Annotated in this window: 84 protein-coding genes and 2 pseudogenes; 45 read left to right on the top strand and 41 right to left on the bottom strand. The window is 46.2% G+C overall.

The features are described from left to right. Positions 1 to 115: 115 nt before the first annotated feature. Together rpe and PMG25_RS00420 are read right to left on the bottom strand one after the other, a co-directional pair. Positions 116 to 802 (bottom strand): ribulose-phosphate 3-epimerase, encoded by a 687-nt coding sequence (gene rpe / locus PMG25_RS00425; RefSeq protein WP_283764942.1) that lies wholly within the window; start codon positions 800 to 802, stop codon positions 116 to 118. Between the two features lie 197 nt (positions 803 to 999). Next, a complete protein-coding gene (locus PMG25_RS00420) occupies positions 1,000 to 1,227 on the bottom strand; it encodes a hypothetical protein (protein WP_283764941.1) in 228 nt (75 codons plus the stop codon). Positions 1,228 to 1,396: 169 nt separating this feature from the next. On the opposite strand from PMG25_RS00420, the gene PMG25_RS00415 reads away from it, so the two are divergent. From PMG25_RS00415 to PMG25_RS24350, 9 genes and pseudogenes are all read left to right on the top strand, one after another. Further along, entirely contained in the window at positions 1,397 to 1,933 is a 537-nt protein-coding gene (locus tag PMG25_RS00415) for a hypothetical protein (RefSeq protein ID WP_283764940.1), read from the top strand. A 335-nt stretch (positions 1,934 to 2,268) separates the two neighbouring features. Beyond that, positions 2,269 to 2,544: a hypothetical protein gene (locus PMG25_RS00410; RefSeq protein ID WP_283764939.1), complete on the top strand. Its 276-nt coding sequence runs from the start codon at positions 2,269 to 2,271 to the stop codon at positions 2,542 to 2,544. A gap of 172 nt (positions 2,545 to 2,716) precedes the next feature. Continuing rightward, complete coding sequence (locus tag PMG25_RS00405) at positions 2,717 to 3,313, top strand: hypothetical protein (RefSeq protein WP_283764938.1); 597 nt, start codon at positions 2,717 to 2,719, stop codon at positions 3,311 to 3,313. A gap of 49 nt (positions 3,314 to 3,362) precedes the next feature. Continuing rightward, positions 3,363 to 5,288 (top strand): hypothetical protein, encoded by a 1,926-nt coding sequence (locus PMG25_RS00400; RefSeq protein ID WP_283764937.1) that lies wholly within the window; start codon positions 3,363 to 3,365, stop codon positions 5,286 to 5,288. 172 nt (positions 5,289 to 5,460) lie between these two features. Then, complete coding sequence (locus tag PMG25_RS00395; protein WP_283764936.1) at positions 5,461 to 6,057, top strand: hypothetical protein; 597 nt, start codon at positions 5,461 to 5,463, stop codon at positions 6,055 to 6,057. 43 nt (positions 6,058 to 6,100) lie between these two features. After that, entirely contained in the window at positions 6,101 to 8,032 is a 1,932-nt protein-coding gene (locus tag PMG25_RS00390) for a hypothetical protein (RefSeq protein WP_283764935.1), read from the top strand. A gap of 172 nt (positions 8,033 to 8,204) precedes the next feature. Further along, positions 8,205 to 9,461, top strand: coding sequence for a hypothetical protein (locus tag PMG25_RS00385; RefSeq protein WP_283764934.1), 1,257 nt, complete (start codon positions 8,205 to 8,207; stop codon positions 9,459 to 9,461). Positions 9,462 to 9,512: 51 nt separating this feature from the next. Further along, the gene (locus PMG25_RS00380) at positions 9,513 to 11,321 is read left to right on the top strand and encodes a hypothetical protein (RefSeq protein ID WP_283764933.1); all 1,809 of its coding nucleotides are present in this window, start codon (positions 9,513 to 9,515) and stop codon (positions 11,319 to 11,321) included. 328 nt (positions 11,322 to 11,649) lie between these two features. Further along, positions 11,650 to 12,462, top strand: a pseudogene (locus tag PMG25_RS24350) (O-antigen ligase family protein); the annotation flags it as partial. Positions 12,463 to 12,702: 240 nt separating this feature from the next. Here PMG25_RS24350 and smc read toward each other — a convergent pair. The 4 genes from smc to PMG25_RS00355 form a co-directional block, all read right to left on the bottom strand. Then, on the bottom strand, positions 12,703 to 16,290 hold the full coding sequence (gene smc / locus PMG25_RS00370) for a chromosome segregation protein SMC (protein ID WP_283764932.1): 3,588 nt from the start codon (positions 16,288 to 16,290) through the stop codon (positions 12,703 to 12,705). 269 nt (positions 16,291 to 16,559) lie between these two features. Next, the gene (locus tag PMG25_RS00365) at positions 16,560 to 17,120 is read right to left on the bottom strand and encodes a Uma2 family endonuclease (protein ID WP_283764931.1); all 561 of its coding nucleotides are present in this window, start codon (positions 17,118 to 17,120) and stop codon (positions 16,560 to 16,562) included. Positions 17,121 to 17,597: 477 nt separating this feature from the next. After that, positions 17,598 to 17,825 (bottom strand): hypothetical protein, encoded by a 228-nt coding sequence (locus tag PMG25_RS00360; RefSeq protein ID WP_283764930.1) that lies wholly within the window; start codon positions 17,823 to 17,825, stop codon positions 17,598 to 17,600. A 53-nt stretch (positions 17,826 to 17,878) separates the two neighbouring features. Beyond that, entirely contained in the window at positions 17,879 to 20,074 is a 2,196-nt protein-coding gene (locus tag PMG25_RS00355) for a hypothetical protein (RefSeq protein WP_283764929.1), read from the bottom strand. Between the two features lie 207 nt (positions 20,075 to 20,281). On the opposite strand from PMG25_RS00355, the gene PMG25_RS00350 reads away from it, so the two are divergent. The 4 genes from PMG25_RS00350 (at position 20,282) to PMG25_RS00335 (ending at position 25,788) form a co-directional block, all read left to right on the top strand. Next, complete coding sequence (locus PMG25_RS00350) at positions 20,282 to 22,207, top strand: tetratricopeptide repeat protein (RefSeq protein WP_283764928.1); 1,926 nt, start codon at positions 20,282 to 20,284, stop codon at positions 22,205 to 22,207. Positions 22,208 to 22,490: 283 nt separating this feature from the next. Then, on the top strand, positions 22,491 to 24,194 hold the full coding sequence (locus tag PMG25_RS00345) for a mechanosensitive ion channel (RefSeq protein ID WP_283764927.1): 1,704 nt from the start codon (positions 22,491 to 22,493) through the stop codon (positions 24,192 to 24,194). 135 nt (positions 24,195 to 24,329) lie between these two features. Beyond that, the gene (locus tag PMG25_RS00340; RefSeq protein ID WP_283764926.1) at positions 24,330 to 24,809 is read left to right on the top strand and encodes a TerB family tellurite resistance protein; all 480 of its coding nucleotides are present in this window, start codon (positions 24,330 to 24,332) and stop codon (positions 24,807 to 24,809) included. Between the two features lie 100 nt (positions 24,810 to 24,909). Then, positions 24,910 to 25,788, top strand: coding sequence for a tRNA-dependent cyclodipeptide synthase (locus PMG25_RS00335; protein WP_283764925.1), 879 nt, complete (start codon positions 24,910 to 24,912; stop codon positions 25,786 to 25,788). Positions 25,789 to 25,806: 18 nt separating this feature from the next. Here the strand turns inward: PMG25_RS00335 and PMG25_RS00330 are convergent, their stop codons facing one another. The 5 genes from PMG25_RS00330 to PMG25_RS00310 are packed head-to-tail and all read right to left on the bottom strand — an operon-like array spanning position 25,807 to position 30,345. Further along, positions 25,807 to 26,610 carry a hypothetical protein gene (locus tag PMG25_RS00330; protein ID WP_283764924.1) on the bottom strand — a complete coding sequence of 268 codons (804 nt, stop codon included), beginning with the start codon at positions 26,608 to 26,610 and terminating at the stop codon, positions 25,807 to 25,809. A 51-nt stretch (positions 26,611 to 26,661) separates the two neighbouring features. Next, positions 26,662 to 27,573: a serine hydrolase gene (locus tag PMG25_RS00325; protein WP_283764923.1), complete on the bottom strand. Its 912-nt coding sequence runs from the start codon at positions 27,571 to 27,573 to the stop codon at positions 26,662 to 26,664. A 9-nt stretch (positions 27,574 to 27,582) separates the two neighbouring features. Continuing rightward, the gene (locus PMG25_RS00320; RefSeq protein ID WP_283764922.1) at positions 27,583 to 28,206 is read right to left on the bottom strand and encodes a Uma2 family endonuclease; all 624 of its coding nucleotides are present in this window, start codon (positions 28,204 to 28,206) and stop codon (positions 27,583 to 27,585) included. Between the two features lie 55 nt (positions 28,207 to 28,261). Then, positions 28,262 to 29,506: an O-antigen ligase family protein gene (locus PMG25_RS00315; RefSeq protein ID WP_283764921.1), complete on the bottom strand. Its 1,245-nt coding sequence runs from the start codon at positions 29,504 to 29,506 to the stop codon at positions 28,262 to 28,264. Then, on the bottom strand, positions 29,503 to 30,345 hold the full coding sequence (locus tag PMG25_RS00310; RefSeq protein WP_283764920.1) for a YaaW family protein: 843 nt from the start codon (positions 30,343 to 30,345) through the stop codon (positions 29,503 to 29,505). The genes PMG25_RS00315 and PMG25_RS00310 overlap by 4 nt, the downstream gene beginning before the upstream one ends. Positions 30,346 to 30,396: 51 nt before the next feature. Between PMG25_RS00310 and PMG25_RS00305 the strand changes: the two genes are divergently transcribed. Continuing rightward, the gene (locus tag PMG25_RS00305; RefSeq protein WP_283764919.1) at positions 30,397 to 30,522 is read left to right on the top strand and encodes a hypothetical protein; all 126 of its coding nucleotides are present in this window, start codon (positions 30,397 to 30,399) and stop codon (positions 30,520 to 30,522) included. Between the two features lie 304 nt (positions 30,523 to 30,826). Beyond that, positions 30,827 to 31,507, top strand: a complete 681-nt coding sequence (locus tag PMG25_RS00300) for an HAS-barrel domain-containing protein (RefSeq protein WP_347178702.1) — start codon at positions 30,827 to 30,829, stop codon at positions 31,505 to 31,507. Between the two features lie 168 nt (positions 31,508 to 31,675). Here PMG25_RS00300 and PMG25_RS00295 read toward each other — a convergent pair whose 3' ends face one another. Together PMG25_RS00295 and PMG25_RS00290 are read right to left on the bottom strand one after the other, a co-directional pair. Next, positions 31,676 to 31,930, bottom strand: coding sequence for a hypothetical protein (locus PMG25_RS00295; protein WP_283764917.1), 255 nt, complete (start codon positions 31,928 to 31,930; stop codon positions 31,676 to 31,678). An 11-nt stretch (positions 31,931 to 31,941) separates the two neighbouring features. Beyond that, positions 31,942 to 32,862 carry a histone deacetylase family protein gene (locus PMG25_RS00290; protein ID WP_283764916.1) on the bottom strand — a complete coding sequence of 307 codons (921 nt, stop codon included), beginning with the start codon at positions 32,860 to 32,862 and terminating at the stop codon, positions 31,942 to 31,944. A 284-nt stretch (positions 32,863 to 33,146) separates the two neighbouring features. Between PMG25_RS00290 and PMG25_RS00285 the strand changes: the two genes are divergently transcribed. From PMG25_RS00285 to PMG25_RS00270, 4 genes are all read left to right on the top strand, one after another. Further along, positions 33,147 to 34,001, top strand: coding sequence for a hypothetical protein (locus PMG25_RS00285; RefSeq protein WP_283764915.1), 855 nt, complete (start codon positions 33,147 to 33,149; stop codon positions 33,999 to 34,001). Between the two features lie 71 nt (positions 34,002 to 34,072). Next, entirely contained in the window at positions 34,073 to 35,065 is a 993-nt protein-coding gene (locus tag PMG25_RS00280) for a pentapeptide repeat-containing protein (RefSeq protein WP_283764914.1), read from the top strand. 109 nt (positions 35,066 to 35,174) lie between these two features. After that, entirely contained in the window at positions 35,175 to 36,497 is a 1,323-nt protein-coding gene (locus tag PMG25_RS00275) for an anthranilate synthase component I family protein (protein ID WP_283764913.1), read from the top strand. Further along, entirely contained in the window at positions 36,494 to 36,928 is a 435-nt protein-coding gene (locus PMG25_RS00270; RefSeq protein WP_283764912.1) for a DUF4332 domain-containing protein, read from the top strand. Before PMG25_RS00275 ends, PMG25_RS00270 begins: the two co-directional genes overlap by 4 nt. A gap of 49 nt (positions 36,929 to 36,977) precedes the next feature. Here the strand turns inward: PMG25_RS00270 and mutY are convergent, their stop codons facing one another. The 7 genes from mutY to PMG25_RS00235 form a co-directional block, all read right to left on the bottom strand. After that, positions 36,978 to 38,111: an A/G-specific adenine glycosylase gene (mutY, locus tag PMG25_RS00265; RefSeq protein WP_283764911.1), complete on the bottom strand. Its 1,134-nt coding sequence runs from the start codon at positions 38,109 to 38,111 to the stop codon at positions 36,978 to 36,980. A gap of 33 nt (positions 38,112 to 38,144) precedes the next feature. Continuing rightward, a complete protein-coding gene (locus PMG25_RS00260; RefSeq protein WP_283764910.1) occupies positions 38,145 to 38,486 on the bottom strand; it encodes a DUF760 domain-containing protein in 342 nt (113 codons plus the stop codon). Between the two features lie 205 nt (positions 38,487 to 38,691). After that, positions 38,692 to 39,078: a dihydroneopterin aldolase gene (folB, locus tag PMG25_RS00255; protein ID WP_283764909.1), complete on the bottom strand. Its 387-nt coding sequence runs from the start codon at positions 39,076 to 39,078 to the stop codon at positions 38,692 to 38,694. Between the two features lie 105 nt (positions 39,079 to 39,183). Continuing rightward, positions 39,184 to 40,350 (bottom strand): ferrochelatase, encoded by a 1,167-nt coding sequence (gene hemH / locus PMG25_RS00250; protein ID WP_283764908.1) that lies wholly within the window; start codon positions 40,348 to 40,350, stop codon positions 39,184 to 39,186. Between the two features lie 98 nt (positions 40,351 to 40,448). Beyond that, complete coding sequence (locus PMG25_RS00245; protein ID WP_347178701.1) at positions 40,449 to 42,023, bottom strand: MBL fold metallo-hydrolase; 1,575 nt, start codon at positions 42,021 to 42,023, stop codon at positions 40,449 to 40,451. 87 nt (positions 42,024 to 42,110) lie between these two features. After that, on the bottom strand, positions 42,111 to 42,233 hold the full coding sequence (locus tag PMG25_RS00240; protein WP_283764906.1) for a hypothetical protein: 123 nt from the start codon (positions 42,231 to 42,233) through the stop codon (positions 42,111 to 42,113). 84 nt (positions 42,234 to 42,317) lie between these two features. Then, on the bottom strand, positions 42,318 to 42,626 hold the full coding sequence (locus PMG25_RS00235; protein ID WP_283764905.1) for a DUF6679 family protein: 309 nt from the start codon (positions 42,624 to 42,626) through the stop codon (positions 42,318 to 42,320). Positions 42,627 to 42,815: 189 nt separating this feature from the next. Between PMG25_RS00235 and PMG25_RS00230 the strand changes: the two genes are divergently transcribed. After that, positions 42,816 to 43,562: a creatininase family protein gene (locus tag PMG25_RS00230; RefSeq protein WP_283764904.1), complete on the top strand. Its 747-nt coding sequence runs from the start codon at positions 42,816 to 42,818 to the stop codon at positions 43,560 to 43,562. A gap of 263 nt (positions 43,563 to 43,825) precedes the next feature. On the opposite strand, the gene msrA is transcribed toward PMG25_RS00230, so the two are convergent. Then, complete coding sequence (gene msrA, locus PMG25_RS00225) at positions 43,826 to 44,482, bottom strand: peptide-methionine (S)-S-oxide reductase MsrA (protein ID WP_283764903.1); 657 nt, start codon at positions 44,480 to 44,482, stop codon at positions 43,826 to 43,828. Positions 44,483 to 44,612: 130 nt separating this feature from the next. Here msrA and ppk2 point away from each other — a divergent pair, with 130 nt between their 5' ends. From ppk2 to PMG25_RS00210, 3 genes are all read left to right on the top strand, one after another. Then, entirely contained in the window at positions 44,613 to 45,428 is an 816-nt protein-coding gene (gene ppk2 / locus PMG25_RS00220; protein WP_283764902.1) for a polyphosphate kinase 2, read from the top strand. 147 nt (positions 45,429 to 45,575) lie between these two features. Continuing rightward, complete coding sequence (gene prfC / locus PMG25_RS00215; RefSeq protein WP_283764901.1) at positions 45,576 to 47,195, top strand: peptide chain release factor 3; 1,620 nt, start codon at positions 45,576 to 45,578, stop codon at positions 47,193 to 47,195. A 25-nt stretch (positions 47,196 to 47,220) separates the two neighbouring features. Beyond that, the gene (locus PMG25_RS00210; protein WP_283764900.1) at positions 47,221 to 47,955 is read left to right on the top strand and encodes an ABC transporter ATP-binding protein; all 735 of its coding nucleotides are present in this window, start codon (positions 47,221 to 47,223) and stop codon (positions 47,953 to 47,955) included. A 28-nt stretch (positions 47,956 to 47,983) separates the two neighbouring features. Here the strand turns inward: PMG25_RS00210 and PMG25_RS00205 are convergent, their stop codons facing one another. Continuing rightward, entirely contained in the window at positions 47,984 to 49,522 is a 1,539-nt protein-coding gene (locus PMG25_RS00205) for a peptidoglycan-binding protein (protein ID WP_283764899.1), read from the bottom strand. 197 nt (positions 49,523 to 49,719) lie between these two features. Beyond that, entirely contained in the window at positions 49,720 to 50,736 is a 1,017-nt protein-coding gene (locus PMG25_RS00200) for a DMT family transporter (protein ID WP_283764898.1), read from the bottom strand. A gap of 198 nt (positions 50,737 to 50,934) precedes the next feature. Between PMG25_RS00200 and sppA the strand changes: the two genes are divergently transcribed. The 4 genes from sppA to PMG25_RS00180 all read left to right on the top strand — a co-directional run bounded on the left by sppA (position 50,935) and on the right by PMG25_RS00180 (position 59,261). After that, a complete protein-coding gene (gene sppA / locus PMG25_RS00195) occupies positions 50,935 to 51,756 on the top strand; it encodes a signal peptide peptidase SppA (protein ID WP_283764897.1) in 822 nt (273 codons plus the stop codon). Positions 51,757 to 51,824: 68 nt separating this feature from the next. After that, positions 51,825 to 52,196, top strand: a complete 372-nt coding sequence (aroH, locus tag PMG25_RS00190) for a chorismate mutase (RefSeq protein WP_347178700.1) — start codon at positions 51,825 to 51,827, stop codon at positions 52,194 to 52,196. A gap of 171 nt (positions 52,197 to 52,367) precedes the next feature. Next, a complete protein-coding gene (locus PMG25_RS00185; protein WP_283764895.1) occupies positions 52,368 to 58,160 on the top strand; it encodes a PAS domain S-box protein in 5,793 nt (1,930 codons plus the stop codon). A gap of 3 nt (positions 58,161 to 58,163) precedes the next feature. Then, a complete protein-coding gene (locus tag PMG25_RS00180; RefSeq protein WP_283764894.1) occupies positions 58,164 to 59,261 on the top strand; it encodes a hybrid sensor histidine kinase/response regulator in 1,098 nt (365 codons plus the stop codon). Positions 59,262 to 59,297: 36 nt separating this feature from the next. On the opposite strand, the gene PMG25_RS00175 is transcribed toward PMG25_RS00180, so the two are convergent. Continuing rightward, positions 59,298 to 59,549: a hypothetical protein gene (locus PMG25_RS00175; protein ID WP_283764893.1), complete on the bottom strand. Its 252-nt coding sequence runs from the start codon at positions 59,547 to 59,549 to the stop codon at positions 59,298 to 59,300. A gap of 91 nt (positions 59,550 to 59,640) precedes the next feature. After that, positions 59,641 to 60,057, bottom strand: a complete 417-nt coding sequence (locus PMG25_RS00170; protein ID WP_283764892.1) for a YraN family protein — start codon at positions 60,055 to 60,057, stop codon at positions 59,641 to 59,643. Positions 60,058 to 60,135: 78 nt separating this feature from the next. On the opposite strand from PMG25_RS00170, the gene PMG25_RS00165 reads away from it, so the two are divergent. From PMG25_RS00165 to PMG25_RS00150, 5 genes and pseudogenes are all read left to right on the top strand, one after another. Next, positions 60,136 to 60,645 carry a pentapeptide repeat-containing protein gene (locus PMG25_RS00165; protein ID WP_283764891.1) on the top strand — a complete coding sequence of 170 codons (510 nt, stop codon included), beginning with the start codon at positions 60,136 to 60,138 and terminating at the stop codon, positions 60,643 to 60,645. A gap of 177 nt (positions 60,646 to 60,822) precedes the next feature. Further along, entirely contained in the window at positions 60,823 to 61,152 is a 330-nt protein-coding gene (locus PMG25_RS00160; RefSeq protein ID WP_283764890.1) for a DUF760 domain-containing protein, read from the top strand. A gap of 13 nt (positions 61,153 to 61,165) precedes the next feature. Next, positions 61,166 to 61,339 (top strand): annotated as a pseudogene (locus PMG25_RS24345) (DUF4058 family protein); the annotation flags it as partial. Then, positions 61,314 to 62,195: a CurL C-terminal domain-containing protein gene (locus PMG25_RS00155; protein WP_283764889.1), complete on the top strand. Its 882-nt coding sequence runs from the start codon at positions 61,314 to 61,316 to the stop codon at positions 62,193 to 62,195. The pseudogene PMG25_RS24345 and the gene PMG25_RS00155, both read left to right, overlap by 26 nt. Positions 62,196 to 62,856: 661 nt before the next feature. Beyond that, positions 62,857 to 63,693 (top strand): pentapeptide repeat-containing protein, encoded by an 837-nt coding sequence (locus tag PMG25_RS00150; RefSeq protein WP_283764888.1) that lies wholly within the window; start codon positions 62,857 to 62,859, stop codon positions 63,691 to 63,693. Here the strand turns inward: PMG25_RS00150 and PMG25_RS00145 are convergent. Beyond that, complete coding sequence (locus PMG25_RS00145; protein ID WP_283764887.1) at positions 63,668 to 65,734, bottom strand: prolyl oligopeptidase family serine peptidase; 2,067 nt, start codon at positions 65,732 to 65,734, stop codon at positions 63,668 to 63,670. The two genes, PMG25_RS00150 and PMG25_RS00145, sit on opposite strands and share 26 nt — an antisense overlap. Before the next feature lie 260 nt (positions 65,735 to 65,994). On the opposite strand from PMG25_RS00145, the gene PMG25_RS00140 reads away from it, so the two are divergent. The 5 genes from PMG25_RS00140 to PMG25_RS00120 all read left to right on the top strand — a co-directional run bounded on the left by PMG25_RS00140 (position 65,995) and on the right by PMG25_RS00120 (position 68,872). Then, a complete protein-coding gene (locus tag PMG25_RS00140; protein WP_283764886.1) occupies positions 65,995 to 66,306 on the top strand; it encodes a hypothetical protein in 312 nt (103 codons plus the stop codon). A 159-nt stretch (positions 66,307 to 66,465) separates the two neighbouring features. Then, entirely contained in the window at positions 66,466 to 66,654 is a 189-nt protein-coding gene (locus PMG25_RS00135) for a hypothetical protein (RefSeq protein WP_283764885.1), read from the top strand. An 82-nt stretch (positions 66,655 to 66,736) separates the two neighbouring features. Continuing rightward, positions 66,737 to 67,300 (top strand): peptide deformylase, encoded by a 564-nt coding sequence (def, locus tag PMG25_RS00130; RefSeq protein ID WP_283764884.1) that lies wholly within the window; start codon positions 66,737 to 66,739, stop codon positions 67,298 to 67,300. A 14-nt stretch (positions 67,301 to 67,314) separates the two neighbouring features. Next, positions 67,315 to 67,518, top strand: coding sequence for a hypothetical protein (locus tag PMG25_RS00125; RefSeq protein WP_283764883.1), 204 nt, complete (start codon positions 67,315 to 67,317; stop codon positions 67,516 to 67,518). A gap of 22 nt (positions 67,519 to 67,540) precedes the next feature. Then, positions 67,541 to 68,872 carry a PrsW family glutamic-type intramembrane protease gene (locus PMG25_RS00120; RefSeq protein WP_283764882.1) on the top strand — a complete coding sequence of 444 codons (1,332 nt, stop codon included), beginning with the start codon at positions 67,541 to 67,543 and terminating at the stop codon, positions 68,870 to 68,872. Between the two features lie 13 nt (positions 68,873 to 68,885). Here the strand turns inward: PMG25_RS00120 and PMG25_RS00115 are convergent, their stop codons facing one another. The 4 genes from PMG25_RS00115 to PMG25_RS00100 all read right to left on the bottom strand — a co-directional run bounded on the left by PMG25_RS00115 (position 68,886) and on the right by PMG25_RS00100 (position 71,851). Then, positions 68,886 to 69,497: a hypothetical protein gene (locus PMG25_RS00115; protein WP_283764881.1), complete on the bottom strand. Its 612-nt coding sequence runs from the start codon at positions 69,495 to 69,497 to the stop codon at positions 68,886 to 68,888. Between the two features lie 140 nt (positions 69,498 to 69,637). Next, positions 69,638 to 69,883 carry a 2Fe-2S iron-sulfur cluster-binding protein gene (locus PMG25_RS00110; protein ID WP_283764880.1) on the bottom strand — a complete coding sequence of 82 codons (246 nt, stop codon included), beginning with the start codon at positions 69,881 to 69,883 and terminating at the stop codon, positions 69,638 to 69,640. A gap of 57 nt (positions 69,884 to 69,940) precedes the next feature. Then, on the bottom strand, positions 69,941 to 71,410 hold the full coding sequence (cobQ, locus tag PMG25_RS00105) for a cobyric acid synthase CobQ (protein ID WP_283764879.1): 1,470 nt from the start codon (positions 71,408 to 71,410) through the stop codon (positions 69,941 to 69,943). 33 nt (positions 71,411 to 71,443) lie between these two features. Next, entirely contained in the window at positions 71,444 to 71,851 is a 408-nt protein-coding gene (locus PMG25_RS00100) for an Npun_F0494 family protein (RefSeq protein WP_283764878.1), read from the bottom strand. 200 nt (positions 71,852 to 72,051) lie between these two features. On the opposite strand from PMG25_RS00100, the gene PMG25_RS00095 reads away from it, so the two are divergent. Both PMG25_RS00095 and obgE read left to right on the top strand, forming a co-directional pair. Next, the gene (locus PMG25_RS00095) at positions 72,052 to 72,495 is read left to right on the top strand and encodes a peroxiredoxin (RefSeq protein WP_283764877.1); all 444 of its coding nucleotides are present in this window, start codon (positions 72,052 to 72,054) and stop codon (positions 72,493 to 72,495) included. A gap of 241 nt (positions 72,496 to 72,736) precedes the next feature. Further along, a complete protein-coding gene (obgE, locus tag PMG25_RS00090; protein ID WP_283764876.1) occupies positions 72,737 to 73,762 on the top strand; it encodes a GTPase ObgE in 1,026 nt (341 codons plus the stop codon). A 15-nt stretch (positions 73,763 to 73,777) separates the two neighbouring features. Here the strand turns inward: obgE and PMG25_RS00085 are convergent, their stop codons facing one another. After that, entirely contained in the window at positions 73,778 to 74,494 is a 717-nt protein-coding gene (locus tag PMG25_RS00085; RefSeq protein ID WP_283764875.1) for a hypothetical protein, read from the bottom strand. A 40-nt stretch (positions 74,495 to 74,534) separates the two neighbouring features. On the opposite strand from PMG25_RS00085, the gene PMG25_RS00080 reads away from it, so the two are divergent. From PMG25_RS00080 to PMG25_RS00065, 4 genes are all read left to right on the top strand, one after another. Continuing rightward, complete coding sequence (locus PMG25_RS00080; protein ID WP_283764874.1) at positions 74,535 to 75,041, top strand: hypothetical protein; 507 nt, start codon at positions 74,535 to 74,537, stop codon at positions 75,039 to 75,041. 27 nt (positions 75,042 to 75,068) lie between these two features. After that, positions 75,069 to 75,404 carry a rhodanese-like domain-containing protein gene (locus tag PMG25_RS00075; protein ID WP_283764873.1) on the top strand — a complete coding sequence of 112 codons (336 nt, stop codon included), beginning with the start codon at positions 75,069 to 75,071 and terminating at the stop codon, positions 75,402 to 75,404. 131 nt (positions 75,405 to 75,535) lie between these two features. After that, positions 75,536 to 76,627: a metallophosphoesterase family protein gene (locus PMG25_RS00070; RefSeq protein WP_283764872.1), complete on the top strand. Its 1,092-nt coding sequence runs from the start codon at positions 75,536 to 75,538 to the stop codon at positions 76,625 to 76,627. Between the two features lie 870 nt (positions 76,628 to 77,497). Beyond that, positions 77,498 to 77,734: a photosystem II protein, Psb35-related gene (locus PMG25_RS00065; RefSeq protein ID WP_283752418.1), complete on the top strand. Its 237-nt coding sequence runs from the start codon at positions 77,498 to 77,500 to the stop codon at positions 77,732 to 77,734. A gap of 174 nt (positions 77,735 to 77,908) precedes the next feature. On the opposite strand, the gene PMG25_RS00060 is transcribed toward PMG25_RS00065, so the two are convergent. The 10 genes from PMG25_RS00060 to PMG25_RS00015 form a co-directional block, all read right to left on the bottom strand. Continuing rightward, entirely contained in the window at positions 77,909 to 79,096 is a 1,188-nt protein-coding gene (locus tag PMG25_RS00060; protein ID WP_283764871.1) for a glycosyltransferase family 4 protein, read from the bottom strand. A gap of 353 nt (positions 79,097 to 79,449) precedes the next feature. Continuing rightward, positions 79,450 to 80,829: an MFS transporter gene (locus PMG25_RS00055; RefSeq protein ID WP_430540943.1), complete on the bottom strand. Its 1,380-nt coding sequence runs from the start codon at positions 80,827 to 80,829 to the stop codon at positions 79,450 to 79,452. Positions 80,830 to 80,978: 149 nt separating this feature from the next. Then, a complete protein-coding gene (recO, locus tag PMG25_RS00050) occupies positions 80,979 to 81,827 on the bottom strand; it encodes a DNA repair protein RecO (protein ID WP_283764869.1) in 849 nt (282 codons plus the stop codon). Between the two features lie 88 nt (positions 81,828 to 81,915). After that, positions 81,916 to 82,608 carry a deoxyribose-phosphate aldolase gene (gene deoC / locus PMG25_RS00045; RefSeq protein ID WP_283764868.1) on the bottom strand — a complete coding sequence of 231 codons (693 nt, stop codon included), beginning with the start codon at positions 82,606 to 82,608 and terminating at the stop codon, positions 81,916 to 81,918. A 398-nt stretch (positions 82,609 to 83,006) separates the two neighbouring features. After that, positions 83,007 to 84,299 (bottom strand): sensor histidine kinase, encoded by a 1,293-nt coding sequence (locus tag PMG25_RS00040; RefSeq protein ID WP_283764867.1) that lies wholly within the window; start codon positions 84,297 to 84,299, stop codon positions 83,007 to 83,009. After that, entirely contained in the window at positions 84,289 to 87,117 is a 2,829-nt protein-coding gene (locus PMG25_RS00035; RefSeq protein ID WP_283764866.1) for a response regulator, read from the bottom strand. The genes PMG25_RS00040 and PMG25_RS00035 overlap by 11 nt, the downstream gene beginning before the upstream one ends. Before the next feature lie 9 nt (positions 87,118 to 87,126). Next, the gene (locus tag PMG25_RS00030; RefSeq protein ID WP_283764865.1) at positions 87,127 to 88,581 is read right to left on the bottom strand and encodes an ABC transporter substrate-binding protein; all 1,455 of its coding nucleotides are present in this window, start codon (positions 88,579 to 88,581) and stop codon (positions 87,127 to 87,129) included. A gap of 300 nt (positions 88,582 to 88,881) precedes the next feature. Continuing rightward, positions 88,882 to 89,703 carry a sensor histidine kinase gene (locus tag PMG25_RS00025; protein ID WP_283764864.1) on the bottom strand — a complete coding sequence of 274 codons (822 nt, stop codon included), beginning with the start codon at positions 89,701 to 89,703 and terminating at the stop codon, positions 88,882 to 88,884. Between the two features lie 180 nt (positions 89,704 to 89,883). After that, positions 89,884 to 90,471, bottom strand: coding sequence for an L-threonylcarbamoyladenylate synthase (locus tag PMG25_RS00020; RefSeq protein WP_283764863.1), 588 nt, complete (start codon positions 90,469 to 90,471; stop codon positions 89,884 to 89,886). Next, positions 90,468 to 91,103 (bottom strand): hypothetical protein, encoded by a 636-nt coding sequence (locus PMG25_RS00015; protein WP_283764862.1) that lies wholly within the window; start codon positions 91,101 to 91,103, stop codon positions 90,468 to 90,470. Before PMG25_RS00015 ends, PMG25_RS00020 begins: the two co-directional genes overlap by 4 nt. A gap of 135 nt (positions 91,104 to 91,238) precedes the next feature. On the opposite strand from PMG25_RS00015, the gene gvpF reads away from it, so the two are divergent. Both gvpF and PMG25_RS00005 read left to right on the top strand, forming a co-directional pair. Then, the gene (gene gvpF / locus PMG25_RS00010) at positions 91,239 to 91,982 is read left to right on the top strand and encodes a gas vesicle protein GvpF (RefSeq protein WP_283764861.1); all 744 of its coding nucleotides are present in this window, start codon (positions 91,239 to 91,241) and stop codon (positions 91,980 to 91,982) included. 16 nt (positions 91,983 to 91,998) lie between these two features. Next, positions 91,999 to 92,238: a gas vesicle protein GvpG gene (locus PMG25_RS00005; RefSeq protein ID WP_283764860.1), complete on the top strand. Its 240-nt coding sequence runs from the start codon at positions 91,999 to 92,001 to the stop codon at positions 92,236 to 92,238. The last annotated feature ends 189 nt before the right edge of the window (positions 92,239 to 92,427 follow it).

Genomic DNA, 92,427 nt, shown 5'->3' with positions numbered 1-92,427 from the left:
AGTTTTATCGCGAAGCGTTTCATGTCGGCGACAGCCGAAAACGGAGTTTTATCGCTAACGAAGGAATCTGGGTTTCACACCCCTTTATCCGAAAGTGACAGAAGAGTACATGCGTTTAAGCGGTCACTAACTCAGGACGCTTACTATTGCGAATACCGGAAATCGCCTCAGCATAGTTTGGAGCCTTGAATACCGCAGAACCAGCAACAATAGCATTTGCTCCCGCTTCCAAGACTTGCCAAGTATTATTACCCTTCAAGCCGCCATCAACTTCAATCCAAGGATCGAGTCCGCGATCGTCGCACATTTGACGCAACTTACGAATTTTGGGAACCACTTCCGGAATAAAACTTTGTCCCCCAAACCCAGGGTTAACACTCATGATCAGAATCAAGTCGCACAATTCCAGGACATACTCAATCAACTCTAACGGTGTAGAAGGATTCAGCACCACTCCAGCTTGCTTGCCCAACTCTCTGATTTGTCCTAGAGTCCGGTGTAAGTGAGGAGACGCATTATGTTCAGCATGAACCGAAATAATATCCGCACCGGCCTTAGCAAAGCCCTCCACATACTTTTCGGGTTCCACAATCATCAAGTGAACATCCAGAGGTTTTTTGGTCACCGGGCGAATGGCATCTACGATTAACGGGCCGATAGTAATATTGGGGACAAACCGGCCATCCATAACATCCACATGAATCCAGTCTGCACCGGCTTCATCCACAGCTTTAATCTCTTCTCCCAGGCGGCTAAAATCGGCAGATAGAATTGATGGGGCAATAACAATGGGTTTGGGCATGACGATAGGTATTCTCCAAGGCGTTGTGAATCTCTATCATTTTAACAAAGTCTTTAGCATTACCCTAGCCCTGGGTCAACAAATCGTGTCCAACGTAACAGAACGTCAGTCTTGGGCTTCGTGGACATGAAACGCGCGGTAATGGGTAAAACCAGGTGTTACAGGGCGAAGTCACCCAGAGCGCAAAGGGCTGTAACCTAAGAAGCCACCTCACGAGTATTCGTAATGCCCAACACTTGGGTAAATCCACCCCTCGCTTGCGTTACGCCGATCGCACGCTCCGAGGCTTCAATCATCGGACGGCGGAGACTGACGACGATAATATTACTTTGTTTGAGAACAAAACATAGAAAATACGGGTTTTTCAGAGAGAGGCAAACTATATTAAATTCAGTAAAACCACTGTAGTTTTTATCCTCCGACACAGGTGATATTTAGCAAACATGAATGAAAACAATTTTATCGAAGTTAATAAGATTCGCTTTGAAAGCCTTGTATCCAAGCGAGTATTAACGCTGCCCAAAAAAGATAATTCAAACACTTTCGGCTAAAGGATCGAAAAAAGCAAATATCCATCGATCAACTCTGAAACCTATGACATCTGTAGAGAGTAATTACACCATTACCGGTGGTATCAGGTTTGAAACCCTCGTACCAGAACGAGTCTTGATTATCCCCAACCAGGATAATATCAAAACCTGGGCTGAATTTGGCATTAAAGTAACAAACCAAACCTCAACTCCCTATCGCTTTATCTTCTTTAGCTTAATTCCAGAAATCGTAGGACCAGAGGGAGAAGCAGTCGAATATGGTGCTGGCATAAATCATGCAAATCTCCCATTAGAGTCAGATTTTCTGTTAGCTAAACCAGGGGCGACTTTAACTTTCTTGACAAAAGCCAAGTTTTTCTGTGTGGGCAACAAGCTAGGATTTAGTGGTGTAAACCGCTACAATTTATCTTGGAGTTATAGAGGTCTGAGACCAATTAAATATTGGGTACGTTTTACTTATAGAAAAATATCTCCAACTCCAAAAATCAGCCGTCAGCCTTGGCCATTCTTAGAAGAGCTTTGGACAGGTATAGCATCTTCACCTTACGAAGAGTTCTACTTAGAATATTCTCCGGATTAAGGATAAGGAGTGAAAAAAGCAAATATTTATTTACAATGAGGCACAAAAAATGAAATTACGAGCGTATTTTTCAAACTTCTTGACAACGACCTTATTCGTTGTCCTTACTTGTGAATCTGTGATAGCTTTTAAAATCAAGTATCCACCCCCGGATTCGTCTAATTATTATGTTCCTTACCAGTTAGGAGATTACGAGGGAGTGACATGGTTGCCAGTTCCAACAGCACTAGACAGAGGAGGAACAAATGAACTTCTAAAACTGCTCAACGATTTTTCTAGACATCAAGGGGGAAAATGGACTTTCATTCCCGCAGAAAACGACTTACAAGGTAGTTTTGATATACAATCTTATTACGCTTGCGGCCCTCAAATCAGGTGTTTCCCGGTTTAAGGTAACTGATATTGATTATTTTATTGGCGATACAGAAGAAACTTATTTTCCGATTCAACTGGCATTTGATAAAAATGTGGGCAGTTTTAAGATGCGTCCGATAGTGACTGAAGAAGAGAAGAAAAAGCAGAAAGTACCAGAATCGAATTCGGTGTGGGGTTTAATCGGGTTGGGTGTTTTTGGAGTCTGGAAATTTATGGTTTTGAGGAATCGGAAGTAGTTAGACAAGTATGATAACTTAATTTGACCCTTTTTCTGATTTAAGTCCCGACGTTACTTTGTTTGAGTACAAAACATAGAAAATACGGATTTTTCAGGGAGGGTGAACCCATCTTAAATTCAGTAAGATCACTGTAGTTTTTATACTCCAATATAGGTAATATCTAGCCAACATGAATGAAAATAATTTTATCGAAGTTGATGGGATTCGTTTTGAAACCCTTGTACCCAAGCGAGTATTAACTCTGCCCAAGAAAAACCTAATTCAAAAACTTTCCGACCTAGGAAAGCATCTATTAAAACCACCCTTGCATCCGTCCCCTGGATATCCGGTGGAGATAGGGATTAGGATTACGAATAACAGCGATCGCCCTCTTTACTTTAGTTTTTATTTTGCCTTATTTCCTGAAATTATTAAAGCTAAAGATGGTACGAGAGTACCATTTAATATAGGGTGGTTTCGCCCAGTTGAGCCATTAAAATCAGATTTTCTATTAGCTCTACCAGGGGAAAGCATAAACTTTTTTCTCGATATCAAAATATGTTGGCTTTGTGGTAAAAACTATGGTTTTAGTGCATCATTTGGAGGGACAAGATTACTTATTGAGCCTCTCCATTCAGAACGGTATAAAATCAGGCTTGTATATACAAATCAGAAAAATACTGAACAATTCTATGATTTTATTAACAAAAAAAATAAAATTATAGAAGGATTGTGGACAGGTAGAGTCTTGACTCAGTTTGTAGAAATTTGCTTAGTCAATAGTTAGACAAAACAGTATTCTGTTCAAAACTGATAAATTTCAGGAATGGCGAAGAATGAAAGACAAAAAATATTACATCGTCTGGTTATCAACAATTTTGCTATCTGGGTTAACAAGCAAAGCAAGTTTTGGTTTTACTATCATACCTGCACAACCGGGTGCCAGCGAGTTCTACAGAAGAGAATCTTACTATACAGTAGACAACATTGTGGGAAAGACAGAATTAGATACTCGTTTATGGTGGGACCCTAATACATGGAATGATACTGTTGGGGGTGTCACTGAAATCAAAAGAGGTGGGACAGGAGAATTTTTGAGACGGTTAACTCAGTGGTCTCTTGTCGAGTCGTCTCCTGAATATACTTGGTCTTTTCTGCCAGCAGAAAATGATTTAGAGGGGAGTTTTGAAATAGTGACTAATCAAGCTTGTGGTTTGATAGATCATTGTGGTGGAGCCAGTACACCAATAAGTCCGATAGATTCTTTTCTTCGTGGAGTTGGCTCTCTTTTTCATGTAAAATACCATCCCGGCCAAAATGACCCTATGCCTGGTGAAGGAAAGCTTCACTGGATTCAGATGGTACAAGCTAACTATAGCCCTGACAATAAATTCCCTTCAAATTTACTTCCACGCTTTCCTGTTGTCAAGATTGACAACTTTCCAGGCTCAGATACTCCTTACTATGACATTCCAGGTTCCCGCGTTGCTGGTGAGGATTTTCTAATGGATCAACCATATAAGGGGAGTCGAGCAACTGCCCGCACAAACCATTATTTTAACGCACAACTCTATCTAGTTGAAGAAATCACACCACCAGAAAGCAAGAAAAGGGAAGTCAAGATTTATAACGGAATCAGATGGGGGTGGAAAAACCAAGTATCAGAGAAAAAACAAGATCAAAATCCAGTTTGCCCCCCTGGAAGCGAACCTAATTTGGCCAGTAACAACAGTGATAGTCTAGTCGCGAGCAATAGTAGTGAATGTGTAGTGGCTAAAAAATTCTCAGAGAGCCTATCATCAGGCATAGAAGAAGACAACTTTAACCTAGACGGACTCACTCCTGGAGCAACATTTTACGCCTGGATTAACAATGACCTGCCCTCCAACCAATGCAACCCCAATACCTACCTGAGCGGATATGACGATGAGGGCTATTTCCTCGGAGCTGACGATAACAGCAGTCACCTTGGTGATGGTTTTGCCTCCTCAGTCTTAGGTACTGTATCGAGTAACGGTAGGATCAATTTATCGGTCAAGGCTGCTGATGGCGGTCGTCGTGGAGAAGATGAGGGTAACTACGAACTTTATGTCAATGTATTCAATACTGAAGACTTCCCCATAGGAACGGGTAATGAAGACAATAACAATGGCAGTATTGCACTCGGTGGTAGCGGTGGAGGAGGTATTATCGTTGGCGGTAGTGGTGGTGGAGGCGTTATCTTTGGTAACCCTGACGGCGGTAACATTGAAGATACTCCGGGTCGCACCCAACAAAATCCCATACTTCCGAGTCGCATCGACTCTGATGGCTGGCAACACTTCTCTAATGTTCCCGGTTGTCGCTGGTATGACCCACCCATAGAAAAGGGATTTGAATTTGTCGCTACTGATAACACCCTATTTACAGAAATTCTAGATTTTCCCGTCGGTGAAGATGATTTGTTTACGGTGATGGTTGACGATCTAATTTTAGGAGAGTTTAGTCCGGGAGACAGAGTAGATTTTCTTTCCTTACTCGGTTCGGGTGTTTCCCGGTTTAAGGTAACTGATATTGATTATTTTATTGGCGATACAGAAGAAACTTATTTTCCGATTCAACTGGCATTTGATAAAAATGTGGGCAGTTTTAAGATGCGTCCGATAGTGACTGAAGAAGAGAAGAAAAAGCAGAAAGTACCAGAATCGAATTCGGTGTGGGGTTTAATCGGGTTGGGTGTTTTTGGAGTCTGGAAATTTATGGTTTTGAGGAATCGGAAGTAGTTAGACAAGTATGATAACTTAATTTGACCCTTTTTCTGATTTAAGTCCCGACGTTACTTTGTTTGAGTACAAAACATAGAAAATACGGATTTTTCAGGGAGGGTGAACCCATCTTAAATTCAGTAAGATCACTGTAGTTTTTATACTCCAATATAGGTAATATCTAGCCAACATGAATGAAAATAATTTTATCGAAGTTGATGGGATTCGTTTTGAAACCCTTGTACCCAAGCGAGTATTAACTCTGCCCAAGAAAAACCTAATTCAAAAACTTTCCGACCTAGGAAAGCATCTATTAAAACCACCCTTGCATCCGTCCCCTGGATATCCGGTGGAGATAGGGATTAGGATTACGAATAACAGCGATCGTCCTCTTTACTTTACTTTCAACTTTGTATTATTTCCAGAACTTATTAAAGCTGAAACTGGTGAAATTGTAGAAGTAAGTGGGGGTTGGATTAGTCTTTCTGGAGTAAAGGAACCAGATTTAGCTTTAACTATGCCTGGAGAAAGTACCAGCTTTTTTATTGATGCAAAAATATGTTGGATTTGTGGCAAAAATTACGGACTTAGCATGGTTATAAGCGGTGGTGAGTTTGTTTTTGAACCTCTTGATTTAGGGTGGTATCAGCTTCGATTTAGATATCAAAATCAAAAAGGAACTAAACAGCTATATGATTCTATCATCAAAAAAACTCAAGTAATAGAAGGATTTTGGATAGGTCAAGTATTGACTCCGTTTGTAGACATTTGGTTCGTCAATAGTTAAAAAATATTTTGTTCCAAACTAATAAATTAAGGAACCCCGAAAAATGAAACACCAAAAATATTATCTAGTCTGGTTATTAACAGTTTTCCTATCCGGGTTAACAGGTAAGGCAAGTTTTGGATTTACTATAATACCTGCACAACCGGATGCCAGCGAGTTTTACAGAAAAGAATCCTACTATACAGTAGACGATCTTATTGGAAAGACAGAATTAGATACCCGTTTATGGTGGGACCCTAATACATGGAATGATACGGTTGGGGGTGTCACTGAAATCAAAAGAGGTGGGACAGGAGAATTTTTGAGACGGTTAACTCAGTGGTCTCTTGTCGAGTCGTCTCCTGAATATACTTGGTCTTTTCTGCCAGCAGAAAATGATTTAGAGGGGAGTTTTGAAATAGTGACTAATCAAGCTTGTGGTTATAGGGATGGGTGTGGTGATGCCAGTACAGATATAGAGCCTGTAAGGACAGGAATTTATCGTGGAGTCGGTTCTCTTTTTCATGTCAAATACTATCCTGGTTTGAACGATCCTATGCCAGGTCAAAACAAACTCCACTGGATTCAAATGGTTCAAGCTAACTATAACTCTAACTCAGATAGTTTCTTGTCAAATTTAATTCCAAGTTTTCCTATTGTGGTAATTGACAATGGAGGAAGCCCTGGCACTCCTTACTATGACCGTCCCGGCGGTCGTTTTGCTGGTGAAGACTTTTTTATCGATAGACCATACGCTAGTGGTAAAAGAAGGGCTAGCGGGAACCATTATTTTAACGCACAACTCTATCTAGTTGAAGAAATCACACCACCAGAAAGCAAGAAAAGGGAAGTCAAGATTTATAACGGAATCAGATGGGGGTGGAAAAACCAAGTATCAGAGAAAAAACAAGATCAAAATCCAGTTTGCCCCCCTGGAAGCGAACCTAATTTGGCCAGTAACAACAGTGATAGTCTAGTCGCGAGCAATAGTAGTGAATGTGTAGTGGCTAAAAAATTCTCAGAGAGCCTATCATCAGGCATAGAAGAAGACAACTTTAACCTAGACGGACTCACTCCTGGAGCAACATTTTACGCCTGGATTAACAATGACCTGCCCTCCAACCAATGCAACCCCAATACCTACCTGAGCGGATATGACGATGAGGGCTATTTCCTCGGAGCTGACGATAACAGCAGTCACCTTGGTGATGGTTTTGCCTCCTCAGTCTTAGGTACTGTATCGAGTAACGGTAGGATCAATTTATCGGTCAAGGCTGCTGATGGCGGTCGTCGTGGAGAAGATGAGGGTAACTACGAACTTTATGTCAATGTATTCAATACTGAAGACTTCCCCATAGGAACGGGTAATGAAGACAATAACAATGGCAGTATTGCACTCGGTGGTAGCGGTGGAGGAGGTATTATCGTTGGCGGTAGTGGTGGTGGAGGCGTTATCTTTGGTAACCCTGACGGCGGTAACATTGAAGATACTCCGGGTCGCACCCAACAAAATCCCATACTTCCGAGTCGCATCGACTCTGATGGCTGGCAACACTTCTCTAATGTTCCCGGTTGTCGCTGGTATGACCCACCCATAGAAAAGGGATTTGAATTTGTCGCTACTGATAACACCCTATTTACAGAAATTCTAGATTTTCCCGTCGGTGAAGATGATTTGTTTACGGTGATGGTTGACGATCTAATTTTAGGAGAGTTTAGTCCGGGAGACAGAGTAGATTTTCTTTCCTTACTCGGTTCGGGTGTTTCCCGGTTTAAGGTAACTGATATTGATTATTTTATTGGCGATACAGAAGAAACTTATTTTCCGATTCAACTGGCATTTGATAAAAATGTGGGCAGTTTTAAGATGCGTCCGATAGTGACTGAAGAAGAGAAGAAAAAGCAGAAAGTACCAGAATCGAATTCGGTGTGGGGTTTAATCGGGTTGGGTGTTTTTGGAGTCTGGAAATTTATGGTTTTGAGGAATCGGAAGTAGTTAGACAAGTATGATAACTTAATTTGACCCTTTTTCTGATTTAAGTCCCGACGTTACTTTGTTTGAGTACAAAACATAGAAAATACGGATTTTTCAGGGAGGGTGAACCCATCTTAAATTCAGTAAGATCACTGTAGTTTTTATACTCCAATATAGGTAATATCTAGCCAACATGAATGAAAATAATTTTATCGAAGTTGATGGGATTCGTTTTGAAACCCTTGTACCCAAACAAGACCCAATAAATAAAAAAATGAAATCACATGAACCTTTTAGCAATAGTCTTGATCGAGCCAATGGAATCTATCTAGAGATATGGGAACCAGATTTGATAGTATTACCTATCCCAGAAAGAACACTACCGGCAAGTATTTCTTTTCGATTAGGGCTGAAGTTGACTAATCAGACAGTAAAACCTTGGAAAATTGATTCCGATAAAATAATCATTCCAGAGCTGATAACATCTGATGGTACAATCTTAGAAAGAGGATTAAATACTGACCATGAGGAAAATAAAGCCAATACACCTTATAAAGGCGATAAATTAGTCGATACAGTCGTCTATTCTATTTCAAGTTTAATTGACGATCTCGCCAGAAGAGGGATTTCGTGGGTGAGTCCCAAAACAGCAATATTCATCTCCATTTCTGCTAAAGTTTGTTGGGAAAATGATTTACTACAGTTACAGTTGTTAACCAATAGATGTCAAGCTTTAAATAGCTCGTGTTTTGATGCCCTCAACGTAGGAAGTTATCAACTCAGATTCATATACGAATCCAGTAAAGATCGAACAAAAAATAAGCCTAGACAAGAAAATTTACAGTTGAGAAATACCAAACAAACAAAAGGCGATCGCTTAACCACTCCTTTTGTCAACCTACGCTTGGTTAAAACTAAACCAAATGATAAAGCAATAGAAGTAGATGGTATTCGCTTTGAAACTACATTGCCAGAAACAGTAATCAGCTTACCAGAGAAGGACAATGGTATAGAAACATCTGTACCAATTGGTATTCGTATTACAAATAATAGTAAAACTGACTTTTATTTTAATTTTTATAACACACTAATTCCTGAAATTATTACTTCAAATGGGGAAATAATCAAGAAATATTACACCAGCAATTTCTTAAAAAGAATGTTATTATCCGACATACTTTTAGCTGTACCAGGAAAAAGTATTGATTTCTTTCCTAATGCTAAACTATTGTGTAAAAAAAATAGACAATTAAAACTAAAAATAGCTGCTGGAGATGGAGGTTATTGGATTTTTGACAATCTTAAAGCAGGTAGATATTGGCTTCGATTAACATATAAAAATAAATCTGTAGAAACAAGAGTAGAGGATAGAAATGCAAAAAAGATTATCTTATTCAAAAAGGTTTGGAGAGGAATGGTGTTAGGGTCTCTTGTAGCACTGGATTTATAAATATAGTCATTTTAAATTTCACTGATTTTTGTATTTTTCAACTTGTCAATTATGTCTATAGTAACTAAAAACGTTCTCTTGAAAACACATGCACTATTTTGGCTAGCAACTAGCTTTTTGATTAGTATCGCAAGCCAGCCTGTTCGTGCATTTACTCTTACACCTGGCCGTGGCTGGTTTGGATTGAGTAAAGGAGCTAGTGTTCGTTACCTCCCAAGAGATACAGGAAGCGACGAAATCTTTACTGTAGAAACCTGGCTAGATCCCAAGTTAGTCACAGAAATCCAAAGAGGAGGTACGCAACATTTTCTCCGAAAATTAGAAGCGTCTTTTCCTAGTGAAGATGGTTGGCTTTTTCAGGATGCTAGTAGAGACTTGGAGGGCAGGTTTGATATTGAGTATTACTATGCCTGTGCTTACACGAAAGTATGTGGAGACGATTTAGTAAATCCTGTTACAGGAAAAAACTACCCTAGAACTGGTGGAACTGGAGCCGGTTTTCAGTTACGTTATTATCCTGGTGAGGGAGATCCCTTACCAGGCCAAAGTACGCTTCACTGGATTCAAAGGGTTGTGAGTATTTCAGGAGAGGGTCATATTGATATTATTGATATTGGCAATGATGTAGAAACACCATTTTATGATATTGGTGGTCTTGCCGGTGATACATATTTTGTAGATAGACCATACTACAGTATCCATAAGTACATAATATGGGATGCTGAACTCTATCTGGTAGAGGTAGAAGACCCAGAGAATGCACCGAAGACAGTTACGATTCATAACGGTATTCAATGGGGCTGGAAAAGTAAAGCAAATGTTCGTCATTGTAAAGCTAGTGATGGCAAGATTGATAACAGCGACGGTGAATGTGTAGTGGCTAAAAAATTCTCAGAGAGCCTATCATCAGGCATAGAAGAAGACAACTTTAACCTAGACGGACTCACTCCTGGAGCAACATTTTACGCCTGGATTAACAATGACCTGCCCTCCAACCAATGCAACCCCAATACCTACCTGAGCGGATATGACGATGAGGGCTATTTCCTCGGAGCTGACGATAACAGCAGTCACCTTGGTGATGGTTTTGCCTCCTCAGTCTTAGGTACTGTATCGAGTAACGGTAGGATCAATTTATCGGTCAAGGCTGCTGATGGCGGTCGTCGTGGAGAAGATGAGGGTAACTACGAACTTTATGTCAATGTATTCAATACTGAAGACTTCCCCATAGGAACGGGTAATGAAGACAATAACAATGGCAGTATTGCACTCGGTGGTAGCGGTGGAGGAGGTATTATCGTTGGCGGTAGTGGTGGTGGAGGCGTTATCTTTGGTAACCCTGACGGCGGTAACATTGAAGATACTCCGGGTCGCACCCAACAAAATCCCATACTTCCGAGTCGCATCGACTCTGATGGCTGGCAACACTTCTCTAATGTTCCCGGTTGTCGCTGGTATGACCCACCCATAGAAAAGGGATTTGAATTTGTCGCTACTGATAACACCCTATTTACAGAAATTCTAGATTTTCCCGTCGGTGAAGATGATTTGTTTACGGTGATGGTTGACGATCTAATTTTAGGAGAGTTTAGTCCGGGAGACAGAGTAGATTTTCTTTCCTTACTCGGTTCGGGTGTTTCCCGGTTTAAGGTAACTGATATTGATTATTTTATTGGCGATACAGAAGAAACTTATTTTCCGATTCAACTGGCATTTGATAAAAATGTGGGCAGTTTTAAGATGCGTCCGATAGTGACTGAAGAAGAGAAGAAAAAGCAGAAAGTACCAGAATCGAATTCGGTGTGGGGTTTAATCGGGTTGGGTGCTTTTGGAGTCTGGAAATTTATGGGTTTGAGGTAGACCAGATAATGTAGCAAACATTTGAAAAATTGATATTACCGTGATTCATTTAACAAAAATAATTTACACTCTATTATTTACGCTCAGTATCGTTATCATTAATCCTTGGGGAAGCAGTCGGGGAGAGATCTGGACTCAACCCAAATGTGCTGTACTGGGTCTGATTGTCATCTGCAATCTCTACTTACTGTGGAAAAATTGGGATACTCTACAGATTCCCAAGAGTTGGTTTACCTGTAAACTTCTGTGGGAAATATTTCTGCTGATCGGATTCATTTCTACACTCCTGAGTCCCTTTCCCATTCGCTCTCTATTCGGTCAAGATCAGATGGGAGATGGTTGGCTCTACTGGTTGCTTGTCGCAGCTTTCACTCTCAGTAATACCCTCATTTTAAGGCGATATCCACAACTATTGCCTGCTCAACTCTACGGCTTTCTCATCGGTGGTCTTATTCTGGCTTTGAGTATGTTTCCCCAATTGATTGACTGGCGCATTGACTACACGGCAACCACCGGACAATTACTGCGAGATAATATCCTCGTCAGCACTATTTTTCAGGATCATCAACCTATCGGTTTGTACTCCCATCGGGGTCATGCAGCATTTGTGTTGGCAGCTATTGGCGTGATGGCGGTTGCTTGCAGACAGCTTCAATGGGTGTCGTTGCGAACAACTGTGACGCTAATTATTCCGATCGCGATCGCCCTTTTTTTGGCCAATACTCGCATGGCTCTTGTTGCTTTCCTCACTGGCATTTTATACTTATCAGGAAGGAAATACTATCGACGACTAATCCCCCTTATTTTAGTTTTTATACTAATGATTGGGGTCATGACTACCACCAGACAAATTTCAGGCTTGTCTGCAATCCGACAAATGACTTCAGACCGAATATACCTGTGGCAGATAGCCCCTCGCGGCATCAGCAAACGTCCTTTATTTGGCTGGGGTTTCAATGGTTTTGGCATTGCTTATCCCTATATCCGATCGCCAAAAGACACGCCCAATGTCCTCCGTTTGGGTGATTTAAGTTACGATGTAGTGGGGGAAGATGGCAACTTGAATACTGTACCTTTGATTACCTATAAAGCTCATAATCTCATTTTGGATACAATTTTATCAGTGGGAATTTTGGGAATGCTGTCTTATCTGGCATTGTGGGGATATGGTATTTTCCTGGTTGTGCGATCGCCAAACGGGAAACTGTTGGCAGTGGCGATCGCCTATTTGGTTTTCACTCTCACCTGGTTTGAAGTCGCTCAATTTACCCATCTAGCTTGGTGGACACTATCGGTATGGAGAGGGCAAAAGAAACCGGGTTTCTCAGGAGTTTCTTGGTGGGATGCCGAATTGGGCAAGAACCCCGGTTTCTACCTCAACTTACGATGCCACCTCACTGGTATTGGTAATACCCAACACTTGAGTGAATCCACCCCTTGCTTGCGTCACCCCGATCGCACGCTCCGAGGCTTCAATCATGGGACGACGGAGGCTGACGACGATAAATTGGGCACTTCCCAAACTTTGTTTCTTAATCATCTTCGAGAGTCGTTCCACATTTGCCCCATCCAGGAACATATCCACCTCATCGAAGGCATAGAAGGGGGATGGACGGTAGCGTTGAAGGGCAAAAATAAAGCTCAGAGCCGTTAAAGACTTCTCCCCCCCAGACATGGAAGCCAGACGTTGCACGGGTTTCCCTTTGGGATGGGCAACTAAATTTAACCCGCCACTAAAGGGATCTTCCGCATTATCGAGTTGCAAATGGCCATCCCCTTCCGAGAGTTCGGCAAAGATCTGTTGGAAGTTTTCATTCACTGCATCAAAAGATTCCATGAAGGCTCGATAGCGCAGAGTCGTAAAGTTTTCTACCCGAAGCAAGAGTTCCGTGCGCTCTTTTTCCAGAATGGCTAATTTTTCACTCAGAGCTTCTAGGCGTTCCGTGGTCTGTTCGTATTCTTCGATCGCCAACATATTCACCGGTTCCAAAGCTTGCAGTTGTTTTTGCAGTTGGCGCAGGGTTTGTTCAAGTTCCTTGATCTTCAGATTTTCGGGAACTTCAGGAAGGGGATCGGGTAACTCCGCTTTCACCTCTTGGATCTGAGTTTGCAGCGTAATCAGATTTTGGCGGCGGGTATTTTGATTTTCGGCTAGTTTCTGTTGTTGCCATTGCAGTTGTTGCCGGTTGAGCTGTAGTTGGCGCAAGTTTTCCTCTACCGCATCCCGTTGTTGTTTTTCCGCTCCTAGGGTTTCTTCCAAGATAGAGAGTTGCCCTGTCGTTTGCGCCATCTGACCCTTAATATCTGCCTGTTGGCGACGGATGCGGGTGTTTTGGCTCATGGTGGTGGCTTCGCTGTGCTTGAGTTCGTTGACGCGCTCTAAGTTTTGGCGAATTTTCTCATGGGTGCGATCGCGTTTTTTGTCTAATTCCTGTAACTGCTGTTCGCATCCTCTCAGAGCCAGTTCCCGCCGATCTAACACGCTTTCCTTTTCCCGCAGTTGTGCTTGAATGGCTTGCCATTCCTTCGGTGCTTGGTTGTCTTCCAACTGAGCCAAAGACTGGCGATACTCATCCAGTTGAGCCTGTTGCTTAGGGATCTCCTGGTTCAGTTGCTCTAAGCGCGATCGCGTTTGATTGAGGTCTTGCTGAGTTTGGGCCAAGAGTTGGCGATCGCGATCGCACTGTTGTTGGTCATTTTGGATCTGTTTGCGGCATTGCTCCAGTTGTAATTGCTTTTCTCGATGCTGCCCCCTAACCTCCATCAACTCCGCAGAGGCTTGTTTTGTGGCATTAGACAAGCGTCCCTGTTCCACCTCAATTTGAGCCAAAAGTCCCTCAATCTCGCTGATTCGGTCTTCTAGCGCTTTCTGCTGGGCTGATTCAGCATTGGCTGCACCCATGCCAAAATGGAGACTAGAACGTTGGGACTGACTGCCCCCGGTCATGGCTCCGGATGCTTCCAACAGTTCCCCCTCCAGGGTGACCATGCGGAGTTTACCGATCTGGGGTTGAGCGGCGTTGAGGGTGGCAAAAACGGCGGTGTTGCCGAAAACATAGGCAAAAATGTCTTGATAGCGCGGGTCAAAGTCGATCAGGTTTACGGCATAATCGATAAAGCCGGGACTGTTGAAACCCGCATCAGGACGGCGACTGGGACGGATTTTGTTGAGGGGGAGGAACGTCGCGCGGCCGGCTCGTTTTTGTTTCAGGAGAGCGATCGCCTGTGCTGCTACATTATCATCATCAACGACAATATTCCCCAACCGCGATCCAGCCGCAATTTCCAACGCCAACTGATAGCGAGGGCTTCCAACCTGGCCTAAACTCGCCACTAACCCATGAACGCCAGGAATCTGAGTTTGCAGAATCAGCTTACTGGCATAGGTTCCGGCTGCTTCTTGCTGGGCCTGAGCTTGCGCTTCGAGTTTATCCAGTTGCCGTTGTTTCTCCCGTTGTTCATTCAGCAATCTTTTCTGAGTTTGCTGCTGAGTTTGCAGGTCATATTCAGCCGTCGAGACAGTTTGAGCTACTACCTGGATGCGCTGGGATAACTCAATCACCTCTAGTTCTAACCCCGTGGCGCTTTCATGTTGGCTGCTAATCTTCGGTTCTAGGGTGGCAATGCGCTGATTTTGCTCTTCTAGGGTACGGGTTAATTGGGTTTGGCGCTCTGTGAGTTGCGCGTGTTCGCTGCGTTGGGGTTCAAGGGTTTTGAGGATCTCTTCGATATTGTGGTTTAAGCTCGTTTGTTGATCGACCCATTCTTGGGAAGCAGAGGCGATCGCCTGGGCCTGTTCCCGCGTTTCGGTTAAACTAGCCTGAGCCTGATCCCGACTATCTTGCAATCCTGACAGAGCCTCAGTTTCCAGATGATATTGATGTTGCAGGGTTTCCAGGGTTTGCCGGTCTTGATGAATTTCCTGTTCCGTTTTTTCCCGTTGATGTTTTAAGTGTTGTTCGGTGCTGTCGAGTTCCTGTTGTCGGGTTTCCAGTTGAGTCAGTTGGGCTTGTTGCGTCGCTAGGGTAGACTGGAGGGCCAATAATTGCTCTTCTCCCAAAGATTTCACCCGCGCATTCAGTCCATCGAGTTCTTCACTAACTTGGGAAATTTGAGTATTGAGCGCCTCTAAGTTATGCTGAAATTCTCCTTGAGTGCGATCGCCCGCTTCTATCGCTTCCCTCAGTTTTCCTTCCTCTGCACGCAACGAGCGCCAACGCAACACCGCTTCCCACTCCTGTTTCTGCAACAGTTCTGTGCGTAGGGTTTGGTATTTTTCGGCTTTAGCGCGATCTTTCGCCAGGCGATCGCGCTGAGAAATCAATTCCTGTTCTATAATCCGGGAATTCTCCTCCTTATCCTTAACCTCCTCTAGCTTCTCCTTCGCCAAATCAATCTTCCGGTCAAACTGAGCCACCCCCGCCAACTCATCAATAATTTCCCGTCTCGCTTTGGCATTCATCGAGATAATATTGGTCACATCCCCTTGAAGCACCACATTATAGCCTTCCGGATAGATCCTTAAGCGGTTCAAGTTCTCATGCAACTGGGTTAAGGTGCAAGCCTCCCCATTCATATAATAGGTTGACGTATAGGTTCCCGCCGGAGTCACCCGCAGACGGCGCGTAATATGCCATTCCGGGTCTAATTCTATCTCCCCCTCTGGATCTTCCTCCTCTTCCCAGATACTGCGCTCCACATCCGAGACATCCAGGGTTACCGTCACACTCGCTTCTACTGTCGCTTTGCGTTTCTCTCCCTTCGCATGGTTCACCAGATCTGGCAACCGTTCCGCTCGCATCCCCTTAGAGCTAGACAAGCCCAAACAAAACAGCAGCGCATCTAGAATATTAGACTTCCCCGACCCATTCGGCCCAGAAATCACCGTAAACCCCGGCAACAACGGCACAGTCGTTGTTCCCCCAAAGGATTTGAAGTTCGTCAGTTGCACGCCCTTAACGTGAACCATAGGATCGAGTGTTTAGACGGGTTTAGGTTATTTAAATAAGATTAGCGTAGGATCGACCCGAATGGACGTTAGAGAGTATTGAATTCGGTAGGGTGTGTTAGCGGAGCGTAACGCACCAATTCGCTTCCAGCTTCTAATCCCTCTGAGATCAGCAGGTGGAGAATATCTTCTTCTTTGAAGTAGTGCATCTGGGGAATTGGTTGCTTAATATTAGACATCAGTAATAATTTCATACATTTTATAAACCAGATCTAAGGGCGATCGCGCTCTTAATTCAGTTTCAACCAGCCAAAGATCTGTTCTATGGTTAACTCTAGCTCAAGTCCGGCTAGGGTTTGGGGCCGATCGCTACCCGTTAGCCATTCCGGTTGTTTATTCGGCTCAAAGACAACAATGGAGCGATCTTGGGGATCGACTAACCAACCGAGTTGACTCCCCGATCGCAAACTATACAGAATCTTTCCCATCACCTGATTCGCGCTTTGTTCTGGGGACAAGATTTCAACGATCCAATCTGGAGGTAAGAGAAAATCATTGGGCACTTCTCCATCCTCCTCAAAAGGAATGTTTGACCAGAGAAACACCGCAATATCGGGGACAAGAGAGCGATCTCCAAACGAACACCGCAACTCAGGAAAAGCATAAGCAATTTTCTCCGGTTCTGCTTGTTCATTAATCGCGTTGCATAACCTCAGTTGTAATCGACTATGTTTTCCTTTAGGCATCGGTTTTTGGATAATTTCTCCATTGATATATTCGCTCGCAGGCTTGGTTTCTGGGCGCTTGAGAAATTCAGATAAGGTATTGATTGGTAACAGAGTAATTGTCATGGCTCCCCCATCACATATAGATACTTGAGAAAGTTTATTCTTCTTGAATGACAGGATAATAATACCATTGCTCACTGGCTTCAATTGTACCCGCTTTTAATTTTGGATGGCAATTGCTCCAAATCTCGATTTAGGAACTCTAATTGAGATACTGTTAATTCCAATTTTCGATTAAAATATGTAGGCATTATAAGTAACATTAGCGTAGGATCGACCCAAATGGACGTTAGAGAGTAATGAATCCAGTAGGGTGTGTTAGCGGAGCGTAACGCACCAATTCGCTCATGGGTTCATTCTCGATAAGGTTTTAGAGGGACAAAATAAAATTGGCTATCGATGGATCGTTGTAACCAAATAGTAGCCACAAGTAATATCAAGTCCGTTGGATCAGTTATAGTATGTCATTGCGAATGGAACGCAGTGGAATGAAGCAATCTCAACCATCTCGCTAATTGTAGCGTTAGCGAAGCTTGCGCGTTAGCGAAGCTTGCGTGAAACGTAAAGCGCGAATGCTTCCCTGCGGTCGCAATGACAACTGTTTAACCGGACTTGATATAATTTACAATCGTTTACTCCTTCAAGTTCACCAATCACTTGATAATATGTACCGTATTCATCGGTAATATCTTGCTTGGCTTCATTGACTTGAATTAATTTTTGAATAGCCGTTTTAACGCAGCCTTTGAGGTTGAGTTTCGCGATCATCGCCCCTGTTGTCAAGTTAACGACTCAAGTAACTCCAAAGACCCAAAGTATCACTATTCTGGTAAAACCTGGACTCTAGCATACCGCAGCCCATCGACCCCTTGTAGGGGAGCCACAGAACCCGATAGAATTTCTGGGGCGATCCAGCCTTCTCGCTGGAGATAATCAAGATAATGTTCGTATTCTTTCCACTCATCATCAGTAGAATAGACCAGGGTGAGCATTCCAGGGGCAGTAATGCGATCGCCAGTTTCTAAATCGACTCCCTTATCAATCCGTTTTTTCACGATTTCATAGCGGGTATCTCGACTGCCTTGCACATCAAAGATCTTTTCCGTATTCTCATCATGGAAGATATCAATGGTCACATCTTGCACTAAAACCAGATGGGTTAATAACAAAGGAATGTTATCCACTTCATGAAGCTCGATCCCCGTGCGAGCAGCATCACACATAGCACACAGTTGCTCATAGCGCAAGCTATGTAAATGAAAGGGAGTAAAACTGTGATGAATGGACTTGCCCACATAAATCATATGATCGATGCCATCGGTAGCTTCGAGATCGCAATAGTGGGGAATAATCCCTTGCATTCGCTGTTGCCAACGCTCCCAAGTCTTTAGTAACGTCTCATTAATGCGATCGATCGTGCGATCGTAGGCTTGCCGGGCGGTATCTACGGAGTGGCGATCGTTATCCGAACATTGGCGATAGTATTTGACCGCTTTTTGCGCGAGTTCTCCACATTGACAAAAGTAGTCAAAATAAATTTCAAAATGATCTTGTAGATACTGAACTGCCGTCACTTCTGAATCAACCGTTACTTTCTCTTCAATGCGTTTTTTATAGGTTTCTAAGTCAATTTTAATCTGTCGAACAAAGCGATTTTCTTGATACGCTTCTACTGCCTCTAAAATTGCTAATGCCAATTTAAATTGTTCGATCAGATCGGCTTGAATTGCCCGATTGCGCTCATTAGAAGAGCTGCGAATATCGGAAATCCCAAACAAAGGATAAACCTTTTCACAGACAATGGGAGCGGGTTCAAAGCCCCAACTGCGCCGTTCTGCTTCCTGGGTAAAGCGCCAAGCTACTGCCGGATGGATGGGATTTAACTGATTGTGGTTGGTTTGCCGCATGGCGCAAGCAAAGGCAGGGATTAACTCTTGAGCGTAACGGCAGTCTTGGGCAGTAAAATTATGGGGGCGATCGCTAATCAAGCCAATCAACCTTAACATTTCCGGATGATTCCCCCCTTGCTCATAATCCCATCGTAGGGGAATCAGCAAAAGAGAGCGTACCCCTTCCTCCCATAGGGTGCGCTCACACCCGCTATGACTCTGAGAATTAATTTCTCCCACCCGCAGCACTTGATTTTGTTCCAGAGCCGCAACAAAATGGGGATTATCCAGTTCCTCTCTGGGAAAGGCATAAGTTTCGACCGTTCCACAAGCTTTCCCCACTAAAAACCGCACTTGATGCATATCTGCATTCAAGATCATGAAATGGCTGGCGCGAAATAGGACTTGCAGTTGATAATTAATGGATTGCAGCTTATTACCTTCAAGCAGAGAAGTCGGACTGATTAACAGTTGGATTAGCCGTTGTTTTTGCTCCGTTTGCGTGACTTCAATCCCCTCAAGCAGCAATTCCCCAGTTACACTATAATTTTCCAGCCATTGCAAATCCTCAAACTGGGCATCCCCCATCAATTGGCGACTAAACACTGTCCATTCATCCAGTTTCGGATGTACACCGCTAATGTTCAGGGACTCAGAATTAAACCACACCTGTAACCAACCAGGGGGTTGATCTGGGCGGTTAAATTGAATCACAATTGGTGTATGAACAATCTGTTCTAACTCTCGAATCTGATCCTGGAGGCGATCGAGTTCTCCAGAGTTACTGGGCGTTTTTTGTAGTTGTTTGAGCAACTGAGATAGCAGCAGCACCAGCAAGTGACAAGAGTAATACTGTTGGAGGGTAGCATATTCAGAAGGAGGCAAGAACTCGAAGAAGGGACGACCATAATATTCCGTGGGGTTTGCTGTGGAATTCAAGCCAAAACCTTGGGCAAATCCAGTGTTAAATCTAGCCAGTACCCAATTTTCTAAATGGGCAGATTGATGCCCCCCGCAACGCAGCCGGGCTAACATTACCCGCTTAGAGAGGCTTTCATCGGGAGATAAACGATCCTCGAAAGAAGGGGAAGACGGAGAATCCTGGAAAGGTTGATCCACTGGAGTCATATTGATCGGTTCCTGTATCGGTTTATCGCACCCTCAATTCAATCCTAATCATTACCCGGATTAACGATTTTAATCTGGTATTACGATTTAGGCGAGTTTGTTCTGCTATTCCTATAGCCCTGTTATGAGTTTAACTGCTGATGAGTGGATAGTAGAAAGCCGATATTGATTTCAGGCTTAAATCTTATGGGGATTCCTTCAAAATCTATGCGTGTGTCATCCTTATCTCTGTGGCTGTTGGCAAGTTTAGCATCATTTAACTTAATGGCAGTTGCTTATGCGGCAACCCCTTCAGAGGTGAGGGTTGCCCAAAGCCAACCTCAAGCCCAAGCTCAACCGAAACCTGCCCCTGCTGCCCCTCCCCAGGGAAATGGTGGGTTATCGGAGCAAGACTTAAAAACCCTCAAGGAGGTGATTGAGCAGACGGTAGAGCAGACGGTGAATGAGAAGTTTGCCCAAGAACGGGCTAGACAAGAAATTGAGTGGCAAGCGCGGTTGTCAGAAGTTGATGATATTCGATCGCGCCTCAATCAGTTGATGTTGTTGATGGCGATCTTTATTGGCGGAACGGTGGTGTTGTTGCGCTTTATGCGGAGCAGTATGATTAAGCAGATCGTCACGGAAGTCAATCGTCGGTTTGAAGATCTCAATCAATCAGAAGGCCATCTGCAACAGTATACCGACATGGCTCGCCAGTTGGTTGAGGATTTGACGGCTCAAATTGAAGCGGCAAAAACTGAGCGTCAACGGGGCTACCAGAATGTGAATCAAGAGGTTGTGGAGTTAAAAGATTCTGCTGGGGTGATTCAGGAAGTCCGCCAAGATTTGGTCAAACAACTGCAAGGGTTGGGAGAAGATCTCAATCGAGAGTTAGGGAAAATTCGCCAAGTTGTTAATCCTCGTGCTATGGCGGTAGGTGTCGGTTCTGGTGTTTCGGAGCGGGATTTTTTAGAGGAATTGGTAGAGTCGGATGAGCCAGACCAAACGTCTTTATCGTTTGATTTAGAGAAGTTGGATGAAAATCAGCTTTTTATCACTGCCCAAGAGTGTGTCGATCAGGGCAATTTGTTGGCTGATGAGGGGTTATATGAGGAAGCGGTTGCCCTCTACGATCAGGTGCTGGAAACTCATCCGGAGTCGTTTGAAGGTTGGTATGAGCGGGGAAAGACGTTGGTGAAGTTGCAGCGCTATCAGGAGGGGTTAACGTCCTATGAGCAGGCGGTGTTTTTGGAGTCCGATCATGCTGAGTTTTGGTATCACAAGGGGTTAGCGTTGGAGTTACTCGATCGCCCCTTAGACGCTCTAGAAGATTTCGATCGCGCTCTGGAATTGAATCCTGAAGGGGCAGAAATCTGGTATCGTCGCGGCAATACCCTACTGAAGTTAGACCGCTATGAGGAAGCCGTAGAAGCCTATGAGCGGGCGATCGCCCTGCAACCGGAAGATACCCAAGCCTGGCATAATCAGGGGGTAGCGTGGGAAAAGTTGGGCCAGTTCGAGGAAGCGATCGCCTGTTACGATCGGGCGATCGCAGTGGATGGGGATAAGGTAGAAGCCTGGTTTCATCGCGGTAATGCTCTGGAGAAAGGAGAACGCTATGCAGAGGCGATCGAAGCCTACGATCGGGCGATCGCGCTCTCTGAAACCGTAGAAGATTCCCCAGAAAAATCCCTCTTGAGTGCCCTTTGGTTTAATCGAGGCACAACCTTAGCCCACTTAAAAGACTATGAACCAGCTTTAGAATCCTACGATCGAGCGCTGCAACTCAACCCCGACGATCCACAAATTTGGACAGCCCGAGGGGAACTATTAGAGCGCATTCAACGGTATGAAGAAGCCGTTGATGCCTACGATCAGGTGTTAACCTTAGAGGCACATAACCATTGTGCTTGGCGACACCGGGGAATTTTATTGGAAAAGCTCCGTCGCTTTGAAGAAGCCATTTCTTCCTATGATCGCGCCATTCAGCTAGAAGCCAATGATTACGAAGCCTGGCGCGGTAAAGGTACTGCCTTAGCGGAGTTACAGCGTTATCAAGAAGCCATTTCTTGTTTTAGCCAAGCTCTGCAAATTCAACAAAATTTAGGCATCACCCCCACCGAGGAGGAAATTGTCCAGCAGTCGATTCCCTAACCGTCCTTTCCCCTATCGATCGTAGCCTTTTCAATCAATTCAAGATCCTGTCCGTTCCCCCCTAGCGGACAGGATCTTGTTTTTGCTCCAATTAAAAATTATTCTTCAGTCAATCTCCCCATACCTGCCTTCCCCTCGCCAAGCACTCTGGTACGATAAGGCCTGTAAATCGCTTCTAGTTATTTTGCTAATGTTCGGGATCTTCCCGATCGCGTTTACCCCCTGTTTCTCCTAGATCGGGGAGATAAACGCATTGATGAACAAACTCAAAGGAGCAAAACCTATGAATTTTACTGGGCAAGACATCAATCTTGATGTGCCAATACCAGAGGGTGCAACTTGGACGCAAGCCCAGGATGTACTCGATACCTTCTTACAAAATGAGGCCCCCAGTCCAGGCATTCCGGGCTTAAACCTAGACACCAGCGCCATTTCGTCATCTTTTCCCCAATGGTGGAATTTAGCCTCGACGATCGCGATCGCGGCGGCGATTTTATTGGGGGGATTTTTGGTCGCTTGGGCACTTGCTGGAGTCGTCGAAGGGCTACTGAAACGAACGGAACTTGACAATAAATTAGCCGCTTGGGTTTCTGGAGCAAGCAATTCGGCTTCTTCGCCACCGATTGAAAAATGGGTGAGTTCAGCCGTGTTCTGGCTGATTATGCTCATTACTTTAGTGGGTGTGTTGGAATCTCTGGAACTTGACCTGGTTTCCCAACCTTTAAATACCCTACTCAATCAAGTATTTGGCTTTGTGCCTAAACTTGTGAGTGCAGGAATTCTATTGGCTGTTGCTTGGCTACTGGCAACAGTGGTGAAACTGGCAGTTCTGCGAAGCTTAAAGCTTCTCAATCTGGATGAGCGCTTAGAATCACAAGTGGTTGATGAGGGAACAACTTCGCCGGTTTCTGTCAGCAGTACCTTGGCGAATGCCATGTACTGGTTTGTGTTTCTGTTATTTTTACCCTCGATTCTCAGTACCTTAGAGTTAGAGGGAACCCTACAACCGGTGCAATCCCTGCTCAATCAAATTCTGATGATTTTACCCAATATTTTGGGTGCAATTTTGATTGGTGCAGCCGGTTGGTTAGTGGCAACCATTGTGCGGCGGATTGTTACTAATTTACTGATGGTGAGTGGAGCCGATCGCTTTGGCGATCGCTTTGGATTAGCCGGTGGCGCGTCAACCCATGGATTATCCTGGATTGCCGGAACGATCGCCTATATCTTGATTCTGATTCCCTTTGCGATCGCTGCTCTCAACGCCCTCAAAATCGAGGCCATTTCTACCCCAGCCGTGGGGATGCTGGAAATGATTATGGGTTATGTGCCCCTAGCCTTTACAGCAGCTATCATCTTGATGGTTGCCTATGTGGGCGGTAAATTTGTCTCCGATTTAGTCACCAATGTCTTAACCGGATTTGGGTTTGATAATCTCTTTTATTGGTTAGGGTTGCAACAAGAACCCTATGCTACAGCTCCCCCACCGGAAGCAGCCGAATCCGATCTGCCCCTTCCTCCTCCTCCGTCTGACTTCCGCACCCCTTCGGAAATTGTGGGCATGGTGGTATTAATTACCATTTTGCTGTTTGCCACGGTTACCGCGACGGATGTTTTGGGACTTGAAGCCTTGACCTTAATTGTGGGGGCAATCATCAAAATTGCCAGTCAAGTGTTAGCCGGTGTCGTCGTGTTTGCGATCGGGTTATACTTTGCCAATTTGGCCTTTAAGGTGATTGACAGTTCTGGAAGTCGTCAAGGCCATATGTTGGCTCAAGCCGCCCGCATCGCCATTATTATTTTGGTGGGTGCAATGGCTCTGAGACAGATGGGAATTGCTCCAGATATTGTGAATCTGGCCTTTGGATTATTATTCGGAGCCATTGCTGTGGCGATCGCCATTTCCTTTGGATTAGGAGGTCGTGATATCGCGGCTTCTCAGATCCAAGAATGGTTATCGAGCTTTAAGAACGACTCCAAATCCTAAATTAATCGAGTCACCCATTACCCTAATTTCTGATATAGTTTGGGTGATGGGTGACCCATTATCATAGGGTTTTCCGTTGATAGTCGTTCACCTAGATCATAAATGTCTCCAAAAGTCAATTAAGGATAAATTAATATGCCTGACTCTCTTCAACCCACAAAATATGCCCAGCATCGGTACAATATAACTCAACCGGTTGATTTTGAAGTTGCCGTCAAGTATGGCGCAGCATTGATGGCGATCGCCGGAGCCGATGGTGAACTGGCAGAAGCCGAATTCCAATGGTACATCGACGAGCAAGAACTATTAATGAAAAATCCAGAAGAATATATTGAAACTCTCCGCAAATTTGACTGGAAAAATGCCAGCTTAGAGGAGTTACTCAGTGGCATTAAATATGATTTTCCCCTCAATTTTCGCCGCTCCATGTTGTACCAAGCCATTAAAATGAGTCGGGCTGATGGCGCTTATCACGACCAAGAAAAAGCAGCCGTTGCTAAAGCCGCCGAAATTTTAGGAATTGAACGCAGCGTCAAGGTGAGTCTAGAATCGATGGCAGAGCTAGAAGAAGCCAGCGAACGGTTAAGACTGGCCTTATTTGAAACAGAGGTGTAATCGAGGTCGATCTCTGCTTCCACATGAACCGATAGTCGTGTACATCCTAGTATCCTCTGAAAAACGAGAGAATTTCAAAACGTTTTTCGGAGGATTTTCAATGGTAACACATTCCTCAAACCTTCAAATGAGTACGACAAAAAACTTACTTGAAAACCTAGACTGGAACCAATTTACCCTAGAACAATTAAAACAAATTCAATCGGAAGTTGGTAAAGCAATTCATCAAAAACAATCTTCATTACACTCAACAGATAGAAAATCTAGCGAAATTTCTAATTACAAAGCCTCAGTCGCTAAAGTCTTTCCCAGCCATCTTCGTAACTCACTCACTGACTATCAACGTTGTATTTTCTTAATTAGCTTAGGCAGCAAAAACTTTATCCAAAGCAACCGGCTAACAGCTTGCATCCAGTGGATTAATCAAAATTTCCAGACTTGCACTGTAATTATTGGAGATAGTCTCTATCGGCTAACTCTGGAAGTCAGGCATCAATCGGCAGGGGAAACCGCGTTGCAGGAAGCGCTTCAAGCTGGCGAAGAGTTTATTAACCAGAATCAACACTATTTTGAGTCATCTGCACAAAAGTGTCAATTTCAATTCAAACGTACCTCAGAGCTTGAAAGGATACATAACACCCACTTTACTGGGTATTATCAGCAACTTGAAAATCTTTATCAAAACCATGCTTCTTTCCAAGCAATGGTCAATCGGTTTTCTCAAGCCTACCTCAACCGAGGAAAAGAAATTAAGATAGATCCAGGCAAGGAAGATAAACGTCAAGAAACTTCCCTAGCTAACACTTACTGCCTTGAAGAATCGGCTTTATTAGCGTGCTTGGTTGAAGAGCAAGACTCACCGTTTATCTATCCAGGATCAATCAAAATCTTTGAAGAAATCTCTGAAGGTTTACATCCAGAAGTCCCTGACTCCCTACAACGTATGATTTGGGTGAGCTTGCGTCTGAAGAAAAAGTGAAAGTACCGTTTTTATGGATTAACGGAAGAGTAAACCAGGGAAGTTATACCCAAATCCTAATGTTAAGCCCCAGTCAATAGCTCGCTCATCCCAAAAGCCCGTATTTAACGTGGCATTAAAAGTGAAATTATTGCTAAAGGGAACATCAATCCCCGTGGAAATTAAGGGCCCATGCGTGCCATGTTTCAGGTCGAAGCCAAATCCCCCGCCGATGAAGAGGGTCACTGGCGGGCCGTAGGGTTCGCGACTGAAGGGAATATCATAGGTGAAGGGAATGGTGAGACTTGTACCATCGCCGATAATCACTGAGGGACGGAAGGAGAAGTTTTCAGTAAAGGCAACGCGGCTTAAAATTGTACCTCCAGCGTTACCCATGGAAGAGTCGCCATGAAAGCCGATAGTTCCGCCTAAACCGATATAGCTAAAGCCGTTATAGTATTGGGCGTTTTCATAGCGCCGCCGTTCCACTGAGTAGCTATTCTGACCTTCTGGTGCTTGGGCGAATTCACCGGAAACGGTGGGTTCTCCCAGTCCTTGGGCATTGGAACTGCCTTGTCCAGGCACTTCGTAGTCGGAGGTGGCTTTTAGCTGCTGGGGAGCTGTTACAGGAGCGCTGGGGAGGGTTTGGGTGCGTACCGTGTCAAGGGTGGCTTCAAAGGCTTCTGGACTGATGGCAGTGGGGGTTACGGGAATCTCTGGAGCCAGATAGGGGGCTTCTAGGGGGGCATACCCTGAAGTTTGGGCGGATGCGGATTGGGGGGTAATGGCTAGGAGGGCTGCCAAGTTTAGGAATAAATATAAATGAGTATGCCTTGAAACCATGATGATCTAATGTCACTCCTCGATGAACGGGATAGTCGCTCCAGGGATATCTTAAGCTAGATTGCCCATGGCGGCTACTACTTGCTGGGAAATAAAGGGAAGGAGATGGGGATTTTGGCTTTGTTCGGTAAAAATGACCAGTAAATAGGGCTGGCGATCGCCCATTTCAATATAGGCGCTTTCATGGCGCAAGGTTCCCATCAATCCTGATTTTGACCACAGGGCAGCAGTTGGGGGTAACCCTTGACCGAGAAAACCAAGGATCGAGTCTTGGTTGGGGTCAATTTCCCGGCGCATCAGGGCCATCATTTCTTGAGAGGCTTTAGAGGAGACGGCTACGCCACCGATGATACTGTGCAAGAGGCGAGCGGTAGCGTTGGTGGTGAGACGATTTTGGTTTTCCATTTGCGGGCCTAAAAAGAGGCGATCGCGGCCATAAGCGCCATTATGCCAATTTTTTTGGTTGACATTGATGGAGTCTAATTCTGGCCATCCCAAGGACTGAAAATAGCGGTTAACAATGTTGCGCTGGGATTTCCATGTTTCAAAGGGGCCTCCGGAAAACTCTGGGCCGCTGGTGGTTCCGGTTAAGACATCGAGAACTAAACTGGTAGCATCGGGGTTGCGATCGCGGATCATATCCCGAATTGCCCGTTCTAATTCTGGACTAGAAACCGCCATCCCGGTTTCTAACCACTCATAGATAGCGACTAAATAGAACAGGGTGACCACATGAGCAGGGGCGATCGCCTGTTTTCCCCGATATTCAAATCCCCTAACCGGGTGCTTCCAAAACTCTTCAGCCGATAGCGCTCCCCCGGTATTCACGCAAATAGGAGGGTCATAAACCACCCACGTGAGAGCTACTTGATCTTGGCTCAATTGCGGAAAGGCTGTCCAAGTATTATCCAGGATCTGATATCCCAGATGGGCTAAGTCTTTATCTTTATGAAAAAAAGTCATGTTAATCAATTAAAAATTAAAAATATCCTGTGCAGATAAATTGAACTGGGGAAAATTCGGAGAAACAATGGGAGTATCTTCCGTAAAGGGAGTCATTTGATATTCCCCGTCAACCAGACTACAAACAAAAAATGTCGGTTGCTTGGGGTTGCCGATCAACTTTCTCGGCCCCAAGGCTGCATAATCAACAATCCAATATTCCTCGATACCCATTTCCTCATAATCTCGAAGTTTATTGTAGTAATCATCGCGCCAATTTGTTGAAACAACTTCGACAATTAATTTGACTGAATCAGGATGTTGAATAATGGATTCGCTTTCCCATCGAGATTCCAACCCCATAAGGTCTCGGTTCAAAACAATGATGTCCGGTTCATAACCCGATTTTTCCCTGTTGGGTTTGACAATGGATTCTCTTGGAATTGTCCAAATTCCTCCTTTACCCATCTGCCGAATCACAATCAAGAGTTGCTCAATCAAGGAACCCGTTAAATTTGAATGCTTACCCTTTGGCTTCGGCATTTCGATAATCACTCCATCATGCAATTCGTATCGGACTTCTGAGTGTTCCGGATACCAGCTTATAAATTCATCAAAACTGTATAATTTTGGTTCAGCTTTGGCTTGAGTCATAGATCGCTTTTCCTAATTCCCTATTCCCTATTCCCTATTCCCCATTCCCCATTCCCTATTCCCTGCCGGAATTGCTATAAACTAATCCTAAAATTGATCCTAAGAGCCACCAGCCGAGGAAATTGATCCGAGAGTCAAAGAGGGTAATATCTAAAAGATGAAAGAGACTAATTCCGGCAAAGGCAAGCAGATAACTAAACAAGATTGCGCCTTCAGTTTGACGGGGTAAATGGGATAAGAGTAAGACCGCTTTACCTAAGATCCAACCGACTAAACAGAAGAGCCAAATGGTTAGGGGAATGCCTATTTCAGACAACAGCATTAAAGATAAATTGTGGGGATGACCAACCCAATAGTTCATTTGGGTTTCATAGAGGGGGGAGAAACTCCGCAGTCCCCAACCGAAAAAAGGCCGTTGATGAATTAAGTCGATCGCGAATTGCCATTGGGTCGATCGCAGTTGCGCTAATGGACGGTCGGGAAACATCTCATCGCTGAGTCTAGCCCAAATGTAGGGGGGGACTACGATCCGCGCCCATTGGCGGGAGGGATCGATGCCAAAGGCTGACCAGAGAATGAGTCCACAGAGGGCTATGACTGCGGCGACTAATTTACGCCATCCCCAATAGAGAGCGTAGGCTAAAACGGCGAAGGTGGCGATCGCCCAGGCATTGCGAGAATGGGTTAAAAATAGGGTGATGCCATCTAAAACGGTGGTGACTCCTAACCCGATCCAAAACCAGCGTTTTTTGGGACGTTTTTCTAGGAGTAATCCTAATGCGAGTATCCAGACAATCACTAGATAGGCCGCCAGATCGTTGGCATAGCTGAAGACGGACGAGACCCGGCCGGGGGGGATACCGCCTGCGGTTAAGGGCCAGTCAATGACGATACCTAGCCATCGGATCGGCCCTGACCATCCCCAAAACTGTTGCCCTAAGCCGATGATGGCGACGGGGAGAGAAGAGAAGACGACCCAGGAAGCCATGCGGCGCAGATGAGCGGGGGTGTCGATCAGCTCGGCGAGGAAGACCAAGATGAAGATGAAGGGCAGAAAATGGGCTAAACCGAGGGCTGCTTCTCCAGGAAATTCCCCCAGTAAGCAGGTGAAGATTAAACCTAAACTAAAAATAATTAAGGCTTGGGTGAGGGGGCGACGGAGGGATTGGTTTCCTCGCGCTCGTCCTACGTCGAAGAGGAAGGTGAGTCCCAACAATCCTCCTAAGAAGGGACTAAAGACAAAGGTGGCTAACCAACCTTGGAGATAAAACCAGGGTCTTTGAGGATATGCAGGGGTCATGCCATTTCCCAAGCGGTGGAACGGGTGAGCCGAATTTGGGCGAGGGCAAAGATCATGGGAATGATGCGGGTGTAGTTAGTGGCGATCGCCCGCCAGCCGAGATCGGCAAAAAACCAGGCCCACAGCGCGGGGCCGAGGACAGCGAATAGGGTTCTGGCTGCCCCATAGCGAGCGGCATTGCTGGCCATGCCGAAGGTGGCTTTTTGCAGGACAATTTGGGATTGAATTTTGGTGGCGGCGATCGCCCCACCCCGGACTAGAGCTTGTTTCGCGGCTTGATAGGCGGCAAAATGAAGGGCAAATTGTTGGGCCAGTTTTTGCACCAATAGGGGACGAATGACGGAATTGACGGCTAAGGCGCACCCTCCTTTCAAAAATACGGCAATCGGGTCTTTCTGAGCCGATAAAGGTAGAGGTTCAGCAAAATCTGATTTTGCAAGCGCTTTACGGATGCGTTCCTTTAAGCCCCGTTTTTGCTCGGCTGGCAGCTTTTTCCAGGAGCGCCGAATCAGGTGTAAAAAGATTTCCGCTTCCAGTTCTGTGGTGGAGAGTTCTTGGGAATAGGGGAGTTTCAGATAGTGACAGACTTGCAGGAGGACTTGCCGATAGGTGATTTTCTGAGTTTGTCCCCGCAAAACCGTGAACCCATCAGCAGCTAAGAATTGGAAGCGCTCTTCTATGGCATCAATCCACTGTTGGCGGGTTTGACTTTGAACGGCGATCGGATCGGGGGTATAAACATAATCTAGGGGGTTGAGCTTGCGCTCAAAGAGGAGATGGGTTAATTGTTGTAACTCTTCTTCTGTGGCTAGTTCTAGGACTGTTCTGAGTTCATCCACATTCTTTACCTCAACTGAATTGGGGGTTGGTCAACAAAGATTATTTATAGAATGTACAGTAAAGACGATTTGAAAACGGTTAATACTATTGGAGATTTTAAAGTTCGGTTGAAGTCCGCTCTCTATTCTACCGTGCGATCGCCATCCCTAGCTCGCCAGACCTTGAGCCACGGGTAGGCTATTCTCACGATCGCCGATTGCCAGGGTTGGGGGCAGGTTTACGGGGTTGAGGGTTGGGTGTCCAAAATCTGGGTGAACCCGCCCCTTGTTATATCAAATCCGTTGTTTTAAAGACTTGTCATTGCGACCGGAGGGAAGCATTTCCGCAAAGCCCAAACGCCAAGATTCGGGGATTGTGCGATTGCTTCATTCCACTGCGTTCCATTCGCAATGACATAGTGTAACTGATTATTCGGATTTGATATTACTATTGGGTAATGGATAATTGGCCATCTTCCTAATCTCCCCATCTGCGATCGCTATGCGCTTACCCTTAACTCAAACTTCCATCACCGATCGCCCCCAAAATCATATCGCTGAGGTGATCGAAACGGCAACATCGGAATTTTTAGCCCAATGTCTGGAACCGGAAGATCTCAACTTTCCCATGATGCCAGCGTTTGGCTCTTTGGTGCGATCGCTCGGTGTCACTCCAGAAACCTCCCCAGAAACGGATGCAGGTTATTGGGTGTATGCCGTGGTTTATCATGCTACCACTACCCCCATTGACTCGATCCACCGCGCTAGAGCGTTGGGACTCTCCCTAGAACAACTGCGAGCAGAGCAACCGCAAATTTTTGCTATGCTCAAAACTGAGTTTCGAGCGGCGATCGTCGGATTTGAAACCCTAGAATCTCGGAATTCTCGCTCTAGAGTTTATCAGCATTTACCCCCTCGTCCTCCCCAAATTCACCAAGCGGTTTATCAATGTCATCCGGATGAAGTGATTCGCTTTAGCGAGCAATTGGACTTTATCCGCATTTTACTAGAAATTCCTGGAACGCCGGTTGATGGGCTAATTGCAGCTACCCTGAGAAATATTTACCAACTGCGCCATACGGAACACTCTTGGTTAGTGCAAGCGGGGCGAAATTTGAGCCTTTTACTCAAAGATGATTACGATCGCCTACGCTATATCCTCAGTCAAGTTTATATCAATTAATAATTAGCAATTAGCAATTATAGCGCTTCGCGCTATAGTATTTACAAATCATGGAAAACGGCATGGATAGCTTGTTCGATATCTTTCGTTATAGCCAGGGCTGATCCCATTCTCTGACCCTATTCCCTATTCCCTATTCCCTATTCCCTATTGCCTATTGCCTATTGCCTATTCCCTCCAAGCATAGGTTTCCAGAAGTCTTCTAATGAGACTTCTAATCCTTTCATGTTGCGAAGAAGTGGTCATTATTTCTAATAGTCCTTGGTTATAACTCAGGCGCAAATTGCGGGAGGGAGAGAGCGTTGTCACCAGAGTTTCATACTGTTGCCAAGAAATATTGTTCAAAGTAATGCGCGGCTCCATTAGAGTGGGAGCCACTAACTGAGAGAGGGCGATCGCTGGAATATCAACGGTAACTTTCATCAGATTTCATGCTATTTTTGCAAACAAGCGGCGATCGTTGCCATCACTGACTCGGATAAACTTGATAAATTATAACCTCCCTCCAAACCAAACAGAATTTTGGAGGTAAGTTGTAAACAAGCTTGGGTGAATGTGCCATAATCATCGGGAACCAAATGCATACTCGCTAAGGGATCGTCTTTGGTGGCATCATAACCGGCACTAACGATCAACAAATCGGGGTTAAACTGCTCTAAAAAGGGGATGGCTTGACTCTCAAAGGGGGGCCAATACTCTGCCATTCCAGAGCCTGGAGGTAAAGGAATATTTAAAACATTTTTATACTCTCCCCGCTCTGTGGCTCTACCGGTTCCCGGATAAAAGGGAAACTGATGGAGAGAACAATAGGCAATTTGCCGATGACTTTGAACGATCGCCTGAGTGCCATTCCCATGATGAACATCCCAGTCTAGAATAGCGACTCGCTCGACTCCCGGTTGTGCTAAAGCATAGTGAGCGGCGATCGCCGCATTAGAAAACAAACAAAATCCCATCCCCCGTTCCGATTCTGCGTGATGTCCCGGAGGACGTGCCAACACAAATGCCGGATTTCCTGTGGCTAAAACCTGCTCTACACCATCGATCCAACCATTCACGGCTAATAGTGCCACATCATAACTCTGAGCCGAAATCGGGGTATCCCCATCGAGTAACCCCCCTCCTTTTTGGGCAATTTCTCGCACCCGTTGAATATGTTCGCGGGTATGGATCTGCTCTATCCAGGGTAAAACTGGGCGCACATCTACGGGAGTCGGCGATCGCCAATCAAGAGATTCGGCCGATAGACTAGATTTTAGCAAATCGGCGATCGCCCCCAGACGCTCCGCCCTCTCCGGATGTCGTCCCGTATCATGACGCAAAAATTCCTCAGAATAAATAATTGGAAATGACATACAAGCCCCTGATTCTCACCCACTTTAAATTTGTTTCTATTTTATAGCCCTAAACACTCCTTAGCATTCAATTAACAATTAACAGTTTTTAGGTCTACTCACTCCCCCATCCCCCCATCTCCCCATCCCCCCATCTCCCATGGAATTTGTAAGCTTTTCTAAAGGATCGATGCAGTATGAACAACTGGTATTAAAATAAAAGCCAACCCCCTTCTGGGGAATTACGGGATTTTTTCTCCCCGCAATCACTCTCGCAACCCAACAGAACACGACATTGGCTCATCATGCTTTCTCTATCCTCTGCTCTACCGCAAATTACCAACGAAATCGAACGTCATCCCGAATCCCTGCGGATGAAGAAAATGCTAGTCTGTGCCTGGCAAGATATTTGGGAAAATGATGCTAAACGCTTACAAGCTGTGTCTTTGCAGGCGCTACTCGAATCAGTGATTGATAAATATCCCACTCTAGAGGATCTCAGTGAAGCCCTACAACGGATTGCTAATACCCTGAATAAAAGACAAGAATATCAGGCGATCGCCAACAGTATTATTCTGATTGTCGGCAAAGTCTATCCCGATACCGAAGAAGCCACCCAAGTATACACGGCTCCCCCGACCCATATTACCCTAGCCTCTCATCAGCCTCTACCCAGTTCTGCACCTGTTGTCGATCCACCAGTAAACACTCAAATTCGCACCGGTTATGATCCCTTCAATCTCCGTTTAGACCTGGTGCGATATACCAATCCCCTCCGAGCTAAGATCCTATTATTTTCTGCGTTACACCAAAAATCTCATTTAGAAGAACAAGATTGGGTGAACCTGAAAACCGAAAACCTCGATAGCTTGCTCTATCGCATCTACGAACAGTGTGAAACCTTTGCCAAATTAGAAGCATGTCTGTGTGAGACGGCCAATAACGCCCAAGAAGACAGCATGGAATGTAATCAAGCTGCCGGAGCTATCCTCCAATGTATGGGGCGGTTTTATCAAGATTGGGAACCAGGAATGGAAGATGCGGTAAATCGAGCTAAGGCTTACCGTAATCCTGGAGAGTTAAGGGGGACAAGGGTTCAAAACTCCTCTAATTTTAGCGATCTCGAACCCGAATCAACTCGTCGTATCTTGCCTTCCTAGGGGCAAAATCTATTAGCAAAATTATTTGGGCATGATTGGCCAACTATCCATCAAGGGCATGAAGAGGACGTATGAACGCTCAGGAACTGATTAAGCGCTATGAATCTGGAGAGCAAAAATTTGCGGGTGCAAAGCTCAATCGCGCCAATTTGAGAGGAGCCGATTTGATTGGGATTTACTTGTATCAAGCGGATTTACAAGGAGCCAATTTAATGTTTGCCTATCTCAATCGAGCGAACTTAAATCGGGCGAATTTAATGGGAACTCAATTGGGAGGCGCGAATTTAACCCAAGCCAGTATGACTTCGGCGAAGTTACATGATGCGGATTTACATGGCACAACGTTGCAAAAAGCCGATCTGCGGATGACGGATTTAACCTTGGCGAATTTGGTGGATGCCAATCTGATGGAAGTGGATTTGCGCGGGGCAGATTTAAGTGGCGCTAATTTAACGGGGGCTTGTTTAAGGGGGGCCAATTTACGAGAAGAGCGCCGGGCTTATATGTCGTTTTTGCGGGGAACGACCTTGCATCGGGCAGATTTACGGGGGGTGAATTTGTCAGGGGCCGATTTGTCTAAGGTGGATCTCAGTGAGGCGAATTTAAGTGAGGCAACGTTGCGAGAGGCGGATTTAACGGGAGCAAATTTACAGGGCGCGAATTTGCAGGGAGCCTTTTTTACGGAAGCTCTGCTCAGTCAAGCGAATTTACGCTATGCCAATTTGGCCGATGCCAGGATGGAACGGGTGAACTTGATTGATGCGGATTTAATGCGGGTGAATTTGCAGGGCGCTCTGTTGGCGGATGCGAAGATGAATCGGGTGAATTTGGACGAGTCGGATTTAACGATGGCACGTTTGAATCGGGCAGATTTGAGTCGGGTAACGTTCCGCAATGCCATGTTGAAGAAAGTTGAGTTGATTGATGCTTATTTGGGACGAGCGGATTTGAGTGGGGCGAATTTAGCTGAGGCGAATTTGTTTAATGCGGAGTTGAGTAGCGCTAATTTGATGGGGGCAACGTTGCGGGGTGCGACTCTACCGGATGGTTCGATTAACCGTTGATGGATAGAGCGGGTTAAATTAAATTGACCAGAGTTGGCGATCGATGGGAGAATCGAAAGGGCCTATTGCGGCACTGTTCCCTCTCACCCCTCGCTGTCTTTTACCAAACATGGGCAGAACCTGGACTTACAATGAAGTGTTACTCCCTGGTCAGAGGGAACCATTAGGTGTATTACAGACGTTAATTGAGTCTAGGCTCTTTTCTGAATACGGCGTGTATCAGAGTGAGGAAGTGGTACGATTTGCGGGGAATCGGGCGATCGCCGTTTCGGTGGATCTCCAGCAGGTAACGCTCCAAGGGCTGATTGAGGATCGATATTTTCCCGTGGATGACCCGTTGAAGCAGGTGGAAGAGGCCTTAGCTTCGATTCCTCTGGAGCAGTGGACAGCCTATGGTTATGTGAGTTTTGATTGTGTTCGCTATTATTATCCGTATCGGAAGGCGATCGCCGGCCCCCTACTGTATTTTTTTGTGCCTGCGACAGAAGTGATTATGACTTCCGATCGGATTCTTGTGCGTACCCTAGAGTCTCCTGAACCGGTTTGTAAGTTATTACAGGATTCTGAATGTAGAACGACCCAGAGTCGGACAAGGCCAGAATTAGTCTTGACCGATCGAGACCAATATCAGACCCAAGTAGAAACCCTGCAAGCCGCAATTCATCAAGGGGAATTACATAAGGCGATTCTCTCTCGCTCCGTGAAACTCAAGGGCAATTTAGATATTTTAGGAACCTATATCCTGGGGAATCAACAGAATCAGGCTCTTCGTTCCTATGGGTTGCACCTTCCTGGAGTAAGGACGGTAGGCTTTAGTCCAGAAATTTTGATGCAATTATCCCACGATCCCTTGAAGGGGCGAACATTAATGACCAATCCCGTAGCGGGAACTCGCCCCAGGGGAGAGACTCCAGAAGCAGATGAACAGCTCAAACGCCAGTTATTTGCGGATGCGAAGGAAGTTAAAGAACATGCTCTGTCCATTTGGTTGGTACAAGATGAAATGCAGCAGGTTTGTACACCGGGGACGGTCAAAGTAATGGACTTTATGCAGGTGAAGCAGTACCGATGGGTACAGCATTTATCATCCGAAGTTCAAGGTCAATTGCGCTCTAATCACTCTCTCTGGGATGCCCTGAAGGTGTTGTTTCCGGGGGTAACGGTTTCGGGAATTGAGAAGGAGGTGGCGATCTCCTGGATCGATCGCCTAGAAACCGAACCCAGAGGCATTTATGCTGGGGCGATCGGCTGGATCAACTCTCAAGAAGAGGCAGATTTAGCCATTCCCATTCGGTCAGCCTATCAATATGGAGAATGGATTTATCTCAATGCGGGTGCAGGAATTATGGCCGAATCGGTTGCCCGCAATGAGTATATTGAATCTGTGAATAAAATGAATACGATGTTAACCAACTTAGTTTTGGAATCATGAACGCTCCATCTTCTGCTCAACCCATCACGCCTTGTTTTTGGCCCCTAGAACAACTCCCCGGACTCAGTGCCAAGCACTACAGCCAATTATCAGATTTAGGCTTAGAAACAACGGCGGATCTGCTCAAAACAATAACTCCCATGCCCAAACGCATCGAATACGGTCAAAAATTGCGATTACCGCTCCAAGTTTTAAATAAATGGATTGCCTTATCGGACTTAGCCAGACTCGAAAGTATTGGCTGTCAGTATAATGGTTTGTTACTCCATGCCGGAGTTGCATCAGTAGCCCAACTTTCCCAGATGTCTGCTCCTCAGTTACATCGTCAAGTGCTGAAATTACAAGTTTCTCTCATGCAGCGCCGCGATCTTTGTCCATCGGTAGATAAAGTCGCTCAATGGATTTATGAGGCAAAAAAAATCAATGGGTAATACAGCAATTTCCTCTACTATGAGGTACATTACAGCGCAAAGCGCTGTATTACTCATTTGACTGCCATACTCCTTGCTCACGTAGGGCTTGAATAATTTTTAGATTGGCTTTGGGAAAGGGAAATTGATCTAATTCTTCTAAAGTCACCCAACGAATGTCTTGGCATTCTATGGCTTGAGGTGTCCCCGAACAGTGGCGACAATTATAGACATTTAAGGTGACCCGAAAATGGGTATAGGCATGGTCAATAGTAATCAGATGATCGCCCACTTCTATGTCTATGGCAAGTTCTTCTTGAATTTCCCGTTTAATACACTCTGGTAGAGTTTCATCCGGTTCGAGTTTGCCGCCAGGGAACTCCCACAAACCGCCGAGTAATCCTTGGTCTAAACGACGGTCAATGAGCAGTTGTCCTCGATCATTCCAGATGACGGCAACACCGATGTTTTTGTGAGGGCGAACAGGGGGAGTTTCACGCATGGGCCAATGGGTAGGGGTTCCGGTTTGATGGGCGAGACAATGGGGACTCCAGGGACAGCGATCGCATTTTGGCGCTTTCGGAGTACAAATTGTTGCTCCTAAGTCCATCAGGGCTTGATTAAAGTCTCTGGGATTCTCCCGATCTACCATAGCATCCGATAATTGCCAAAGCTGTTTCTGAGCTTTCCCTGGGGGCTTCGGTAGCGTTGTTAGTCTAGCGAAGATGCGTTTAACATTGCCATCTAATATAGAAATGGGTTGATTAAAGGCAGCGCTGAGAATGCCCCCAGCCGTGGTGCGGCCAATACCCGGTAAGCTTAAGACTGGTTCTAACTGTTGGGGAAAAATGCCCTGATGCTTTTCCATCACTTGCTGGGCAGCCTGATGGAGATTCCGCGCCCGGCTATAATAACCCAATCCTTCCCAGAGTTTCAGCACCTGTTGTCGGTCAGCTTGGGCTAAGGTTTCTAGGGTAGGAAAGGCTTGCAACCAGCGATCGTAATAGGGTAAAACCGTCTTCACTTGGGTTTGCTGGAGCATAATCTCGGAAATCCAAATCCGGTAAGGGTCTCGCTCTTTTCGCCAAGGCAAGACCCGACCTGCATCATCATACCAGTGCAGTAGAGCTGCTCTGAGGAACTCCAGAACAGCAGGTTCAGGAAACGTCCAAGGAGTTTGTGGGGATGGAGAAAATGAAGACACCTGAACCTGCTGGAAACTTGACTTCAGTAAACCTTACTCAGTCTCAGCTCCGTGAGATTCAGAGGCTGACCAGGTATGTTCAAACATCATACGCTGTTCTGCATTACGCAAAAAATAGCCACTGATCATGGCGGAGGCTAAGAGGCGGCCGAGGTTTTCTCGGTTGGTGGTTACGGTAACCCCAAATTGTTCTGACGGAAGATGGCCCAGAAGTCCAATGATGTTGTTTTCCATGACTTGGAAAACTTCGGAAGAGGTAGGTTTAGAGAGTTGAGCCACGGTTTCCGGACTCAAAGATTGAACATAATCCCATAATAAGTTATTGTCAGTGTCGCCCTGAAATAATTCAGGATTTTGATTCGACGGGTTATTCACGTTAGACCTCCGTACAGTTCACCGCGACAACTTCTAGCCTTTTAGGTCGGAGCCGCTTTTGCATTCGAGATTGAGTCATAGTAACAGGTCACTACTGTGCTGTTTTGTCAATCGTTATGCTTATAAACTAATGTAACAGTTTCTTGGTAAAGGCGGGGAGCCGATAACCCCTCTGAAAATGGCGGATCTTCCTGGTTGACCGGGATTAGGCGAATTTGGGATTCTCTCGTGTAATGTCAATGGTAACCTGGCCACCAAAGTCGGGTATGGGAGGAGATTTGATCACGCGCACGCCGACTTTTTGTAGAGCTGGGCGTTGGTGGGGTTGGTTTTCCAGGTTCAGCAGGTCATCGGCGATCGCCGTAGCCAGCTTTTCAATTAAGTCAAATTTATTGCTGCTCACGATGGTCTTAACCCGGTCAATGGCTTCACAGTAATTGAAGGTGTCATTGATATTATCACTCTGCCCAGAGACCGATAAATCTAACCACAAGGATAGATCGACGGTAAACCATTGTCCGAGTATTTTTTCTTCGGGTAAGTAGCCAATATATCCATAACAGCGAATATTGGAGACGTGAATACAATCCATGATGGGGTTAAGGGCAGGGATACAGAGCTGATGGGATTGATTATCCCATTGTCTGGTCTCCCCTGGCAATGGAATCACGTGAGAACAAGGAAGTAGGAAAAACTGCTACAAAATACCGATCGCATGTAAGATCCCTTTTCCACTGAACAACTCTACCAGTAAGGCAATAAAGCCCAACATTGCCAACCGACCATTCCAGACTTCGGCGCTAGTGGTGATTCCCATTTCCCAGCGCTCTTGAGGATACATTTTCAGTTCTTCAGAAGGACGCACCACATCGGAGAATTTCTGGCTCGGAGAGTTGAGCGAATCAAGCACTAAATCGGCTAAATCGTCAATAAATCCGGCATGGGTATCGAGAGCAGGGACGCGGCGGAAATTGCTAATTCCGGCTTCTTCTGCCACTTCTCGATATTCAATATCGATTTCTTGCAGGGTTTCAATATGTTCGCTCACAAAGCTAATGGGAATCACTAAGACATCTTTCACCTGTTTTTCGCCCAATTCTTGTAGGGCATCTTCCGTATAGGGTTGTAGCCATTCTACTGGGCCAACACGGCTTTGATAGGCTAGGGTATGGGGATTGGGGCGGTTCAGAGTTTTGACAATGAGGGACGTACAGGCTTCGATTTCTCGTTGATAGGGATCGCCTGCTTCTTCTACATAGCTGACGGGAACCCCATGGGCGCTAAAAAACAGATGGACTTGATCGGGATGTTCAAATTGATCTAATTGCTGGGCAATCAAGTCTGCCATGGCTTGGAGATAGCCGGGGCGATCGTACCAGGAGGAAATCAGGCTATATTTAACGTTATTCCCCAATACTCGGTCTTTTTCCCATAGTCTTTCCAAAACTCGGAAACTCGAACCACTGGTGCTAATGGAAAACTGGGGATAGAGGGGGAGAATGACCAGATGATCGATTTTATCTTGTTTGATTTCGGCGATCGCATCTTCTGTAAACGGATACCAGTAGCGCATTCCCACATAAATTTTCGCCTCTTGTCCCTTTTTGGCTAAACTCGCTTCCAGGGCTTGGGCTTGTTCTTCCGTAATTCTGCGTAGGGGAGACCCGCCACCGATTTGCTTATAATTTTCTTGAGATTTTTTGTAGCGACTACTGGAAATCAACCAGGCTAGGGGTTTCTGTAACCAGGCCACCGGCAGGCGAATAATTTCTGGATCGGAAAATAGATTAAACAAGAACGGGCGAACATCCTCTAATTTTTCCGGCCCACCTAAGTTTAAGAGTAAAACCCCAACACGACCCATAATTTCTTCGGTTCCCTTTGTAAATAACTATCTCATGTTTGTTACTGATTTTAACATTAATCTAGCGCTTTGCGCGGGTAATGGGTAATAGAATAATCTTACTCAACTCGTTTGCGGGCAAAGACGGGACAGACACCATCGGGACTGACTCTAAATTCAAATAAGGCTGAGGCTGGATTCCAACAGCGCTGCCCACGATAATGGGCGCAGTTCCCGCAACAGTCGAGATCGGGGGGCATTTTCGGAAGTCCTTGGGACAGTAATTCCCGTTGAGAGAGAGGGCGAATGACTAGCTCTTCTCCTTGCCAACGGGCTTCTAGAATGCCGGTATCGCTGAACTGTTGCCAACGGCGATCGCGGGTAATTTCTTCGGGTAAATGGATGCCAATGGTGGTCTCTAATTCCATTAATTCCCCTTCATAATGGGTTTCGGGAGCCGCCGGTTGAATAAAGGTATCACCAATAGGTAATTCTACTCGTTTATTAGTTTGGGGACAATGGAGATGATAACGATTTTGGAGTTCTTCCAAACCCGCTAAATCTGCTAGATAAGCATGACTGCCATGAAAAAAAACAATATGTTGGGGACGAATATTATGAATCAGTTGGGTCGTTCCTAAACCATCACAATGTTGGGAAAAGAGATAGGTTTCAATTTTAACACCTTGAATCCGCTCTAAGGTTTGGGCCAGTTGAGCCGTATCTTCGGCATGTTCAGACAACAAGACTAACCAGCTCTCCGGATCGGCTTCAATCCATTGCTGGAGATTGGATTGACGATGGGCAACCACAATCGAGGGATATCGGGGCAGTTGGCCAGAGTCCTGATTCTCTGGAAGGCGACGCACCTGGGGACGGACTCGCTCATCCCAAAACAAGGATTGATGTTGGGCAAAATTTTGCACATTGCTGGGCAGATGGGGCAAAATATCTAGATAGGCATCGCAGCCTTTGGCAATCGTTTCATCGACCCAAATATCAATATCTTGGCCGGTAAACTGATGATGAGAGCGCAACAACATGAGGAGTTCTTGACCGAGACCGAGAACCGGAACCGGTAGTAAAACGGATTTTTGTTGTTTTAGAGTTGTGTAAATTCGCGAGGCTAGATGGTTTTCCTGGTGGCGACGGTTGGGATGACGGGCGGTTCCGTAGGTGGCTTCGATAATCAGCACATCTGGTTGGAGTCCGCGCACATCTTCAATCCGCATCCGTTCTACGAGCCGGGAGTTAGAGGAAAAGTAATCGCCGGTGTAGAAGAGGGTGTAGGTACGTTCTGGGGCCCTGTAGGTAAGCAGGAGGGAGGCCGCTCCTGGGAGATGGCCGCAGGGATAGAGTTGGGCACTCAGATGGGGTTTGAGGGGTTGCGGCGATCGCCACCCTAAAGGCTGACAAGCCTTCTCTTGTAGGCCTTGTAAGGATAGGAGTTGCCGAGTAACCTCACTAGCATAAATGGGCACATGGGGAAACCGAGCCGATAAATCCGGCAGACCTCGACAATGGTCAGGATGGGCATGGGAACAGAAGACCAGATCAACTGCCTCAGTCGCAAGCAGGGGATCGATCTGATGCAAACCGCAGTCGAGCAAGATGCGATAGGGGCCCATCCGCACCAGTAAGCAGACTCCATCCCCAGATTGACCTGTCCCATAGGGAATACATTCAAGGGTAATCAAGGGTTGACACGAGATAGGGTGGGCAGGAGAATCGGCGATACTATTCAAATTCTACACGGCTTGCCCTGCCCACCCTACAGAGGATTAATGGGCAGAACCGTTACCGTGGTAGTTGTCGGAGTCGTAGAACCCGTTTTTGGTTCCGAAAAATAAGGTAGTGACTGTAAACAGGGCAGTCAGAATGACTAGAATCAATTTAACATCCATAGTCTTGGGGTTATGATTTAAGGTTTTCAGTTGTGAATGATAGCGTATTGGCCCAAGGGGCGATCGCTAGGGTTAGAGCTTGGGTTAATCCGGATTCGATTCTGGGTGCTGGCGAATTTGCTCGGCTTCTGGACACTCATCTGAGACCAGCAGTTCACTATTGCCCTTGGGACAATTTGAGAGCTTTTGGGTCACTGCACCAATGCTTTCTAGGCGAACCATTTCTTCCCAAGCACAGATCTCATCCTCCTCTTCGGTTTCATAGCGAATCGTGACTAAATCTCCTTCGATTTCTAGAACGCGAGCGCATTCTATCCAGCGTTGCTGGTCTCGCAAGAAAATCCAGACTTCACGACCCTCGGAGCAGAGTTGATAGATCTTGCGATGTAGCATAATTGGCTATGTTATATGTGGCTTTAGAGTTGGGCTTTTCAAATGTTATCGCTTATTTTAACGATAGAACCATAGAATTGGATCGAATTTCGTAAATTGTACAAATTTTTTCGGTGACCGATCGCGATCGCCTTCCCGGAACCTAGAGAGTTTGCTACCCTAGAGGATGCTCTCTTCCCTGTTAGTCTTATGTTGCTCCATCTCAGCACCTGGCCAGAAGTCGAACGCTACCTTGAACACTCTACAGGCTTAATTTTGCCCATTGGCTCCACCGAACAACACGGGCCAACCGGGTTAATTGGTACAGATGCCATTTGTGCCGAGGCGATCGCCAAAGGAGTCGGCCAAAAAACCCAAGCTCTAGTTGGCCCCACCATCAACGTCGGTATGGCCCTCCATCATACCGCCTTCCCCGGAACCATGAGCCTCCAGCCCTCCACCCTAATTTTAGTGATCAAAGACTATCTCACCTACTTAGCCCAAGCCGGATTTACCAAATTCTTCTTTATTAACGGTCACGGGGGCAATATTTCCCCCATGAAAGCCGCCTTTTCTGAACTCTATACCCACCTAGCCCACCTCAACATCGACCCCGAAGGAAAAGTCACCTGCCATTTAGCCAACTGGTTTATGTGTCGCAGCGTCTATAAACACGCCCAAGAATTGTACGGCGATCAAGAAGGGTCTCACGCTACCCCCAGCGAAGTCGCCCTCACCCAGTACGTTTATCCCGACTCCATTAAAACCGCCCCCCTCTCTCCAGAAGTTGGCAAAGGTCACCCCATCACCACCCCCGCCGAATTCCGTCGCCACTATCCCGATGGTCGCATGGGGTCAAACCCCGCCCTAGCCACCCCAGAACATGGCAAAGAATTTTATAACTTAGCCGTAGAAGAGTTGACCGAGAGCTATCAGAAATTCATCGGCAAGAGTTAGGCCAGAAAAACGACCTACAGTGCCGTGACACAGCTAAAATAGTGCCTTAGCGTAGGGTGGGTTAGGCGGCTAAAACCTAGACTCTGACAGCAATCTATCAATCCGCCGTAACTCACCATTTTAGGGTTGCCAGTCCAGTAGGGGCTTTCAGTCCGTTTCGCTATGCGCTCCGCGCAGGCTACGCCAACGCGACATGAAACACCCCTACAATCAATCCTAATTTTTGCTGGCAATGATCCTCAAGGGGATTTAACAAAGGATATTTAAGAAACCGTCGTTACCCCTGGACAAGCCACCTTCGTTCCACCTAAGCCACAATACCCACCAGGATTTTTGGCTAGATACTGTTGGTGATAGTCCTCAGCGTAATAAAACTCAGGCGCATCAATAATTTCCGTAGTAATTTCCCCATATCCCGCCTTCTTCAGCTCTTCTTGGTAGACTTGGCGGGATTTTTGTGCCAGTTCCTTCTGAGGCTCAGAATAGACATAAATGCCAGAACGGTATTGGGTTCCCACATCATTCCCTTGGCGCATTCCTTGGGTGGGGTCATGACTTTCCCAGAAGACTTTCAGCAGGGTTTCATAACTTGTTTGTTGGGGGTCAAACACCACCCGCACCACTTCATTATGACCCGTTCGACCGGTGCAGACTTCCTGGTAGTTGGCGTTAGGAGTATATCCCCCCGCATACCCTACAGCCGTGCTAAACACTCCCGGTTGTTTCCAGAAACAGCGCTCTGCTCCCCAAAAACAACCTAAGCCAAACATCGCCATTTCCATGCCCTCTGGGTAGGGCGGTTGCAGAGGATTGCCATTGACGAAGTGTTTTTCGGGTACAGGCATGGAGACTTTACGCCCCGGTAAAGCTTCTTCAGCAGTGGGGAGGGTGGCTTTCTTGCCTAATCCAAATAGAAACATAGAGCAATTCTGAAATAAGGGAACACCTTCTATTGTTACAAAACTTTGTGAAGTTGGCAGTCCCTTTTCCCCTTCTGCCCACCCTCCTAGCGATGATAGGCTAGTATAGTCAGTTAAAATGGGCAGATGCATGGGAAAAAAGAAGAAAGCGAGCGAAAAAAAACCCGGTAAACTCTCCAAGGAAACATATGAATCTGAATTAACTAAGCTTCATGCCGAATTAGTTAAGTTGCAATATTGGGTACAAGCCAAGGGATTGAGGATTATTGTGGTCTTTGAAGGTCGAGATGCAGCCGGAAAAGGCGGCATGATTAAGCGCATTGTCGATCGCGTTAGCCCTAGGGTGTTCCGCGTCGTTGCCCTGCCGACTCCTTCAGAAAGGGAAAAGACTCAGTTGTATTTCCAGCGCTATATTCAGCATTTTCCCGCAGCCGGAGAGGTCGTTATTTTCGATCGCAGTTGGTACAACCGGGCCGGTGTTGAGCGGGTGATGGGATTTTGCACCGATGAAGAGTACCAGAGATTTTTGCAATATACCCCCACGTTTGAACATATGATTGTCGATTCGGGGATTCAACTGATTAAATATTGGTTAGATACCAGCATGAAAGAACAAGAACATCGCTTCCAAGACCGCATTCACGATATGCGTAAAGTCTGGAAGTTGAGTCCCATGGATGTTCAATCCTATCAACGCTGGTATGAGTATTCCCATGCTAGAGATAAGATGTTGAAAGCGACAGATACGGATTTAGCTCCTTGGTATATTGTGCCGGCCGATCATAAAAAACGGGCCCGCCTCAATTGTATTTCCCATTTCCTCAGTTTAATTCCCTATGAAGAGTTGCCGATTCAACCGGTAAAATTGGGTAAGCGAGATCTCAAGCATCAATATGACGATCATTTGTCGTTGAAGGACAGACGGGTTATTCCTCAAAAGTTCTAGATTAGAAAGATGAAGAAATGGTTGGCAACTCCTCAATTGCTTTCTCCATGGATTATGATAGATCTTTGGCCTATAGTGTTTTTTACGGTAAAGATACAATGCCATAGGTCGCTCTTGTTCTAACTATGTTGTTCATTGTTATTCCTAATGTCTACCGATCTGTCTACGGAAATTCAAAACGCGGTTGATGGCCGGCGCAACTTTGCGATTATTTCTCACCCTGACGCGGGTAAAACTACGTTAACGGAAAAATTGCTCCTCTATGGAGGGGCAATTCATGAAGCGGGGGCAGTGAAGGCTAGGGCAAGTCAGCGCCGAGCGACATCGGACTGGATGGCTATGGAGCAACAGAGGGGAATTTCGATTACTTCGACGGTGTTGCAGTTTCAGTATCAGGACTGTCAGATTAATTTGTTGGATACGCCGGGACACCAGGATTTTAGTGAAGATACTTATCGGACGTTGGCGGCGGCGGATAATGCGGTGATGTTGGAGGATGCGGCGAAGGGGTTGGAGCCACAAACCCGTAAGCTGTTTGAAGTTTGTCGGATGCGGAGAATTCCGATTTTTACGTTTTTTAATAAGATGGATCGCCCCACCCGCGAACCTCTGGAGTTATTGGACGAAATTGAGCAGGAGTTGGGGTTAAAAACTTATCCGGTGAATTGGCCGATTGGAACGGGCGATCGCTTCCAAGGGGTGTACGATCGCCATACCCAGGAAATTCATTTGTTTGAACGCAATGCCCATGGTAAACAAGCCGCAAAGGATACCATGATTCGCTTGGGCGATCCGCGCATTGAGGAATTATTAGACCAGGATTTGTATTATCAGCTTAAGGAAGATTTGGAATTACTCGATGGCTTGGGGTCAGAGTTTGACTTAGACGAGATCCACGCAGGAGAATTAACGCCAGTATTTTTTGGGAGCGCCATGACCAATTTCGGCGTGCAGCTCTTTTTGGATGCCTTTTTACAATACGCCCTGAAACCCGGAGATCGCAAAAGCTCGGAGGGGTTGATGTCTCCAGAATATCCAGAGTTTACGGGCTTTGTGTTTAAGCTACAGGCAAATATGGACCCGAAACACCGCGATCGCGTGGCATTTGTGCGCGTTTGTACCGGGAAATTTGAAAAGGATATGACGGTGAGTCATGCTCGTACCGGGAAAACCGTGCGCCTCTCGCGTCCTCAAAAACTGTTTGCTCAAGACCGAGGCTCGGTAGAGGTGGCTTATCCAGGGGATGTGATTGGGTTGAATAATCCAGGGGTGTTTGCGATCGGCGATACGATTTATACGGGTAAAAAAGTGGAATATGAAGGCATTCCTTGTTTTTCACCCGAATTATTTGCCTATTTGAGAAACCCCAATCCCTCCAAATTTAAGCAATTCCACAAAGGGGTCACCCAATTGCGGGAAGAGGGAGCCGTACAGATTATGTATTCTAGTGATGAATCTAAGCGCGACCCCATTTTAGCGGCTGTCGGTCAGTTGCAATTTGAGGTAGTGCAATTTCGCCTGCTGAATGAATATGGGGTAGAGACTCGCACGGAGTTATTATCCTATTCGGTAGCGCGATGGGTACTCAATGGCTGGGACTTTTTAGACCAGATGGGGCGGTTGTTTAATACGATGACAGTTAAGGATAATTGGGATCGACCGGTGCTGTTGTTTAAGAATGAGTGGAACTTGCAGCAAGTCCAGGGCGATCATCCGGATCTGAGATTGAGTGCGATCGCTCCTCTATCCTCTGGGCAATCCAATTAATATAGCGCCGAGCGCTCTAAAATCCATGAACCAAGAATTAGAAAAAAAAGATATTATTCGCTTAGAACATATCTCTAAAGTCTATCAGATGGGGGATGTAGAAGTTCAGGCGATCGCCGATGTCAGTTTAAGTATTCAAGCGGGGGAATATTGCGCCATTATGGGCCCCTCTGGGTCAGGAAAATCCACCGCCATGAATATTATCGGCTGTTTAGACCGTCCCAGTAGCGGACAGTATTACTTAGATGGTACGGATGTGGCTCAGTTACCCAAAAAGGAACTTTCTGCCATTCGCAATCAAAAACTAGGGTTTGTGTTTCAGCAATTTCATTTATTAGCCCAATTAACCGCCCTAGAAAATGTGATGTTGCCCATGGTTTATGCGGGGGTGAAAGGGCGAGAACGTCGAGATAAAGCGGCGGAAGCCTTGAAACAAGTGGGTTTGGACAATCGAATGCAAAATAGACCCAATCAACTCTCTGGAGGACAGCAGCAACGGGTGGCGATCGCCAGGGCGATCGTCAATCGTCCTGTCGTCTTGCTTGCAGATGAGCCAACGGGTGCATTAGACACCAAAACCACCGAAGAAGTCATGAATATCTTTACCCAATTAAACCAAGATGGCATGACAGTAGTTATGGTAACCCATGAACCTGATGTGGCTCGGTTAACCAACCGCATCATTTGGTTTAGAGATGGGCAAGTGGTTCAGTCCCATTTAAATTTAGATGAGTTACACGCTTCCCATCAGCAAGCTTAAAATGTAGACCACCTTTCAATTCAATAACCTAGTAATCCTCATCGTCCAAAAAATCCTCCGATGAATCCGAAGAATTCCTCTTTTTAAGTTTCACCTGATTGGACATGGCGCTAATGCGTCGTAATTGCAAGACAGCCCACTCCGCGACTTCTTGAACTTCCTCATCCGGATCGTCTACAGCATGACACATCATATGGCTAACAGTAGAAATCAACTCATACATACGAGTAAAATCTCGAATGGCATTTTTTCTCACTTCTGGATTATCATCTTGTAAGGATAAGGATAATGCCCGATTCATCGGTTTAATAGTTTTTACACCAATTTCCGATAGAGCGGATAAAATCAAAGTTCGCTGTCCCGAATCGGAATCGAAGAGTAAATTTAACAACGGTTTGACGGCTAAAGAATTACCCCGTTGTCCCAATTCCCAAATGGCTTGGCGGCGCTTTTGAGGATCGGCACTTTCTAAGTCTTGAATCAGATCCTCAACAATGGTGAGCTTGGGCAAACGGGTGGTTTCGTTAACCGGTAAAAGCTGATTGTTTTTTTCCGATTCTGGTGTAGTTTCTTCAGGAGATTCAGGTTCTTTTTCGAGTTCTGGATGGGCAGGTTTTTCTGGGGAAACTTGTTCCGATGGATCTTCAGAAATGCTTTTCGATTCGGTTTCTTGATGGTCAGACTCTAATTTGCCATTGCGAAATTTTTCTAGAGCCGCTTGAGCGAGAGAAGGCATTAGTTCCGGTGCTGAGGAATCGGGCACTGGATCAACCCTGTCTCGATCGGCTTCGTCCTCTTCCTCTTCAAATTCATCGTCTTCTTCAACCCCTCGATTGAGCAGTTTCAGGAGGATAAAAACGGTTCCTCCTAAAACAGTTAAGCCTCCTAACCCCATCATCACCCAACCGATTATTCCTTGTTGTTTAGAGGGTTTTTGGTTAGTTTTGTCTTTCTCTGATTCACGTTCTTCGCTGTCGGTTTCACGGGTCATCTGAGTAATGATGGCAGAGTCTAACCGATCCCAAGTATTTTGACCCACTTGACCATCAGCAGTTAAACCTTGGGCGCTTTGGAAGGCGATCGCCGCATCCTGAGTCGTTTGGTCATAAATCCCATCTATTTCACCTTGGAAATAACCCAAGTCTGTAAGCTGTTGCTGAAGTTCCCTCACCGCTTCTCCCTGAGCGCCTAGGGAGAGCAGGGGTCTAGGGGTGCGGCTTTTTTCCGCTTCTTCCAGGGCAATTTGGCTGTTATTGCGATAAAAGTCTATTCTTTCTTGGGCTTTTTCATAACAGTCATCGTCTGAGGGCACTTGAGCCATCAGGTCAGCCGCTTGTTGCCACTGCTGGGAAATTTGAGTCCATTGACCGGCAGTGGTGGCCACTTTTCCAGCTTGATTGGCTTGCTGGGCTAATTCTAGACCCCGATCGCAGACATTTTCGGAGGCTTGGGCCAGTACGATCGCTTGGCTTTCTTTAGGGGGAGAGAGGGCGATCGCCGTCCCAGAATTGATGATTCCTAGACTGGCAAGGGTACTAAAAATACATAGGGAGAGGCGATAGGACATTAGAGTAAGCCACTGCCGGTAGACAGAGTGTATGAATTGAGGATCTATGAGTCTGTGATACCTTGGATTGCTCTGGGTGGCAAGCATCGGCCCTTGATAATGGGCGGGCTATGCTCTGGGAAGGGGGAGGGATTCAGCAGATGCTCGGAAGGGGACGGAGCAATTTAAGGGGATTGTACCATGGCAAAAATAGGTATTTAGGGATTCTTCTCGTCGATTTCTACAGAGAGTGAACCTAGGGAGGCATCCGAGTTCGGAGAAAATTTTAAGTTAAATTTGGCCGCAAGGATTTCCCGTTGGTTGACGAGGTAGATGCTAATTAGGGTTAAGACAACTCCTAGCCATTGTAAGGGACTCAGGACTTCTTCGAGGATCAGATTACCAAACAGGAGGGCAAAGACGGGGGTGAGGAAGGTGAGGGAGCTAAAGCTGGTGAGGTTGCCGGAGGAGGCAAAGTAAAAGAAGAGTCCATAGGCGATCGCACTGCCGAAAACTGTGGAATAGGCGATCGCCATCCAATCACTCAGAAACAGGTGATCCCATTGATGAGTTTCCCAAAGGCCAGAGCCGAGCATCAGGGGGAGTCCGCCCAAGATCATATGCCAACCCGTAGCCATCAGGGGATCGGCATGGCGACTCACATAGCGGATCAGAATCGTTCCCATGGCCATAGATAGGGCGGCAAAGAGCATTAAGCCTTGTCCGTTCTGGAAAATCTGGGTGAAACTGGGCAACTCTTGCACCGGAAATCCGCCTAATATCCATTCATCGGGCAATCCAATTAGACTAATGCCACTGATACCTAGAATTAAGCCCAATGCCCCCCACCAACCGATGGTTTCTCCGAATAACCAGGCAGCCATCAGCGCTACAGCCAGGGGTTGGGAGTCAATCATCACCGAGCCAAGTCCGGCATTGGTTCTGACTAATCCTTGGGCGAGAAAGCCTTGAAACAGGGTTCCATCGATGAGGGCAAACAGACTAATCCATAACCAGGCTTTAACGCCTTGGGGTTGGGGCCGTTGGGTGAGCCAACCCGCCAGCAGGATCAGGATTCCCGCAGGAACCAGGCGCAGGGTGGCGATAAAGAAGGGGGTGGTGTGGGGGAGGGAACCTTTCATGGCCACCATGGCAGTTCCCCAGAAGAAGAAGGGGGAAATCAGGAGGAGAGAGAAGAGCCAAGAGGATGGACGGTTGATGGGTTTGAGTTGCATGTTTCCACAGTTGAGGGCAGCAAGCCAAGGTAGAGCTTAGAGCTAGATGCTCCCTTGGCAAAGAGTTAAGAGATATTGTAATCTATGTAGATTTGTGAAGCGATCGCCTTTGGGCCATCGCTCACGGAGGAGGGGGTTAGGAGATAATGGATTAAGGGAGCTGGCCGGTCTTGTTCTCTGTCAACATCTAGGTTAATTATGATTTGGTTTTTTAAGTCAAAAGCACGCAAGCAAATTGCTCGGATTGAAATTAATGGGGCGATCGCCTCTGGAACGCGCAAACGGGTTTTAGAAGCCCTAAAGACGGTGGAAGAGAAAAAATACCCGGCTCTCCTGCTGCGGATTGATTCCCCTGGGGGAACCGTGGGAGATTCCCAGGAAATTTACGCCGCCTTAATGCGACTGCGAGAGAAAATCAAAGTCGTGGCTAGTTTTGGTAATATTTCTGCCTCTGGTGGTGTGTATATTGGCATGGGAGCCGAGCATATCGTCTCTAATCCGGGTACAATTACAGGTAGCATTGGTGTAATTTTGCGCGGAAATAATTTAGAGCGCCTCTTAGATAAAATTGGAGTCTCCTTCAAGGTGGTCAAATCGGGCCCCTACAAAGATATCTTGGCCTTTGACCGAGAATTAACCCAGGAAGAACAGGACATTCTGCAACAGATGATCGATACCAGTTATCAGCAGTTTGTGCAAACCGTGGCCGAATCCCGGAAGCTAGAAGTCGATCGCGTCAAAAGTTTTGCCGATGGTCGTATTTTTACCGGTCAACAGGCCTTAGAATTAGGCGTAGTCGATCGCCTGGGAACCGAAGAAGACGCTCGTCTGTGGTTAGCCGAATTAGTCGGCCTTGACCCCCAGAAAACCGAGTGTAAAACCATCGAAGAACCTAAACCTTTATGGAGTCGAATTATTAATGGCGATAATCGGGTAAAATCAGGATTGCCGGCTGCCATGGACTGGTTAGAGTTTGAGGCATCAACCAATGGCTTGCCGTTATGGTTGTATCGACCTTGATAGAAGGAGTGATTTTTTCTGTATCCAAACCAGACCAGCACTAATTACTAAGCATGGAGAAGAGGAACGTGGGTTGGCAAGTCCGGGCAATTCGTGGGGCAACGACAGTAGAAGAAAATACCGTTGAGGCGATCCAAGCAGCAGTAACTGAGTTACTCGATGAGCTAGACCGAAAAAACCAGCTTTGCCCTGACCAACTCATTAGCGTCACATTTTCAGTTACTCGCGATCTCGATGCAGTGTTTCCAGCAGCGATCGCCCGGCAACGGGAAGGATGGGATCATGTGCCCCTATTAGATGTGCAACAAATGCATGTAGAAGGCGCTCTCACCCACTGTATCCGATTTCTAATTCATGCTTACCTACCAGGGGAAAGTCATGTCATCCACCCCTATTTAAGGGGAGCCAAGAAACTGCGACCGGACTTAAGCCAGACCTGAGAAGGGATGAAGCTAACAACCCAGAAGGCTGGAAATCAGAAGCAGTATTCGAGGCTATGATGGAGTAAGTGATCTAGCAAAATAGGAGTGAGCGAGAACTGCCGCGATCGCTCTCCACTGTTCCCTGCTATCGGTCAGGCTTTCGGCTGGAACTGTTCTGGCATTTGAATTATGTCCTTTGCTTCTGTCTCTTTGCAACTGCCCAGTCTAGAAACTGTTCTCGATCGCCATCCGATCGTGATTTCACCGGATCTAACGGTGGAGGAGGCGATCGCCCGTTGCGATCATCGAGCCTCTCATCCTTATCTACTGGTCAGGGACAACCAACAAGTTCTAGGGGTAGTGACGGTATCCGATTATCATCAGATGTGCCGCCATCGCCAGGAATGGGGTGGGGTTACCATTGACCGGGTGATGACTGCCCAGAGTTGGAGTTTAACTTGGCAACCCGATTTAGATCTGTGGGCAGTGACAAAACTGATGCATGAGCAGCAGATTTGGTATTTGCCCATACTCGATCGCCAGGGAGAGATCGTGGGGGCGATCTTAGGGGAAAAACTGCAACAAAGTCTACAAAATCTAGATGCGATCGCCGTTTACTATGGATTGGCCCAACTTCAAACAACACAGACAGAACCCGATGATCGCCACAAGATTGACTTTCAGACTCTTCTCAATCGCACCGTTAAAGAGATTCATCAAGGCTTAAAGTGCGATCGGGTGTTAATTTATCGCTTTGAACCCAATGGCGGTGGCACAGTCATTGCTGAATCAGTAAATCCCTTATGCCAATCCTTATTCGGTCGAAAGATTACCGATCCTCACTTTGGCGAAGATCTATTTAAAGCCTATCAAAATGGACGCACCCAAGTTACCCATGATATTGAGTCCGGAGAGTTAACCCCTTGTCATGTGGAATTCTTACGGCAAATTCAGGTGAGAGCCAACTTAGTGGTTCCCATTGTCCAAGGGGATCATCTCTGGGGACTGCTCACCGCGCAGCAGGCGATCGCCCCTCGGCATTGGTCTAGACCCGATGAAGCATTTCTCAAACAGCAAGCCGATCAATTGGCGATCGCCTTAAAACAAAGCTTGCAGTTCCAAGATTTACCCACCCAACTGAGGGAACATCAATGGATGCAGTACGCTTTAGAACAAGAGCGCAACTTTACCCGCGCCATTCTTAATGCCGTTGATGCCTTAGTCGTTGTGGTGAATCGCCACGGTGAAATCATTTATTTTAATCACACCTGTCAACATTTGAGTGGTTATGGAGAAAAACAAGCTCAAGGTCAGCGATTTTGGGAATTTTTAATTCCAGTCGCCGAGCAACTTGAGATTAAACAAGTTCTTCAGCAAGCGCTTCGGGGAGAATCGACGGAGATGTATCAAGGCCATTGGCTGACTCAAAAGAGTGGACAACGCCGCATTGAGTGGTCAAACCAGATTTTTCGCGACCGGGGAAAGATTACCCATGTGATTATCACAGGGATAGATTTAAGCCGACGACAGGAAGCGCAAATGCAGCTTCGGTTGCGCGATCGCCAGCAACAAACCTTAACCCATTTAAGCCAGGATGCGATCGCCAGCACCAACCTCCAGGTACTAATGAATAAAATTGTACGGGAGATTGCCAAAACCCTAGATGTGGACTATGTAGAACTGCTAGAACTCTTGCCCAATCAAGCCGCATTTCAAATTAAAGCCGCCCATGGATTTAACTCCGTTCACCATCAAGATCTTCAGCATTCCCTTGAACAACTAACCCTCAGTGCTGCCAAAAATACCCAATTAGGGTATACCTTATGGTCTGGCCAATCCGTGGTCGTAGATGACCTACGGGTAGAAACCCGATTTCGCGGTTCAGTATTACTCAATCAAGGGCGCGTAATTAGTGGCGTAACCACCCTGATTCCCGGTTTAGGGCATCCCTTTGGGGTGTTGGGCGTGCATACTAGGGAACATCGCCATTTTAGTCCGGACGAAGTGCAATTTTTAGAGGCGATCGCCCATTTACTCGCATCTGTCCTAGAACGACATCGCCTCACAGAAGAATTAAACCAATTTTTTAACCTTTCCCTCGATCTCTTTTGCATTATCGGCTTTGACGGTTCTTTTAAGCGCATCAATCCCCGTTTTCAAGGACTCTTGGGATATAGCCCAGAACAACTGCAATCAAGTACCTTATTAGATTTCGTCCATCCCGACGACTTAGCCGCCACCGAAGCTCAAGTGCAGCAACTCGCCTCTAGAGTCCCCACCGTTAACTTTGAACATCGGTATCGCGCTCAAGATGGCTCCTATCGATGGATTGCTTGGACAGCCATGCCAGCCGATGAACCCTATTTTTACGCCGTCGGTCGAGATATTACAGAGCGGCGAGAGATAGAATCCGCCTTAAAAAAAAGTCAACAACGCTATGCTACCTTAGCCAGTGCATCTCCTGTGGGCATCTTTCAGACAGATAACCAAGGCCGATGTTTATACGTCAATCATCGCTGGTGTGAGATGACCGGTCTATGCCCACAAGAAGCGATAATGGAAGGGTGGTCTCAAACTCTCCATCCCCTGGATTCAGAATGGGTGCTTCACCAGTGGTCTCAAGCTGTAGAGGAGAATCGCACATTTTATTCTGAGTATCGCTTTCAACATCTAGATGGCCGAGTCGTTTGGGTCGTGGGCCAGGCCGTTGCTGATGTAGATGAGGACGGGAACATCATCGGGTATGTGGGCAGTATTACCGATATTAGCGATCGCAAGCAAGCCGAAGAAGCCCTCAAATATCTCAATCAAACCCTAGAAGATCAAGTCACTCAACGCACAGCAGATTTACAAGCCGCCAATGAAGCCCTCCGTTATGCCGAAGAACGGTTTAGAATTGCCCTAAAAAATTCTCCCATTGTTGTCTTCAACCAAGATTTAGATCTGCGATATACCTGGATTTATAATCCTCCTCCTGGTTATGAGCCAGAGATCATTCTCGGCAAATTAGATAGAGATTTATTTGTACCCGAAGAAGGTCAAAAATTAGAGGCAATTAAACAACAAGTTTTAGACTCTAAGATAGGAGTTCGAGAAGAAATAATTGTCACTAATCAAGGGGACTTTAAGTGTTATGATTTAACCGTTGACCCCTTGTTGAATTTAGATAATCAAGTGATTGGAGTAACTTGTGCTGCCCTAGATATTACCCACCGTAAGAAAGCCGAATTAGCGCTGCAAGAGAGCGAGCGATTTATTCAACGCATTGCGGATGCGAGTCCAAATATCTTATATATTTATGACTTAGAGAAGCAAAAGAATATTTATGCCAATAAAAATATTGCTGTCGTTCTAGGCTACAGTCCCCGTGAGATTCAGGACATGGGCAATAGCCTGTTTGACCAACTCATGCATCCAGAAGATCGGCCCAAAGTATATCAGTTTCATCAAAACTTGATGGATACAAGTGATACAGAAATTTGGGAAATTGAATACCGAATGCGCGATCGCCAAGGGCAATGGCATTGGTTCGTTAGTCGAGATACAATTTTCACCAAAGATCCTCAAGGGAAACCCATACAAATTCTAGGCGCTGCCTCCGATATCACCCAACGCAAACAAGTCGAAGAACAATTACGCTTGAGCGAACGAGCCATTTCTGCCAGTAGCAACGGTATCGTCATTGTCGATGCCAAACAGCCCGATTTCCCCGTCATTTCCGTTAATCCTGCCTTTGAGCGTGTCACGGGATATTCAGCACAAGACATCATCGGCAAAAATTGCCGGATTCTGCAAGGCAAAGATCGCCATCAAGACGGACTTAAAATCATTCGTCAAGCCTTAAAAAATGAAGAAAGCTGTACAGTTGTATTGCGAAACTATTGCAAAGACGGAACCTTATTTTGGAACCGAGTCACTATTTCTCCAATTCATGACGATCGAGGAATCTTAACTCATTATCTAGGCATTCAAAACAACATTACTGAAATAAAAAGTGCTGAAGAACGTTTGCTAGAGAAAGTAAAACGTGAAGAACTGTTTGGAATGATTACGCAACGGATTCGCGAATCCTTAGACCTGCGAGAAATCCTCACAACAACAGTCCAAGAAGTTAAACAACTCTTACTCTCCGATCGCGTCTTAGTTTATCGAGTGTTATCCAACTACACCGGACAAGTCATTGCAGAAGCAGTTAATCCCGGTTGGACTCGCACCTTAGATCAAAAATTTCCCGAAGAAATTTTTCCTAGGGAATGCTATAATGAATATATTGCGGGCAAAACCTATGCACTATCAGATGTTTGTCATCCTAATATTCGGCCCTGTTTAGTGGAATTTCTACAAGAATTTCAAGTCAAAAGTAAAATCGTCGTTCCTATTGTACAAAACAACTTATTGTGGGGACTGTTAATTGTTCATCAATGCGATCAAATTAGACAGTGGAAAACTGAAGAAGTCACCTTATTAAAACAAATTGCTTCCCAACTGGCGATCGCTATTCAACAATCAGAATATTATCAGCAACTGCAAACTGAACTCAAAGAAAGAATTGTAGCCGAAAAAGCCTTGTTGATGAGTCAACAAAGAATTCAATACTTGCTCTCTTCTAGCCCAGGCATTTTATACAGTCTTCGTGCCCATGATAGCTTCGACCTTACCTTTGTAAGTGACAATGCTTATGATTTAATTGGCTATGAATTACTAGAAATGTTTGAGCCTAATTTTTGGTCAGATCATCTACATCCAGAAGACAAAAACAAAATCGATCATTACGGCTTAAAGACTTTATTTAAACAAGGTTCTTATAGCCATGAATACCGTTTTTGGCATAAAGAAGGAAGATATATTTGGATTTACGACCAACTGAACCTAGTGCGGGACGAGAACGGAAGTCCTCTAGAAATCATTGGCTATTGGATAGATATCAGCGATCGCAAAGAAATCGAACAAAAATTACAAGAAACAACCTCTCGATTGACCAGTTTGATCTCTAATCTTCAGCTTGGAGTTTTAGTTAAAGATGAACATAATAAAGTCGCTTTAATCAATCAAGCATTTTGCGATATTTTCAAAACCATAAACTGTTCTAATCGATTAATTGGACAAAAATGGGGAAATATTGGTGATGAATTTGCACCGTTATTTGAGCATCCAGAAGAAATTAGTCAAAACCATCAAAAAATTGTGGCAAATCAGGAAATTGTTACCAACCAAGAAATACAATTAGCCGATGGTCGCATCCTTGAACAAAACTATGTTCCGATTCTAATTGATTCCGTCGATCGAGGACATTTATGGATGTATCGAGACATTAGCGATCGCAAACAAGCAGAAAGTAGATTGGTAACTTCTTTACAAGAAAAAGAAGTGCTTTTAAAAGAAATTCATCATCGAGTCAAAAACAATTTATTGGTTGTTTCTAATTTATTAGAATTTCAAGCTGATTATGTCAGTGATTCCAGCTTAATCAAGGTATTAGAAGATAGTCGCAGTCGTATTTATTCCATGGCTCTAATTCATGAAAAACTTTATCGCTCTATGACCCTAGATACAATTAATTTTGGTGAATATTTAGAAGACTTAGTTCATAACTTATTTGAATCGTATAACTTAGAAAATAATCGAGTAACCTTTGATTTAAATATTGAACCTGTCTTGTTAAATATAGAAACCGCTCATCCCTGTGGTTTAATTGTCAATGAGTTATTATCGAATACCTTAAAACATGCTTTTCCACAAGGGAGGAAAGGGCTAGTCAAGATTACCATGTATCAGCAAAATAATGGTCAAATTGTGGTCGAGGTAGCCGATAATGGAATTGGTTTCCCCGAAGATTTAGATTTTCGTAATGTTGAATCTTTGGGGATGGAGTTAGTTTGTACCCTAACGGAACAATTAGAAGGTGAAATTACATTGCTTCGAGACCATGGCACAACATTTGAATTGCGATTTTTAGAATTAAAGTATCGTCAGAGGGTATAACTTATGTCTCCTATCAAGATTTTAATTGTTGAGGATGAATTACTGATTGCCAAAGGACTAGCCCGGAAATTAGAAAAGTTAGGCTATGAAGTAGTTGGAATTGTATCTTCAGGAAAAGCAGCTCTGAATAAAATTACAGAGGTTATCCCGGATCTGATTTTAATGGATATTGTGATTAAAGGGGATATGGATGGAATTGAAACAACAGAAATGATCAGAAAGCAATATAATATTCCAGTGATTTATGTCACGGCTTATGCTGACGATCAAACGTTGACTCGAGCTGAAGAAACCGGATCTTATGGTTATTTACTCAAGCCGTTTAAGGAACGGGAAGTTCATGCCACGATTAAAATGGCACTCAAAAAACATCAGGAAAATCTAAATATAGAATCTTCCTTAGCTAATGCGGAATCGAGAAGTCAAGAAAAAACTGAGTATATCTCGTTGGCTTCTCATGACTTAAGAACACCTTTAACAGCGATTCAAATGTCTGCGGGAATGTTACAAAGTTATGGACATAAGCTGACGGAAGACAAAAAAGGAAAGCACTTAAAACGCATTCAAATCGCAGCGCAACATATGAACCAGTTGCTCGAAGATATTTTAACCTTAAGTCGAACAGAAGCGGGAAAATTAGAGTTTCATCCCGAACCGATGGATGTGGTAGAGTTTTGTGAAGAGGTACTTGACGAAGTGAAGGCGATCGCTTCTAGCAAACATTTCTTGAAACTTACACTTTATGGAGAAAAGCAAATCATTAATCTCGATCCTCTGATCCTACGCCACATTCTCTCCAATTTGCTCTCCAATGCCATCAAGTATTCTCCAGAGGGGGGAACCGTTAATCTCGATGTTACCCAAACCGATAGGGAGATTACGTTTGCCGTTTGCGATCGCGGCATCGGCTTACCTCTAGAGTATCAAAAAAAACTATTTCAACGGTTTGAACGGGCGGATAATGTGGGCAAAATTCCTGGAACAGGCTTAGGACTCTCCATTGTCAAACGTTTAATCGATCTCCATGGCGGGGAAATCACAGTAGAAAGTGAACCAGGAAAAGGAAGTATTTTTACAGTTACCTTTCCCTGCATTTTTTAATCTCAAAGTCTTAAAAGATGTTATTTTATTGGGCGACTAGGAACAATAGCGATCGCTAACCACACGGCTATAAGTATGTAAAGAAGGTTTATCCCGATAGCGCGGATCGAGTTCAACCACAGACTCTAGCTGCTTACACACCCTTTGATGGCTCCCCACGTGATTATATCCCCAGCTATAGACAACAGTCTGCTCGCTAGGGGGTTGGGCTTGGACAGGATTAGAAATTAGAGTTGTCCAGAGTATGAGGGTAAAGGCTCCCAGGAATAAAATCACGAACTTTAACATACGGCGATCCTCATGATTCAGTAATCAGATGGTATTACTTCGATCATAGAAGGTTTAACCCAGCTTTGAAATGGGTTAAATCACACAACTTTTAGCCTGAAAATGCATCTTGAAGATAGTCTATAATCAGGAATTGGTGATTTTCATAGGTTACAGGGGGGGCGATCGCCTTTACATCTGCCAACTGACCCACCGGCTGACAATACACCAACGCCACATCAAACCGACATCCCCATTCACACCATTGGGGAGACTCAGCCAGAAACAACTCAGCCGCACAGCGCAATTTCTCCTGTTTACGAGAAGAGATCGCCGTTAACCCATTATGATCCCAATTGCCAGCACTGCGGGTTTTCACCTCCACAAAGACCAACTCTTCCCCCCATTGGGCAATCAGATCCAACTCTCCCCAACGACAGCGCCAGCGACGATGCAAAATCCTTGCCCCTTGCTGTTGCAACCATTGGGCAACCACCTCTTCCCCTTGAATTCCTGGATTGATCTCCACCTTCGCACCCCCTCTTTTCAGTCTCTACCTTCCCATAGGATGATGGTATCGCTGTTAAACACCCAGAACATCATTGCCATGACCATCAAAAAAATCCCTACTTACGCAATCCTATTGTTGAGTGTATTCCTGATCTTCAGCCTGAGCCTCACCGGAGCTATGGGCAACCTATCCCCAGCCTTAGCCCAAAACTATGAAAAAGTAGACCTTAAAAGAGCTGATTTTTCCGGCAAAGACCTGAAACAAGCCCAATTCGATCAGGCAGACTTGACCGAAAGTAGCTTTGTGGGGGCAGACTTGCGGGGAGCGAGTTTATTTGGAGCCAAATTAATTAGAGCCAATTTAGAAGGGGCGGATCTGAGATATTCCACCATTGGAGAAGCTAATTTTAGGAAGGCGAATTTAAAAAATGTTCTCTTTGAAGGCGCTTTTGCCCAACTAGCCAGCTTTAGAGATGCTAACATCGAAGGAGCCGACTTTACCGATGTGATTCTCCGAGATGATGCTCAGGAATATCTATGTGCGATCGCCAAAGGAACCAACCCGATCACCGGAGAAAACACCCGCGACACCCTTTACTGCAATTAGCTCAACCCATATCCCCTGCCCCCTCTAGGGCAGGCAAACGTTTTTGCGGTTTCGCAAAATCCCTGCTTTGTAAGTTCGGTTCACCTCCAATGGCGTTTTAGCGAATTCGTCTACACTAAAAACAAGTCAACAAAAACAAGTCAACAGAATTTAGTCCTCTCACTTACGCAGATCATCATGAATCACAACACCCAAAATTCTCACCTGTTCGAGCAACTCGCTAACGAAAACAATGCCCTAGGCCAATATCTACATTCCCTAGATGCCCAAGCCGTCAATCATCTTTCGCAACCGTCTAAAGAAGCCCTGGCTGTGATGGAACATAATATTGTCGGACTACTTGGACAATTGCCTCCAGACCATTTTGGGGTTAGCATCACCACCAGTCGAGAACAGTTGGGGCGTTTGTTGGCTTCGGCAATGATGACGGGCTATTTTCTGCATAAAGCCGAAACCCGCATGGGGCTAGAAGAGCATTGGGACAACTTGAGTGATGAAGACTCGTAAATGTCACTCAGCGGTTGAGGTGCGAGAGGTGGCGACAAAGGAAGTGGTAACGGCGCTCGAAATCCTCTCTCCAGCTAATAAGCGCTCTGGGAAAGGGCGGAACCAATACGAGAGTAAACGCAATACAGTTTTCAGCAGTTCTACGCATTTAGTAGAGATTGATGTATTGCGTAAGGGAGAACCGGTTATCGGAAGCGATCGCCGAAAGAGATAGCATCTATGCTGTAATCAAAGGTTCGGCGATTAATAACGATGGTTCTTTGAAGGTGAGCTATGCCGCTCCATCAGTAGAGGGTCAAGCGGCGGTTATTTCCGAAGCTTTGGCAGTTGCCACAGTCGAGGCCAGTACGGTGAGCTACATCGAAACCCACGGCACGGGGACTCCCCTAGGCGATCCGATCGAAATTGCCGCCCTGACCCAAGCCTTCCGAGAAACCACCGCAGAAAAAGGCTTTTGCGCGATCGGCTCAGTGAAAACCAACGTCGGACATTTAGCCAATGCAGCAGGAGTCGTCGGCTTAATTAAAACGGCTCTAGCGCTCAAACATCAGGTCATTCCGGCCAGCCTGCACTACGAACAACCCTTACCCCAAATCGATTTTGCCAACAGTCCGTTTTTTGTCAATCGCCAACTGCGAGAATGGCAAAGTAATGACACCCCTCGTCGCGCTGGGGTCAGTTCCTTTGGCATGGGAGGAACTAATGTTCATGTTGTTTTAGAAGAAGCTCCAGAGATCGGGAACGGGGAACCCGGCCAGGAACGAGAGCGCCTCTCCCATCTGTTTACCGTATCAGCCAAGACAGAGAAAGGCTTGCAGACAGCGATCGCCCAATATCTGACCTACCTGGACTCTAGCTCGCCAGCAGAACTAGCCGATATTTGTTTCACTGCCAACGTGGGACGCAAGCATTTTCAGCATCGTTTAGCTGTTGTGGTTGAATCTAAAGCTGAATTGCGGGAAAAATTGGCCGAGAGTAAGGTGGGCAATGCCCACCCTACTGGACCGGCAAGCTTAATTTTGTGGGCAACGCGATCGCTGTAATTTATTCCATTAGTAAATTGTAGCACATAGCTTACCCATGATTTTAAGCTTGCCGGTCCACTACGATTCCAGGGGGGGAATAAGAAAGTCCTCCTTTTTTAAGGAGGATTTTCCGCAAGCGGACATGAAAGGGGGATCAAAGTGTACCGCATAGCAGAGCAAACTGCTGTAAAACTCCGTTTTCGGCTGTCGCCGACATGAAACGCTTCGCGATAAAACTCCGTTTTCGGCTGTCGCCGACATGAAACGCTTCGCGATAAAACTCCGTTTTCGGCTGTCGCCGACATGAAACGCTTCGCGATAAAACTCCGTTTTCGGCTGTCGCCGACATGAAACGCTTCGCGATCGCGGGCTGTAACAACGGAAATTCTAACGAATTTCCAAGAGGTTGTTTTAGATAAACTTTTGTGTCTCAACTTTAAATAAATCGGGACTTTTAAGAGAACCTATTACCCATTACCTGTTACCTATTACCGCACTTCGGCGCTGTAAAGCGCGAAAACTGCTGTATGGGTGAACCGGCTCCATCTTCCCATCTCAGCATCTCAGCATCCCCTATACCCCACACCACTCTGGTACACAACCAAATCTCAGAATATGATTGACAACAGGAGTGCAACTAAACGATTTTCCCCCAAAACCCAACTGATGAGGAACACCGATGAAGGCTTCAGAACTACTAGCACGCTATCGTGCCGGAGAACGGAATTTTTCCCAAGTCAACTTGGCAAACGCAGACTTGCGCCAAGCCAGTCTCTGTGAAATTAACCTAACGCGAGCGAATCTGGTCAAAGTGAATTTAGCGGGGGCAACCCTAGGGGGAGCAACCTTTAGTCAAGCATTTATGAATCAAGCAACCCTGACAGGAGCTAACCTAATTGGGGCCCACTTGGAAGAAGCCTCTTTGCACGAAGCTTTCCTCAGCGATACCAATCTCCAAGGAGCAAATTTACAAGGGGCGAATCTGAGCGACAGCAATCTCAATGACTCGATCCTAAACCATACCAATTTACGGGGGGCTTGTTTGAGTCGAGCCAAACTGATCAATGCTTCCATGCACCATGCCATTCTGGAATATGCCAATTTAACCCATGCTATCCTCAATGGTGCCATGCTCCAGCAAGCCAAGTTAGCCCATAGCATTTTAGCGCAATGCATGTTAGAACAGGCGGATCTCGAACAAGCGGATCTCAGTCAAGCCATTCTTATGGGAGCGTCTCTGCGTCGGGCGATTTTGCGAGGGGTGAGTTTACGCTCGACCAATTTAATGGGGGTTTCCTTCCGTTCGGCCGATCTGCATGGAGCGACCCTCTATCGTGCCCAAATGTGCTGGACAAACTTCACCCAAGCGGACTTGAGTGAAGCGGTGTTAATGGACACAGATTTTACCCTGTCCAATTTATCTGAGGCTAATTTAGACGGAGCGTCTGTGACAGGCGCTCAGTTTCCCAAGGGATTTGATGCGAATCTAGTTAGGCAATATCGAGAACTTGGCTGAGAAAGGCCCATTTATCAGCAATTTCTTGGATTTGTTTGCTGGTGGGTTTTCCTGCGCCATGGCCGGCTTTGGTTTCAATGCGGATCAAGACTGGGGATGAACCTTGATGGGCAGCTTGGAGGGCGGCGGCAAATTTGAAACTGTGGGAGGGAACAACGCGATCGTCGCGATCGCTAGTTGTAACTAGAGTAGCAGGATAGGCGGTTCCCGGTTTCAGGTTGTGCAAGGGGGAATAGCGATAGAGGGTTTCAAAGTCTTCTGGAGTGTCGGCACAGCCATATTCATCGCACCACGCCCAGCCAATGGTAAATTTATGGAAGCGCAACATATCCATGACCCCGACAGCAGGAAGAGCAGCGCCAAATAGGTCGGGACGTTGCGTTAGACAAGCGCCGACTAATAAACCGCCATTACTGCCACCGGCGATCGCCAATTTCTGAGAACAAGTATACTTTTGCTCAATTAACCACTCCGCCGCCGCAATAAAATCATTAAACACATTCTGTTTATTCTGTTTCATCCCCGCTTGATGCCAATCTTCGCCATATTCTCCGCCCCCCCGTAAATTGGGAACTGCATAGATTCCCCCTTGCTCCATCCAAACCAGAGTGCTGACGGAAAAACCCGGAGTCAGGGAAATACTAAAGCCCCCATAGCCATAGAGTAAGGTTGGGTTCGAGCCATCCAGGGTAATCCCTTTTTTATGGGTAATAAACAGAGGAATTTGTGTCCCATCTTTACTCAGATAAAAAACTTGCTTGCTCTCATAGTCATCTGGATTAAAGTTTACCTCCGGTTGCCGATACAGGGTACTTTCTCCAGTCAGCAAGTCATAGCGATAAATGGTGCTGGGGGTAGTATAGCTAGTAAAGCTATAAAAGGTTTCTGTATCTTCAGGTTTACCATTAAATCCACTCACGGAACCCAAACCCGGTAAAGCCAAAGTTTTTAGATGCTCTCCCTCTAAGCTATAGAGGTTAACTTGGGAGTGAGCATTTTCCATGGATCGAACCACAAATTGATGGTTGAGCAGACTGACTTGGCTAATCACATTGCTGGATTCGGGAAGGATTTCTCGCCAGTTTTCTTTTTCGGGATGGTTGATATCAATCGCAATCACCCGCCACTTGGGAGCTTGCCAATTGGTTTTAAACCAGAGGGTTGAACCTTGAGAGCCAATAAACTGATAACTGGCTTCAAATTCAGGGATTAATTCGATAATCGGGCTGTTGTCTTGGCTTAAGTCTTGATAGAAAACAAGATTTTTGAGTTCTGTGGAGCGCCAAACGCTAATTAGTAAGTATTGGCCATCTTCAGTAATTTCGGGAGAAAAGCCCCATTCTTTTTGATCGGGACGCTCATAGATCAGGCGATCCTCTGCTTGGGAATCACCTAACCGATGGTAGTAGAGTTTTTCGTAATAGTTTTGTTCTTGATATTCCTGTCCTTCTTTGGGTTCTGCGTAGCGGTTGTAATAGAATCCTTGATTGTCTTTTGACCAGGTGACGCTAGAAAATTTAATCCATTTTAAGTGATCGGTTAAATCCTCTTGGGTGTCGATCTGCCGCACTTTCCATTCTTGCCAATCAGAACCGGATTGGGATAAACCATAGGCGAGATATTCCCCATTGTCAGAAATGGAAATCCGGGAGAGGGCAAGGGTTCCATCTTCGGATAAGGTGTTGGGATCGAGTAAGATTTGGGGGTCTGGATCGGATTCTTTGAGACAGTAGAGAACAGATTGATTTTGCAGGCCAGAGTTCTTGAAATAGAATAGGCGATCGCCTTGTTTAGAAGGAATGCCATATTTCTCATAATTCCAGAGTTCTTCGAGACGGGTTTTCAGGGCGGTTCTGGTGGGGATTTTCTCTAGAAATTCAAAGGTGATTTGGTTTTGAGCTTCAACCCAGGCTTGGGTTTGTGGGGACTCTAAATCTTCTAGCCATCGATAGGGATCGGATACGGATGTACCGTGATAATCATCGACTTGATCGACTTGGCGGGTTGGGGGATAGTCAAACACTGGGGAAACCTCAGACATAGAAACATACTCCATCAGGGGTTGGATACTGAAAACATACCGAAGAATACGGATTAGGGCCAGTCCCCTCTGATTGTATAGCAATTATTACTTCTGTTCAGCCTTACATCTATTAATGGGTATATGAAAATTGTTTCATACAAAGAAATAAAGATAAACATAAATTTAGAAAAATTTAAAAACCTCTTCCAAATCTGAGAAAATTTGATAAAATTTAACATAACAACTGTCTATATCATTCATTATTAACAGCCAAACCCATGTCTCAAGACTTTTTCCTCTCTCCTGACGATGCCAAAACCTTTGGCGATATCAACTTCATGCGTAAAAAGCAACGGATCAAGCACACCTATCCCAAAGGTAAGCGGCCCAGTGATCTGATCGAAGCGTCTTCTCTGGAAATGCAAATCCGCTCTGAAGGTCAGGGATTCCCTTCTGTGCCTGCGGTTTCTGAGCCTCAAGTTCCCAGTCAACCTTCACAGGCAACCCCTGCTCGTCGTCCGTCCAACACCAGCAGTAATAGTGGGGGTCTAGATTTCCTGAAAATGGCTAAGGGAATGAAGAAGAAATAAGGGTCGGGTCATCGGCCTCAACATTTGCACATCTGTCTAAATACTGAATCCTCGATCGCTCTTCACCTGATCTCAGATGAAGAGCTTTTTATGTCCTTGAACGAGAAAGTATCAAGTTTTGTTAAGCTATAGAGAAGTCCTATCTCAATGAAGCCAACTATGGATCTATCTACGATGCAAGAAAAAGTCACCCTTCTGGAAGGCAAACGGGAGAGTTTGGTACAGTTACTCGAACAACCGAACCTTGGCAGTCTAAGGCTAGATGTGAATCAAGCTTTAGAAGAAATGGATGACCTGATTGAGGAATTTAAGCAAACGTTTCCTCCTTCATCGAGCGATCGCCCCTAATCTAAGTCCATACCCCACTTCGTTACAATAGATAACGAGTCTAATGATTCACGACCTTTAGCTGTTTTAAGATACAGACCTTATGACTTCTAGCGTTCTGGTAGAAAAGATAAAACTCGATCGCCCCCCACTCGATATCCATACTCTAGGCGATCGCGTCCTGCGGACGAATGCCAAACGGATCTCCAAAGTTGATGAGAGTATCCGTCAACTGGCTAAAGAAATGTTGCAAACCATGTATAGTTCCGATGGCATCGGCTTGGCAGCACCGCAAGTGGCGATCGCTAAACAAATGGTGGTGATCGACTGCGATCCGGAAGAACCAGCCAACGTTCCCTTAATCCTGATTAACCCCACCATTAAATCCTACGGTCGTGAACTCTGTACCTATCAAGAAGGATGCCTGAGTGTTCCAGGGGTGTACATGGATGTGCAGCGACCGGACGCGATCCAAGTGAGCTACAAAGATGAGTATGGCCGACCCAAAACCTTAAAAGCCGATGGTCTTCTCTCCCGTGCCATTCAGCATGAACTGGATCATCTCCAGGGAGTAATGTTTGTTGACCGCATAGAAAATGCGATCGCCCTGAATGAAGAATTGCAAAAATTTGGCTTTTCTATCCAAGACGTTAAACCTTACTCCTAGAAATTAATACCCCCATGGCTTTAACTCCCAAAAGTGGCTTACTCTTAGCCTTGTGCTGCATTGCGGCGATCGCCGCCACCGGCTGCATTTTTGAACTCTCTTCTGGCACACCTGACCTAGGAGTGGCAACCACTAGCACGATCCTGGCTATCAGTATCCCGGTTACCGGCTGGTCTTTTTTTGCCGCCGTCCAAGATGCCAACAGTAACAATCAATAATTGATAATTTTCATTATTAATTATGACTGGGACTGAGCCTCAAGGATTCTTAAAACCGATTCGGGGGTTAGGCAAAACCAAGTCTAATCCCCCCTATCCCCTATGGGGAACAGAAGAGATTGTCATCGGGCGCGATCCCAGTTGCCAAATTGCCTTAGATGCTCACCGACATACCATTGTCTCCCGCAAACATGCGGTGATTCGCTGTTCTCCAATGAACGGCGAATGGGAAGTTTGTGACCTAGAGAGCGCCAACGGAACCTATGTGAACCAAACCCTGTTAAGGGGATGTCAGCGCTTAAACCATGGCGATCGCCTCATGTTGGGCATGAAAGGGCCAGAATTTGAAGTAGAACTGCGCTCTGGACATATTGCCGCGACTCCGACTTTGATCTCTAGCTCTAGTGCTTCTCCACCCGTCGCTACCCAGTCCGTTACCCTCACCCAACTGTTTCCCATCTTCTCCACCGGACAAGAATTAACCCGTAAAGCCTATCTAATCCCTGCTAGTTTAACCGCCCTGGTTGCGGTGCTGCTGTTTTTCCTCCGAGTCCCCGAACTGTTTAATCTGGTTCTAGGGGGCTATTTAGCGGCGATCGCCTATACCTATATTTATCAGCTCTGCGGCAAACATAAACCCTGGTGGCTGCTCCTCGGATCGGCTCTCTGGACGCTCCTGCTCGCCATTCCCCTCGTCAAACTACTGGCTCCCCTCTTTTACCAAGGTTTGGCAGGATGGGCAACCGGAGACCAATTTATACCCACCTTAGCCCGTCAAACCCTAGGCACAGGACTCTTAGAAGAGCTGATCAAAGCTGTACCTATCTTCCTGGTTCTCTTGTGGGGTAGATTCCGTTTTATCTCAGCTCGTCAAACTTGGGGCGTGCGAGAACCCCTCGATGGCATTTTAATCGGTACAGCCTCGGCTGTGGGATTTACCTTAATTGAAACCCTAGGCTTGTATGTGCCCTCGCAAATTCAAAGCATTGCCGCCATTTCTGGAGGCGATATGGGACAACTGGCGGGACTACAGTTATTAATCCCTCGCATTTTAGGATCGGTGTCTGGACATTTAGCCTATAGCGGCTACTTCGGCTACTTTATCGGCCTGAGCGTGCTGAAACAAAAGCAACGATGGCAAATTCTGGCCGTGGGTTATAGCACTGCTGCCTTACTACACGGACTCTGGAATACCACGGGAACTTTTGTGGCCTCCCAAGTGTCTCTATTCGCTGGGTTGATCTCTCTAGCGGCCATTGGCATCTTATCCTATGCCTTCTTAGCTGCGGCGATTTTGAAAGCTCGGGCCCTGTCTCCGACGCGATCGCAAAACTTTGCGACTCGAATTAAATAGGCGCTCCCATGACCTAAACTCGATCGCGATAGGCGATCGCATACCGGGCAACAGCTAGGGTTAACCGCGCCTTTTCTAGTTCCGAACAGGATTCCCAATCTAGGCTACTGGCTCTTTGCACCACCCGATCTAAAGCTGTTTTTTCTTCTCCTCCCCGCATGGCATAGGCAAAGGGACGAGCTAAAACCAAAAGATCCTCTACATCCCACTGGGGTAAGCTTTCTTGGACGCAGTGAATCAGCCGATCGGCGATCGAAGCCGAAGAAGCGGTTAATTGTTCTGCTTTAGCTGCAATAGTCGCCAGAACCTCTTGGGGAACCATCTGACTAAACTGGGCTTCTAATTGAGCGTTTAAGTCAGTGACCGCTACTGGCTTGGCTGATTCCCATAACCGATCTAAGTTGTGATAAAATTGGTTACATCCTTCATCCAAATAATCAACTAAGTCAGGGGCGTGAGTTTCCATAGAATTCTCTATTTCCGAGAAATAAGGCTCTGCCTCTAAAGTTAAGGGATTCCACGGATAAAGTCGTTCCTGATTCAAGAAAAGGGTTTCCAGCAGCTCTCTATCTAGGGGAGAACCCGGAGAGGGTACATCTGAATTCATGATTAATTGATCCGTCATAATACTTAAGCAATTCGGCACTTGCATCTCAATAGCACAAGTAACTACAACGGAGCCATTTCCTGTTCCGTAACCAGCGCCTTAAAATTATTCTGGCCCCACAGAAAAAGTGGGTTTTGACATTTTCTCTTGCCTGTTATTTACCATAACGGATCGCTCTCCAGATTGACTGTGATTTCATCCGCTCCGGCGGGAACCCCACTAATACAAGCACAAAGGGTGGAACCTCCGACGATTTCCACTTCGCAAGCATGGCAAGACCCCATTAAACACCCGGTGGGGATGGTCACCCCGGCCCGTCGAGCCACTTCTAACAAGGGTTCGCCCACTTCAGCTTTAACTGTCACCTCATCGGGCAAAAATCGAACGGCGATCGCCTGACTCATCCTCGTCTCCTCCACTGCAAACCCGATCCTTAATCACTAACTGAATGACATCTTAAATTAGACAAGGGTGCGAACATTCAAGTGTTCCGCTACCTGATCGCTAAGAATATCTAAAACCAATTCTCGCTGTTCCCGATAATTGGGAACCCCTGTAGGCAATGCTAACAAACCTCGCTGCTTACGCAACCGATTCAACCACATCCGTCGCCAGGGGCCATTATCAAAAATGCCATGTAAATAGGTTCCCCAAACCGCTTGGTTATGGGTTACCATCCCCAATTGAGCATCATCAAACAAACAATGGTACTCTCCACCAGAAATGGAACTGGTGCGTCCTTGATGAATTTCAAACCCAGTGATGGGTAAACTGTCTTGGGGATAGCGAGAGGTGACCGATCGCTGGCGGGCCACTTTTTTCCCTAAAATCACTGTTTGAATGGGCAACAAATCTAAACCCGGATAGCGTCCCTCTTCCCCTTCTAGACCTTCCGGATCGGCAATCATTTTACCCAACATTTGGAACCCGCCACAAATGCCCAACAGGGTTCCACCACTGGCGGCATAATCCTTTAACTCCTGAGCCATGCCACTTTTTTGCAACACCATCAAATCGGCGATCGTGGTTTTAGAACCGGGAATAATCACCGCATCTGGATATCCCAAGGACTCATGGGGGCTAATATACTTAACCTTCACACTCGCTTCTGAATCCAGGGGATCGAAATCGGTAAAATTGGCAATATGGGGTAAGCGCAGCACGGCGATGTTCAGATCCACTGAACCTTTAGAGCTACCCCCATCCCGTTCAAGTAAACTGAGGGAATCTTCTGCGGGAAAGGCCATATCGAGCCAGGGAATCACCCCTAAAACGGGAATCCCGGTATAGTTTTCTAACCATTCAATGCCTGATTGCAAGAGGGAACGCTGACCGCGAAACTTATTAATCACAATGCCTTTAATTAAGTTGCGCTCTTCCGGTTCGAGTAACTCTAAGGTTCCCACCACATGGGCAAATGCTCCGCCGCGATCGATATCCACCACCAAAACCGTCGAGGCATTTAAGTGTTTAGCCACCCGCATATTGGTTAAATCTCGATGTTTGAGGTTGATTTCTGCCGGACTGCCTGCTCCTTCGCAAACGACCAAATCAAACTCATAGGATAACTGCTCTAGGGATTGGGTAATCGCTTTCCATCCCCGGTCAAAATAGTCTTTGTAGTAATTTTCGGCACTCACTTGCCCCACTGCTTCTCCGAGCAAAATCACTTGGGAGGTCATGTTCCCTTGGGGCTTGAGTAGGATGGGATTCATGGCCACTTGGGGAGGAACGCCAGCGGCCCAAGCTTGTACGGCTTGGGCATAGCCAATTTCTCCCCCAGTGGGGGTGACATAGGCGTTTAAGGCCATATTTTGTCCCTTGAAGGGGGTTAAGTGCCAACCTTGGCGGGCTAAAATCCGACACAAGGCTGTACATAAGAGGGATTTTCCTGCGTGGGAGGTGGTTCCCACTACCATAATTGCTTTCATAGGAGCTTGAGTTGAATGCGGGGTGAGGGATAGTTATCGCAGAAACCAGGGAATGAGTTGATGAAAACGGTTATAGAGACGATCGCCGATGGAGGGAGTCGGAAGGGTTCCGGTTTGCTGTTCCCAATGTTCAATCAGTTGACGACCTAGTGGGGTGAGGCGAAAGCGATCGGTAATCCCTTGTCCGTCTACTTCCCGGCGCAAAATACCCACCTGAATTAACCAGAGGAGGGCATCTTCAGCCGCGATTTCCGTCAGGGGGGTGTGGGTATAATGGGCTGTAAATCCGGCTTGAGAGGCGATCGCCGCCAAGGGAATGCTGCGGCTTTTCAAGTCGATAAACAATTGCAGTTGAAACGGAGAACACCGCAGAGCGAGATCGGCTCGCGTCCAGGTGAGGCGATCGGGTTGAGAAAGGGGAGAAGAGTGAACCGAGGACATATTGACAAAAGTAACAAAGGGTTGAGAGGGAAGGAAAAGTAGATACTTACGCTCACTTTTTCTAATCTAACACGGGGCTTGAGGAGATTGTTGAGGAAATTAGATTAGAGGCGATCGCCTCTAATCTATGTCAAAACTCGCAGCAAGCTATTGTAAAATTACAAAAGTAGTTCTTAACAGTTAACCCCAAAACACTCTCTATGTCTTTATCCGTCGGCACAACCGCCCCAGCATTTACCGCCAAAGATACCAACGGTAATTCGGTTTCCCTCTCTGATTTTTCCGGCAAAACCGTAGTTCTCTATTTCTATCCCAAGGATGATACTCCCGGATGTACCAAAGAAGCGAACAGCTTTAAGGAAGCCTATGGGGAATATCAAGGCAAAGAAATTGTTGTCTTAGGGGTGAGCATGGATGATGAAGCCTCTCACCAGAAGTTTACCGAAAAATATGGCTTAAACTTTCCCCTCTTGGCCGATACCGATGGCGCACTGACCAAAGCTTATGATGTGGAAGGCGGCGGTTATTCCAAGCGCGTGACTTATGTAATTGATGGTTCGGGAAAAATCATCAAAGTCTACGAAGGCGCTAACCTAAATACGGCCACCCATGCCCAAGATATTTTAGCTGAACTCGGTCTTTAATTGACTGCTTGCAGAAGATAAATCCAGTAGGGTCGTGACCGCACTAAAGTAGGGCATTAGTGTAGGGTGGGTTAGGCGGCTAAAACCTAGACTCTGACAGCAATCTCTCAATCCGCCGTAACCCACCATTTTAGGCATTAGGGTGCCCTGCGCTGTCGCTAACGCACCCTACCTATTTCTGGATTGTGTAGCGTTTACCCATTACCCATTACCCATGACCAGCGCGTAGCGCTATACAAATATGCAGTTTATCGATCAAGTTGAAGTACAAGTAAAAGCTGGAGACGGTGGCGATGGCCTAGTGGCCTTCCGTCGGGAAAAGTATGTGCCTGCGGGAGGGCCATCCGGTGGTAATGGGGGTAAAGGGGGATCGGTGATTGTTAGAGCAACAGAGCGATTACAAACCTTATTAGATTTTCGCTACAAACATTTATTTCGAGCTGACAATGGTAAGCGCGGTGGCCCCAATAACCGCACGGGAGCCAATGGCGCAGATCTATTTCTAGAAGTTCCCTGTGGAACCGTAATTACCAACGCCGAAACCGGTGAATGGGTGGGGGATTTAGTAGATAATGAACAAACTTTAGTGATTGCCCAAGGGGGAAAAGGAGGCTTAGGCAATCAGCATTTCTTGAGTAATCGCAATCGGGCCCCGGATTATGCGCTTCCAGGTTTAGAGGGTGAGGAAGGACGGTTTCGGTTTGAGTTGAAACTGTTAGCGGATGTGGGGATTATTGGTTTACCCAATGCGGGCAAATCTACCTTTATTTCGGTGGTTTCTGCCGCGCAACCGAAAATTGCTAATTATCCGTTTACGACTTTAATCCCCAATTTAGGAGTCGTGCGGAAACCGACGGGGGATGGCACGGTATTTGCCGATATTCCAGGGTTAATTGAAGGCGCTGCTGAAGGGATTGGCTTGGGTCATGATTTCCTGCGACATATTGAACGGACGCGGGTCTTATTGCACCTGATTGATGCTACAGAAGCGGATATTTTTGCGGTCTATAATACGATTCAACAGGAGTTAGTGGCCTATGGCAGAGGGTTGGAAAACCGCCCCCAGGTGATTGGGTTAAATAAGATGGATGCAGTGGATCAAAGTGAGGATTGGCAGGCGATCGCCCATTCCCTAGAAGAATACACAGGGTTTCCCGTGTTTCTTTTGTCGGCTGCTACTCAAACCGGTATTCAAGAAATCTTGCAAACTATTTGGCAAATCCTAGACGAGCCACTTCAATCCTTGACAAACAGCATACAGTCTTAACGGATTACCCATAGCCTATTGCCTGTACTTGCGATCGCGCTCTTGAGGAATCGGCCGACGACGGGGGCGCGGTTCCGAGCGCATCGACTGGCGACGTAGGGTTTGGCTGACCTCTAAGAAAACATCGCGACGCAGATAAGGGTAATCACTCACCCACAAGTTAATCTGAGGAAGATAAACATCCGAAATGCGATTAATCCGGCTTAAGTCCGGTTGATTCGACATCACCACCATTTCCGCAATCATACCCACATCAATCGCCCGGTATTGGCGACGGATAGGCACTTGAAAGCGCGTTTCAAAGCCCGTTTCGTCTCCTAATTCCAGATTTAAACGCCGTTCCCGGTTTTCAACAATGACTAAATCACCACTATTGTTAACCGTTTCTTCCGTATTAATTAATTCATCCGTGACAAATACATCTAAGACTTTGCCGCGCCAGAATCCGCTATAGGGAAACTTGCGGTACTTCGCATTCCGGCGACTCGCCCAGAAAATCGGCCCCCATAACCAATAGGTTCCGATGGTAATTCCAATCAAAAATAAGAGTAACTCAAAACTCTCCCCCAAGGCAGTCAGCCGGCCAAAGAAGATCACCAGAGCGCCCAAAACTGAGGCCAGTAACCGTCTGAGGAGGTCGGAAAATTGTCCCCAACAATATTTGTATTGATTCCCCGTCCCAATTAGAGGAATCAGTTGTTCAAACCGGCTGCGATTTAAGGGAATAAGCATAGGGTCTCAAGCTTGTCGAGTTACCAGAGTTTTCCCTATCTTGCCACATTCTTGGGTATTCTCACTGCACGGCGATCGGATTCTGATCTATGATAATCCCAAGTATCAGGGAGTAAAGTTGGCAATGGGATCGAGTCGAGAGAATGAGTCTTCAGGCTCCCAACGGGATGTTTACCGCCAGATTGCTGAAGCTATCCGGGTTTTGAAGCGTAACGATCAAATGCTCCATAACTTAATGTTGATGGAGTTCTGGTCAATTGTCCGTACCATGGACGAACTCAATTCTGGATTCTGGTCTCGGTATATGAAAAACCATCAACAGGTTTCCCAGCAACGCCTTAAACAATGGCAAGCTGAAAAGGAAGCCGCCCAAACACAACGTTCTGCCTCTTTTTCTCGGCCGTCTTCCCCCTTTGAATCAGCAGAAGAAGCCAAACAAGTACAACAAAAAATGTCCGAGCGTATTGCTTTATTTTCTGATATCATTGGAGATGAAATTTCTCCAACACGACGGTCAAGCCGTGAATCTTATGAAGACAATAGTTAAATAAGTGTGAGTCAAAATAAAAATCCTATGATTGAAGAATTTAATGTTGAGAAATTAGCAAACTTGAGCGACGAAGAGCGAGCTAATTGGCAATTTATTGATGTTCGTGAGCCACAAGAACTGGATATGGCGAAGATTGAAGGCTTTGAAGTCTTATCCTTAAGTCAGTTTCGGGAATGGTCAGAGTCCATCCATGCTCGGTTTGACAAGGATAAGCCAACTGTGGTTATGTGCCATCATGGGATGCGATCGCAGCAAATGTGCCAATGGCTCATGGATCAGGGATTTACCGACCTCAAAAACCTATCCGGTGGCATTGATGCCTATTCCCGTTTAGTCGATCGTTCCATTCCCCGATATTAAGTCAATTAAAAATTAAATATAATTCAAAATCCCAGAAGATAAAAAGTGCTAAAGTTCAAGGAGATTGTTCTGTCCACTCACAGAAAGTCCCGATTTATAAAACCTGTCCTATCGGTAATTAGAAAGTGACAATGGACTTTAAGTTTCAATTTGCCATTATCAGTGACTTGCATATTGCCCTGCCCCATACCATTTGGGATCATCCCAAACGCTTTCATCTAGTAGAACTGAGTATTCCTGCTTTAGAATTAGCCCTCGATCATCTCAGTCAATTGGATCTCGATTTTCTTCTCTTACCAGGGGACTTAACCCAACATGGGGAACCAGAGAATCATCAATGGTTAAAAGAGCGTCTTTTCCAATTGCCCTATCCAGTTTATGTCATTCCAGGAAACCATGATATTCCCACCCAGTGGGGAAACGAAACCTCAATTAGTCGCGCTAAGTTTCCCACCTATTATCATCAATTTGGCTATCGTCAGTATCGGCAAACTGATTATACTTGTGAACTCTTACCTGGTGTACGTCTGATTGCGTTAGACTCTAACGAATTCGATCAAGAGGGTCAACAATTAGGCTATGGTTATCTCAATGAATCCCAATTTCAATGGTTAGAGGAACTCTTAACAACCACAACTGAACCGTTACGTTTGGTCATGATTCATCATAATGTAATTGAACATTTACCCGATCAACGCAATCATTGTTTAGGTCAACGGTATATGTTAAAAAATAGCCCGCGTTTAATTCATTTGTTACAGGAATCAGGCATTCATTTAATGTTCACCGGGCATTTGCATGTTCAAGATATTACTCAACAGGATGATTTATACGAAATTACTACCGGATCTTTAGTTAGTTATCCCCATGCATATCGCACTTTAAAAATTGAGTCGTCAGCAGGGGGAAAAACTAGAGTTGAGATTAATTCTCATCAGATTAATACCCTTCCGGGTTGGGACAATTTAGGAGAATTTTCACGGGAGTGGATGGGAGAGCGATCGCACCCTTTTATGATGCGTCTGTTAACTGGAGATCCTTGCAACTTAACGGAAGAGGAAGCCCAGCAATGGGTTAGTTCCTTACGCTATTTTTGGGCAGATATCGCCCAAGGCGATACCCAGTTTAACTTTCCCCATTTTCCCGAACATCTGCGAACCTACTTTGAAAGCTTTAGCGCCCATCCAGATTTAGGGGATAATCACAGGGTAATCGAATTTTGACTGCGTTGGCGTAGGGATTCGCTAGATTGTGAGCAAAGAGTTGCTTCGCTGCTTCGCTTCCGGCAGTGGTGTCATACGGCTGCTGGCGATCGATACAGCGCTTCGCGCTAGGCAAAAGGCAAGAGGCAAAAGTCTTGTTGAAAAAGGTTTTGAGCGTTCAACCCTGTATTCCATAACAGAGCAAAGTGCTGTATGTGGATGGGTTTTACAAGTTCAATAAAAAGTTTCAATCCCTAATAGGGATTTAAGAGGTTTTCAACGCATCAGACTCCATGCCCAATCATCTCCTAGGGGGCGGCTAATGGGTTTCAATCCCTAATAGGGATTTAAGAGGTTTTCAACGTGAGCTAAAAGCGGCCTTAGATCGGGTGGCGATCGCTTGTGTTTCAATCCCTAATAGGGATTTAAGAGGTTTTCAACGTGGAAGCGGTAGCGGCGATCGCTCTCCACAATCCAGTTCTCGTTTCAATCCCTAATAGGGATTTAAGAGGTTTTCAACTGCTGCCTTCTGAGACCCTTGCTCTATTTAGTTTTCAAGGTACATTTCCGACGCACACCCCTAATCTTAGCAGAGGGCGACTGAAAAAACAACCCCAAATCGCTGAAACCCTTGCCCTGTAAGGGCCGACGCGGCTTCAAGAAATCAAATCGCTAGAACCCAGACTAGATAAGGGATAGAGCCATTCGATCGCTAAACCCATTTTCCACACCCCTCCAGCGTCGGAAAACTGGCCTCGAATGCCTACTGAATCGATTGCAGAGATCTAGGTCACAGTCTACTGTGATTAACATCATATTGACAAATATGGCAAGAATTCGTTACATTAGTTTACAAGAAACAAAACAAAAGTTCACACATAGGAGAACAACATGGTTAACTTAGTCATTCTTTCCTTACTCTTCATCGCTGGTTGGGTCGCTGCTTCTGTAATCGGAACTCAAGCCTACTTCATGGGAGAACAAACCAAATCTATCCACGAACGCAACTGGGACTCTGATGGCTTCAACAGCATCGCTAAATCCGTAACCGGTCAAGAAACCGACTACACCAACCGCGTCCCTGGATACAGCTTGGATAGTTATGGCAGCAACAGCCTTGCCAGCTAGTCATCTCGGTAGCGTGAGTACCCTTCCTTCCCGTACTCACCTCAAACTCCCTCACGCTAATTCCTTGTCTGGTGTTAGCGTTTTTCTATCTCTAACTCTTATTAAAAACTGCTGTTACAGCGCTTCGCGCGGTAATGGGTAATGAATGGGTAATAGGTGTTCTTAAAATTCCCTTTAATTCACCAAACTCCCATAAGCAGCATCATTGCTCTGTTTAACTACCTCATCATAAAGCTGCTCCACCTGAGAAATATTATGATTCAGGGTATAACGCTCTAGTACCCGTTGCCGTGCTTTTTGTCCCAGCATGACACTTAATTCGGGATGGTCTCGGAACAAAGGCAGCAAGGTTTGTAACTCCGTGGTGACCCGATTGGCATTTAAGATTACCCCGGCTCCCTTTTCCAACACTTCACCATCTGCGCCCACATCCGTTGCCATGCAAGCGGTTCCGCAGGCCATGGACTCCAAAAGAGACAAGGATAACCCCTCTACAAAAGAAGGTAAAATAAATACATCTGTTCCTCGTAAAATTTCGATGCGGCGCTGCTCATCGGCAATAAAGCCCAACCAAATCACCCCCTGTTCTCGGCCATAGGAGGCTTGTAGGGCACTTTTCAGGGGGCCAGTGCCGACGATCGCCAATTTGCACCCCAACCCCAAATCTGCCATCTTCCAAGCCTTCAGCAACGACTCCACATTTTTCTCGATCGCAATCCGTCCCTGATACAAAAACAACCGCTCCGCCTGCAAATCCTGCTTAATCAAAGACGGGCCGGGGGAATATTTGAGCGCATCCACCCCATTAGGAATCACCACCACCTTCGCTTCCGGAACCCCCAGTTTAATCAAAATCTCGCGCTGAATCTGGGAAAAGACGATGGTTTTATCATAATTAGCCAAACAAGGAGCATAGAGCTGATAGGTCAGTTGTTGAGTTCCCGAAGAAAAATTGCGTAACTTGCGGTCAAAGGCCGGATGAAAGGTGGCCACCAAAGGTAAATCCAAATCTTGGCAAATTTCCGGCAGCAGAAAATCTAGGGGAGACAGGGTTAAGGACGCATGAACCAGATCCGGTTGCAGAGAATGGAGCGATCGCGCTAAAACCTTAGACGAACTCAACGTGGGAATCGTGTAAATCGTCGATTTATACAAACAGGGAATCGGCACTTCTGGACAATCCGGCCATCCTTCCGGGGAAGCTTGATCGCCATTAGATAACAATTCTGCCCCCCCATCCTCCGAGGCAAAATGAAAAAAGCTCACCTGATGGCCGCGATCGAGCAACGCATTAGTCACCTCACGGGAATAAGTGACATTACCACAGAACGGAGATTTTTTACCAAGCCAAGCGATATGCATTCAATTGCCAAGAAAGGGAATATTATCGTCTTTCGTGTTCTCAAGAGGGAGTATCGATCCGCCGAACCCCCCTTAAAAAAGCGGGGCTGTAAAAGTCCCCCTCTTTCCAAGGGATTTAGGGGGATCGAGATGCACCGCATAGCAGAGCAAACTGGTGTATAGCGTTTTTATTTGAGACGTACACTTGGAATGCCCTCTCCCTAAATCCCTCTCCCAAGGGGGAGAGGGACTTCTGCTCCCCTTCTCCTCTGGGAGAAGCACCGCCCTGAGCGGAGCCGAAGGGGGGTTGGGGGATGAGGGCAACCTTTCATAACTCATTTAAAAATGCCGCATTCCGCCAACGATGCCCAGCATTATCGGGTAGGAGACGATCGCCCTGTATCCCGATCTCCTGTACGGGAAATATACCAGGTTGAGACTCCCCCTGCGAAGACCACAGCCCCTAAACCCAGTAAAACCGATTGAATTCCTAGCCATGCTTCCGCCACACTCACCAAAGCCAGAGGGAAACTCAAGGCAATATTAATCGCATTATTTTGCAAGCCGAACACCTTGCCTCGCATGGCTTCCGGCGTTTGGGATTGGATCGTAGTTTGCATGGGAATACCAATAAACGCAGCCGATGCACCCAACAACCCAATCCAAAATAGAGACCATCCCAAAGATTGAACCGTAAACGACAAACCCAACAGCGATCCCCCCATCCCCATCGATCCGATCAGACTCAATTGGGCATTAGAAGCCCAACGATGGCCAAATTCTCCCACCACCGCCGCACTAATGCCCAGACCTACACCACCCATAGCCAATAAAAAGCCAAATTGGGACGGTTCCAAATTGGGAATAATTTCCGCAATTCGCACCGCTAACACGGCTAAAGCGGCAAAAATACAGGAGAGAATAATCAGTTGTAAAATCGCATTCCGCACCCGATGGCGATCGCCCAAAAACTGCAATCCATCCCGCAGATCCTGCAAAACATGGGGATGTTCGTGGTCTGGGGGATAGGTATTTTCTTTTGTATTCACCACCAATAAAATCACCCCTGCCAGCAGATAACCCCCTCCCACCAGGACTTCTTTACCCAGGTCACTATTGCCCAAAATCGGGCTAATCAGGTGGCTGGCCAGGTCTAGAAGCGGGTCTCCGAGAGCAAATCCCAAAATAATCGAGGCCATCATCGTCGAAGTGTAGAGAGAATTGGCCGGCAACAGCAGATTGCGCTTGACAATTAGGGGGATAATAGATTGTTCAGCCGGAGCAAAGAATTGGGTTAGGGTAGAAACCGCGAAGGTAATGGCGAGGAGCAAGGCAAACCCTAGGGGAATATCGATCGCCAAATCAATTCCTGTAGACAGATTCAGAAACAGGGGAATCGTGAGGACAAAGGCTCCCCGGAGCAGGTTAGTGAGAACCAAGACCGATTTTTTCGGCCAGCGATCCACAAATACCCCCGCCAAGGAGCCAAACAGCACCGCCGGAATGGTAAAGGCAATCATGATCGCCGATACCCAACCGCTAATGGTTTGTCCCTGGTGTTCAAAGCGGCTGCTAATAATGGCAATCATTAACACCAGATAGACTTTATCGGCTAACTGGGAAAACACTTGACCGCTCCACAGGGTGAGGAAATTGCGGTTCTTTAGCACTGCACCCAGACTCGGAGAGGAGGGCGCAGGGTTGGAAGTCGGGGTTTTAGGAGTTGTTTCTACATCAGTTTGGGATAAGGACATAGGTAATGGGGAATGGGGAATAGGGAATGGGGAATAGGGAATGGGGAATAGGGAATGGGGAATAGGCAAGAGGTTATTCTCCCCATCCCCCTCGCCCTGAGCGAAGTCGAAGGGCATCTCCCCTACAGAGAGAGCAAAGCGCTGTATCTTCAGGGGGGGTTTGGCAAGTTGGCTAGGCAGGGTTCTAGGAGGGTTGCGGCTCGGATCGGGCGATCGAAATGGTATTGGGCATAGGCACGTAGGAGGTGTTCTAGGGAGGGCCAGAAGTTGTCCGTTCCTTGTTCTAGTTTAGGGAGTTCTGGCCCCGCTAGATGCTGGAGTGTCCATAATTGGCTGGCGTTAAGGGAAAAGGCTTGGGGTTGGGGGGATTTTCTGGGTGAGTTTTGTATCTGATAGCTGGCTCCAGATTCCTGCATCTGAAAGGCTTGTGGCGATTTTTCCGGGCTGACAATGCCACCGGAAGCCAGGTTAAATTGGATTTGCCACTGGGGATCTTGGAAATTTGGCGCGATCGCCTTTCCCGTTCTACAACAATTTTGCACTTGGGGCGCAATTCCCGCCAGAGCCAGCAGGTGAAAGATACCTTGGATCAGATGGGGTAAAGTGAGGCTCAGATCGCTGGTTTCCAGGCGATCGAGATGGAGCAGCAGCAAGTCGTAGAGGTCAGTTTGGGGGCGATCGCTCAAGGCTTGGCAGAGGACTAACTCAGCTAAATATTGACTGGCTGTGAGTTTAAGTAAATGCTGACTTAAACCCGGATAAGATTGAATCGTTTGCGCTTGAATAATTTTATCAAGCGATCGCCCCTTCACCACCAACAACTCATTCACCACAAACAACCCACTGCGCCCCCCCAAACTCGACTTCGCTTTTCGCGCTCCAGGGGCGATCGCCCGAATCAGTCCAAATTCGGCCGTTAAAACCGTTAACAGGCGATCGGATTCTCCCATAGGCATCCCCTTCAAATTAATACCCGTCGCCTTATACGTTTGGCTCATAATATCAATTAAAAATTAGAAATTAAAAATTAAAAATGGGTTGGTGGGCTGTTGTTCACTCTCCCCATCCCCCCATCTCCCCATCTCCCTATCCCCCATTACCCATTACCATCTCCCGCTCCTCTATGAGCATCATCCCCCGCGAAGTCCCCAACCGGGTTGCTCCAGCCTCAATTAAGGCATAAGCTTGCTCTAAATTGCGAATCCCACCAGCAGCCTTAATTCCCACATTCCCCCGGCTCACAGACTTCAACAGCTTCACATCCTCCACCGTTGCCCCCCCTTGCCAACCCGTACTCGTTTTCAAGAACGCCACCCCCGCATCCAAACACAGTTCAGCCGCTAATCGTTTTTCCGCATCCGTCAACACCGTCATTTCCAAAATCGCCTTCACCGTTTGCCCCGTTTCCTCACAAATTTGGGCCATTTCCCGATGCACCTCTTCCGTTTTTCCCGCCTTCAGTAAGCCAATATTCATCACCACATCTAACTCTACAGCTCCATGTTCCACCGCTTCCTGCGCTTCATAGAGCTTCACCCCTGGAGTCGTTGCACCCGTCGGAAAGCCAATCACCGTACAGACTTTCGTCGATTTTCCCTGCAAAATATCCGCCGTTTGCCGCACATAAACCGGAGGCACGCAAACCGTAGGAAACCTCATCGCCATAGCCTGTTCGCACCATTGTTGCACCTGCTCCGGTGTTGCGGTGGGGTGCAACAGAGAATGTTCGATATAGTCAGCAATATCAATATCTGAATAGTCTGAATAGTCTAAAGCCATAATCCCTAGTGAGCCTTGATTTGGGTTATCCTCTATTTTTCCGGATCGAGGGGACACAAGGCAACCGGATGGGGATGGGGAGATGGAGAGATACAGCATTTTGTTCTGTTATATCAAGTCCGGTTTCCGCAAGCGGACATGAAAATTGGAAAAGAGAAGCGGGCAAGATGCCCGCACTCCTCGAATTCTTTGATATGACTGGAGTGGGAGCATCTTGCTCCCTGGATTTTTAATTAGGGTATTTCCGCTTCGCGGACATGAATAAGCGAACTTGATATAAAGCGCGAATGGAGCGGAGTGGAACGAAGCAATCTCAGCAATATCGCGAGATTTGGCGATTGCTTCCCGGAGGTCGCAATGACAACTGTTTAACCAGATATGATATTACCCATTACCTATTACTCATGACAAGGAAGGGAAATCACAAATTCTGTGCCTTGTCCCAATTCTGAAGAACAGGTAATTGTGCCACCATGTTTTTCTTTGATAATCTCACAGGCGATCGCCATCCCCAAACCCGTTCCTTTCCCCACTTTTTTTGTTGTAAATCCCTGCTCAAATATCTTTTCTTTCACCGATTCTGGTATTCCCATCCCATTATCCATAATTTTAATCCTTACATTCTTTTTGTCTTCACTGATTTCTGTAAAAATAGTAATACAATTATGGTTTTCTTCCAGTTCTTCAAACGTTTTTGATTGACTCTTTTCATCGAGAGTGTCGATCGCATTGGCCAATATATTCATAAAAACTTGATTGATCTGACCCGGATAGCATTTGATTTCTGGAAGATCGCCATAATTTTTGACGACTTCAATAGCAGGGCGGTTATCATTGGCTTTGAGGCGATATTTTAAGATTAGTAAGGTACTCTCAAGTCCTTCATGCAAATTGAACTCAGTTTTGACCTCTGTATCACTACGGGAAAAGGTTCGCAAAGAGGTACTAATATTAGCAATTCGTTTCAATCCTTTTTGCATGGAGGCAATATTTTTAGGAACATCCTCCAGCAAAAAATCGAGATCTACCTCTTGAATCGTTTCTGCCAGTTGAGGACTCGGTTCATGACATTCTTGGCGATAGCCTTTGAGAACCTCCGTCAGATCGAGAAAACATTCTTCCAGCATGGAGAGATTGCCACCAATAAACCCCAAGGGATTATTAATTTCATGAGCAACCCCAGCGACAAGATTCCCCAAGGTGGCCATTTTTTCCTGTTGAACCAATTGCATGTGCGACGATCGCAGTTCCTCCAGCGCTCGGCTTAAATCAGCCGTGCGACGCTGGACTTGTTCCTCTAGTTGTGCCATGAAGTTTCGCAACTGTAAATGGGTTTTCACCCGCGCCAGCATTTCCACTTCGCGAAAGGGTTTGGTAATGTAATCAACCGCTCCAAGGGCAAATCCTTTGCGAATACTCTCATCATCGGATAGGGCGGTCAGAAAAATGATGGGAATACTGGCTGTATCGGGGTTTTCCTTGATTTTTCGACAGGTTTCAAAACCATCGATACCCGGCATCTGAATGTCGAGGAGAATCAGATCGGGTATATAGTTTTGTAGGCGCTTGAGGGCACGCTCGCCACTGGTAACCGTCGCCACAATATAGCCCACAGGAGATAAGACATCGGCGACTACACGCAAATTTGCGGGTGTATCGTCAATAGCTAAAATTTCGGCTTTATTGTCCATGAGACTCTCCTTCGCTCAGATGTTGTTGTAGGATACCTTCAATTTCCTCCGTTGCAAATTGGTTGGCCAGATCGAGTAAGGGTTGCGTAAAAGGAATATAGGTTGAATCTTGCCGAGCCAGTTCTTCTAAGGACTCAGATAAATCTTTAACCCGATCTTGTTGGGCCAAATCCAATAGGGTGGTGAGGATAGAAGGTGCTGGCAGAACCATAGGCATTGGAGTTGATTTCGAGAGCGTCTGGCTATCCCCTGGGTGTTCATAAATCCATTGCAACTCTAAGCATTCGGAGATGGCTGCTAACAGCTCTCGTGCATCGATGGGTTTGCTGATGAAGTAATCCCCACCGACATCGATCGCTTGATATCGATCCATTTGGGTGACGGATGCGGAAGAGACAATCACTTTGTGATGCTGCAATTCCTGGGAACTCCGGATCTGGTTAAGGAACTCAAAACCATCCATCACCGGCATAACGAGGTCAGTGACGACTAAATCGGGTTTGTCTTCCCGCAGTTTTTCTAAGCCTTCGCGACCGTTTTTGGCTTCGAGGGTCTTAAAGCCCAAGGGGGCAAGTAAATTTGAGACAACGGCGCGGTTTTCCCAGTGATCGTCCACGATCAGAACGGTACGCCGATCGCCCTCGCGGTCACTGAGCGGAGTCGAAGTGCGGTCACTGAGCGGAGTCGAAGTGCGGTCACTGAGCGGAGTCGAAGTGTAGCCAATAATGCGATCGCTCCCTTGCAAACCCATCTGTTGTGCCACCCAATCGGTCGCGAGGGGCAAACTAACGGAGAAGGAAAATGTGCTTCCTTGACCTAATTGGCTGGTGACTTCAATTTGGCTGCCCATTAATCCGACAATTTGCTGGGAAATTGCCAGTCCTAACCCAGTTCCTTCCGATTGTTTGCGGCGATCGCCCACTTGTTCAAAGGCTTGAAAGAGTTTGCCCAAATCGGCTGTGGCAATGCCAACTCCTGTATCAATGACTTGGAAAAACAGGGTGACAGTAGTTTCGGACTCGTCTACCACATCGATTTGTAGCTTCACAGAACCGCGATCCCCCCTAACCCCCCTTTCTAAGGGGGGAACCGGATCGGTAAACTTAATGGCATTGCCCAACAGGTTAATTAACACCTGTCGCAGCCGCTTTTCATCAGTTTTCACTCCGTCAGGCAGGCGAGAGGTGGGCTGATAAATGAAGTCAATCCCTTTTTGCTCGGCTTTAATTCTGCACATTTCCACCACACTTTGCAGGAGGGAGGGCAAATGAACAGCAGTGGGATTCAACTCCAGTTTGCGAGCTTCGATTTTGGAGAGATCCAAGACATCATTAATCAACGTCACCAAATGAGAGCCGCATTGGTAAATGGTATTCACTCCCTTGCCGTCTGCTTCTGAGAGCGTTTTAGAGCGTCCTAAAATTTGGGCGTAGCCGAGAATGCCGTTGAGGGGAGTTCTCAATTCGTGGCTCATGTTGGCTAAAAATTCGCTTTTGGCTTGGTTGGCGTTGTCGGCAGCTTCTTTAGCGACTTCTAATTCTAAGGTGCGATCGCGCACTTTTTCTTCTAGGGTATCGATCGCCGATCGCAACTGTGCAGTCATGGTATTAAAAGCACGAGCCAATTGGCCGATTTCATTGGCTGATTCCAGGTCTGCACGGGCACTTAAATTACCGTCAGCGATTTGTTTGGCGGTCTCGGTCAAGCGTTGAATGGGAGAAGCAATCACATTGGCCATGCCAAATCCTACGGCAATAGCAGCAACTGTTGTCCCCAAAGCCAGCAGGAGGTTATGGCGGGTTTGAATATCGATGGGTTGCAGAAAAACGGATTTCGGACGCAAATAAGCGATCTTCCAAGGTTGGATGTGGCTGAGTTGGATCGCGCCTGCATATTCTATTTGCTGCTGTTGAGAAAGAATGGTATTGAAGTAGGGGCGATCGGGGTTAAAATTAGCGGCAAGTTGGTCAAAATCCCTCAGTTGAGTGGCGTTATCCTCCGTAAGGTCAGCAGGCAAGCGATAAATAGCCTGTAACTCCTCAATGGTTTCCGGTTCGGGAGGTGCGAGAAATTGAAACAAAACCTCTTGGGGCAGATTGCCATCATCTCGATAGCCTTGGGCCAAGCGCAAATTATACTCGTCGAGCAGAATGGGAAAGGACAAGAAACCGGCTAAATTATTACTTTCGAGGATGAGATATTGGAGTTTAGCGGCGCTATACTGACTGCGTAGTACGCCCACAACTTCTCCCGTTTGGCGATCGCGGATGGATTGGCTGAAATATAAATAGGGCTTGCCGTCAGAAAACTCCACCTGGGATACAAAAGGCTCTCCCGTTTCTAGGGCAATTTGGAAATAATCGCGATCAGACTCATCTTGTCCCATCTGAGGGCTATAGGTATCCAGGATATTCTTGCCATTGGTATCCAGCAGAGCCGAGGAAACTAAAAAAACCTTATCTTTAGCCAGCAAGCTATTGAGTGTACCCCGTGCCTGCTCTTCAACTTCAGCAAAAGAGCTGGGGGTAGCTTGCAGATAGGCGACCAGGGGGTCTTGTTGCGCTTCAGTAACAATCACCGTTAAATTGACGCGAATAAAAGCATCAAGGGTGGTAGCTGTTTGGGATGCGGCGGCATCAAGGGATTGATTGGCCGATTCAATCAAGGCTGTCCGAGTCGTGTAGTAATTCCACCAAGCGAAACTCACTAGGGGAGTCAGGGCAATGAAGCAAAATACGCCTAAGAGTTGATGGCGCAAGCTGTAATGATTAAAGAAACGCTCAATTCGTGAGCCAATATTCCCAGGGGTAGCTTTCATGGTCTTGTGTTAAAGAGTTTCTGTTGCTCTGGCGGCGGCTTCTGCCATATGATTCAATGTGGTTTTGATACTCTGTTGGTCTGTCATCAGTTTGCCCAGCTCTACAGGGAAGCGATCAAAACCCAACTCAACCCAATTGGGATGGTGGGGTTCCGTTCCCATGCGATTTTCAATGGCATCAAGGGTGACATCAAAATAATTGGTAACTTCGGGATTGTCTCCAAACCCAACTCGCAATCGAGGATCGCTGTAGGTACTGCGGCGAACGCTATTGGTTTTAGCCATAATCGCCGTGCGGGTGAGAATATCGGCACTGGTGAGCCATTGCAAAAATACCCAGGCTGCATCTTTATTTTTGCTGTAACGAGACAGGGCCAAACTGCTGCCCCCTTGATTGCTAATTCCTGGAACTTCTCCAAAGCTGCATTCACTCTTTGGACGCAGGAGAATTTCTTGGGGACAAGGAGCAACGGCTACTCTTCCAGAAATTTGGGAGCCAGGTGAACCTTCAAACCAGGGAAACCTTTCTCCCCAAGAGATAAACAGGGCGGCGCGACCTTGGCGAAAAGCTTCTGCTTCCCCATCCCAGTCCCAGGTTATGGCTTCGGGGGGAGCGTATTGCCGTTGAGCCAGCATATATTCTAGGGCGGCGATCGCGCGATCGTCATTAATGGCTGGCTCTCCATTAGCATCATAAGTCGATCCACCATGTGCCCACAACCAAGCCGTCATATTACAAAACAAGCTGTAATGCTCTAGCTTCCACTGGCCGACTGTTCCATAGACTTGCGGGGCTTTGGCTTGGGTAATTGCTTGCATCGTTCCCAAGTAGTCTGCCATGGTTGTCGGCACAGATAACCCCCATTCCTCCAGAATATCTGGGCGATAAAACATGATAAATATGGGGATATCGTAGGGGATGGCGGCCAACTGTCCTTGATAAGAGGAAACATGGGCAACTAAAGAGGGGAAAAAATCCTCAAAGTTGTAGTTGGGATATCGCAGGTTGCTGTTTTCCAGCAGTTCTTTGGGATTGACCCCAACTTCAAGAAAGCGACCAATCCAAGCCTGATCCCAATACATGATGTCATAGGTTCCGGCTTCTCTGGCGATGTCTTGTTCAATTCGCCCTAAAACGCGATGGAGGGGGAGTAGATCCCATTTCACGTCGATTCCGGTTAGGGGAGTGAATTCGGTTTGCGTTAATTGGCGAGCGACTCTCACACCCGGTACATCTTCTATCACCAATCGTAGAGTCGTGCCGGAAAAGGTGTTTCCGACATCTTTAAAAAAGTGATAGGCATCGGTTCCCACAACACTGGCGGATTGGGAACCGCGAGTGGCTTCCAGGGATAATTGAGCGGAAGAGGATGGGGATAAATGGCGACAGGCATTCAATGCAGATGTGGCACTCCATCCCAGTGCGGCTGAAGTTCCCCACCGCAGTATTTCTCGTCTTTTCATGGTTGAATTCTCTTGATCGAGAGGTAGTCAAACGGTTATTCTCTGTAAAAGAATTTGCTGGCTATTGAGATCATTTTAGCCTGTGTCAAACCGTTAACTCGACAAACGTTACCCTCACTGATATTTTCCTTCACTGCTATGATCCTGGCGATCCCCCCTAATCTGAACTTCTTATATAGCTAGTCTAAATGAATTGTGCAACAGGAAATGCCCTCTCCCTATATCCCTCTCCCAAGGGGGTAGGGGGATGAGGGGCAGCCATTACATCACTCATTTAGGTTTGCTATATGACATAAGTTTTTAATCTTGAATGACAGCGCTTGGCTCTTCAGTTTCCACACTACCCCAAGGTAATTTACACAAAATGCGACTGGTTTGTGCGGACGCTTCAGGGGAGGGAACTTGGAGTAACTCTAGGCTGCCGTTCATCAGTTCTAAGAGCAGTTGATTGGCCATGAGGGTGAGTCCTGGGGAGGGTGAACCATTCCAATCTAATTCTGGGGAAGGGGGAGTGTTGAGTAGATCAATGGGTTCTTGCCAGCAGTCGGGGGAGCGTTGGTCTTCGAGATAGAGATAAACTTGTTGGGTTTCGGGAACAGCGTCGGCATGAAGGTGAATAGAGCCTTCGCTCATGTGGGATATGGCACTATCAACTAAACTGGTTAAGACTTGTCTAAGGCGACGTAAATCGGCTTGGACGTAAATTTCGGGGTCAGGCATGACAATATCCAGGTGTAAATTGCGATTGGCTGCCTGTAAATAGGTTAAATCATAGATGTCTTGAAAGACTTCGGTTAAGGGAATGGTTTCGATTTCCATGACATCGGTTCCTTGCTCGGTTTTGGAAATGATCACCATTTCATCAATGAGCTTAATTAATTTGAGGGCAGAATCATGAGCTTTGGCGATAAATTCTCGTTCTTCTTCTGGGGAGTCACAGAGGTCATTGAGAATCAGTTGATGCATTCCGATCAGGCCGTTGAGGGGCGATCGCAGTTCATGGGAAATTCTGCCTAAAAATCCTTGCTTGAACTTGGCCATATCCGTTGCCATGTGATAAGCCAATTTAAGCTGTTGCATGTCATCCGCATCGGATGAGGAAGCAGAATAATTACGGTTCATCTTTGTTTTCCTTGAGCGTTTCCGATTCTTCCACAGGGCCCGACCAGCACTGAGTCCCCCCATCCCCACGATCAGCCCCGATGTAAACTCTAACCAATTCCCCAAAGCCATGGTAGTGCGTGAATCCCCAATTGATGTTGTGTTTATTCTAGTGCCCTGATTGACATCCAATTTTAATTTTTAATTGATCTGAACGGCTCCTTGTCTTAAAATTTCCCAGTCGTTCCCTGTCCAACGGGCAACGGTTGAGGGAATACCACTGGCTGAGGTTTCGGGGTTAAACTCATGGGAGTTCAGGGTTAGCACTTGGGGGAATTGGGCGGCAATTTCGGCTAGGGTTTCTAGGGGAGGATGGCCGGAGCGGTTGGCGCTGGTGGTGGCTAGGGGGCCGGTTTGAGCGAGAAGGGTTTGGGCGATCGCACAATTGGGTATCCTCAAACCAATACTGGTGGGATTTTGCGGGTTCAGTTCTTTAGGTACGGCCGCAGATGCGGGTAAAACGAGAGTGAGCATTCCCGGCCAATATTGGGCGGCTACCTGTTGCCAAATTTGCTCTTCTTCTGGAGTTCCTTGGCAAAAGGGCCAGAGGTCTTCTGGAGCAGCTCCCATCAGGATCAGGGGTTTGTCTAAACTGCGGTTTTTGGCCGCAAAAATTAGGGGGGCGCACTGGGGAAGGGCGGCTAAAGCGGGTACGGTATCCGTGGGGAAGCTCACCAATTGACCGGCTTTGGCTCCCGCAATTACTTCCTGGAGGGAAACTTGGCTCATGGGGACTCGTTCTCTTCTTCCTCGTCGGTTTCTTCCTCGGTTTCACTAGAGGAGGGGGGTAAGATTTGCTCTGGGGTGATTAGGCGATCGTCTTTGATAATGGCGATAATCATTTGGATAGACTCGATTACCCCAGAGGTTTCTACAAATTGTTGATGCTCGGTGACCGAGTTGGCTAATCTGGTGAGAATTTTACTAAAGGATTTATCTTTTGCCTGGGCGGTCTGTTCTTCGGTCAGTTTTTGCCCTTTTTCGGCGGCTTCTAAAATCGGTAAAAGGGGTGTGGCTTCTTGGATGGCTTGCCCGCGATTAATCAGTAAATCGATCAGGGTCACCACATCTCTAGCCGCTTTTTGTAGGGGTAATTCTTCCTCTATAGCGGCGCTAGATGAGTCTATGGCAGGCCCAGAGGCTCCAGGGGCAAAAAGAACATTTTCTAGGGATAACCCATCGGGAAAGCCCTCTATTTGCCCTTCTTGCCACAATTCGATCGCCTTGTCTAAGGCTCTTTGGCGGTTGCCTTCGGTGTTGCGACGACCTTCTACGGCGATTAGGGTTCCTTTTTGGTCTTCGGGGGGAACACTGAGGTCATCGACGATCAGATAATTAACTGTTGCTTTTTTACGACCCATGGAGTTTATAGCAGATGAAAAGCGCTATCCCAGTTTACCGTATGGGTGACAAAGGTGACTTGGGGGGAACAAGGAGGAGGGGCGATCGCCTGGACTGATAAAATGAATCCATCAACCTAATCTTCAGTGTCTGGGATGAATGATTCTGCCGCCTTTTATCTTTATGGTATTTTTCCCTCTCCAGGGCCGCAACACTTAGATGGGGTGGGATTGGATAAACAACCCATTTATGCTCACCAGGTGGATGGTTTTACATTTGTGTACTCGGAGGCCAAGCAAAACCGCTATTTGGCCAGTCGTCGGAATCTGTTGTCCCACGAACGGGTGTTAGAAGAGGCGATGCAAGCGGGATATCGCACGGTTTTACCTCTGCAATTTGGATTAACAGTGGAGAATTGGCAAGAGGTGCAAGCGCTGCTGATTGAGCCGTATCGAGACCAGTTAACGGCGTTATTCCAAAAGCTCAAGGGCCATCGAGAGGTCAGTGTTAAGGTATTGTGGGAGATGGAGAACGAACTACACCAGGTTTTAGAGGAAAATGAGCAATTAAAGGAAAAGCGCGATCGCCTGGAAGGACAACCCTTAGCCATGGATCAGGTGATTGGCATCGGTCAAGCGCTGGAGCAAGCCTTACAGCGTCGCCAGGATGAGATTATTGGCGAATTTCAACAGGTGCTGAATCCTCTGGCGATCGAAGTGATTGAAAATGACACCCTCACCGATGCCATGATTTACAATACTGCCTATCTCATTCCTTGGGATGATGAACCCAAATTCTCACAGCAAGTCGAGCATTTAGATCTCCATTTTGAAGGCCGTTTACGGATTCGATATAATAACTTTACCGCTCCATTCAATTTTGCCAAATTAGAGGATTAATCCCAGGGATTTAAGCATGATTATAAAATTACTCACCCTACCCGTTCTTGGCCCCATTGAAGGGATGCTGTGGATTGGCGAACAAGTCCTAGAACATGCCAATGCCGAGTTAAATGACAAGGAAGATTTGAACAAGCAATTGCTCACCCTTCAGTTAGCCTTTGATATGGGGGACATTTCCGAAGAAGAATTTGAAGAACAAGAAGAAGCACTGTTACTAGCCATTCAGGAGTTAGAAGAAGAGGATAATGAATAATGAACAATTAACAATTAACAATGAATAATTAACAATAGCTAGTCTAAATGAGTTGTGCAATTGGAAATGCCCTCTCCCTATATCCCTCTCCCACTGGGAGAGGGACTTTACCCCCTTCTCCCTTCGACTTCGCTCAGGGCAGCGCCTGCGGGAGAAGGGGGCAGGGGGATGAGGGGCAGCCATTACACA

Source organism: Roseofilum capinflatum BLCC-M114, from assembly GCF_030068505.1.
In the GTDB taxonomy this organism is placed as follows: Bacteria; Cyanobacteriota; Cyanobacteriia; order Cyanobacteriales; family Desertifilaceae; genus Roseofilum; species Roseofilum capinflatum.
The sequence above is the reverse complement of the archived record's forward strand: the minus strand, read 5'-3'. Positions and strand labels throughout refer to the sequence as shown.

Coding starts and splice junctions, on each gene's coding strand:
- rpe (WP_283764942.1), bottom strand. CDS start 802: ATGCCCAAACCCATTGTTATTGCCCCATCAATTCTATCTGCCGATTTT.
- PMG25_RS00415 (WP_283764940.1), top strand. CDS start 1,397: ATGACATCTGTAGAGAGTAATTACACCATTACCGGTGGTATCAGGTTT.
- PMG25_RS00405 (WP_283764938.1), top strand. CDS start 2,717: ATGAATGAAAATAATTTTATCGAAGTTGATGGGATTCGTTTTGAAACC.
- PMG25_RS00400 (WP_283764937.1), top strand. CDS start 3,363: ATGAAAGACAAAAAATATTACATCGTCTGGTTATCAACAATTTTGCTA.
- PMG25_RS00395 (WP_283764936.1), top strand. CDS start 5,461: ATGAATGAAAATAATTTTATCGAAGTTGATGGGATTCGTTTTGAAACC.
- PMG25_RS00390 (WP_283764935.1), top strand. CDS start 6,101: ATGAAACACCAAAAATATTATCTAGTCTGGTTATTAACAGTTTTCCTA.
- PMG25_RS00385 (WP_283764934.1), top strand. CDS start 8,205: ATGAATGAAAATAATTTTATCGAAGTTGATGGGATTCGTTTTGAAACC.
- PMG25_RS00380 (WP_283764933.1), top strand. CDS start 9,513: ATGTCTATAGTAACTAAAAACGTTCTCTTGAAAACACATGCACTATTT.
- smc (WP_283764932.1), bottom strand. CDS start 16,290: ATGGTTCACGTTAAGGGCGTGCAACTGACGAACTTCAAATCCTTTGGG.
- PMG25_RS00365 (WP_283764931.1), bottom strand. CDS start 17,120: ATGACAATTACTCTGTTACCAATCAATACCTTATCTGAATTTCTCAAG.
- PMG25_RS00360 (WP_283764930.1), bottom strand. CDS start 17,825: ATGATCGCGAAACTCAACCTCAAAGGCTGCGTTAAAACGGCTATTCAA.
- PMG25_RS00355 (WP_283764929.1), bottom strand. CDS start 20,074: ATGACTCCAGTGGATCAACCTTTCCAGGATTCTCCGTCTTCCCCTTCT.
- PMG25_RS00350 (WP_283764928.1), top strand. CDS start 20,282: ATGCGTGTGTCATCCTTATCTCTGTGGCTGTTGGCAAGTTTAGCATCA.
- PMG25_RS00345 (WP_283764927.1), top strand. CDS start 22,491: ATGAATTTTACTGGGCAAGACATCAATCTTGATGTGCCAATACCAGAG.
- PMG25_RS00340 (WP_283764926.1), top strand. CDS start 24,330: ATGCCTGACTCTCTTCAACCCACAAAATATGCCCAGCATCGGTACAAT.
- PMG25_RS00335 (WP_283764925.1), top strand. CDS start 24,910: ATGGTAACACATTCCTCAAACCTTCAAATGAGTACGACAAAAAACTTA.
- PMG25_RS00330 (WP_283764924.1), bottom strand. CDS start 26,610: ATGGTTTCAAGGCATACTCATTTATATTTATTCCTAAACTTGGCAGCC.
- PMG25_RS00325 (WP_283764923.1), bottom strand. CDS start 27,573: ATGACTTTTTTTCATAAAGATAAAGACTTAGCCCATCTGGGATATCAG.
- PMG25_RS00320 (WP_283764922.1), bottom strand. CDS start 28,206: ATGACTCAAGCCAAAGCTGAACCAAAATTATACAGTTTTGATGAATTT.
- PMG25_RS00315 (WP_283764921.1), bottom strand. CDS start 29,506: ATGACCCCTGCATATCCTCAAAGACCCTGGTTTTATCTCCAAGGTTGG.
- PMG25_RS00305 (WP_283764919.1), top strand. CDS start 30,397: ATGTACAGTAAAGACGATTTGAAAACGGTTAATACTATTGGAGATTTT.
- PMG25_RS00300 (WP_347178702.1), top strand. CDS start 30,827: ATGCGCTTACCCTTAACTCAAACTTCCATCACCGATCGCCCCCAAAAT.
- PMG25_RS00295 (WP_283764917.1), bottom strand. CDS start 31,930: ATGAAAGTTACCGTTGATATTCCAGCGATCGCCCTCTCTCAGTTAGTG.
- PMG25_RS00290 (WP_283764916.1), bottom strand. CDS start 32,862: ATGTCATTTCCAATTATTTATTCTGAGGAATTTTTGCGTCATGATACG.
- PMG25_RS00285 (WP_283764915.1), top strand. CDS start 33,147: ATGCTTTCTCTATCCTCTGCTCTACCGCAAATTACCAACGAAATCGAA.
- PMG25_RS00280 (WP_283764914.1), top strand. CDS start 34,073: ATGAACGCTCAGGAACTGATTAAGCGCTATGAATCTGGAGAGCAAAAA.
- PMG25_RS00275 (WP_283764913.1), top strand. CDS start 35,175: ATGGGCAGAACCTGGACTTACAATGAAGTGTTACTCCCTGGTCAGAGG.
- PMG25_RS00270 (WP_283764912.1), top strand. CDS start 36,494: ATGAACGCTCCATCTTCTGCTCAACCCATCACGCCTTGTTTTTGGCCC.
- folB (WP_283764909.1), bottom strand. CDS start 39,078: ATGGATTGTATTCACGTCTCCAATATTCGCTGTTATGGATATATTGGC.
- hemH (WP_283764908.1), bottom strand. CDS start 40,350: ATGGGTCGTGTTGGGGTTTTACTCTTAAACTTAGGTGGGCCGGAAAAA.
- PMG25_RS00240 (WP_283764906.1), bottom strand. CDS start 42,233: ATGGATGTTAAATTGATTCTAGTCATTCTGACTGCCCTGTTTACAGTC.
- PMG25_RS00235 (WP_283764905.1), bottom strand. CDS start 42,626: ATGCTACATCGCAAGATCTATCAACTCTGCTCCGAGGGTCGTGAAGTC.
- PMG25_RS00230 (WP_283764904.1), top strand. CDS start 42,816: ATGTTGCTCCATCTCAGCACCTGGCCAGAAGTCGAACGCTACCTTGAA.
- msrA (WP_283764903.1), bottom strand. CDS start 44,482: ATGTTTCTATTTGGATTAGGCAAGAAAGCCACCCTCCCCACTGCTGAA.
- ppk2 (WP_283764902.1), top strand. CDS start 44,613: ATGGGAAAAAAGAAGAAAGCGAGCGAAAAAAAACCCGGTAAACTCTCC.
- prfC (WP_283764901.1), top strand. CDS start 45,576: ATGTCTACCGATCTGTCTACGGAAATTCAAAACGCGGTTGATGGCCGG.
- PMG25_RS00210 (WP_283764900.1), top strand. CDS start 47,221: ATGAACCAAGAATTAGAAAAAAAAGATATTATTCGCTTAGAACATATC.
- PMG25_RS00205 (WP_283764899.1), bottom strand. CDS start 49,522: ATGTCCTATCGCCTCTCCCTATGTATTTTTAGTACCCTTGCCAGTCTA.
- PMG25_RS00200 (WP_283764898.1), bottom strand. CDS start 50,736: ATGCAACTCAAACCCATCAACCGTCCATCCTCTTGGCTCTTCTCTCTC.
- sppA (WP_283764897.1), top strand. CDS start 50,935: ATGATTTGGTTTTTTAAGTCAAAAGCACGCAAGCAAATTGCTCGGATT.
- PMG25_RS00185 (WP_283764895.1), top strand. CDS start 52,368: ATGTCCTTTGCTTCTGTCTCTTTGCAACTGCCCAGTCTAGAAACTGTT.
- PMG25_RS00180 (WP_283764894.1), top strand. CDS start 58,164: ATGTCTCCTATCAAGATTTTAATTGTTGAGGATGAATTACTGATTGCC.
- PMG25_RS00175 (WP_283764893.1), bottom strand. CDS start 59,549: ATGTTAAAGTTCGTGATTTTATTCCTGGGAGCCTTTACCCTCATACTC.
- PMG25_RS00165 (WP_283764891.1), top strand. CDS start 60,136: ATGACCATCAAAAAAATCCCTACTTACGCAATCCTATTGTTGAGTGTA.
- PMG25_RS00160 (WP_283764890.1), top strand. CDS start 60,823: ATGAATCACAACACCCAAAATTCTCACCTGTTCGAGCAACTCGCTAAC.
- PMG25_RS00155 (WP_283764889.1), top strand. CDS start 61,314: ATGTATTGCGTAAGGGAGAACCGGTTATCGGAAGCGATCGCCGAAAGA.
- PMG25_RS00150 (WP_283764888.1), top strand. CDS start 62,857: ATGAAGGCTTCAGAACTACTAGCACGCTATCGTGCCGGAGAACGGAAT.
- PMG25_RS00145 (WP_283764887.1), bottom strand. CDS start 65,734: ATGTCTGAGGTTTCCCCAGTGTTTGACTATCCCCCAACCCGCCAAGTC.
- PMG25_RS00140 (WP_283764886.1), top strand. CDS start 65,995: ATGTCTCAAGACTTTTTCCTCTCTCCTGACGATGCCAAAACCTTTGGC.
- PMG25_RS00135 (WP_283764885.1), top strand. CDS start 66,466: ATGGATCTATCTACGATGCAAGAAAAAGTCACCCTTCTGGAAGGCAAA.
- def (WP_283764884.1), top strand. CDS start 66,737: ATGACTTCTAGCGTTCTGGTAGAAAAGATAAAACTCGATCGCCCCCCA.
- PMG25_RS00125 (WP_283764883.1), top strand. CDS start 67,315: ATGGCTTTAACTCCCAAAAGTGGCTTACTCTTAGCCTTGTGCTGCATT.
- PMG25_RS00120 (WP_283764882.1), top strand. CDS start 67,541: ATGACTGGGACTGAGCCTCAAGGATTCTTAAAACCGATTCGGGGGTTA.
- PMG25_RS00115 (WP_283764881.1), bottom strand. CDS start 69,497: ATGACGGATCAATTAATCATGAATTCAGATGTACCCTCTCCGGGTTCT.
- PMG25_RS00110 (WP_283764880.1), bottom strand. CDS start 69,883: ATGAGTCAGGCGATCGCCGTTCGATTTTTGCCCGATGAGGTGACAGTT.
- cobQ (WP_283764879.1), bottom strand. CDS start 71,410: ATGAAAGCAATTATGGTAGTGGGAACCACCTCCCACGCAGGAAAATCC.
- PMG25_RS00100 (WP_283764878.1), bottom strand. CDS start 71,851: ATGTCCTCGGTTCACTCTTCTCCCCTTTCTCAACCCGATCGCCTCACC.
- PMG25_RS00095 (WP_283764877.1), top strand. CDS start 72,052: ATGTCTTTATCCGTCGGCACAACCGCCCCAGCATTTACCGCCAAAGAT.
- obgE (WP_283764876.1), top strand. CDS start 72,737: ATGCAGTTTATCGATCAAGTTGAAGTACAAGTAAAAGCTGGAGACGGT.
- PMG25_RS00085 (WP_283764875.1), bottom strand. CDS start 74,494: ATGCTTATTCCCTTAAATCGCAGCCGGTTTGAACAACTGATTCCTCTA.
- PMG25_RS00075 (WP_283764873.1), top strand. CDS start 75,069: ATGATTGAAGAATTTAATGTTGAGAAATTAGCAAACTTGAGCGACGAA.
- PMG25_RS00070 (WP_283764872.1), top strand. CDS start 75,536: ATGGACTTTAAGTTTCAATTTGCCATTATCAGTGACTTGCATATTGCC.
- PMG25_RS00065 (WP_283752418.1), top strand. CDS start 77,498: ATGGTTAACTTAGTCATTCTTTCCTTACTCTTCATCGCTGGTTGGGTC.
- PMG25_RS00060 (WP_283764871.1), bottom strand. CDS start 79,096: ATGCATATCGCTTGGCTTGGTAAAAAATCTCCGTTCTGTGGTAATGTC.
- PMG25_RS00055 (WP_430540943.1), bottom strand. CDS start 80,829: ATGTCCTTATCCCAAACTGATGTAGAAACAACTCCTAAAACCCCGACT.
- recO (WP_283764869.1), bottom strand. CDS start 81,827: ATGAGCCAAACGTATAAGGCGACGGGTATTAATTTGAAGGGGATGCCT.
- deoC (WP_283764868.1), bottom strand. CDS start 82,608: ATGGCTTTAGACTATTCAGACTATTCAGATATTGATATTGCTGACTAT.
- PMG25_RS00040 (WP_283764867.1), bottom strand. CDS start 84,299: ATGGACAATAAAGCCGAAATTTTAGCTATTGACGATACACCCGCAAAT.
- PMG25_RS00035 (WP_283764866.1), bottom strand. CDS start 87,117: ATGAAAGCTACCCCTGGGAATATTGGCTCACGAATTGAGCGTTTCTTT.
- PMG25_RS00030 (WP_283764865.1), bottom strand. CDS start 88,581: ATGAAAAGACGAGAAATACTGCGGTGGGGAACTTCAGCCGCACTGGGA.
- PMG25_RS00025 (WP_283764864.1), bottom strand. CDS start 89,703: ATGAACCGTAATTATTCTGCTTCCTCATCCGATGCGGATGACATGCAA.
- PMG25_RS00020 (WP_283764863.1), bottom strand. CDS start 90,471: ATGAGCCAAGTTTCCCTCCAGGAAGTAATTGCGGGAGCCAAAGCCGGT.
- PMG25_RS00015 (WP_283764862.1), bottom strand. CDS start 91,103: ATGGGTCGTAAAAAAGCAACAGTTAATTATCTGATCGTCGATGACCTC.
- gvpF (WP_283764861.1), top strand. CDS start 91,239: ATGAATGATTCTGCCGCCTTTTATCTTTATGGTATTTTTCCCTCTCCA.
- PMG25_RS00005 (WP_283764860.1), top strand. CDS start 91,999: ATGATTATAAAATTACTCACCCTACCCGTTCTTGGCCCCATTGAAGGG.